At 60.1% G+C, this 112,567-nt stretch carries 108 protein-coding genes, 12 pseudogenes and 1 other annotated feature (1 of these 121 cut by a window edge); of the genes and pseudogenes, 49 read left to right on the top strand and 71 right to left on the bottom strand.

The window, feature by feature from the left end; all coding sequences use genetic code 11:
- The 7 genes from HUK68_RS22830 to HUK68_RS22800 form a co-directional block, all read left to right on the top strand.
- A protein-coding gene (locus tag HUK68_RS22830; protein ID WP_175506556.1) for an RrF2 family transcriptional regulator crosses the window boundary here: on the top strand, positions 1–362 show its 3' portion. Its footprint begins 94 nt before the window's first position; only the last 362 of its 456 coding nucleotides appear in the window; the start codon falls outside the window, past its left edge; it ends in the stop codon at positions 360–362.
- A 10-nt stretch (positions 363–372) separates the two neighbouring features.
- A complete protein-coding gene (locus HUK68_RS22825; RefSeq protein ID WP_175506555.1) occupies positions 373–813 on the top strand; it encodes a CopD family copper resistance protein in 441 nt (146 codons plus the stop codon).
- Positions 814–1,846: 1,033 nt separating this feature from the next.
- On the top strand, positions 1,847–2,752 hold the full coding sequence (locus HUK68_RS22820; RefSeq protein ID WP_175506554.1) for a TauD/TfdA dioxygenase family protein: 906 nt from the start codon (positions 1,847–1,849) through the stop codon (positions 2,750–2,752).
- Complete coding sequence (locus HUK68_RS22815; protein ID WP_175506553.1) at positions 2,749–3,693, top strand: LysR family transcriptional regulator; 945 nt, start codon at positions 2,749–2,751, stop codon at positions 3,691–3,693. Before HUK68_RS22820 ends, HUK68_RS22815 begins: the two co-directional genes overlap by 4 nt.
- Positions 3,690–4,505, top strand: a complete 816-nt coding sequence (locus tag HUK68_RS22810; protein ID WP_175506552.1) for a carbon-nitrogen hydrolase family protein — start codon at positions 3,690–3,692, stop codon at positions 4,503–4,505. Before HUK68_RS22815 ends, HUK68_RS22810 begins: the two co-directional genes overlap by 4 nt.
- Positions 4,506–5,177 carry an RraA family protein gene (locus HUK68_RS22805; protein WP_175506551.1) on the top strand — a complete coding sequence of 224 codons (672 nt, stop codon included), beginning with the start codon at positions 4,506–4,508 and terminating at the stop codon, positions 5,175–5,177.
- 70 nt (positions 5,178–5,247) lie between these two features.
- Positions 5,248–6,222 carry a Bug family tripartite tricarboxylate transporter substrate binding protein gene (locus tag HUK68_RS22800; protein WP_175506550.1) on the top strand — a complete coding sequence of 325 codons (975 nt, stop codon included), beginning with the start codon at positions 5,248–5,250 and terminating at the stop codon, positions 6,220–6,222.
- Positions 6,223–6,268: 46 nt separating this feature from the next.
- On the opposite strand, the gene HUK68_RS22795 is transcribed toward HUK68_RS22800, so the two are convergent.
- Entirely contained in the window at positions 6,269–7,171 is a 903-nt protein-coding gene (locus tag HUK68_RS22795) for a LysR family transcriptional regulator (protein ID WP_175506549.1), read from the bottom strand.
- Between the two features lie 124 nt (positions 7,172–7,295).
- Between HUK68_RS22795 and HUK68_RS22790 the strand changes: the two genes are divergently transcribed.
- Positions 7,296–8,684: an L-serine ammonia-lyase gene (locus tag HUK68_RS22790; RefSeq protein WP_175506548.1), complete on the top strand. Its 1,389-nt coding sequence runs from the start codon at positions 7,296–7,298 to the stop codon at positions 8,682–8,684.
- 365 nt (positions 8,685–9,049) lie between these two features.
- Here the strand turns inward: HUK68_RS22790 and HUK68_RS22785 are convergent, their stop codons facing one another.
- The 5 genes from HUK68_RS22785 to HUK68_RS22770 form a co-directional block, all read right to left on the bottom strand.
- On the bottom strand, positions 9,050–9,589 hold the full coding sequence (locus HUK68_RS22785) for an RES family NAD+ phosphorylase (RefSeq protein ID WP_175506547.1): 540 nt from the start codon (positions 9,587–9,589) through the stop codon (positions 9,050–9,052).
- A 68-nt stretch (positions 9,590–9,657) separates the two neighbouring features.
- The gene (locus tag HUK68_RS22780) at positions 9,658–10,305 is read right to left on the bottom strand and encodes a hypothetical protein (RefSeq protein WP_175506546.1); all 648 of its coding nucleotides are present in this window, start codon (positions 10,303–10,305) and stop codon (positions 9,658–9,660) included.
- Positions 10,306–10,478: 173 nt separating this feature from the next.
- Positions 10,479–10,958 (bottom strand): LysR family transcriptional regulator, encoded by a 480-nt coding sequence (locus HUK68_RS22775; protein ID WP_244146430.1) that lies wholly within the window; start codon positions 10,956–10,958, stop codon positions 10,479–10,481.
- Complete coding sequence (locus HUK68_RS23475; protein WP_279614328.1) at positions 10,955–11,083, bottom strand: hypothetical protein; 129 nt, start codon at positions 11,081–11,083, stop codon at positions 10,955–10,957. Before HUK68_RS23475 ends, HUK68_RS22775 begins: the two co-directional genes overlap by 4 nt.
- A gap of 26 nt (positions 11,084–11,109) precedes the next feature.
- Complete coding sequence (locus HUK68_RS22770) at positions 11,110–11,577, bottom strand: Lrp/AsnC ligand binding domain-containing protein (protein ID WP_175506545.1); 468 nt, start codon at positions 11,575–11,577, stop codon at positions 11,110–11,112.
- A 128-nt stretch (positions 11,578–11,705) separates the two neighbouring features.
- Between HUK68_RS22770 and HUK68_RS22765 the strand changes: the two genes are divergently transcribed.
- The 8 genes from HUK68_RS22765 to HUK68_RS22730 all read left to right on the top strand — a co-directional run bounded on the left by HUK68_RS22765 (position 11,706) and on the right by HUK68_RS22730 (position 19,781).
- On the top strand, positions 11,706–13,001 hold the full coding sequence (locus tag HUK68_RS22765) for a D-amino acid dehydrogenase (RefSeq protein ID WP_175506544.1): 1,296 nt from the start codon (positions 11,706–11,708) through the stop codon (positions 12,999–13,001).
- Positions 12,998–14,128 carry an alanine racemase gene (gene alr, locus HUK68_RS22760; RefSeq protein WP_175506543.1) on the top strand — a complete coding sequence of 377 codons (1,131 nt, stop codon included), beginning with the start codon at positions 12,998–13,000 and terminating at the stop codon, positions 14,126–14,128. Before HUK68_RS22765 ends, alr begins: the two co-directional genes overlap by 4 nt.
- Positions 14,129–14,473: 345 nt before the next feature.
- Positions 14,474–15,373 (top strand): LysR family transcriptional regulator, encoded by a 900-nt coding sequence (locus tag HUK68_RS22755; protein WP_175506542.1) that lies wholly within the window; start codon positions 14,474–14,476, stop codon positions 15,371–15,373.
- Between the two features lie 88 nt (positions 15,374–15,461).
- Complete coding sequence (locus HUK68_RS22750) at positions 15,462–16,445, top strand: Bug family tripartite tricarboxylate transporter substrate binding protein (protein ID WP_175506541.1); 984 nt, start codon at positions 15,462–15,464, stop codon at positions 16,443–16,445.
- 78 nt (positions 16,446–16,523) lie between these two features.
- Entirely contained in the window at positions 16,524–17,660 is a 1,137-nt protein-coding gene (locus HUK68_RS22745; protein WP_175506601.1) for an NAD(P)/FAD-dependent oxidoreductase, read from the top strand.
- Positions 17,650–17,994 carry a (2Fe-2S)-binding protein gene (locus HUK68_RS22740; protein ID WP_175506540.1) on the top strand — a complete coding sequence of 115 codons (345 nt, stop codon included), beginning with the start codon at positions 17,650–17,652 and terminating at the stop codon, positions 17,992–17,994. The genes HUK68_RS22745 and HUK68_RS22740 overlap by 11 nt, the downstream gene beginning before the upstream one ends.
- A 2-nt stretch (positions 17,995–17,996) precedes the next feature.
- Complete coding sequence (locus tag HUK68_RS22735) at positions 17,997–19,385, top strand: NAD(P)/FAD-dependent oxidoreductase (protein WP_175506539.1); 1,389 nt, start codon at positions 17,997–17,999, stop codon at positions 19,383–19,385.
- 42 nt (positions 19,386–19,427) lie between these two features.
- A complete protein-coding gene (locus tag HUK68_RS22730; RefSeq protein WP_175506538.1) occupies positions 19,428–19,781 on the top strand; it encodes a RidA family protein in 354 nt (117 codons plus the stop codon).
- On the opposite strand, the gene HUK68_RS22725 is transcribed toward HUK68_RS22730, so the two are convergent.
- The 17 genes from HUK68_RS22725 to HUK68_RS22645 form a co-directional block, all read right to left on the bottom strand.
- On the bottom strand, positions 19,774–20,088 hold the full coding sequence (locus tag HUK68_RS22725; protein ID WP_175506537.1) for a transposase: 315 nt from the start codon (positions 20,086–20,088) through the stop codon (positions 19,774–19,776). The genes HUK68_RS22730 and HUK68_RS22725 overlap by 8 nt on opposite strands.
- Before the next feature lie 120 nt (positions 20,089–20,208).
- The gene (locus HUK68_RS22720; protein ID WP_175506536.1) at positions 20,209–20,646 is read right to left on the bottom strand and encodes a hypothetical protein; all 438 of its coding nucleotides are present in this window, start codon (positions 20,644–20,646) and stop codon (positions 20,209–20,211) included.
- A complete protein-coding gene (locus HUK68_RS22715; protein WP_175506535.1) occupies positions 20,643–21,509 on the bottom strand; it encodes a nitrilase family protein in 867 nt (288 codons plus the stop codon). The genes HUK68_RS22720 and HUK68_RS22715 overlap by 4 nt, the downstream gene beginning before the upstream one ends.
- A gap of 36 nt (positions 21,510–21,545) precedes the next feature.
- Positions 21,546–22,250, bottom strand: coding sequence for an ABC transporter ATP-binding protein (locus HUK68_RS22710; protein WP_137923809.1), 705 nt, complete (start codon positions 22,248–22,250; stop codon positions 21,546–21,548).
- Positions 22,247–24,076 carry a branched-chain amino acid ABC transporter ATP-binding protein/permease gene (locus HUK68_RS22705; RefSeq protein WP_175506534.1) on the bottom strand — a complete coding sequence of 610 codons (1,830 nt, stop codon included), beginning with the start codon at positions 24,074–24,076 and terminating at the stop codon, positions 22,247–22,249. The genes HUK68_RS22710 and HUK68_RS22705 overlap by 4 nt, the downstream gene beginning before the upstream one ends.
- Before the next feature lie 7 nt (positions 24,077–24,083).
- Positions 24,084–24,917 carry a branched-chain amino acid ABC transporter permease gene (locus HUK68_RS22700; RefSeq protein WP_175506533.1) on the bottom strand — a complete coding sequence of 278 codons (834 nt, stop codon included), beginning with the start codon at positions 24,915–24,917 and terminating at the stop codon, positions 24,084–24,086.
- A gap of 30 nt (positions 24,918–24,947) precedes the next feature.
- On the bottom strand, positions 24,948–26,036 hold the full coding sequence (locus HUK68_RS22695) for a substrate-binding protein (protein WP_434082481.1): 1,089 nt from the start codon (positions 26,034–26,036) through the stop codon (positions 24,948–24,950).
- Positions 26,037–26,263: 227 nt separating this feature from the next.
- Positions 26,264–26,908, bottom strand: coding sequence for an ANTAR domain-containing response regulator (locus HUK68_RS22690; RefSeq protein ID WP_175506532.1), 645 nt, complete (start codon positions 26,906–26,908; stop codon positions 26,264–26,266).
- Between the two features lie 25 nt (positions 26,909–26,933).
- The gene (locus HUK68_RS22685) at positions 26,934–28,088 is read right to left on the bottom strand and encodes a transporter substrate-binding domain-containing protein (RefSeq protein ID WP_175506531.1); all 1,155 of its coding nucleotides are present in this window, start codon (positions 28,086–28,088) and stop codon (positions 26,934–26,936) included.
- A 21-nt stretch (positions 28,089–28,109) separates the two neighbouring features.
- Entirely contained in the window at positions 28,110–29,612 is a 1,503-nt protein-coding gene (locus HUK68_RS22680) for an ABC transporter substrate-binding protein (RefSeq protein ID WP_244146442.1), read from the bottom strand.
- A gap of 74 nt (positions 29,613–29,686) precedes the next feature.
- Positions 29,687–30,400: an urease accessory protein UreF gene (locus tag HUK68_RS22675; RefSeq protein ID WP_137923803.1), complete on the bottom strand. Its 714-nt coding sequence runs from the start codon at positions 30,398–30,400 to the stop codon at positions 29,687–29,689.
- Positions 30,381–30,950 carry an urease accessory protein UreE gene (locus HUK68_RS23550; protein ID WP_175506529.1) on the bottom strand — a complete coding sequence of 190 codons (570 nt, stop codon included), beginning with the start codon at positions 30,948–30,950 and terminating at the stop codon, positions 30,381–30,383. Before HUK68_RS23550 ends, HUK68_RS22675 begins: the two co-directional genes overlap by 20 nt.
- Positions 30,951–30,955: 5 nt before the next feature.
- Positions 30,956–31,771 carry an urease accessory protein UreD gene (locus HUK68_RS22665; RefSeq protein WP_175506528.1) on the bottom strand — a complete coding sequence of 272 codons (816 nt, stop codon included), beginning with the start codon at positions 31,769–31,771 and terminating at the stop codon, positions 30,956–30,958.
- Positions 31,768–32,382 carry an urease accessory protein UreG gene (gene ureG / locus HUK68_RS22660; protein WP_137923800.1) on the bottom strand — a complete coding sequence of 205 codons (615 nt, stop codon included), beginning with the start codon at positions 32,380–32,382 and terminating at the stop codon, positions 31,768–31,770. Before ureG ends, HUK68_RS22665 begins: the two co-directional genes overlap by 4 nt.
- 15 nt (positions 32,383–32,397) lie before the next feature.
- Positions 32,398–34,113 (bottom strand): urease subunit alpha, encoded by a 1,716-nt coding sequence (gene ureC / locus HUK68_RS22655; RefSeq protein ID WP_137923799.1) that lies wholly within the window; start codon positions 34,111–34,113, stop codon positions 32,398–32,400.
- Positions 34,114–34,115: 2 nt separating this feature from the next.
- Positions 34,116–34,814 (bottom strand): urease subunit beta, encoded by a 699-nt coding sequence (locus tag HUK68_RS22650; protein WP_104670286.1) that lies wholly within the window; start codon positions 34,812–34,814, stop codon positions 34,116–34,118.
- 620 nt (positions 34,815–35,434) lie between these two features.
- Entirely contained in the window at positions 35,435–36,631 is a 1,197-nt protein-coding gene (locus tag HUK68_RS22645) for a putative bifunctional diguanylate cyclase/phosphodiesterase (protein ID WP_279614335.1), read from the bottom strand.
- Between the two features lie 92 nt (positions 36,632–36,723).
- Here HUK68_RS22645 and HUK68_RS22640 point away from each other — a divergent pair, with 92 nt between their 5' ends.
- From HUK68_RS22640 to HUK68_RS22620, 5 genes and pseudogenes are all read left to right on the top strand, one after another.
- Positions 36,724–37,239 (top strand): transposase, encoded by a 516-nt coding sequence (locus HUK68_RS22640; protein WP_175506597.1) that lies wholly within the window; start codon positions 36,724–36,726, stop codon positions 37,237–37,239.
- 20 nt (positions 37,240–37,259) lie between these two features.
- Positions 37,260–37,658 (top strand): IS66 family insertion sequence element accessory protein TnpB, encoded by a 399-nt coding sequence (gene tnpB, locus HUK68_RS22635; protein ID WP_279614334.1) that lies wholly within the window; start codon positions 37,260–37,262, stop codon positions 37,656–37,658.
- Positions 37,630–39,156: an IS66 family transposase gene (gene tnpC / locus HUK68_RS22630; protein WP_175506525.1), complete on the top strand. Its 1,527-nt coding sequence runs from the start codon at positions 37,630–37,632 to the stop codon at positions 39,154–39,156. Before tnpB (HUK68_RS22635) ends, tnpC (HUK68_RS22630) begins: the two co-directional genes overlap by 29 nt.
- On the top strand, positions 39,153–39,734 hold the full coding sequence (locus HUK68_RS22625; RefSeq protein WP_175506524.1) for a plasmid pRiA4b ORF-3 family protein: 582 nt from the start codon (positions 39,153–39,155) through the stop codon (positions 39,732–39,734). The genes tnpC (HUK68_RS22630) and HUK68_RS22625 overlap by 4 nt, the downstream gene beginning before the upstream one ends.
- Before the next feature lie 45 nt (positions 39,735–39,779).
- Positions 39,780–40,298 (top strand): annotated as a pseudogene (locus tag HUK68_RS22620) (IS3 family transposase); the annotation flags it as partial.
- A 32-nt stretch (positions 40,299–40,330) separates the two neighbouring features.
- On the opposite strand, the pseudogene HUK68_RS22615 reads toward HUK68_RS22620, so the two are convergent.
- The 3 genes and pseudogenes from HUK68_RS22615 to HUK68_RS22605 all read right to left on the bottom strand — a co-directional run.
- Positions 40,331–40,573: pseudogene (locus HUK68_RS22615) on the bottom strand (transposase); the annotation flags it as partial.
- Positions 40,574–40,717: 144 nt separating this feature from the next.
- Positions 40,718–41,782 carry an alkene reductase gene (locus HUK68_RS22610; RefSeq protein ID WP_138350044.1) on the bottom strand — a complete coding sequence of 355 codons (1,065 nt, stop codon included), beginning with the start codon at positions 41,780–41,782 and terminating at the stop codon, positions 40,718–40,720.
- Positions 41,783–42,010: 228 nt separating this feature from the next.
- Positions 42,011–43,024, bottom strand: coding sequence for a GlxA family transcriptional regulator (locus HUK68_RS22605; protein ID WP_175506522.1), 1,014 nt, complete (start codon positions 43,022–43,024; stop codon positions 42,011–42,013).
- A gap of 66 nt (positions 43,025–43,090) precedes the next feature.
- Between HUK68_RS22605 and HUK68_RS22600 the strand changes: the two genes are divergently transcribed.
- Positions 43,091–43,393, top strand: a complete 303-nt coding sequence (locus HUK68_RS22600; protein ID WP_138350048.1) for a putative quinol monooxygenase — start codon at positions 43,091–43,093, stop codon at positions 43,391–43,393.
- A gap of 124 nt (positions 43,394–43,517) precedes the next feature.
- On the opposite strand, the pseudogene HUK68_RS23180 reads toward HUK68_RS22600, so the two are convergent.
- The 4 genes and pseudogenes from HUK68_RS23180 to HUK68_RS22585 all read right to left on the bottom strand — a co-directional run.
- A pseudogene (locus tag HUK68_RS23180) lies at positions 43,518–43,691 on the bottom strand (type I restriction endonuclease subunit R, EcoR124 family); the annotation flags it as partial.
- Positions 43,692–43,727: 36 nt separating this feature from the next.
- Positions 43,728–44,099, bottom strand: a pseudogene (locus HUK68_RS22595) (integrase core domain-containing protein); the annotation flags it as partial.
- 189 nt (positions 44,100–44,288) lie between these two features.
- Positions 44,289–44,525: an FmdB family zinc ribbon protein gene (locus HUK68_RS22590; RefSeq protein WP_175506521.1), complete on the bottom strand. Its 237-nt coding sequence runs from the start codon at positions 44,523–44,525 to the stop codon at positions 44,289–44,291.
- A gap of 5 nt (positions 44,526–44,530) precedes the next feature.
- Positions 44,531–45,670, bottom strand: a complete 1,140-nt coding sequence (locus HUK68_RS22585; RefSeq protein ID WP_175506520.1) for a glutathione-independent formaldehyde dehydrogenase — start codon at positions 45,668–45,670, stop codon at positions 44,531–44,533.
- A gap of 323 nt (positions 45,671–45,993) precedes the next feature.
- On the opposite strand from HUK68_RS22585, the pseudogene HUK68_RS22580 reads away from it, so the two are divergent.
- Positions 45,994–46,277 (top strand): annotated as a pseudogene (locus HUK68_RS22580) (transposase); the annotation flags it as partial.
- A gap of 39 nt (positions 46,278–46,316) precedes the next feature.
- Here the strand turns inward: HUK68_RS22580 and HUK68_RS22575 are convergent.
- Positions 46,317–47,548 (bottom strand): IS3 family transposase gene (locus tag HUK68_RS22575; RefSeq protein WP_175506519.1). Its coding sequence is split into 2 segments (ribosomal slippage): positions 46,317–47,257 and positions 47,257–47,548, totalling 1,233 coding nucleotides; the frame shifts between segments, so codons are not numbered across the junction.
- Positions 47,154–47,270, bottom strand: a sequence feature (AL1L pseudoknot). It overlaps the preceding gene by 117 nt.
- Before the next feature lie 140 nt (positions 47,549–47,688).
- Here HUK68_RS22575 and HUK68_RS22570 point away from each other — a divergent pair.
- Positions 47,689–48,948, top strand: coding sequence for a GSU2403 family nucleotidyltransferase fold protein (locus HUK68_RS22570; RefSeq protein WP_175506518.1), 1,260 nt, complete (start codon positions 47,689–47,691; stop codon positions 48,946–48,948).
- A gap of 917 nt (positions 48,949–49,865) precedes the next feature.
- Here HUK68_RS22570 and HUK68_RS22565 read toward each other — a convergent pair.
- Positions 49,866–51,124, bottom strand: a protein-coding gene (locus HUK68_RS22565) for an IS3 family transposase (protein WP_244146440.1) whose coding sequence is annotated in 2 segments (ribosomal slippage) — positions 49,866–50,794 and positions 50,794–51,124 — 1,260 coding nt in all. Because the reading frame shifts where the segments join, the coding sequence is not laid out codon by codon here.
- A 1,152-nt stretch (positions 51,125–52,276) separates the two neighbouring features.
- Between HUK68_RS22565 and HUK68_RS22560 the strand changes: the two are divergent.
- Positions 52,277–53,363, top strand: a pseudogene (locus tag HUK68_RS22560) (IS3 family transposase).
- Positions 53,364–53,502: 139 nt separating this feature from the next.
- On the opposite strand, the gene HUK68_RS22555 reads toward HUK68_RS22560, so the two are convergent.
- Positions 53,503–53,754, bottom strand: coding sequence for a helix-turn-helix domain-containing protein (locus HUK68_RS22555; protein ID WP_175506517.1), 252 nt, complete (start codon positions 53,752–53,754; stop codon positions 53,503–53,505).
- A 112-nt stretch (positions 53,755–53,866) separates the two neighbouring features.
- On the opposite strand from HUK68_RS22555, the gene HUK68_RS22550 reads away from it, so the two are divergent.
- Positions 53,867–54,319: a hypothetical protein gene (locus HUK68_RS22550; protein WP_175506516.1), complete on the top strand. Its 453-nt coding sequence runs from the start codon at positions 53,867–53,869 to the stop codon at positions 54,317–54,319.
- 83 nt (positions 54,320–54,402) lie between these two features.
- On the opposite strand, the gene HUK68_RS22545 is transcribed toward HUK68_RS22550, so the two are convergent.
- Positions 54,403–55,493, bottom strand: a protein-coding gene (locus HUK68_RS22545; protein ID WP_175506515.1) for an IS3 family transposase whose coding sequence is annotated in 2 segments (ribosomal slippage) — positions 54,403–55,235 and positions 55,235–55,493 — 1,092 coding nt in all. Because the reading frame shifts where the segments join, the coding sequence is not laid out codon by codon here.
- A gap of 66 nt (positions 55,494–55,559) precedes the next feature.
- On the opposite strand from HUK68_RS22545, the gene HUK68_RS22540 reads away from it, so the two are divergent.
- The 9 genes from HUK68_RS22540 to HUK68_RS22500 all read left to right on the top strand — a co-directional run bounded on the left by HUK68_RS22540 (position 55,560) and on the right by HUK68_RS22500 (position 65,534).
- Positions 55,560–56,818, top strand: a protein-coding gene (locus tag HUK68_RS22540; protein WP_434082479.1) for an IS3 family transposase whose coding sequence is annotated in 2 segments (ribosomal slippage) — positions 55,560–55,890 and positions 55,890–56,818 — 1,260 coding nt in all. Because the reading frame shifts where the segments join, the coding sequence is not laid out codon by codon here.
- A gap of 224 nt (positions 56,819–57,042) precedes the next feature.
- Entirely contained in the window at positions 57,043–57,942 is a 900-nt protein-coding gene (locus HUK68_RS22535; protein ID WP_175506514.1) for a LysR family transcriptional regulator, read from the top strand.
- 125 nt (positions 57,943–58,067) lie between these two features.
- Positions 58,068–59,057: a Bug family tripartite tricarboxylate transporter substrate binding protein gene (locus HUK68_RS22530; RefSeq protein WP_175506513.1), complete on the top strand. Its 990-nt coding sequence runs from the start codon at positions 58,068–58,070 to the stop codon at positions 59,055–59,057.
- A 110-nt stretch (positions 59,058–59,167) separates the two neighbouring features.
- A complete protein-coding gene (locus HUK68_RS22525; protein WP_175506599.1) occupies positions 59,168–59,854 on the top strand; it encodes an RraA family protein in 687 nt (228 codons plus the stop codon).
- Complete coding sequence (locus HUK68_RS22520; protein WP_175506512.1) at positions 59,851–60,777, top strand: NAD(P)-dependent oxidoreductase; 927 nt, start codon at positions 59,851–59,853, stop codon at positions 60,775–60,777. Before HUK68_RS22525 ends, HUK68_RS22520 begins: the two co-directional genes overlap by 4 nt.
- Position 60,778: 1 nt before the next feature.
- Positions 60,779–61,843 (top strand): cyclase family protein, encoded by a 1,065-nt coding sequence (locus HUK68_RS22515; protein ID WP_175506511.1) that lies wholly within the window; start codon positions 60,779–60,781, stop codon positions 61,841–61,843.
- Positions 61,844–61,954: 111 nt separating this feature from the next.
- A complete protein-coding gene (locus HUK68_RS22510; protein WP_434082480.1) occupies positions 61,955–62,857 on the top strand; it encodes a tripartite tricarboxylate transporter substrate binding protein in 903 nt (300 codons plus the stop codon).
- 19 nt (positions 62,858–62,876) lie between these two features.
- Positions 62,877–63,872: a Bug family tripartite tricarboxylate transporter substrate binding protein gene (locus tag HUK68_RS22505; RefSeq protein WP_175506509.1), complete on the top strand. Its 996-nt coding sequence runs from the start codon at positions 62,877–62,879 to the stop codon at positions 63,870–63,872.
- A gap of 565 nt (positions 63,873–64,437) precedes the next feature.
- Positions 64,438–65,534, top strand: a protein-coding gene (locus tag HUK68_RS22500) for an IS3 family transposase (RefSeq protein WP_175506508.1) whose coding sequence is annotated in 2 segments (ribosomal slippage) — positions 64,438–64,690 and positions 64,690–65,534 — 1,098 coding nt in all. Because the reading frame shifts where the segments join, the coding sequence is not laid out codon by codon here.
- A gap of 5 nt (positions 65,535–65,539) precedes the next feature.
- Here HUK68_RS22500 and HUK68_RS22495 read toward each other — a convergent pair.
- Together HUK68_RS22495 and HUK68_RS22490 are read right to left on the bottom strand one after the other, a co-directional pair.
- Complete coding sequence (locus HUK68_RS22495) at positions 65,540–66,226, bottom strand: TonB-dependent siderophore receptor (protein ID WP_175506507.1); 687 nt, start codon at positions 66,224–66,226, stop codon at positions 65,540–65,542.
- A gap of 170 nt (positions 66,227–66,396) precedes the next feature.
- Positions 66,397–66,861: a hypothetical protein gene (locus HUK68_RS22490; protein ID WP_175506506.1), complete on the bottom strand. Its 465-nt coding sequence runs from the start codon at positions 66,859–66,861 to the stop codon at positions 66,397–66,399.
- A gap of 56 nt (positions 66,862–66,917) precedes the next feature.
- Here HUK68_RS22490 and HUK68_RS22485 point away from each other — a divergent pair, with 56 nt between their 5' ends.
- Positions 66,918–68,183, top strand: a complete 1,266-nt coding sequence (locus HUK68_RS22485) for an IS256 family transposase (protein ID WP_175506505.1) — start codon at positions 66,918–66,920, stop codon at positions 68,181–68,183.
- A 5-nt stretch (positions 68,184–68,188) separates the two neighbouring features.
- Here the strand turns inward: HUK68_RS22485 and HUK68_RS22480 are convergent, their stop codons facing one another.
- The gene (locus HUK68_RS22480) at positions 68,189–68,641 is read right to left on the bottom strand and encodes a helix-turn-helix domain-containing protein (RefSeq protein WP_175506504.1); all 453 of its coding nucleotides are present in this window, start codon (positions 68,639–68,641) and stop codon (positions 68,189–68,191) included.
- 121 nt (positions 68,642–68,762) lie between these two features.
- On the bottom strand, positions 68,763–69,131 hold the full coding sequence (locus tag HUK68_RS22475) for a winged helix-turn-helix domain-containing protein (protein WP_175506503.1): 369 nt from the start codon (positions 69,129–69,131) through the stop codon (positions 68,763–68,765).
- A 116-nt stretch (positions 69,132–69,247) separates the two neighbouring features.
- Here HUK68_RS22475 and HUK68_RS22470 point away from each other — a divergent pair, with 116 nt between their 5' ends.
- From HUK68_RS22470 to HUK68_RS22460, 3 genes and pseudogenes are all read left to right on the top strand, one after another.
- Entirely contained in the window at positions 69,248–69,769 is a 522-nt protein-coding gene (locus HUK68_RS22470; protein ID WP_175506598.1) for a hypothetical protein, read from the top strand.
- A gap of 578 nt (positions 69,770–70,347) precedes the next feature.
- Positions 70,348–71,058, top strand: a complete 711-nt coding sequence (locus tag HUK68_RS22465) for a hypothetical protein (RefSeq protein WP_175506502.1) — start codon at positions 70,348–70,350, stop codon at positions 71,056–71,058.
- Positions 71,059–71,172: 114 nt separating this feature from the next.
- Positions 71,173–71,333, top strand: a pseudogene (locus tag HUK68_RS22460) (IS5/IS1182 family transposase); the annotation flags it as partial.
- A 173-nt stretch (positions 71,334–71,506) separates the two neighbouring features.
- Here the strand turns inward: HUK68_RS22460 and tnpC (HUK68_RS22455) are convergent.
- The 4 genes and pseudogenes from tnpC (HUK68_RS22455) to HUK68_RS23535 all read right to left on the bottom strand — a co-directional run.
- Positions 71,507–73,019 (bottom strand): annotated as a pseudogene (tnpC, locus tag HUK68_RS22455) (IS66 family transposase).
- Positions 73,020–73,084: 65 nt separating this feature from the next.
- The gene (tnpB, locus tag HUK68_RS22450; RefSeq protein ID WP_279614333.1) at positions 73,085–73,393 is read right to left on the bottom strand and encodes an IS66 family insertion sequence element accessory protein TnpB; all 309 of its coding nucleotides are present in this window, start codon (positions 73,391–73,393) and stop codon (positions 73,085–73,087) included.
- 20 nt (positions 73,394–73,413) lie between these two features.
- The gene (locus HUK68_RS22445) at positions 73,414–73,929 is read right to left on the bottom strand and encodes a transposase (RefSeq protein WP_175506597.1); all 516 of its coding nucleotides are present in this window, start codon (positions 73,927–73,929) and stop codon (positions 73,414–73,416) included.
- Between the two features lie 76 nt (positions 73,930–74,005).
- Positions 74,006–74,661, bottom strand: a pseudogene (locus tag HUK68_RS23535) (IS3 family transposase); the annotation flags it as partial.
- A 215-nt stretch (positions 74,662–74,876) separates the two neighbouring features.
- Here HUK68_RS23535 and HUK68_RS22430 point away from each other — a divergent pair.
- Positions 74,877–75,826: pseudogene (locus HUK68_RS22430) on the top strand (IS481 family transposase).
- A gap of 170 nt (positions 75,827–75,996) precedes the next feature.
- Here the strand turns inward: HUK68_RS22430 and HUK68_RS22425 are convergent.
- Positions 75,997–76,908 carry a LysR family transcriptional regulator gene (locus HUK68_RS22425; RefSeq protein WP_175506498.1) on the bottom strand — a complete coding sequence of 304 codons (912 nt, stop codon included), beginning with the start codon at positions 76,906–76,908 and terminating at the stop codon, positions 75,997–75,999.
- A 70-nt stretch (positions 76,909–76,978) separates the two neighbouring features.
- Between HUK68_RS22425 and HUK68_RS22420 the strand changes: the two genes are divergently transcribed.
- Complete coding sequence (locus tag HUK68_RS22420; RefSeq protein WP_175506497.1) at positions 76,979–77,518, top strand: GNAT family N-acetyltransferase; 540 nt, start codon at positions 76,979–76,981, stop codon at positions 77,516–77,518.
- A 53-nt stretch (positions 77,519–77,571) separates the two neighbouring features.
- Complete coding sequence (locus HUK68_RS22415; protein ID WP_244146438.1) at positions 77,572–78,756, top strand: MFS transporter; 1,185 nt, start codon at positions 77,572–77,574, stop codon at positions 78,754–78,756.
- Positions 78,757–78,939: 183 nt separating this feature from the next.
- Here HUK68_RS22415 and HUK68_RS22410 read toward each other — a convergent pair whose 3' ends face one another.
- The 5 genes from HUK68_RS22410 to HUK68_RS22395 form a co-directional block, all read right to left on the bottom strand.
- Positions 78,940–79,185 carry a hypothetical protein gene (locus tag HUK68_RS22410; RefSeq protein ID WP_175506495.1) on the bottom strand — a complete coding sequence of 82 codons (246 nt, stop codon included), beginning with the start codon at positions 79,183–79,185 and terminating at the stop codon, positions 78,940–78,942.
- Between the two features lie 204 nt (positions 79,186–79,389).
- The gene (locus tag HUK68_RS22405) at positions 79,390–79,821 is read right to left on the bottom strand and encodes a hypothetical protein (RefSeq protein WP_175506494.1); all 432 of its coding nucleotides are present in this window, start codon (positions 79,819–79,821) and stop codon (positions 79,390–79,392) included.
- Positions 79,822–79,978: 157 nt separating this feature from the next.
- Positions 79,979–80,113, bottom strand: coding sequence for a hypothetical protein (locus HUK68_RS23470; RefSeq protein WP_279614330.1), 135 nt, complete (start codon positions 80,111–80,113; stop codon positions 79,979–79,981).
- A gap of 345 nt (positions 80,114–80,458) precedes the next feature.
- Positions 80,459–81,763 (bottom strand): Y-family DNA polymerase, encoded by a 1,305-nt coding sequence (locus HUK68_RS22400; protein WP_175506493.1) that lies wholly within the window; start codon positions 81,761–81,763, stop codon positions 80,459–80,461.
- A gap of 2 nt (positions 81,764–81,765) precedes the next feature.
- Positions 81,766–82,155 carry a LexA family protein gene (locus HUK68_RS22395; RefSeq protein WP_244146437.1) on the bottom strand — a complete coding sequence of 130 codons (390 nt, stop codon included), beginning with the start codon at positions 82,153–82,155 and terminating at the stop codon, positions 81,766–81,768.
- Positions 82,156–82,250: 95 nt separating this feature from the next.
- Here HUK68_RS22395 and HUK68_RS22390 point away from each other — a divergent pair, with 95 nt between their 5' ends.
- The gene (locus HUK68_RS22390) at positions 82,251–82,904 is read left to right on the top strand and encodes an SOS response-associated peptidase (RefSeq protein ID WP_175506491.1); all 654 of its coding nucleotides are present in this window, start codon (positions 82,251–82,253) and stop codon (positions 82,902–82,904) included.
- A 42-nt stretch (positions 82,905–82,946) separates the two neighbouring features.
- On the top strand, positions 82,947–83,303 hold the full coding sequence (locus HUK68_RS22385) for a hypothetical protein (protein WP_175506490.1): 357 nt from the start codon (positions 82,947–82,949) through the stop codon (positions 83,301–83,303).
- A gap of 192 nt (positions 83,304–83,495) precedes the next feature.
- On the opposite strand, the gene HUK68_RS22380 is transcribed toward HUK68_RS22385, so the two are convergent.
- Positions 83,496–83,849 (bottom strand): DUF7673 family protein, encoded by a 354-nt coding sequence (locus HUK68_RS22380; RefSeq protein ID WP_175506489.1) that lies wholly within the window; start codon positions 83,847–83,849, stop codon positions 83,496–83,498.
- 619 nt (positions 83,850–84,468) lie between these two features.
- On the opposite strand from HUK68_RS22380, the pseudogene HUK68_RS22375 reads away from it, so the two are divergent.
- Positions 84,469–84,771, top strand: a pseudogene (locus HUK68_RS22375) (DUF932 domain-containing protein); the annotation flags it as partial.
- An 82-nt stretch (positions 84,772–84,853) separates the two neighbouring features.
- Here the strand turns inward: HUK68_RS22375 and HUK68_RS22370 are convergent.
- Positions 84,854–86,083, bottom strand: a complete 1,230-nt coding sequence (locus tag HUK68_RS22370) for an RNA-guided endonuclease InsQ/TnpB family protein (RefSeq protein ID WP_175506487.1) — start codon at positions 86,081–86,083, stop codon at positions 84,854–84,856.
- A gap of 463 nt (positions 86,084–86,546) precedes the next feature.
- Here HUK68_RS22370 and HUK68_RS22365 point away from each other — a divergent pair, with 463 nt between their 5' ends.
- Positions 86,547–87,293, top strand: coding sequence for a response regulator transcription factor (locus HUK68_RS22365; protein ID WP_175506486.1), 747 nt, complete (start codon positions 86,547–86,549; stop codon positions 87,291–87,293).
- Here the strand turns inward: HUK68_RS22365 and HUK68_RS22360 are convergent.
- The 4 genes from HUK68_RS22360 to HUK68_RS22345 form a co-directional block, all read right to left on the bottom strand.
- Entirely contained in the window at positions 87,282–87,875 is a 594-nt protein-coding gene (locus HUK68_RS22360; RefSeq protein ID WP_175506485.1) for a thiamine phosphate synthase, read from the bottom strand. The genes HUK68_RS22365 and HUK68_RS22360 overlap by 12 nt on opposite strands.
- A gap of 139 nt (positions 87,876–88,014) precedes the next feature.
- Positions 88,015–88,368: a hypothetical protein gene (locus HUK68_RS22355; RefSeq protein WP_175506596.1), complete on the bottom strand. Its 354-nt coding sequence runs from the start codon at positions 88,366–88,368 to the stop codon at positions 88,015–88,017.
- Positions 88,369–88,415: 47 nt separating this feature from the next.
- Positions 88,416–89,123, bottom strand: a complete 708-nt coding sequence (gene stbB, locus HUK68_RS22350) for a StbB family protein (RefSeq protein ID WP_175506484.1) — start codon at positions 89,121–89,123, stop codon at positions 88,416–88,418.
- Positions 89,120–89,557, bottom strand: a complete 438-nt coding sequence (locus HUK68_RS22345) for a conjugal transfer protein TraD (protein WP_175506483.1) — start codon at positions 89,555–89,557, stop codon at positions 89,120–89,122. The genes stbB and HUK68_RS22345 overlap by 4 nt, the downstream gene beginning before the upstream one ends.
- A 419-nt stretch (positions 89,558–89,976) precedes the next feature.
- On the opposite strand from HUK68_RS22345, the gene HUK68_RS22340 reads away from it, so the two are divergent.
- The 3 genes from HUK68_RS22340 (at position 89,977) to mobF (ending at position 94,966) form a co-directional block, all read left to right on the top strand.
- Positions 89,977–90,372 (top strand): conjugal transfer protein TraA, encoded by a 396-nt coding sequence (locus tag HUK68_RS22340; protein ID WP_175506482.1) that lies wholly within the window; start codon positions 89,977–89,979, stop codon positions 90,370–90,372.
- A gap of 76 nt (positions 90,373–90,448) precedes the next feature.
- The gene (locus tag HUK68_RS22335) at positions 90,449–92,020 is read left to right on the top strand and encodes a type IV secretion system DNA-binding domain-containing protein (RefSeq protein WP_175506481.1); all 1,572 of its coding nucleotides are present in this window, start codon (positions 90,449–90,451) and stop codon (positions 92,018–92,020) included.
- Between the two features lie 12 nt (positions 92,021–92,032).
- Positions 92,033–94,966, top strand: a complete 2,934-nt coding sequence (gene mobF, locus HUK68_RS22330; RefSeq protein WP_175506480.1) for a MobF family relaxase — start codon at positions 92,033–92,035, stop codon at positions 94,964–94,966.
- 372 nt (positions 94,967–95,338) lie between these two features.
- Here the strand turns inward: mobF and HUK68_RS22325 are convergent, their stop codons facing one another.
- The 17 genes and pseudogenes from HUK68_RS22325 to HUK68_RS22250 form a co-directional block, all read right to left on the bottom strand.
- Positions 95,339–97,426: a hypothetical protein gene (locus HUK68_RS22325; RefSeq protein WP_175506479.1), complete on the bottom strand. Its 2,088-nt coding sequence runs from the start codon at positions 97,424–97,426 to the stop codon at positions 95,339–95,341.
- Positions 97,427–97,546: 120 nt separating this feature from the next.
- A complete protein-coding gene (locus HUK68_RS23545) occupies positions 97,547–97,693 on the bottom strand; it encodes a DUF6650 family protein (protein WP_491523269.1) in 147 nt (48 codons plus the stop codon).
- Positions 97,694–98,362: 669 nt separating this feature from the next.
- Positions 98,363–98,944: a hypothetical protein gene (locus tag HUK68_RS22320; protein WP_175506478.1), complete on the bottom strand. Its 582-nt coding sequence runs from the start codon at positions 98,942–98,944 to the stop codon at positions 98,363–98,365.
- A gap of 41 nt (positions 98,945–98,985) precedes the next feature.
- A complete protein-coding gene (locus tag HUK68_RS22315) occupies positions 98,986–99,879 on the bottom strand; it encodes a lytic transglycosylase domain-containing protein (RefSeq protein ID WP_175506477.1) in 894 nt (297 codons plus the stop codon).
- Positions 99,866–100,888, bottom strand: a complete 1,023-nt coding sequence (gene virB11 / locus HUK68_RS22310) for a P-type DNA transfer ATPase VirB11 (protein ID WP_175506476.1) — start codon at positions 100,886–100,888, stop codon at positions 99,866–99,868. The genes HUK68_RS22315 and virB11 overlap by 14 nt, the downstream gene beginning before the upstream one ends.
- A gap of 10 nt (positions 100,889–100,898) precedes the next feature.
- Positions 100,899–102,086 carry a TrbI/VirB10 family protein gene (locus HUK68_RS22305; protein ID WP_175506475.1) on the bottom strand — a complete coding sequence of 396 codons (1,188 nt, stop codon included), beginning with the start codon at positions 102,084–102,086 and terminating at the stop codon, positions 100,899–100,901.
- A 1-nt stretch (position 102,087) separates the two neighbouring features.
- Positions 102,088–102,792 (bottom strand): annotated as a pseudogene (gene virB9, locus HUK68_RS22300) (P-type conjugative transfer protein VirB9); the annotation flags it as partial.
- A gap of 96 nt (positions 102,793–102,888) precedes the next feature.
- Positions 102,889–103,563, bottom strand: a complete 675-nt coding sequence (locus HUK68_RS22295; RefSeq protein ID WP_175506473.1) for a VirB8 family type IV secretion system protein — start codon at positions 103,561–103,563, stop codon at positions 102,889–102,891.
- Positions 103,563–104,420: a TrbL/VirB6 family protein gene (locus HUK68_RS22290; RefSeq protein WP_175506472.1), complete on the bottom strand. Its 858-nt coding sequence runs from the start codon at positions 104,418–104,420 to the stop codon at positions 103,563–103,565. Before HUK68_RS22290 ends, HUK68_RS22295 begins: the two co-directional genes overlap by 1 nt.
- A gap of 2 nt (positions 104,421–104,422) precedes the next feature.
- Positions 104,423–104,818 carry a hypothetical protein gene (locus HUK68_RS22285; protein ID WP_175506471.1) on the bottom strand — a complete coding sequence of 132 codons (396 nt, stop codon included), beginning with the start codon at positions 104,816–104,818 and terminating at the stop codon, positions 104,423–104,425.
- On the bottom strand, positions 104,811–105,023 hold the full coding sequence (locus HUK68_RS22280; RefSeq protein WP_175506470.1) for a hypothetical protein: 213 nt from the start codon (positions 105,021–105,023) through the stop codon (positions 104,811–104,813). Before HUK68_RS22280 ends, HUK68_RS22285 begins: the two co-directional genes overlap by 8 nt.
- Positions 105,024–105,064: 41 nt before the next feature.
- Positions 105,065–105,727, bottom strand: a complete 663-nt coding sequence (locus HUK68_RS22275; RefSeq protein ID WP_175506469.1) for a TrbJ/VirB5 family protein — start codon at positions 105,725–105,727, stop codon at positions 105,065–105,067.
- Between the two features lie 44 nt (positions 105,728–105,771).
- Positions 105,772–108,447: a VirB4 family type IV secretion/conjugal transfer ATPase gene (locus tag HUK68_RS22270; protein WP_175506468.1), complete on the bottom strand. Its 2,676-nt coding sequence runs from the start codon at positions 108,445–108,447 to the stop codon at positions 105,772–105,774.
- Positions 108,434–108,733 (bottom strand): VirB3 family type IV secretion system protein, encoded by a 300-nt coding sequence (locus HUK68_RS22265; protein WP_175506467.1) that lies wholly within the window; start codon positions 108,731–108,733, stop codon positions 108,434–108,436. Before HUK68_RS22265 ends, HUK68_RS22270 begins: the two co-directional genes overlap by 14 nt.
- Entirely contained in the window at positions 108,730–109,104 is a 375-nt protein-coding gene (locus HUK68_RS22260) for a TrbC/VirB2 family protein (protein WP_175506466.1), read from the bottom strand. The genes HUK68_RS22265 and HUK68_RS22260 overlap by 4 nt, the downstream gene beginning before the upstream one ends.
- 1,290 nt (positions 109,105–110,394) lie before the next feature.
- Positions 110,395–111,402: a ParB/RepB/Spo0J family partition protein gene (locus tag HUK68_RS22255; RefSeq protein ID WP_175506465.1), complete on the bottom strand. Its 1,008-nt coding sequence runs from the start codon at positions 111,400–111,402 to the stop codon at positions 110,395–110,397.
- Positions 111,403–111,408: 6 nt separating this feature from the next.
- Complete coding sequence (locus HUK68_RS22250; protein WP_175506464.1) at positions 111,409–112,479, bottom strand: ParA family protein; 1,071 nt, start codon at positions 112,477–112,479, stop codon at positions 111,409–111,411.
- Positions 112,480–112,567: the final 88 nt, after the last annotated feature.

Raw genomic sequence — 112,567 nt, 5'->3', positions numbered from 1 at the left:
AGGCCTATGAGATATCGGAAGCGCATTTGATGAAGGTGACCTACCAACTCGCCCTGCAAGGCTGGATCGAGACTGTGCGCGGCAAGGGCGGGGGCATGCGCCTGGCCCATGCGCCGCGCGACATCAACCTGGGCGCCGTGGTGCGTGACATCGAGCCGGACTTTGCCTTGGTCGAGTGTTTCTCGACCGGCAACCAGTGCGTCTTGACGGGACGGTGTCGCCTGGCCGACGTACTCAGCGGCTCCCTGCAGGTGTTCATGACCCACTTGGACGGCTTCTCGTTGGCCGACCTGTTGCCCAGCACCGACCTACCGCTGAAAGCGAGCCAGCGCATGAAGCTGGAACGCAGGCGGGTGGCATGAGGACTTCCCCGTGAGCTATGGTGTCCTGCTGATCTTGCACCTGCTGGCCGCCATCGCCTTCGTGGGCACGGTGTTCTTCGAAGTGGTGATGCTCGAAGGTGTGCGCAAGCACTTGCCTCAAGAGACTATGCGCGCGGTGGAGCGCGCGATCGGCAACCAATCCACCGCCGTGATGCCCTGGGTGCTGCTGACGCTCTACGCAGCTGGCATCAGTCTGGCCTGGCAGCACCGCGCAGCGCTGGCACAGCCGCTAACCAGCAGCTTCGGGCTGCTGTTGATGCTTAAGATCGCACTGTCGCTCAGCGTGTTCGGGCATTTCGCCAGCGCTATGTTCTGGCGACGGCGCGGTGTGCTGGGGGGGCGTCGCTCGCGCCGGCTGCACCTGAGCGTGTTCTGCCATGTGCTGGCCATCGTGCTGCTGGCCAAGGCCATGTTCTACGTGCAGTGGTAAAGCAATGGCACTGCGAGACCAACTTTGTGTTGGCCGTCATGGCATTCGGAGATAGCGAGATGGAGCCGCGCTTGCGCGACGTGATAGCGCCCGAGTTGCTCATGGTTGCTGGCCAGATCTCCCAAGAGCTCCAGATGGAGGGCTTAGAAAGGTTCTGACCGCGTCTCTGAACCGGTGCGGTTCAGTGGGCATCCCCTGAGGTCTGCACTACGCAGGCGTAGCCAAGGTCCGACCAAGGCCGCTCAATGGTTACGCCGAAATAGCTCGCGATAAGGTCCCCTTATAGAGATGAGCATCAGCTTGAAATGCACGTCTGCCCTTCCCGCCGACACGCAGGAGCTGGCCCCTGCTGGGACGCCACGTTGATGCCAACACTTTTACTACCGCCATCTACCAGCAGGGCAAACGCGCTTCCGAATGCTCAGTGCATCTCGGAGTAGCGGATTCAGGAGCAACGGTCGGAGCTCCTTTCCTGCCTGAACGCTCGGAGTCCTAACATGCTGTGCAGAAACAGCTTCCTGCACAGTCACTTCGGCGAGTTCCTGCTTCACCGCGGTTGGTTGCGCGGATGTCTTTCGACCTCGGCCAGAGCCGTCTTCTCCATAGGCAGACAAACGTGGTCGCCATGGCCACAGGCTTGGCACAGGAAGATCACTTGAGTGCGGCGGTTTTCGTGGCTGGCATGGCCAAAGTGCGGGCATGTCTGGGCTGGCGTAATGCGCTGACACGGCCAGCACGATGCCACCTGCCCATGTCATCTTGTGTTCCAGTTGCCGCCGTAACTCGTTCTAGCCCCGGCTCAGTATGGCTTTGTTCAGGCCCGCCTTTTGCCTGCCCCATCGGCCAGGACGGCCTCGCTGTCCGCGCTCTTGAACCCTGTCGTTCACGGGTCTGCCATGCATCGGATCAAACGAGGCACGTTCGCCCTGTATCCCGTGAAAGAAAAAGCTGCACCAAGTGCAAGAAAAACACGTTCGACTAAAGGGCAGTCGCGTTCCAGAATTCGTTTCATCCCTTCACGGAGAGCGAAATAATGAAAGTCACACCATTTGAAAACGGCTTCGGTGCCGACATCAGCGACATTCCTCCGACCATGCAGGTGAGCGATGCTGATTTGAATGGAATCGTTGCTGCCTGGCACAAGCATTCCATTTTGCGTTTCCGCGGGTTGGATATGACCCCGGAGCAGCATATCGCTTTCACCCGCCGCTTGGGTCCGACGCACGTCATGCAGCCGCTGAGCGCCAACTTGGAAGGCTATCCCGAAGTCTTCGTCATCTCGAATGCCAGCAAGGAAGATCCGTCCAAGCCGGTTGAAAAGGGCGGCACCGCTGCGGGCCAGATGCGGGTCGGCGAAGGCTTCCACACCGATGGCGAAGACAAGGCGATCCCCAATGCGGGCTCGATGCTCTACGCCAAGGTATGCCCACCCGAGCGCGGCGACACGCTGTGGGTCGATATGTACGCCGCCTACGAAGCACTGCCCGAGGAGGTGAAAGCGCAAATGGCCGGTCGCCGTGCACGCTACAGCCGAATCGACCTGCACGAGGCGTACTATCCGCTGATGGGGCCTATGACCGAGGAGCAAAAGCGTGCCCGCCCGGATGTGTACCACCCGCTCGCGCGCAAGCACCCCTTCAGCGGCCGCACCGCAATCTACATCGGCCGCTGGGCCTGCGACATCGAGGGGCTGCCGCTCGACGAAGGCCGCGAGCTGGTCAAGTACCTGCAGGAATTCGTTCAGCAGCCCCGGTTCATCTTCCGGCAGGTCTGGCAGCCCGGCGACGCCATCCTGTGGGACAACCGCTGCACCCAGCACTGCGCCACGGGCTACGACGACGAGAAGTACGTCCGCACCATGTACCGCACCACGCTGGAAGGCGAGCTCCCCTTGATGGCGCGCACGTCTTCACGCACCCTCGAAGAAGCGCTGACATGAACATTCGATTCCTGGAAACTGTTCTTTGGTTGACGAAGTTGCGTACCTTGAAGGCGACGGCCGAGCAGATGTGCATCACCCATACCGCCATATCGAACCGCATCGATGCACTGGAACAGGATCTGGGAGTCAAGCTGTTCGAGAAATCCGGTCAGGGGTTCGAGCCCACCCCTGACGGGGTTCGCTTCATCGAAGAGGCAGAACCGATCGTCGAGGCCTACCACAAGCTCCGGCGCGTGGTGCTTGATCCCATGAAGGTCAAGGGAAGCTTGCGCATCGGCTTGGCGACCACCTTGGTTCCCACCATCCTGCCGCACCTGGTGAAGACGCTGCGCAGCGAGTATCCCCGGGTTTCTCTGGCTGTCACCGTCGACCTTGCCGACCGCTTGCTGCGGGATCTGAAAGGTGGGCGCCTTGATCTTTTGCTGGTCGCATCTTCGCCGCCAGAGCCGCATTACGAACGGGTGCCCCTTTGCAGCTTCGCGATGGGCATGGTGGCAAGCCCTACCTTGGCCATCGACACCACGAAGCCTCTGACTCTGGACCAACTCGCGGCCCACCCGTTCATCGGTTATCCCGCTGGCACAGACTCGCAGTCGCGGGTCGAGTCCTACTTCTCCGGTGTCGATCTGGTCGCTGGCGTGCACGCCTCGAACGGCATCCACGGCAACGTCCAGCTGGCAGCCGCCGGAATGGGCATTACCGCTGTTCCCATCGTCTACGTGAAGACCGAGCTGGAGCAGGGCTCGCTGGTCCTCCTACCGACGGTTAAAGCCTACGCCAGCGTGCACTACGCAGCCATCTTCTCTAAAGACGGCAACACCGCGCTGCCACGAGCAGTCGCCACCCTTGCGCGTCAGGCGGCAGCCAGCTTCTGCGAAGCGGCTGACCCATCCCAAGCCTGGCAGAACCACTCCACACACCCCTCGGAACAAGCATGAAAGTTTCTCTCATTCAAATGAATTCCGTGCCAGACAAGGCACGCAACTGCGCCGATGCAGACCGTATGGCGCGGCTTGCGGTCGACCGGGACGGTGCCGAGCTGGTGGTGTTTCCGGAGCACTTCGACTGGCACGGCGGCACCGTAGCGCAGAAGGTCGCGGCGGGTGAAGGCGTCCAGGGTGGCCCGGCCTACGACATGTGCCGCAAGCTGGCTGTCGATTGCCGCATCCATGTGCACACCGGTAGCTTCTACGAGGCAACCGAGGACAGGAAACGGGTCTACAACACCAGCGTCGTCTTCAATCCCGACGGCGAGGAAATTGGCCGCTACCGCAAGATCCACCTGTTCGACATCACCACGCCCGACGGCATGCGCTACGGCGAATCCGACGCGGTTGCTCCGGGCACCGACCCCGTGGTCGTCGATGTCAATGGCTTTAAGCTCGGCCTGGCGGTCTGCTACGACCTGCGCTTCCCCGAGCTGTTCCAGCGTCTCATGAAGAAGGGCGCCGACGTCATGGTGCTGCCCGCCGCCTTCACACTGCAGACCGGCAAGGACCACTGGGAAGTGCTATGCCGTGCCCGCGCCATTGAAACCCAGAGCTACTTCCTGGCCGCCGCAATGATCGGTCCATTCGACCAAGGTGGCGAGAAGCGCCACACCTATGGCCACTCGCTTGTTTGCGACCCGTGGGGCCACGTCATTGCCAAGGCTTCCGACGGAATCGGCCCGGTCTCGGCAAGGCTCGACAAGGAGCTCATCGCCAAAGCCCGTGCAGACATTCCCCTGCAGTCCCACAAGGTGCTCTGAATGAAAAAATTCCGCATCGGCCCCATGCCGGAGCCCATCTCCGATGCAGTGAAGCAGCGCCTGGCTGAAGTCGAGACCGCGACAGTCGGCCACTTTCGCCACTGGGGCTTCATGGACACCCGCATCCAGGCGCTCGGGCACAGCAAGCGCCTCGTTGGAACCGCCGTCACATTGGCCTTGCCAGCGCAGGATTCGACGCTGCTGCATCACACGCTCGGCCTGCTCAAGCCAGGGCACATCGTCGTCATCGACCGCCTTGGCGACCGCAAGCACGCTTGCTGGGGCGGCGGCGTGACCTATGCGGCGCACAGTGCCGGCGCCACGGCGGCCATCATCGATGGCATGTGCACCGACCCGCTGGAGATCGCGCAACTGCAGTTTCCGGTCTGGTGCCGAGGCATCTCACCGATCACCACCCGCATGTACAACCTGGGCGGACTGCTCAATCACCCGGTCTCGTGCGGCGGCGCGGTGGTGCGTCCGGGCGACATCATCCTGGCCGACGAGAACGGCGTGCTGGTGATTCCGCCCGACGAGGTCGAAGAGGTCGCCGAGATGGCCTTGGCCAAGCAAGCCCGTGGCAACGTGAACATCGAAAAGCTGCGCAACGGCGCAAGACTGGGTGACCTGTCTGGCGCGAACACGTTCATCGAGCAAGACGCGGCTGCCTGAACGTGCAATTCAGAAAAGAAATACATCCGAGGCCCAAAAAGCTCTGTCTCCACCCCACCGAAGGTCTCCAATGAAGCGCCATGCCTCCCGTATCGCAGCAGCCGTACTCTTGCTCTCCCCTTTCGCGGCTTATGCTGAATGGCCGAATCGACCCATCAAGATCATTGTTCCGTTCCCGGCGGGCAACTCCTCGGATGTGTCCATGCGCATCCTGGGCGAGAAGCTCGGAGCGCGCCTGGGCCAACCCGTCGTAATTGAAAACCGCATCGGTGCCGGCGGCACCATCGGCACGGCGGCCGCCGCGAAAGCCACTCCCGACGGGTACACACTGGCCATGGGCTCCACGGGCCCCCTGTCGATCGCTCAATGGCTGCGGCCGGATTCGATGCCCTACAACCCGGCCAAGGACTTCGCCGTTCTCGGTGCGGTTGCCTATGCCCCGCAGGTGCTCACCGTGCGAAGCAGCCTGCCGGTGGCGAACTTCAAGGAGTTCCTCGCGTATGGCCGCCAAAGCGGCAACAAGTTGAATTACGGCTCCAGCGGCAACGGAACCACTCCGCACCTGGTCATCGCGCAGCTGGTCAGCGAAGCCAGGCTGAACGCGGAGCACATCCCCTTCCAGGGCGGCTCGCAGGCGCTCACCAGCCTGGTGGGCGAACAGATCGACTTCATTTCCGACAATGTCCCCGTCATCCAGGGAGCGATTTCCTCCGGGCGCGTCAAGCCCCTTGCGGTGTCGTCGGCAAAGCGGATTCCATCGATGCCGGACATCCCGACCATTGCCGAGCAAGGCGTTCCCGGTTTCGACTATCAAGGCTGGATCCTGTTGGTCGGACCCAGCAAGCTGCCGGCGGCCATCGCCACCCGTTTGAACACCGAAGTCGAGGCCATCATGAAGATGCCCGAGGTTCGCCAGCGTTTCGGCGAACTGGGTCTGGCGCCCATGGACATGCCGAAGTCCGAGCTGGCCGGCTTCTTGGCCGCCGAATCGAAGAAGTGGCAGGCCGCCGTGAAGGTTTCAAACGCCATCGAAACCACGCGATAAGTTCCAGCTCGAAGGGGGTGCCGCAGACAAACGTCCCTTGGCAGAGTCATTGCGGCGCCGGCTCCAGGCTTCGCTGCAGCGCTTGCACGAATACCTTCACCGAGGGGTGGCTGCGCTCGCCGGCGCGAAACGCCACGGAGATCTTGCGCGTGACGGACGGCCGCAGCGGACGGGCCGCCAGCTGCTGCGTCATCTGCCCCAGCCTGAGCCCCGGAATGAGGGAGATGGAGCAGCCCGACTCCACCATCGCGGCGATGATCTCGGCGCCTCTGCAGGCAGCGTTCACCTTGGGATCGAACCCAGCCTTGCGGCACAGGCCGAGCACGAACTCGCCGTAGAAGCTGGTTGCGGAGTCCAGCGCCCACATCTCGTCCTTGAGCTCGGGCAGGGCAATCGATGTCCGGTGGGCCAGGGGATGGTCCTGCGCCATCGCCACGAGCAGCTCGTCGTCGATGAGCTTGACCTTCTGGACCGTCCGCTCCATCCGGGCCAGGCGCACGGACAGGTCGTCGACGATGGCCAGGTCCGCATCCCACGAGCCCAGTGCGGCCAGGCCTTCCGCGGGCTCCATTTCGATGAGCGCGATCTGCAGTCTCGGATAGGCCTGCTGCAGCGCCTTCAACACGGGCGGCAGCAATGCCGCGGCGGCTGTCGCGAACGCGGCCACGCGCAGGGTCCCCGCGATATCGTTGCGGATGACTGCCATCTCGGACTTCGCCTCGTCGAGCACGGTCATCACGCGCTCGGCATGCGCCACCAGCACCTCGCCCGCAGGCGTCAGCCTCACCCCGCGACCGCTGCGCTCGGTGAGGGCCACTCCCACCTCATCTTCCAGCTGGCTTATCTGCTGGGAGACGGCCGATGCGGTCAGGTTTAGTGCCTGCGCCGCGGCGGTGATGGTATGCCTGATGGCAAGCTCCCGCAGGGCCCTGAGCCGGGTGATATCCATCTGCGAAACCCTTCCAATGATTAAATTTATCTAATGTATTGGCCAATGAAAGATAAATTTTATTGGCACAACGCTTCTTCTACGATGCCGCTCAATACAAGCTTCACAGTGATTTGGAATTTCCATGGCAGTCAGCGTTTTCGACCTTTTCAAGATTGGCATCGGACCTTCGAGTTCCCATACAGTGGGGCCGATGCGGGCCGCCAGGATGTTCACGCATGCGCTGCGGGAGCAGGGGCTGCTCGGCCCGGTGCACCGGGTCGTCGCCGAAATGTTCGGCTCGCTTGGAGCCACGGGAAAGGGGCATGGAACGGATACGGCGGTCCTCCTGGGCCTGGCCGGCCATGAGCCGGACACGGTGGATGTGGATGCGGTGCCCTCGATCCTGCAGGACATCCGCGACTCGAATTCGCTGCGGCTCGATGGCCAGCACGCGATTGGCCTCGACTTCAAGAAGGATGTCCTGCTCTACGGCCTCAAGGCGCTGCCTTTTCATCCCAACGGCATGCGCTTCACGGCCTTCGACGCGCAGGGCAGCAGCCTGCTCGAGAAGACCTATTACTCGGTTGGCGGCGGATTTGTCGTGAGCTCGGACCTGGCGGCCGACGGCACGCGGCAGAAGGTCATTGCGCCAGACACCACGGCGCTGCCCCTGCCGTTCAAGAGCGGCGACGACCTGCTGCGGCTGACCCGGCAGAACCACTGCAGCATCGCCGAAGTGATGCGGCGCAACGAGCGGCATTGGCGCGATGACGCCGAAACGCGCGCCGGGCTTTTGAAGATCTGGGACGTGATGCGCCAGTGCGTCGACCGGGGCTGCCGCACCGAGGGTACGCTGCCAGGCGGATTCAAGGTCAGGCGCCGCGCGGCGGCCTGGGCGCAAAGGCTGGGCCAGGCGCCTGCAATTCAGGCGGACCCGCTTGCCGTCATGGACTGGGTCAACCTGTTCGCGCTTGCCGTGAACGAAGAGAACGCCGCAGGTGGGCGTGTCGTCACCGCGCCAACCAACGGCGCCGCCGGCATCGTTCCTGCCGTCCTGCACTATTACACGCGCTTCGTGCCTGATGCCAGCGAGCAGGGCATCATCGACTTTCTCCTCACGGCCGCCGCCATCGGCATCCTCTACAAGGAGAACGCCTCCATATCGGGCGCCGAGGTCGGCTGCCAGGGCGAGGTGGGCGTCGCCTGCTCGATGGCCGCGGCCGGGCTGTGCGCCGTCATGGGAGGCACGCCCGAGCAGGTTGAAAACGCTGCCGAGATCGGCATGGAGCATCCCCTGGGGCTCACTTGCGACCCCGTCGGGGGGTTGGTGCAGATTCCCTGCATCGAGCGCAATGCGGTGGCGTCGGTGAAGGCCATCAACGCTGCGCGCATGGCGTTGCACGGCGATGGCACCCATCACGTGAGCCTTGATCAAGTCATCAAGACGATGAGGGAAACGGGGGCCGACATGCTCACCAAGTACAAGGAAACCTCAAGGGGTGGCTTGGCCGTGAACATCGTCGAGTGCTGAAATCATCGTCTAGTACTTGACTTTTCGGTGGCTGAGTGAGGTCGCTGCCATCTGAAGCGGTACCGGCTAGGCATATGCCGCAATGTCTGTGCAGGGCAAAGCAAAACTTCTGAAGTACTGCAGCTCGTCATGCACTTGCAAGGGGTAGCCTGTTACTCGCCCGGGAAGAGCTACCGATAAGCGCCGCTTATAGTGCGCTCTCGATCCACTCGCCATTGCAACCCGCACTCTTCCCTGCGATTGCCGCCGCGGCGCCCATGCGGCAATTTCGATGCCGATCCAGGCCATGAAGATCAAGGCGCTGGCCGTGACCTCGCCCAGCGCCCGCGCTTCATGCCGCAGGTGCCCAAGTCCCACCGCGAGCCCTACTGCACGATGACAATGCCCAGCCTGTTGTTGGCCTGGGTCAGCCCCCTGACGCCTAACAAGGGTGTATAGGATGGAGCGCCCAATTTGTTTTGCGCCCTATCGAACAGTACTGCGGCCCGCTTGTCGTTGAGCTGCTTGGAGACAAAGAGAAAGCCATCCACATGGGCCGGGTGCGCATGGACGGCCGCAGCCCACTGCTGGGTTACGTCGTAGGGGTACTCTGCCGACAGGCTGTTGTTTCCGCCAATGCGTTTGAGGTGCTGTCCCGTAAGGTCGGCAAGTCTCAGCACGCCCTCATGGTTACCGGCAGCAAAAGTCACCAGATAGCGCGCTGCGATTTCTTCCTGCTGGATCCTAAACTGCCCCTTCTCGGGCAATTCATCGTGCAGCACCGACTCCGCGATGGCGGTGTCCAGTTGCAGGCCGCAGTAGCATGCCCCAAACCGCCTGTCCGGGTCGTCGAACCGGTTGGCTGCATGCTTTCCGAAATAAGGCTCCCCGGTATTGCGCCGGCCGATCCTTTTGAGCGAAGTCACGGCGATCTCTTTGATGCGCAACGGAAGGTCGGAGAAGTCGACAGATGGCGATGGAAGCGACACTGGGCTCATGCCTCTTCGGCAAACGCAGCGGCAATATCCTTGACCTTCGCAACCCGGCCGGCGGCAAGGGCCTGCAGCGGGGTTTCGCCTCCCAGCGATCCCTTGCGCGTGAGGAAGAACTGCAGCTTCGCGCCTCCCGGCAGGTCACCGAGCGCCTTGGTCACCGCCTCCAGGTGCCTGCGGTCATAGGCAGAATCCGCATAGAAGGTCGGGAAGTACCGCTCGGCTCTATGTGTCAGAGAGAAAATGCGGTGGTTCTTGGCGGCCTTGGATACGGCCTGCCGGGAGCTCCATCCCATCAACTCCTGGAATTCCACAGGCGTTACCAGCTGTCCCTTGCGGACCATGGTTTCAGTGCTGTCCAAAACCAAGGCAGCGCGCGTCTCATGCTCGCCAGACTGCTTTCCCGGCTCTTTGCTTCGATCGGATGCTGCCGGGGTCTCGACTGCCGCTACCCGCAGGACCCGGACGGTGTTTTCCAGCTCCTGCAAAGCAATCTTCAGCTCCTTACGCAAGCTTGGCCCCAAGTGTTTGCTGCCGTCCACAGGCGAGGGGACGATGCGCAAAATGCCATCATTGAACTCGCGAAGACTGTCGACAAACGCCGGAATGTCGACCTTCTGCGTGGCACGCATACGGGCGGTAATGGACATGGCAACTCCTTTTCAGAGTTTCCAATCTAACGGAGTTAGACAACCATGTCAACCAAAACAACCATGTCGCCTGGATGATCGGATTTTTCTCCCTGGTTGCCAGCGTAGATCACGCTCATGCCTGCGAGGGCGGCACGCCATTCCCGAAAATGCTCTGCGAAGGTCTTGGGCGGTCAGCAGGCTGGACACTCCCATCGGCTCAAATCGCACCCATGGATCGAGAGCCAACGCTGGCCAGGAATAGCTACCGATAACACCGGCTGCTTATCACGCGCTATAACGCAACCCTTTTCGTTTAACTGCTGAGAACTCGCATCGATGTGCCCTTCGCGCAATTTACCCAGCAGCTCCGCGTTCGAGCCGAGGGTGAGCTCGGTCTCGAGGTCTGGCGTGCTGTGCCGTAGGGAGACGATGAGCTGCGGCACCAACTGGATGGTCAGCGAGTAGCGGGCCCCGATCTTGAACCAGCCCGTGCCGCTGCCCCCTGCCGCCCGGGTGGCGCGCAAGTCGCTGTCCATGCTGCGCAGCACCTCCCGGGCGACCTCCCCCAGCACATGGGCGGCCTCCGTGGACACGAGGTTGCGGCCCTGGTGGCGGAAAAGCGCGCAGCGCGCGCCTTCCTCGAGCAAGTGCAGCGCGTAGTGGACACTCACGGTCTGGTCTCAAGCTGCTCAGCCGTGCGGGCAAGGTTTCTGGACTCCATGAACGCCAGCAGCACGCGCAGCTTGCGGAAGCTCACTTCGTCGTCCGTCGATCTGAGCCAGTCTGGATGCGGCATGGTGCAAGGATAAGGCGGCGCGCTGCTCAGCGGTCCAACGGCAGGTGCAGCGACTCCTTCACCTCCTCCATCACCACCACGCTGCGCGACGCGGCCGTGACGGGCAAGCGCTTGAGGATGTTTCCCAGCAGGTGCCGGTACTCGCCCATGCCGCGCAGCCTAAACTTGACCAGGTAGTCATAGTCGCCGGAGACCAGATGGGCCTCCATGACCTCGGGCATCTGCGATAGCTCCCTCTTCACCTGGTCGAACACATCCCCGGACTTCGCGGACAGCTTGATCTCCACGAACACCAGCAGGGTCCTGCCCAGCGCCTCGGGCGACAGGCGCGCATGGTAGCCCTCGATGAGGCCCTCGCGCTCCATCCTCTTGACCCGCTCGGTGCAGGGCGATGCCGACAGTCCCACCTTCTCGGCCAGCTCCGTCATGGAAATGCGTCCCTGGCGCTGCAGGACATCAAGGATGGCAAGGTCGATCCGGTCGGTCTGGAACATTGTCTGTCGATCCCCACAAAGCAACTTTAAAACAGTGGATTAAATTGCCGATGATATCAATAACGGTGAAATCTGCTGCACATGCTTTTCTAGAATTTGCTGATCCACCGTCAACCATCGAACACTCCATGAAAGTCATTGTTACAGGCAGCGGCATCGTCGGAACCGCCACTGCGTACTATCTGGCCAAGGCCGGCGCCGAGGTCACCGTCATTGACCGCCAGCCCGGCCCGGCTCTGGAGACCAGCTTCGCCAATGCCGGCCAAGTCTCGCCGGGCTACTCGACGCCCTGGGCTGCGCCGGGCATTCCACTCAAGGCGCTCAAATGGATGGTGCAGAAGCATGCGCCGCTCGCGGTGCGCGCCGACGGCAGCCTGTGGCAGCTGATGTGGATCGCGCAGATGCTGCGCAACTGCACCCCGCAGCGCTACGCGGTGAACAAGGAACGCATGATGCGCATTGCCGAATACAGCCGCGACTGCCTGCGCGCGCTGCGCAGCGACACCGGCATCCAGTACGAGCAGCGCACCGGCGGCACGCTGCAGCTGTTTCGCAGCCAGGCGCAGATCGACACGGCGCAGCGCGACATCGCGGTCCTTGAGGAGTGCGGCGTCGCGTACGAGCTGCTGGACCGGCAATCCCTGCCGCGCGCCGAGCCCGCGCTGGCCCATGCGCAGGACCGGCTCACCGGCGGCCTGCGCCTTCCCGGGGACGAGACCGGCGACTGCCAGCTGTTCGCCACCGAGCTGGCGCGCATGGCGCGCGGCCTGGGGGTAAGGTTCCTGTTCGGCCAGGACATCGAACGCATCGAAGCGCATGCCGGCCGGGTCCAGGGCATCCGCGCCGGCGGCCGGCTGCTCCAGGCGGATTCCTATGTGATGGCACTGGGCAGCTTCTCGCGCGGCATGCTGCGGCCGCTGGACCTCGAGCTTCCGGTCTATCCGGTCAAGGGCTACTCGCTCACCATCCCGCTAGTGGACGCTTCGCGCGCACCCCAGTCGACCGTGCTGGACGAGACCTACAAGATCGCGATCACGCGCTTCGACAACCGCATCCGCGTGGGCGGAATGGCCGAACTGGCGGGCTTCGACATGCGGCTCGATCCCCGGCGGCGGGCGACGCTCGAGATGGTGGTCAGCGATCTGTTCCCGGGCGGCGACCTGCAGCGCGCTGCGTTCTGGACCGGCCTGCGCCCGATGACGCCCGACGGCACGCCGATTATCGGTGCCACCCGCTATGCCAACCTGTTCCTAAACACGGGCCACGGCACGCTCGGCTGGACGATGGCCTGCGGCAGCGGCCGCGTCGTCGCCGACCTGGTCACCGGGCGCCGGCCGGAAATCGATACTGCGGGCCTGGGCGTGGACCGTTACGCCGCTTCGGGACGCCGTGCGTCATCCGCACCCGCCCCCATGGCGGCATGAGCCGGCCCAGCTCGGCGCGCATCGACCTGGATGCGCTGCGCCACAACTACGCCACCGCGCGCAAGCTGCATGGCCGCAAGGTGCTCGCGGTCCTCAAGGCCGACGCCTACGGCCATGGGGCCGTGCGCTGCGCCCTGGCGCTTGCCGGCATGGCGGATGGATTCGCCGTCGCGTTCCTGTCAGAGGCAATGGAGCTGCGCGCCGCGGGCGTCACCGCACCGATCCTGCTGCTCGAAGGAGCATTCGACGGGGAAGAGCTGAAGGTCGCGGCACGGCACGCGCTGGCAGTGGTGGTGCACCACGAATCACAGCTGCGCATGCTGGAGAGCGCACGTGGCCTGGCAGGCACGCTGGATGTCTGGCTCAAGATGGATTCGGGCATGGGGCGCGCCGGCATGGCCCCTGAAGCGATGCGCGCTGGCTTTGCGCGCCTGCAGGCCTGCCCGGCAGTGGCCGAGGTCGTGCTCATGAGCCACTTCGCGCGCGCGGACGAACCGGGCATGTCCACCACTGCCAAGCAACTCGCTGCGTTTCAGGCAGCCTGCGGGGGGCTCGATGCGCGCGCCAGCCTGGCGAATTCTGCTGGCATCCTGGCCTGGCCAGAGGCCTGCCGCAGCTGGGGCCGGGCCGGCATCATGCTGTACGGCGCCGACCCGCTGCCGCCGACGTACCGGCAGGCGCCGCTGCAGCCGGTGATGACGCTGCAAAGCCAGGTCTTCGCCGAGCGACTGCTGCCGCCGGGCGCGCCGCTGGGCTATGGCGGCGGCTTCGTTGCCGAGCGACCCACACGCGTCGGCCTGGTCGCGCTCGGCTATGCCGACGGCTATCCGCGCAGCGCGCCCGCGGACACCCCGGTGGCCATCGAAGGGCACGCCGCACGACTGATCGGGCGCGTGTCGATGGACATGCTCACAGTGGACCTCACGGATCTTCCCGCGTGCGGCATCGGCAGCAAGGTCGAGCTGTGGGGCAGGACCATCGATGTGAACCAGGTGGCGGCCGGCGCCGGAACCATTGCCTACGAGCTGCTGTGCAATGTGAAGCGCGTACCGCGCGTCTACGAAGGCGCCGATGCTGTGCCTGAGGCATCCAATCCCGGCCCATGCTTCGAGGAACTCCACCTGTGAACAGCATCCTGCTCGCGGCGGGATATTGCCGCCGCGCAGGGAAATTCACCGTTTCTCCAGGACGGCTTCGCCGTCCGCGCTCCTGACCCTGCTGTGAACGACAGGGTTTGCTGCGCATTAGATCAAAACGATGCGCGAAACGGGTGCCGACATGCTCACGAAATACAAGGAAACCTCCAGAGGTGGCCTGGCCGTGAATATCGTCGAGTGTTGAGGCGGCGCATCCCGATTGCAGTGCTCAGTCCGGCGCCCATCCGCGTGGGGCCTCGGTGCCTGCCTTTGGCAAAATCCAGTGCTTGCGCCAACACGGCGCAGGCGTGCCGGAAAACAGCCCTTGATTTCACCATGACAAAACGCGACGTCACTTACCGAATGCTCGAGGCCTTCCGCGCAGCGATGCTCCACAACGGCATTGGCGCCGGTGCCGAGGCACTGGGCATATCGCAGCCGGCAATGAGCCGGCTGATTGCTGACCTGCAGAAATCGGTCGGTTTTCTGCTTTTTACCAAGCGGGGACGCTCCATCCAGCCAACGGAGGAAGCCCATGCACTCATGGCCAAGGTGCAGCAAGCATTTCTGGGATTGGAGCAGATCGTCGATTTCTCCGACCAACTGCGCAAACAGAAGCTCGACCATCTCTCCATCTCCGCGGTGCCTTCGATCGGCCACTCGATCATGCCTGGCGTGGTGCGGCAACTCCGGCAGCAATTCCCGGATGTTCTGGTGACGCTGCGCGTCACGTCGTACGTGGATGTCGCGCGGCACGTCAAGAACCGGCAGGCCGACATTGGCTTGACGGCCGACGCCTTGTCCCTGGGCGAGCTGGCGACCATTGCCGAATTTTCTTCGGAATGCGTCTGCATCGGCACTTCGCAATGGCTCGATGCAAAGGCGCAATATGTCGATGTATCGGAGCTGGCGGGCAAGCCCTTCGTCGGCCCCACGGGGACGTTCCAGACCCGGCTCAATGCCTGGCTCAATGCCAACGGCGTGCAGGTGGATGCGATGGTCGAAGCCTCGCTGTTCCAATCAATCAGCGATCTGTGCCTCGAAGGGCTGGGCATTGCCGTGGTCGATCCCATGACCGGCGCGAAACACCGAAGGCATGGAGGTATCGTTTTGCCGCTGCGCCCCCCCATTGCCTACACGGTCTATGCGACGGCCATGGGGGATGCCCGGCTGTCCGCGCCGGCGCGGGAGCTCATTCGACTGCTGGCTGCAGCAAGCCGCGAATCCATCACATAAGCGGATGGATCGATGTTCTAGCGTCCATGGATAACAAAGCGATATGTCCATACGATGAAACCTCGAACGTTTATTCAACGGAGGTTTCATGCGGTCTCGATTCGCTTTTCGGTCAGAGATAGTGGGCGTCATTGGTGCGGGATTACTGTGCATGGCGACTGCGGCAAAGGCCGAATGGCCGGAAAAGCCGATTCGATTGGTCGTCAATGCGGGTGCCGGCGGCGCAGCGGACGGGACGGCGCGCATCCTGGCCGAGGCGTTGGGCAAGAGACTGGGTCAGCCGATCGTCATCGAGAACAAACCGGGAGCGTCGGGTGTCATCGGCCTCGATGCCGTGGCCAAGGCGGCGCCGGATGGCTACACCATCGGCAATGCCAATCTGGCGACCTACACCGTGACAGCCTTGACCGCCAGATCCCTGCCCTACAAACCCGCCCGGGACTTCACGCCGATCGCCCGGCAATGGACGCAGCCAAACCTGCTGGGCGTGAACAAGGATTTTTCCGCCAGGAGCGTGGAAGAACTGGCCGCTCATGCCAAATCGCATCCCGGCGAGGTTTTCTATGGCTCCACCGGCAGCGGCACGGCCTTGCATGTCCTGGGCGCCCTGTTTGGCAATCTCTCGGGCGCGCAGCTGACCCATGTTCCATACAAGACCGCGCCCGCGGCGGAATTGGATCTGGCGTCGGGCCAGATCCAGATGATGTTCAGCAACTTCACCTCCATGGAGCCGCAGGTGCGTGCCGGGCGCATCAGGGCGCTGGCCATCACGGGACCGGTGCGCTCGGCGCTGCTGCCCAACGTGCCCACCATTCGCGAGGCGGGCTATCCCGATCTCGAGATGGAAACCTGGGGCGGCATCGTCGGGCCGGCCAACATGCCGCAAGCCATCGTCGACAAGCTCCATCGCGAAATCAATGCCGTGCTGGCGGACCCCGAAGTCATCAGGAGGCATGAAGCCCTCGGTGCCAAGGTCGCGCCTGGTTCGATTGCCGAATACAAGCGCATGCTGGAAAACGACAGCGCGCGTTGGGGCGAAGTCGTCAAGCGCAACAAGATCACGCTGGATTGACGGCCGCATCTTCCCGGGCACCGTGCAGCCAGGCAGTGCGTGCAGCCGCTGTCGCCCGAACCCATCCAAAGCATCCTTATGTCTTCAAATGAAATCATTGTCGTGGGGGGCGGCCTGGTCGGCGCCGCCATCGCCTACGGCGCCGCCCGGTGCGGCCGCTCGGTGACGCTGCTGGACCAGGCAGACGTGGCCCATCGGGCGTCGCGCGGCAACTTCGGCCTCGTCTGGCTGCAAAGCAAGGGCGCGGGCTTTGCGCGCTATGCACGCTGGAGCCGGGATGCGGTCGATCACTTTGGGCCGCTAGCCAGGGAGTTGTACGAACGCACCGGCATTGATGTCGACCTGCAGCAAAACGGTGGCTTCTGGCTGGGATTCAGCGAAAAGGAGATGGCCGAGCGGCAGGCGCTGCTGGCGGACATCAACGCTGCCGACGGCCGCACACCGTTCGAGATGCTCGACCACAACGAACTCAAGGCGCGCCTTCCGGCCATCGGTCCGTCCGTCGTGGGCGGCAGCTGGTGCGCGCTGGATGGCCATGTGAACCCGCTCAAGCTGCTGCATGCGCTGCACGCCGGGTTGAAGCTCCACGGCGGGCGCATCTGCAACGGCGTCGATGTGCGCGAGGTGCGCTCGCTCGGCTTCGACAAAGGCTTTGTCGCCACTGGCGCGGACGGCGAGAAATGGGCCGCGGACAAAGTCGTTCTGGCTGCCGGCTTGAACAACGACACGCTGGCCCCGCAGCTGGGCATGCATGCTCCCGTGATCGCCAATCGCGGGCAGGTGCTCATCACCGAGCGGCTGCAGAAATTCCTTCCCTATCCCACCAACAAGGCGCGCCAGACCGCCGAAGGCACGGTCCAACTCGGCTTTTCTGTGGAAAACGTGGGGCGGGACGATGGCACCACGGTATCGGCCGTCGAGTGGATTGCCAAGCGCGCAGTGGCGACGTTCCCGATTCTCGGCTCGGCCAAGCTGGTGCGGGCCTGGGGGGCGCTGCGGGTGATGACACCGGACGGCTCCCCGATCTACCAGGAATCCGAGAAAACACCCGGAGCCTTCGTGGCAACCAGCCACAGCGGCGTTTCCCTGGCCGGCTCGCATGCCTTTGAAATCGGTTCCTGGGTCGCCGGCGTCACTGCCGCGCCCGACGGCATCGAACAGTTTGCCGGCGAAAGATTCTTGGATCCCAACAGGAAATTCAGCAATGCACACTAAATCCGCAGCCCCCTGCACTTCTCTTTTTGTCCAGTCAGCCGATGCAGACGCGCAGAAGGTGCAGATCCACTTTGAAGGCCAGCCATTGAATGTGCCTGCCGGCATCAGCGTGGCCTCGGCGCTGCTGATGTCGGGCGTGCGCAGCTTTCGTTCGACCCCGGTGTCGGGTGCGTCGCGCGCGCCCTACTGCATGATGGGCGTGTGCTTCGAGTGCCTGGTCGCCATCGATGGCCGTCCTGGTCGCCAGTCGTGCCTTGTCGCCGTCAAGGACGGAATGGTTATCCAGCGCCAGGAAGGTGCCTCGGAACTCGTCATTCAGCGCGCAGAGGATTGACCATGGAAAACATCGTGCAAACGTTTGACTTGGTGGTCATCGGCGCCGGCCCCGCCGGCCTTAGTGCGGCGATCGAAGCCCGCCGCCTGGGCCTGACCGTCGCGGTACTGGATGAACAGCAGCGCGTCGGCGGGCAGATCTACCGCGCGATCCAGGACTCGACGCAGCGCCGGCGCCAGGTCCTCGGTCCGGACTATGCGGCAGGCGCGCTGCTTGCCGAGACCTTTGCTACCTGCGGTGCGCAGCATGTGGCGGGGGCCGCGGTCTGGAATGTCGACCGGGACAAAACCGTTTCCTATCTCCAGGACGGGCGCAGCAAAACTGTACGCGGCCGCAGCCTGGTGCTCGCCAGTGGCGCGATGGAGCGGCCTTTTCCGGTTCCTGGCTGGACGCTGCCGGGGGTGATGGGCGCGGGCGCGGCGCAGATCCTCTACAAGACCTCCGGAGCCGTTCCAGGCGAACCGGTGGTTCTCGCAGGCTGCGGTCCGCTGCTGCTGCTGCTGGCGCAGCAATATCTGGAGGCGGGAGTGCGCATCAAGGCGCTGATCCACACCACGGCAACGGCGGACTACCTGCGCGCTGCTCCCCATCTTCCAGGCGCATTGCGTGGCTGGAAGGACCTTGCCAAGGGTGCAGCAATGCTCAGGAAAATCCGTGCGCATGGGGTCGAAACCTACGCCGGTGCGAGCGCCTTTTCCATCGAAGGTCAGGATCGGGCCCAAGCCATCTCGTTCACCCATGGCGGGCGGCAAAAGCGCATAGAGACCTCGCTGGTTCTGTTGCACCAGGGGGTGGTGCCCAACACACAGCTGAGCTGGTCGCTCAGAGCCGAACATCGTTGGGACGAGCAGCAATTGTGCTGGGTGCCCGTGACCGACACGGCGGGCCAGATCGAGGACACCAGCATCTACATCGCCGGCGACAGCCGCGGCATCGTCGGCGCCAAAGCCTCTGCCGCTCAAGGGCGGCTCGCAGCGTTGGACATTGCTCGCCGACTGGACAAGGTCGCGCCTGGCGCGCTTGACGCGACACGGGAAGACATGGCCAGGGAGCTGAACAAGAGCACGCAGATACGCCCTTTCCTGGACAGTCTTTACCGGCCGCTCGATGCGCACCGCATTCCTGTGGACGACCAGGTCACGGTCTGCCGCTGCGAAGAAGTCACGGCTGGGCAGATCAAACGCTACGTCGAGGTGGGCTGCATCGGCCCCAATCAGACAAAGGCCTTTGGCCGCTGTGGCATGGGGCCATGCCAGGGCCGGCTCTGCGGCCTCACGGTCACGGAAATCATTGCCAGCGAACGCCGGCTGAGCCCAGCCGAGGTCGGCTATTACCGCATCCGTCCGCCTTTGAAGCCCATCACGCTGAGCGAGCTCGCGGGCAGCGAGTGAAGGCAGTATCCCTCTTTCAATAAACCAACCATGGAGTTTCTTATGGAAATCAAACGCATCGCCACCGATACACGCCGCTCGCGTGCGGTCGTCTACAACGGTATGGTCTTTGTCGGCGGGCAGACCGCCGATGACCGGAGCCAGGACATCCGCGGACAGACCCTCCAGACCTTGGCAAAGATAGAAAAGTTTCTGGCCGACGCAGGCACGGACAAGAGCCGCCTGCTGACGGCTCAGATCTGGATCAAGGATCTGGAGCGGGACTTTGCGGGCATGAACGAAATCTGGGATGCCTGGACCGCGCCGGGCGCTGCGCCCACGCGTGCCACGGCCCAGTGCGATCTGGGCGCGAAGGACATTCTGGTGGAGATCATCGTGACCGCTGCGGTCAATTGACGGTACGCATATGGGTGTCGGGCACCGCTGGCTTGGCGGGCAGTTGCATCGGCACGAAGGCTGACGGCACTTGAGCCGCCTGAAGCTGAGGTGCGGGCAGCGCATCCTGCCGGCAGATGGCGGGGACCGTCTCGGCGATCCGCACCCAGCGGCGCAGCAGGTTTGCGTTGATGCCGTTGGCCATTGCCACTGCTGCCGTCGACATGCCTGGTTGCATGCACAGCGCCACCGCGTTGGCTTTGAATTCGTCGCTGTGAATGCGCCGGCGCCGGCGGTCGTCGATGACTTGTTCGGGAATAGTGTTCACGTGTCCACCAAGGGAGTTGAGGTGGACACGAGACTCCTACGGAACTCGCGGACGATCAAGGTGGCGTGGCTGGCCGCTTACTCCGACGCGCCCAGACGTCTGCCAGGCCCGCGCTGCCGGTCAGGTCGGAAGCATGAAGCCGTCGAAGAAGGCCGACAGCTCCACATGCGTATCCAGCGGCAGCACCTGGGCCACATACTGGTCGGAACGCACCACCACCAGCGTGCCCCGCCTGCGGTCGATGTCGCGCAGCGCGAAGATGTCCTGGCCGCTCCTGGGATCCGGGGCAAACACCTTTTCCAGGTTATGGAGTCCGTGCCGGTCCTTTTGCGGATGCAGCAGGGCCGGCAAGGCGTGCAGCTCGATGTCCTGGTACGGCTCCTGGAAGATGGCGCGCAGGTCGAACAGCGCATCCGGGTCCTGGCCCAGCGCCCTCTCGGTACCAGCACGCCTATACACTGGCTCGACGTACTGATCCAGTGTCATCGACACGGATCGCCTCAGGAGCTCGCGCAGGCAAGCGGTATTGAGGCTCGACGCGCTCAGCGGCCAGGTCATGCAAGAGGAGGTTGCAAAACCTGTGCATACACCTGCGGACGGCGGTCGTTCAGCACGTGATTGTTAGCGTTGAGGGCGCGCAGCTGGCGAGCAGTGTTGAAGTCAATCTCCGCCAACAGCATTTCTTCCCTGTCGGGTGATGCCGGTCCGGCCAGTGGCCAACCGTCGGGGCCCACGATCAGGCTGCGGCCGAGGAAGGGCTGCCCGCGTTCGATGCCGATGCGATCCGCTGCGGCGACAAACAGCGCGTTGGTGTGCGCGCCGCCCATCGCGAGAAGATTCGCCATGGTAGGAAGGTCGGACGGCTGGTGTCGCATGGGAACCCAGTTTGTTGGCACACACAAGAGTTCGGCGCCACCGACTGCGGCCATTCGGTAGATCTCACTAAACCACATGTCGTAGCAGATAGCGCAGGCAAAGCGCCCCCCTTCGAATTCGAACACCGGCACGCCCAGGTCGCCCGGCTCGAAGAACAGCTGCTCGGCGTCCCAAAGGTGGTTCTTTCGGTAGGTGCCCAAGTACCCGTCGGGACCAATGACCGCAGCGGAGTTATAGAGCCGGTCGCCAACGCGTTCAGAGACGCCAGCGACGATCACAAGGCCAAGCTTTGCAGCAGTGCGTATCCAAGCCTCGCAGCTGGGACCACCGGGCACCGGCTCCGCCGCCTCGAATGCCTCCTCTCGGGAATTGAAAACGTAGCCTGTGTTGCACAACTCGGGCAACACCACAAGACGTGCGCCCGCGGCCGCTGCCGCTTCGATGTACTCCAGGCTGCGCCTGAGGTTGTCCACCTTCTGGCCTACACGAGGTTCCATCTGAACGCAGGCGATTCGCAGCGAGATCGGAGTTTGGTTGGCTGTCATGAGCGTATAAATGGGAAGAAATTGCAAATTACGCTGTCACAGCCCCAAATCGGCCGCGATATGCTGCGCTGCTTGATTGGAATCCACCCTGGCTGCATTGACGATCTCGCCGCGCTTGAGCAGCAGATAGCGGTCGGCCACCGATAGCGCGAAGCTGACGTTCTGCTCTACCAGCAACATGGCGGTTCCCGAGCGCTCGCGCTCGCTCCTGAGAATTGCCGCCAAGCGTTCGATCACCGAGGGTTGCAGGCCTTCGGTGATCTCGTCGATCAGGATGAGCGCTGGAGCGGAAAGGAGCGCGCGCGCAATCAGCAGCATCTTCTGTTCGCCCCCCGAAAGCGTTCCTGCACGCTGCTTTAGGCGCGTGGCCAGAACCGGGAAGACGTCGGCGACGCGCTCAAATTGCCTATTGAACGATTTCGATTCGCGCAGCCCCAGCTGCAGGTTCTGCTCGACGCTGAGGTCGTGGAACAGAGGCTTCTCCTGGGGGGCGTAGGCTAGTGCACGCCGAGCCACCTGGTGCGCGCGCAGCTTACTCACATTTTCACCAAAGATGGACACCGTGCCACGTTGCGCCGCAACCAGGCCCATGATGGTTTTCAAGAGGGTACTCTTGCCCATGCCGTTCTTTCCCAACAGCGCAACGATCTCCCCCGGTGCAACCGAAAGGCTCACGCCGTGCAGAACCATTGCACCGCCGTAGCCGGCGGTGAGCTCACTGACCTCAAGTGCGGCACTCATGCATGTTCTCCAGGTGCGCCAGCACCGGCATAGACCTCGCGAACGAGTTCGGAGTTGACAACCTCTTCGACACTGCCGTCGAGGACGATCTGGCCTTGATGCAAGACGATGATCCGGCTGCTGATCTCGTGCACGAAGTCCAAGTCGTGCTCGACCAGCAGTACGCACAGAGCGTAGTTCCGAGTCAGGTCAAGCAGAATGGCTCCGATCTGCGTACGTTCTGCCTTGGTAAGCCCGGCCGTGGGTTCGTCAAGGAGTAGCACGTTAGGTTCCAGCGCCAGCACCATCGCCAACTCGAGGGCTTGCTTCATACCGTGCGAGAGATCGCGCGAAGCGACATCCAATTGCTTGTCCAGCCCAGTGGCTCGCAGCACCTCGAGCGCGGCATCCGGCAATGCGAGAACCGAGGCACGCCGCAAGAGTGACGGCGGCTCGAGCCGCGTGCGGGACACCCGCATGGCCTGCGCAACCGTCAGTGACTCGAACACGTTGGCATTCTGGAACTTGCGACCTGCTCCCAGTGCGACACAAGTCGCTGGCGGGGACCGAAGGATGTCATGGTCATTGAGCCTGATGGTTCCCGATGTCCGCTCAGCGCCATCGGCGATGCATTTCATCAAGGTGGTTTTGCCCGCACCGTTCGGGCCGATCAAGCTCAGCAGCTCGTTGGGCCGCACCTTGAAGTCGATGCCGCGCAGTACTTGAAGACTCCCGAAGCGCTTGTGGACGTCTTCGACGCTGAGCGCAAACCGGCCGACCGAGGCCAAGCCAGCGAGAGGCCGTGGTTCGGCAACGCGCAGTGCCCCCTCCCTTGCGCGCGCAGCGCTCCGCCGGGTGCCGAGCCGACACCATCTACGCACAGCGTTCAGCAGCGCTGGCAGCAGCCCCTGTGGCATAGCAACGATGACGATGACAAAAGCCACACCACTCAGTAGTTTCCACAGGAACGGAAGGCTGCCACTCAAGTAGGAGGTGCTGCTGTCGAGCAGCACGGTACCAATCACCGGTCCGAGCAGGGTGCCGCGCCCCCCGAGAGCGACCCACATCAGCAGTTCGGTGCCGAACGCGAAGCCAGCGTATTCCGGTGCCACCACCATCTGCACGCAGGCGAAGAGAAAGCCGGCGCAGGAGGCGACCGCCCCACAGGCGACCATGAGCAGAATCTTTACGCGCGAGACATTGATCCCAAGATACGCGCAGCGCTGTTCATTATCTCGAATGGCCTCGAGAATGCGGCCTGCGTCGCTGCGAACGAAGACCCATGCGCCCGCGGTGATCACGAGCAGGAAGCCAGCGGTGATACGGAACCAGGCCTCGAGGGACAGGTCAAAGCTCTCGAACCCAGCGAGTCCGCTGCTCGAGCCGGTGAAGCTGCCGCCGGAATACAGCAACTGACTCACAACGATGGGCAGTACCAGGGTGATGACAGAGCCGTAAAGCGCCGAGGCACCGGGATGGAAAGCGAACCAGCCCACGACTAGAGCGACCAGCATGGCGCCGGCGATGGCGATGCCGAAGGCCATCAGGGCCGTTCCTGGTCCAAAGCCGACGTGCGTGAAAGTCAACGCTGCCGCATAGGCGCCGAGGCCGAAGAACGCTGACTGTCCGAAAGTCAGAATGCCTGTGTAGCCCCAAAGGATGTCGACTGTGATGGCGACCGCTGCATAGAGGAAGGCGCGGATGAGCGTATTGACCAGATAGGTCGGCAATACGTCGGGCGCTATGAAAAGCAAAACAATGCCTGCGGCTGCCAGACCGACGGGCAAGGCCAATCGACGCCTGGTCACTGCGGGGTTTGCGACTACGGGTTGGGTGCTAATGTTCATGTGTGTTTCAACCTCGTGCAAAGCCTTCCGGACGCACGCGAAGGATCAGCGCTGCAAGCACCACGATGGTCAACCCGCCCAAGATAGGATTGGCCCAGGTGCTGACCAAGACTTGGGCGCCACCGAGTACCAGACAGGCGATGCCGAGACTGACCAGAGAAACGCCAGAGACCATCACGATCATGAAGGCGTTGACAAGCCAAGGCACGCCCATGTTGGGGTCGACGCTGGAAAGCGGGGTGATCAGGGAACCGGCCAGACCGGCGAGTCCGGCACCGAGTGAGAACGTCGCCAGACGCACCAGGCTGGTATTAATGCCAAGTCCCCGGGCCAGGTCTTCGTTCATGATCACTGCGCGTGTCACGAGCCCCAGGCGAGATCCGTTCATCATCCAGCCAAGCACGCCGACGACTGCCAGCGAGAGTGGAATCATCAAGAGCCTATAGCTTGAGTAGGAAGAGCCGGCGAAGTCAAAAGCGCCGCTGAGAGGACTTTGTACGAACTGCACGCCACGATCGAAGACCAGAGTGATGCATTGACCCATAACAATCGCCAATCCCCAGGTCGCCAGGATGGCGTCGAGTGGGCGTTGGTAAAGCGGCTTCATCACCAGGCGCTCGACCACCGCTCCAAGGAAGCCCCCGATGGCGAATGCTACCGGCAAGGACCACCAGGGATTCCATCCTAAATTGGTCACCAGAAGTGCGGCGTATCCCCCCACGGTGAGGAAGGCACCGTGCGCGAAATTGATGATCTTCATGACGCCGAAGACGATCAGAAGGCCGGCCGAAACGCCGTACAGGATGGCGGCGGTGGTCAGAATGTCGAGCACCAAGGTCATAGCATCAGTTCCTGGTTCGTCTAGTTGGCGCTATTTCAGCTGCGGGCACTGCGCACCGGGAGCGACGTTCTGGAACGTCTCTAGGATCTTGACGCTGCCGTCAGCCTGCACCTGGCCTATGTACATGGTCAGCGCTGCGTGGTGTTGCTGGTCCATCTTGATCTCGCCGCGTGGGCCGTTGACGGATACTTCCCCGAGCGCCTTGAGGACCTTGTCGGTTTCGAGAGTGCCCGCCTTTTCAACCGCGAGTTTGTACGCCCAGACAGCTTCGTACTGAGGCGTGGAGAGATCGTTAGGTGTCTTCATATCCGGTCCGAAGCGCTTGCTCATCGCGGACAGAAATTCCTTGTTGCGCGGCGTGTCGATGCTGGTGTAGTACGAGCCCGCGGTATAGACACCCTTGGCATCGCTGCCCATGCTCTTGGCGGTGCCTTCATCCACCGCCAGATTGCCGAAGGGAAGACTGACGCCGGCAGCCCGAAGCTGCTTGGTGAGCGTCACGTTGGGCGCCCCGCCTGAGGTAGAGCTAATCAGGGCATCGGCGCCTGAGGCCTTGAGCTTACTGATGATGGCTGTCCAGTCCGAGCCGTCTATGGGCAAGTACTCTTCACCAACCACCTTGTGTCCTTTCGACGCAATGTATTTGCGCGTGAACTCCAGCATGCCGCGGCCGAAGGCGTAGTCACTTCCGATCAGGAAGTAGCTCTTGGTATTGAGTTTTGTGCTGAAATAGTCGACCACCGGAGCAACCTGCTGCTCCGGCACCCAGGCGTTGATGAACAGGTGCTTATTGCAGGAGCGGCCTTCGTAGAAAGAGGTGTAGATAAAGGGCTTCTTGGCGCGGGTGACGATGGGGAGTGCCGCGTTGCGTGCGGCACTCGTCTCCATGGAGATGACAGCGTCAACCTTCTTTTGAAACAGCAACGAGTCGTAGGCTTTCTGGGCACCTGCAGCACCGCTGCCATCGTCTGCAACCTCAAGCACCACCTTGCGTCCGAGAATTCCCCCTGCCGCGTTGATTTCGTCGATTGCGAGCTGTGTGGCCTGTACGACAGAAGGAGCGACGACGCTGTTTGCGCCGCTCAAGCCCACCGCCGTACCAATCACGACAGGCGGCATTTGCTGTGCCGCAGCGATGGGACTGGCGAGCAGGGACACGGACGCGAATGCAGCGAGGATGCTCGTCGCGGTAAACAATTGAGTTGATTTGCGCATAGGGCTCACGATCGAGATTTGAAAGTCAAAAACAAAAAAGCCTTCGTCCTGCCGCATGGCGATTGAACGAAGGCTTCCTAGCCAACTGAAGTGCGGCAGCCCTGCCGCGGTGCATGAAAGCGCTCTCTAAGCTAGCGCCGTGTTAGTCCAAGCACCTTCCGTGCCAACTTCGGGCCTGAGGTTGCCGTGGACGTGCTGTCAAATACCCTGTGTGCAGTAATGATGGAGCGTGCCACAGCGCCCATCCCTAGGCGCTGCGAGGTGGCCTGGCTTCGAATCAACTGGTATGCGGCATCTTCGTCGAGGCGTTTCATATCCATCAAAATTCGCGTCGCGCGCTCTATCTCGCGCCGACTGCGCAGCGTTTCTTCGAGCTTGTTGACCTTAGCGAGTAGGCGGGATTGGTAGCCGTGTAGCGAACGTGCCAGCAGCAGACTGGAAACAATGCCCGAGGGGCGGATGGGTTTGGTAATGAAGCAGTGCGCTTCCGATTCGAGAAGGCTCTTGACTGCACTGGGGCTTTCGTAGTCGACGATGGCCACCAAGCACGGCGCGGGGTCGACGAATCGTGGCAGTGTCACACGCGGTCCTTCGGCGGTGATTGCAAAGAACACAACGCTGGTCGATACCGAAATACTGGCCGGAGGCGGCCAGCAGGCGTCGATCTGGCAGCCGATGCGCTTGAGATGGCGCAACAATTCTTCGATCTCACGGTCCAGCGGATGCAAAACCGTCACATTCAAGCCGCGCAGCTCGCGCATCGGATCATTGCTCATGTCGATGTATTTAAAGAAGCAGAGTTCACGGACCCGGAGCTTCGGCAAGCGTCTCGGCACCACCATAGCTCACCAACCACGGGTCGGGTTGGGCGGCTTCGCTCGCCTGCCAGAGTATGTCGAACTGGTCGCGGCCATTCCAGCGGCCAATGCGCGGCGTCATCCAGGTGTGATTGTTGTCGTAGTCGACCACCATCTGACCCTGCGGTGCCTCAAATGGCACACCTCGCATCGCGTCGATGATGGACTGGGTGTCCATCTCTCCAGACTTCTCGAGAGCACGTGCAAAAAGATGGACGACGCTGTAGGCTGCGGCGGCAATCTGGGAAACCGGCGCCTGCGCACCAAATGCGCGCCTGAAGCCGTTCACAAAGCGCTGACTTGGTGCAGTGTCGAGGCTTGCGAAGAAGGGTGCCGACGTTATATGGCCGGCGACTGGGGGCTTTGGCAAGGCGAGCATCTCCGCCTCGGTGATGTTGTGGCTGGCAATCGGGATAGAGCCATCAATGCCTGCATTGGCGCAGGCCTGCAGAAGATCGCAGATCGACTGGCCCACCAGCGCACTGAATAATATGTCGGGCTTCAATTCAACCACACGCTCCACTAACTGCGCCATGCGCGCCGCATCGGGCTGTAGAGGGAGGTACAGTTCGTCGAGCACGGCCCCCCCTTGGCGCTCGACCAGATCGCGCATTACGCGATTGGACTCGCGCGGGTAGATGTAGTCGCTGCCGACAAGCACGAAGCGGCGGGCCCCGCTTCGCAGCAGATAGCGAGCAAGTGGAAGGGTGTTTTGGTTGGTGGCAGCGCCGGCGTAGATCACGTTGGGAGAATATTCGAATCCCTCATATAGGTCCGGGTACAGGAGCAGACCATTGCGCCGCTCGATAGTGGGCAGCACAGCCTTGCGGCTCAGTGAGGTGCAGCATCCGATTACCACGTCCACGCCATCTTCGGTGAACAGTCGGTCCACGCACTGACGATAGAGGGCAAGATCGCATCCCGGGTCATAGGCCTTGGTGTTCAGCAGGCGCCCACGCACACCGCCGCGGGCGTTGATCTCTTGGAGAGCAAGCGTGATTCCCTGCACATGCTGGCGCGAGGAAATCGCAGTCGGCCCATCGAGGGAATAGAGCACGCCGAGGATCCAGGGCTCCGGGTTGTGCGTGATAGGGGACATGGTCGGCATGCTTTCGGTCATTTAAGTGAACCGTACGCGCCGAAAGTCTTGCCAGCACTGGTTCACTGTAGTCAGGCCAGTGACACGGGGCGAGCATGCGATCATCCCTCTTGCCGAGGTGACCAGGGGCAGGATGGGGAGGGTCTCCATGACGCGCGCATCAGCGGCGCGGTAAAGCGATTTTCGCTCTTCAAATGACAGGGTACTCCGCGCCTGATCCAGCATCGTGTCGAGTACAGGATCGTGGTGGTACCCGGCATTGAACCCGCGTGGGGACATGTTGCGGCTGTGCAGGACCTGAGATAACCACACGTCGCACGACATGGCCCAGCTCATCTCGCTCATTGCGACGCCCATCGGTGCGCCTTGCCGCCATTGATTGCAATAGGCAACCCATTCATCTTGCAAGCTGACTTCCAGTCGGACCCCGACCGCAGCGAGGTCGTGTGCGATTCGTTGGAAGATCGCTCCAGGATCGAGTTGCGCCGAGCCCGCGCGTGCGCCAATGACATGCAGGACCAAGCCCTGTGGAACACCAGCCGCTGCCAGTAAGGCGCGCGCCAGATCAGGGTCGTAGGGATAGCGTTCCAATGCATGCGCATCATGCGCTGGCGCACCCGGTGGAATCGCCGAGGTTGCAGGGCGTACAGTTCCTGGAAAGAGCGCGTCACAAAGCGACTTCCGATCAATGGCATGTGCAATGGCCTGGCGTACCCGGCCATCGGATACCCATGGGTCACGTTGGTTGAACACCAAGTACCAAAGGTACGGAGGGGAAAACGCAGGCACGTTAAAACCGTGCGCCAGCAGGTTCTCCACATCGGTGCCCTCGAGGCTGTAGGCTACGTCCACCTGGCCTTCCATCAGGGCCCGCACGCGATCCTGCAGATCGGGAATTGGAAGGAACTGGATGGCATCGATCGCCGGCGGGCCATCCCAATACGCCGCGTTGCGTCGAAGTTCCACGGCCGATCCGCCCGCGGTCTCAAATCGACGATGGAACCGAAAAGCCCCGGTGCCTGGGGCGCGATCTGCGCAGCCATCCGGTCCGAATTCTCGGATCGCCTTAGGGCTGATAAGTGCCTGCGAGCCGGGCGCGTCTTCCTGCGTCATGTAACGCAGAAATTCCGGGAATGGTTCGCTCAAGCGAAACTCGACTGTCATCGAGTCCCGCGCGTGAACGTGGTCGATGAGCCCTACCCCTTCGCGATTGAAGTCAGCAGCGACATGTGAGTAATAGGGAGAGGCCGGATCGCACATCCTCTGGTAATTGAGGACGACGGCATCCGCATCCAGCTCGGCGCCGTCGTGAAAGCGTACGTCTCTGCGAAGTTTGAAGATGAAGTGGCGGGCATCGGGCGATTGCTGCACCGATTCGGCCAGCCTGGGCACCACTTGGGTCGGCGCACCGGTTGAACCGGGGGGCATATGGAAATCATCCTCGACGAGGCTTTCGTGCGTTTGCTGCACGACGCGGCCAGTGTTCCAGCCGCCGAAAGAACGGGGTGGGTCGATTTCGTCCACGGCCCAGTCCAGAGCCACGCGCAACATCCGGTCATTTTGCATCTATGAAATGCCTTCAAGGGGGTTTGGAGGAATCAGCTGGCAAAAAGCCGAGCGTCGTCGCGGGCATGTCGCATGGCGGCAACCTCAATCCCAGCGGCCGCGCTGCACGACATCTCCTCAAGACCTGTGCGCAAGGCGATTCGCGTAGCTTTGACGATGTGCTGGGACAGTTCTGCCAGCATGCCCTGGCAGGCTGCAGACGCGAGGAGGTCCAGACGAACCGCGGCCGACAGAATCATGGATGCCACTCCGCGCATTTCGCACAGCACTGCGTGTTCACGATCGATACCTGCAGTGGCCGCAATAGCGCCGGAAACTACCGAGAGATGGCCAGGCGACTTTTGGGCGGCGATCTCTGCGGCGTATTCGGTCAACAGGGCCTGCGCTCCAAAGGTGGTAGCCATGGCCGCGAGGCGGCTGCCGCAGCGGCGGGACGCGGCTTGCGCTGAGGGCGTCTGCTTTAGCAGGTCGAGCCTGGCGTCTACCCCGCGCAGTGCGGCGAGGTCCTGCGCCATCACCGCGCCATGCGCGAGAGCGGTCGCAGTGCCATCGGAGCGAGCCGCCCCGTGGATCAACGCAGAGACCACCATCTCACGCAGCGTTTCGCGGGTCTGCACGCGTCCGTCTCGAATGAGCCTTTCCAGGCCCATCGCATGTGCATGACGGCCAATGGGTAGCGCCGAGTCCGACAGCTGCATCAGTGTCAGCATGCGCATTGCAGCAGTCTCATCCATCGTGGCGTGCATGTGTCGAATGCGGATGCAAATGCGAACCGTGATCCAATCGTTGGGGCAGGTGATCGTGTGCGGCTGCGCCGCAAGCCGGTGGACATTGGGCAGCAAACGGCAGATGGTCGAAACGCAGCTGAAGTCCGGCCAATCCCAGCGCCAACACGGGTCGGGAGGCAAGTTCTGGCGTGTCAGTGACCGGGACGATGATCTCGCCCTCAGACAGTTCGCAAGGGCTGTGCCGATTGCCCAGCGCATGGCCGATGCGGAGCGTATCGGCGGGTGTGAGTTGTGCCAACCCAATGACCATGACCGGTTCCGGTGGGCGGGTGACAACAAGCAAGCGACAGCCATTGTCGTGGAGTACCGCGCCATCAAACAACCAAGCTGGCTTGGGGAGATCCACAGCGATGGCCGTACCGTGCTCTCCGCGAAGCAGCACGCGCCGGCGTGCCGCATCCGCGGCGGGTACCGGTACCCGCTCGATCCAGCGTCCAGCGAACTCTGGCGCACCCACCCGGCCGAGGATTCGCGCTGCAATAGGTGGGTCAAAGTGTTGTTCAATCATTGGAGTTACTTTCGCAGTTGAGGTGCTGGACGGCCAAGCAGGCAGCGGCGCATGAGATCCCACGTGAGCTGCATTGCGTGGCGCAATAGCGGTGAGTCGTCGGCCAGCAAGCGGGCAACGACGCCATATCCAGAAGCCAATGGGGAGGCCCCACCGTAAACTCCTTGCACACTTGCGATACCGGCGTGGACCCTGTCCGCGAGTTCTGCCGCACAACCTTCCTGCGTCAATGCGAACAGCGTCCCGACATAGCCTTGCCTGCCAAGTGCTCCCTCCAGCCACGGATCCGCCTCATCAGGGCAAAAGGTTGCGGCGTCATGGAGGATCGAAGACCCTTCGACGCAGACCCGCAAGCGCAGCGCGAGCAACTGATATGCGTGACGCTCGCCGCTCGCGACACGGCCTGGAGCCAGCGCGTCGGCGATGATCGCCCGCCCACCGGATGCAAGCTCGACCAGGGTGTCCTGTCTATGCATCGAGCGCGCATGCGGTATCAGCATGTCGGGAATGGATTCGAGAAAGGCCCCTTTCCCCACTGAAATGTGCGAGGTCTGCACCGACAGGGTATCCCCTTGCAGTCGCGTGGCGGACGGTGTCGACAGACAAAGCTCAGCGCCGTCACCCAACGCCACGTCGAGGTGCAAACGGTCGCCGCCAAATACCGATCCAGCCGCGTTTTGTACATATATGAGAGCGCCCGGACCGGCGTCGAGCGGCAGCACAGCGGTGGTGGTCAACGGGTAGCGCTGCTTACGCTCCACCAATCGGGTACGGCCTTGGCGGTCGCAGGCCAGACGAAGTTGAAGCAGGCCGTCGGTCATGTGCGGCCATGCCCGAACAGTGCCGAGCGCCTTAGCTCCTCGAAGACTGCGCGTACACCCTCACCGCGACGCAGATCCGTGAACAGCGAGGGACGATTGGGTCGAGCTATTGCCACATCGGCGCGGATGCGGTCGAGGTCCGCGTCAACGTGGGGAGCTAGGTCGATCTTGTTGACCACCAACAGGTCGGCTCGCAAAACGCCTAGTCCACGCTTGCGCGGTATGTCGTCCCCGCCAGCCACGTCGATGACAAACATCCACCAATCCACCAGTTCACTTGAAAAAGTAGCGGCCAGATTGTCGCCGCCACTCTCGATGAGGATGACGTCTGGCTGAAAGCGCCGTTCGAGCCATTCAACGGCCTCGATGTTGACGGACGGGTCTTCGCGAATGGCGGTGTGCGGACAGGCCCCACTCTCGACGCCCAACACCCTATCGGGATCGATCAAGCCGGATCGACGTACACGCTCCGCATCCTCTCGCGTAACCAAGTCATTGGTAATAACTGCCGTGGAAATACCCTCCTCGGCAAAAATGGGGAGCAGGCGCTCCACGATGCGCGTCTTGCCGCTGCCAACCGGACCGCCGATGCCTAATCGCACCACAGACATTTCAGATCCCTTTGTTCACTTGAGCATGTAGGAGGCCCCCAGCGTCACTCGCGTGGCTGGAGCGCTGATCAGCGTTTGGCCATCGATGTAGACGCGGAAGGTTTCTGGATCAACCCTGATATCGGCCAACAGATCGTTGTAGAGCATATTGCGCTTGGTCAGTCCCCGTGTGTCCGTTACGGCCACCAGAGCGGATTTAAGGTCGAGCCTGCGGCCGATGTCTGCAGCGATGGAAGGCGGCGCGACAAAGCGCACGCCCAGCGCCTGTGGCGCACGACCGAAGCAGCCCCACATGGGCCGGTAGCGCAACGGCTCGCAGGTCATCAGAGATGCATTGGCTTCCCCAAGCGGTGCCCATACAGGGAAACCCGATTTCATGACCAACTCCGGTTTGATGCCGAAACTGTCGGGACGCCAGAAAACCAGGTCGGCCAACTTTCCCGGAGCAATGGATCCGACCTCGTGATCGATGCCGAACATCTTTGCAGGGTTGATCGTGTACTTGGCGATGTACCTCAGGATTCGGTGGTTATCGGCGCCCGTGCCGAGGTCCTCAGAAAGACTGCCGCGCAGATCACGCATGTGCTCAGCCAGTTGCCAGGTCCTTGCGATCGTCTCGCCAATGCGCCCCATACCCTGGCTGTCAGAGCCGATAGCGCTGATTGCTCCTAGGTCGTGCAATACATCTTCGGCGCCGATCGTCTCGCGGCGGATACGACTCTCCGCGAAGGCAACGTCCTCCGGTAATCGAGGATTCAGATGATGGCTTGTCATCGCCATGTCGAAGTGCTCGTCAAAGGTGTTGACCGTGAACGGATTGGTTGGATTGGTCGAAGACGGCAACACATTCGCCTTGCCGCAAATGCGGATGATGTCGGGCGCATGCCCGCCGCCCGCGCCCTCGACGTGGTATGCATGGATGCATCGGTCACCGATCGCGCGCAAAGTATGCTCGATGAAGCCCGATTCGTTTAGGGTGTCGGTGTGCAGTTGGATCTGGCCACCGCCAATGTCAGCAGCCTGGAGTGCGGCGTCGATGACGGCCGAACTGGCGCCCCAGTCTTCATGGACTTTGAGGCCGGCGGCCCCAGAGGCGAGTTGTTCAATCAGGGGCGCCACGGTGTGTGACGCAGCCTTGCCGATGAAGCCGAAGTTCACTGGGAACGCCTCAGCCGCCTGTAGCATCAGACCTAGGTTGGTTGTGCCGGTTGAGGCGATCGGAACCGTGGTGGGACCGAGTCCCCCGCCCATCAAGGTCGTGATGCCTGCGCACAGGGCCTCATCCACCTGACCCGGGTCGATGAAGTGGACATGGCAATCGATGCCTCCGGTCGTGACGATCAATCCTTCGGCGGCTCTGATGTCGGTATTGACCCCGACGATAAGCTGAGGGCTCACGCCATCCATGATGTTGGGATCCCCGGCCTTGCCAATACCAACAATCCGCCCTTGCTTTATGCCGATGTCCGCCTTGATGATGCCGGCCACCGCGTCGATGATCAGTGCGTTGGTGACGACAAGGTCGAGAACGCCGTCCGCCGCTGTCATCGCGCCGTCGCAGCCAGTCCCTGCACGGATCGTCTTGCCGGCACCAAAAACAAGTTCGTCGCCGCCATGACAGTAGTCACGCTCGACCCGGGCCCATAGCCCTGTGTCGCCGAGGCGGACGCTGTCGCCTGAGCTGGGGCCGTACAGTTGCACGTAGCGTGAACGTTCAATGGTGAATGCCATGCCTAGTCCTGGATAAACGCGACAAGCCGGGTCATTGCTGCGCAGCGCACCGCCGGGTCGTCGAGTGCTCCATTGATCAGGCCCGCCAAGCCGAACACGCGACGCGCACCTCCGATGGCCACAAGATCAACATCTCGCGCATCGCCGGGTTCGAAACGTAGTGTGGTTGCCGCTGGTATATCCAAGCGCATGCCGTACGCGGCGGCGCGATCGAACCGAAGTGCCGGATTGACTTCGAAAAAGTGATAGTGCGAGCCGATCTGTATCGGCCGGTCACTGGTGCTTTCCACTCGAAGGCGCAGCGTAGGCCGGTTCTGATTGACCACTAACGGTTCTTCGACCAGGCGCCAGCGTGGCTCGACTTGCGGTGCCGCATTCGACGGCCCTTTTGCCTTGGCTGGCCCTATTGGATCGCGAACGCATACCAGCTTCTGCCCGTCAGGGAAGAAGGCTTCGACCATGACCACGTCGATGCGCTCGGCCACGCCTGCCATCAGGTCGTCCTCGTTCAGAAGCGCGCTGGCCATGGACACCATATCCGCCACAGTCCCTCCCTGGCGCGCCCCCTCGCAGATGGCGTCCGCGATCAGCGCCCGCGCCTCCGGTTCGGTCAGCTGCAAGCCCTTCTTGCGGCGAGCCTGCGCTAGGCTTGCCGCCTGGTGCAGCAGAAGGCGATCAATCTCACGAGGAAAAAGGCGCATTGCAGAATACCTGTGGTCCAAAAACAAAAAGCCCTCGCTCCGCCGTCAGGCAGTGAAACAAAGGCTACGTAGCCAAAATGGGGCGGCAGCCCTGCCGCGGTGCATGGAACGCTCCAACTCAATGGCGCCCGTTGTTGTTAAGCACAATTTGTGCCACCTCAGTGAACAGACGGTGGACCCTGCCAGGTTTCCACGGACATCCATCCATGCCGCCAGCAGCTGCTTTCCTTTGTGACGGGGGCCATGGATCCGATGGACGTGTGCCTGCGCACGCGATGGTGGAAGCCCTCTATCAGTCCCAACCAAGCCACGCTGCAAAGCAGACATCGACACAGTCATGCTTGACACCTTTTCGGGATTCCCGCCAGTACTTGTGAATGCTCAACTCGCGATAACGCTACTTATCGATAGCTACTCTTACCGAACGGCACATCTCGACCCGAAGCTGCCGGTCGAGTGCGAAAAATTGAAAGGCCGGATTGCGAAACTCATCAGCCGGTCGATTCAGTTTAGAACCCAAGGAACATCTGCGCCTGGACAGAAAGCACTCTAAATTTCTCCTTTAATTTGCCGATGACATGCCGGTTGTTGCATGCGCACGAGCGGCTGCGTGTTGACCGCTAGCGCGATCCGTTCCCCGCGCCTTGCAACGATGAAGCTTCAGCGGGCCTGAACCGTGTCTCGGCGTAAGGTTCAATGCGCGCTGCCGAGCCCGGCTTGCCGATGAAATATCCCTGCACGGCATCGCAGCCGATTTCTTTGACGAGGACGAATTGCTTTTCGGTCTCAATGCCTTCTGCGACCGTTCTCATGCCCAGCGCGCGCGCGAGCGCCACCATCGCTTCGATCATCGCGCGTGCCTGGCGACAGGTCTCCTTGGCATTGAGCTCGCGCACGAACGACTTGTCGATCTTGATGCGATCGACAGGCAGCCGTGTGAGGTATGCGAGGCTGGAGTAGCCGGTGCCGAAATCGTCGAGCGAGACGGTTACGCCGAGCTTTCGTACAGCCGAAAGTACGCGCGACGCGGCGGCGAAGTCGCTCATGACAACAGTCTCCGTCACCTCGATGTCGAGAGCGGAAGCGCATACGCCGGCCGCATCGGCTGCCTCCGAAACCAGTGCGGCGAGATCGCAGTTCTGGATCGTCGTGGCCGAGAGATTGACGGCAACCTTGAACGGCATGCGGTTCGCCGCCTGCCATTTCGCCGCCTGGCGGAATGCAAGGCGAATTAGCCAGTCTCCCGTCGCCTCGTAGGCCGGCGATTCAAACAGCACGTCGAGGAAGTCGGCCGGTGTGAGCACCCCCAGTTGTGGATGGTTCCATCGCAGAAGTGCCTCGGCACCATAGACGCGGCCAGTATGCAGGTCTAGTTGTGGCTGGTAGTACAGTTCGAACTGGCTTGCGGCGCTCGCGCGCTCCAAATCCGTGCGCAGCCGCCGGCGATGCGAGAGGCGCTGTGCATCCTCCTTGCCAAACGAACACACATGCGAACCGCCCGCGCGCTTCGCGTGATACATCGCGCTGTCCGCATTACGCAGCAACTCGCCCGCATTCGATGCAGAGATGGGGTAGCGCGCCATGCCGATGCTCGCGCCCACCGAGGCTCGTACACACGGCGTCTGTATTGGCTCGCGCATGCGTATGGTGACGTCGTGCGCGAGGCGCGCAGCCTCGCCTTCGGGGGCGTCGACGAGGAAAAGTACGAATTCGTCACCGCCGATGCGCGAAACATGGACGCTTTCGGTAAGCATATCTGAAAGACGCTCACCGATCACGCGCAACACTTCATCGCCCGCCGCGTGGCCAAACGGTATCCGTCCGGTAATCCGTATCCGTCCGGTAATCCCATCTTTATGCTGAACAACTCTTTGAGCAACATCGTGTCCACGAAACCACCGTGTACACGATGCTCAAAGATTCTCAATCCCCTCGTTACTCTGTGCCGCGCACGCGCCGCACCTATACGCCGCAGTTCAAGGCTGAACTGGTCGCCGCGTGCCTGCAGCCCGGCGCATTGATTGCTGCCACAGCGCGTGAACATGGCATGAATGCCAATGTGCTGCATCGCTGGCTTAAGGAGCATCGTCTGTGCCAGCGCCAGATCGCAGGCGATCTGGCGCCCGCTGTTGTGTGCGACGTCGCTGCACACTGCGACGATGCTGCTGCTGCGCCCGTGATCCACGCACAGCCTGTTAGCGCCCCAGCACATGGGCCACATGCCAGTGCCGTACCTGCCTTCATCGCGATGGCACTGGGCTCCCCGGTGATGGAGTCCAAGGCTGCGGGTGCACAAGCTGACTGCACAGACATCCGCATCGAATGCTGCCACCATGGCACCCGCGTGACGGTGAATTGGCCAGTGGCCGCCGCTGCCGAGTGTTCTCGCGCATTGCAGAGTCTGTTGCAGGTGCTGCGGCAATGATCCGTATCGACTCCGCCTGACTGGCCACAGCTCCGCTGGACATGCGCGCCGGCACCGACACGGCCCTGGCCCGGGTGGTCAGTGTGTTTGGCGCTGCCTACCCCCATCACGCCTATCTATTCGCCAACAAACGCGCCAACCGCATCAAGGTGCTGGTGCACGACGGTATCGGTATCTGGCTGGCAGCTCGGCGCCTGCACCAAGGCAAGTTCGTCTGGCCAGCACCTGGCAATGAACAGTGGCCGCTGGAGCCTGCCCAGCTTGACGCCCTGGTGCTGGGCCTGCCCTGCGCATGGGAAGCGCCAGCATCATCACCGTGGTCTGAAGCTGGTATGCAATCCGTGGATCTGCGCATGACAGAGCAGTGCCTTCCTTGGCACACTGTCTGCCATGTTGATGCAGCCGCAATCCCTGGATGATCTGAGCGCTGAGCAGTTGCGCGAGATGACCACGCGCCTGCTCACAGAGCTGCGCCACAGCCAGGCGATCAACGCCAAACTCATCCACGAGAACGCGCTGCTCAAGCGCATGAAGTTCGCTGCGCAATCTGAACGCTTCAACGCCCAGCAACGCAGCCTGCTCGAAGACGAGATCGAGGCCGACCTGGCGGCAGTTGCCGTCGAGATCGAGCAACTCCAGCCGCCTGCGGCAGCCCCCGAGACCAGACAACAACCCAAACGCCAGCCGCTGCCCGCCCACCTGCCGCGCCGCGAGATCAGGCACGAGCCCGCGTCGACCACTTGCGCCTGTGGCTGTGCGATGAAGCGCATCGGTGAAGACGTGGCCGAGAAGCTCGACTATGTGCCCGGCGTGTTCACGGTGGAGCGCCACATCCGCGGCAAGTGGGCCTGCGCACGATGCGAAACCATCACCCAGGCGCCAGTCGAAGCGCATGTGATCGACAAGGGCATCCCCACCGCCGGTCTGCTGGCCCAGGTGCTGGTGGCCAAGTACGCGGACCACCTGCCGCTATACCGTCAGGAAAGCATCTTTGCGCGCGCCGGTCTGGCCATTCCCCGCTCCACCCTGGCGCAGTGGGTCGGAACCTGCGGAGTGCGACTGCAGCCGCTGGTCGATGCGCTCAAGGCCCAGATGCTCGGCCGGCGCGTACTGCACGCCGATGAAACGCCGGTGCAGATGCTCAAGCCTGACAAGGGCGCGACGCACCGTGCCTACCTCTGGGCCTACGCCGCAGGGGCCTTCGAAGACATGAAAGCCGTGGTGTACGACTTCTGCGAGTCCAGAGCCGGCGAGCATGCGCGCCACTTCCTGGGCGACTGGAAGGGGGCGCTGCTCTGCGACGACTTCGCCGGCTACAAGGCCTCGATAGCCAGTGGCGTGACCGAGGTCGGCTGCCTGGCGCATGCACGGCGCAAATTCTTTGACCTGCATGCGGCAAGCAAGAGCCAGCTTGCCGGGTTCGCGCTGGAGCAGTTCGCCAAGGTCTACGATATAGAGCGCGAGGTCAAAGACCTGAACGCCGATCAGCGCCAGGCCATCCGGCAGCAGCACACCAAGCCATTGCTTGAGGCGCTGCACGAGTGGATGCTGCTGCAACGGCAAAAACTGCCCGACAGCTCGGCCACGGCCAAGGCGCTGGATTACAGCCTGCGGCGCTGGACTGCGCTGACGCGCTTCATCGACGATGGGCAATTGCCCGTGGACAACAACTGGATCGAGAACCAGATCCGGCCGATCGCCATTGGCCGAAGCAATTGGCTGTTCGCCGGCAGCCTGCGCGCGGGCCAGCGGGCGGCGGCGGTGATGAGCCTGGTGCAGTCGGCGCGCATGAACGGGCATGACCCCTATGCCTACCTGAGGGATGTGCTCACGCGCTTGCCCACGCACCGGGCCAGCCGGGTGGAAGAATTGTTGCCCCATCGTTGGCACAGCGGCGCTGCGATACTTGGTGGATGAGCACCAAGTACCAACGTACCCAACCCAAACGCGTTTACCAGCTCCGCGTTGAGCTTCAGCACATCGCCGCTCCAGTGTGGCGGCGTATCCTCGTACCTGACAGCGTCAAGCTGGCGAAGCTTGACCGCATCGTGCAGGCAGCCATGGGCTGGACCAACAGCCATCTACATGACTGGAACATAGAGCAGCAACGCTACGGTGTCCTCGACAAGGAATGGGTCGGCAGCGACGACATGCTCGATGAAAGAAAGTTCACCGTTGGCAGCGTCCTGGGTGAACAGGTCCAGACCTTCGCCTACAACTACGACTTCGGCGATGGCTGGGAACACCTCATTACCGTCGAGGAGTGCCAGCCAGCGCAGGAAGGTCGTAACGACTGGCCGATGTGCCTGGCTGGCGAAAATGCTTGCCCGCCGGAAGACGTGGGTGGTCCGCCCGGCTACATGGACTTCCTGGAAGCCATGCACAACCCCACACATGAGCAGCACGCTGACTATTGGCGCTGGTGGGGCGGGCCCTTCGATGCCAATGTCTTCAGTATCAACGCAGCCAACCTCGCCATCCGAAAGCTGCGCTGACCCTTGCTTGGCTTCACGTCAAGATGGGACGGCCGGACGCTTACCCTCCAGCGCGAGTTCCAGGCACTGAAGCCCAACCAGAAGTGGGTTGCAGACTTCACCTATATCTGGACGGCCGAGGGCTGGTTGTACGCGGCTGCAGTCATGGACCTGTATTCGAGGCGCATCGTCGGATGGTCGATGAGCGAAACCATGCAGGCCAGGATGGTGAGCGATGCATTGTTGATGGCCTTGTGGCGCCGAGGCAAACCGGCCTCGTTGATGCATCACTCTGACCAGGGCAGCCAGTACACGAGTGACGAATTCCACCAATTGCTCAAGAGTCACAACATCACGTGCAGCATGAGCAGGCGCGGTGAATGTTGGGACAACGCAGCGATGGAAAGCTTCTTCTCGACTTTGATAACCGAGCGCTGCTCTCGCAAAATCTACCGCACTAGGGAACAGGCCAGAACCGATGTCTTCGATTACATCGAGCGTTTCTACAACCCGTTCAGAAAACACTCAAAATTGAACTACCTCAGCCCGGTTCAATTCGAGGAGCAACAGCGCTTAGAGGGCTAGGCAAACCGTCCGGGAAACTGGGGGAAGCCCACCTTGTTCTCTCGCTCCAGTTGCTTGAGTCGCTCACGCTCATCCGTGGTCAGCCCTGGCCGTTGGTCTGCATCTATTTCTTTGCGCTGCACCCACTCATGCAGGGTGCTGACCGAGCAACCTATCTTGGGGGCAATCGATTCACACGCACCCCACAGTGATGCGTAATCCGATTGGCATTCCTGCACCAAACGCACGGCACGCTCACGTACCTCGGGGCTAAAACGAGTAGCTTTAGTGTTCATGACTCAATCCTCTCAGGAGTTGAGCCTCCACGGAAGCCGGTGCGGTTCACTCGGTAGATGCCATCGATTCACAGCTTCGCAAGATCGAACGGCAGAGCCTTGGGCATAAAGTGGCTCGTTTCTTCGGTCTTCTGGGGCGGTGATTTACGCGACCTGCAGTGTCGGATAGTCTGTATAGCCCTTGGCGCCACCTGCGTAGAACGTGTTGGAGTCAGGCGCGTTCAGCGGTGCCTTGGCCCTGATGCGTGCGGGCAGGTCCGGGTTAGCCAGGAAGGCGGTGCCAAAGGCCACAGCGTCAAGCTTACCTTCGGCAATAGCTGCCTCTGCCTCATCAGCGCTGTAACCCATATTGCCCACCAACACACCCTTGTACTTTTCACGCGCTACGGGCATGACATCGGCCTTCTGCACGCCGAAGAAATCGGCACGCATCACGTGCAGGTAGGCTAGCTTGAAGGCATTGAGCCTATCGGCCAGGAAGCCGATGAGGGCCAGCGGGTGGCTGTCTTTCATGCTGTTGAAGCTGTTGAGGGGCGACAGGCGCAGACCCACACGTTCGGAACCGATCGCCTGGGTCACGGCAGTAAGTACCTCGAACAGCAAACGTGCACGGTTTTCCAGCGATCCGCCGTAAGCATCGGTGCGCTGGTTGGGCGTGTCGCGCAGAAACTGGTCAATCAGGTAGCCGTTGGCGCCGTGTACTTCCACACCATCAAAGCCGGCGGCAATGGCGTTGCGTGCGCCTTGAGCAAACGCAGCCACGATGCCGGGAATCTCTTCGACGGTCAGGGGGCGGGGCACCGCGTGCGGCACCTTGCCTTGGGGCGTGTGGATCTCACCCTCAATAGCGGTAGCGCTGCTGGAGACAATGGGGGCGCCATCGGCAGCGCCAGGGTAGGCTGCGCGGCCAGCGTGCCAGATCTGCATGAAGATGCGTCCGCCCTTGGCGTGCACCGCGTCGGTCACCTGCCTCCAGGCTGCAATCTGCGCGTCGTTGTAGATGCCAGGCTCATTGACGAAGGCCGATGTACCGGGCGCCACCATGGTGCATTCGGAAATCAGCAGGCCGCCGGTGGCTCGCTGGCTGTAGTACTGGGCCATCAGCGCGTTGGGCATGTGGCCAGCGTCGGCACGGGCGCGTGTCAATGGTGCCAGAAGGATGCGGTTGGGCAGGGTGAGAGAACCTACTTGAAGTGGATTGAATAGCATGTGGATGAAAACCCAGATTAGTGAACAGAAAACAGTGGTAAAGCTAACAGTATTCCCAATACTCAGACCTTTGAAAGATCACTGAACTTTGAAAGGTCACTGAAGACTGCTTTGGCACGGCTGGTGCTTTTGCACCCAACGCACGATGTAGTAGACGCAAGTGGGTAAGCCTTTGCTTCCGACAGTTTCGCGGTGGTCTCCAGCCGTACATGCACCAAACGCCTTTGGTCATCCACCGCGTCGCAACTCCCTGACACCCCGGCCCAGCTTGCGGCGCAACAGGGCCCGCAGGGTCACCCCATCCGAGTACCCGACCTGTGCGGCGACCTGGTCGACGCTGGCGTTCCCGGTGCGCAAGAGATGGACGGCATGCTCCACGCGCAGGTCCTGGAAATACGACAACGGTGTCTTTCCCAAAACGCTTTGCAGCCGCCGGGCCAAGGTGCGCTCGCTTGTGCCCGCGGCGCTGGCCGCCTCGGCCAGCGAGAACCCCTGCGCGAGCCGACGTCTGGCCCAGCACTCGAAGCGCTCCACCATCGGGTCAGCATGCGCAAGGTGGTCGGGAATCACGAACTCGGCTTGCGAACTGCGTGTCTCGACCAGCAGATAGCGTGCCACCAGGGCCGCCAGCGCCGGACTGCGCCCTCGGATGATGCGCAAGGCCAAGTCGACGTGGGCCAAAGCGGCACCCGCGGTGGTGAAGCGTGTCGAGTTCACGATCATGCGTGACTCGTCCAGCGTGACGTTCGGATAGCGCTGCCGAAACATCGGCCCCAGCCACCATGACGTCGTCGCACGATGCCCATCAAGCAGGCCACTCTCTGCAAGCAAGAAACTACCGGAGCAAGCGGCACCAAGGTGCGCGCCAGCGGTGGACCACTGCTGTAGCGCCGCGACCGCGTCGGGCACATCGGGGCGTGTGAGTCGAGCCGAGAGCGTGTCAGGCATCTTGTCGCCAAACGCTGGCACGAGCACGACGTCTGGTTCGGGCACACCATGCGCAGTGACCACGGGGACCGTCAAGCCCTGCGCAGTTCGGATGCGACGCCGCACGCCCACCAGCGTGAGCTCTATGTGCGCGGGAGCCTGTGGCAGCGAGCCCGCCATCGCATTGGCTAAGCCCACTGTGTCTGTGAGCGCCGCAAGCCCCAGATCAAACACGCCATCACAAACAAGGAGGTGGAGTTTCATGGCAACAATGATATCAATGTTGTCATTATTGCCTATAGAGATGTCTGTCATGAAGACTTAGACTGCAGTCTCTTCGATCCCTTCACCCACTTTTCCATTTACCCAAAGGAATACAGCATGACCAAGCTCGCCCTGTTTGTTCGCCTCGAAGCTAAACCCGGCCAGGAGGCTGCGCTTGCCGACTTCCTGGCCAGCGCACTGCCGCTCGCCAACGCCGAGTCCGGCACCACGGCCTGGTTCGCATTGAAGTTTGGCCCTTCGACGTTTGGTGTGTTCGATGCCTTTGCCGATGAGGCAGGTCGCCAGGCACATCTGAACGGCCAGATCGCCGCGGCCTTGATGGCCAACGCAGCGGCCTTGCTCAGTTCTCCGCCCAATATCGAGAAGGTCGAACTGCTTGCAGCCAAACTGCCTGCATGACAACTCGGCCTTGACCCAATCAGGTCACGCTGCAGGATGGGGGTCACACAGCCCTACGTGCGATCCCAACCTCCTTGCTGTCATTCTTGCAGTCTATGGATTTTCCGGCGAGAAAAGGGCAGATTCAAACCTGCCCACCCACACCCTTGAACTTCTCCACAAACGCAGCGATCTTCTGAAACACCGTCTGCTTCTTGGTGAGGTACTACGAGTTCAGAGGGCTCATCTTGGGCAGCACAGCATTCAGTTCAGTGCCGCTGTCTGAGGCGAATTCACGTTTCAAGGAATTGGTGATGTGGTAATCCCCCATAAACCATCTCTCTGAGAAGTAGAGCTATGCGGCCATGGCCAGCCGCTGTTTGGGGGTGATGCCGCCCAATGCCATATTTGGGCGTTCATGGTTATACCGCCACATCCACTGCGTGGTGTAATCTCGCACTTCATCAAGATTGCGCCAATGGTACTGCGACAGCCATTCATAGCGAACGGTTCTGTTAAAGCGCTCCACATAGGCATTTTGCTGAGGCTTACCTGGCTGGATGTATTCCAGGCAGATACCTTTGGCGCTCGCCCAGTTTTGCAGTGTTGCGCTGATGTACTCAGGCCCGTTGTCACAGCGAATGACTTGGGGTTTGCCACGCCCCTGCATGATTTGCTCCAAGACCCGAATCACACGTAGCGAGGGCAATGAGAAGTCCACCTCAATGCGTGGAAATCAACAGCAAGACCACGGCATGCTCCAGCCCACCTCGGACGGCAAAGCGGTCTGGCGCGCGACCGTGACCAGCACGACCGGCTGGTCCCATTTGTTCACCCTGTTGCGTCTCGCTCCCGCGCTGATCTGGGAGTCTGGCGAGCGACCAGCACCTTTCGCGGGCGGGTGCCCGCATACCACTCAGCGGCAGCAGGCACAGCCCATGGGATGGCGCAGTCGTGTATAGCCAGCACTGCGTTCTTCGGTACGGATGAGGGCGCGCTTGGCGCCGTCCATCATGGCCAGCGCGGGCGCAGACACCGCGCGAGAAGCATCGGTGCCGCAGCCGGGGCAAGCCAGCGGCGCATCACGCTGAGCGACCGTGCGAAGGCGCTCGAAGCGGCCGCACAGGCTGCAGTCATAGTCATAGGTTGGCACGGCGCTCAGTTGCCAGGATGCAGGATGACCTTGGTCCAGCCCATCTCGCGCTTGTCGAAACGCTCATAGGCTTCCGGGGCCTTGTCCAGGTCCAGTTCGTGCGACACGATGAAAGAAGGATTGGCTCGCTCGTTGTGGATGAGGTTGCACAGTTCCCGGTTGTAGTGCTTCACGTTGCACTGGCCGGTCCGCACGGTTTGTCCCTTGAACCAGAGCTTGCCGAAGTCAAGGGCAAGCTTGCCCTTCTTCTGCAGCGGGTCCTCGGCCTGCGGGTCTTCCGGCACGAAGACGCCCACCACGCCAATGCCTCCCGTGGCCTTCACCGAACCGATGAGGCTGTTCATCGTCATGTCGGGCTGTTCGTCTCCCTCTGCATCGTGGGCCTGGTAGCCGACGCATTCGCAGCCCCGGTCCACGCCCAGGTCCCTTGTTTCCTTCATCAGGAAATCGACCGGCGACACCTTGGAATCATCAATCGTGATAGCCCCTATGCTCTTGGCCAGTTTCAGCCTGTCGGGATGGCGGTCCACGATGTACACCTTGGCCGCTCCCTGGATGAGTGCGGAGTGCGCCGCCATCAGCCCGACAGGTCCGGCACCATAGATGACGATGCTTTCACCAGGCATGAGCCCGGCCAGTCGAGTGGCGTGCCAACCGGTGGGGAAGATGTCCGAGAGCATCACATAGTCCTTCTGGCGGGACTTGGCATCGGGCGGCAGCACCAGGCAATTGAAGTCACCGTAAGGCACCCGCAGGTACTCGGCTTGGCCTCCGCTGTAGGGCCCCATGTCGGCGAAGCCGTAGGCAGCCCCGGCAGACCCAGGATTGCAGGTGAGGCAATAGCCTGTGAGCCCCTTCTCGCAGTTCGTGCAGAAGCCGCATCCGATGTTGAAGGGCAGTACCACCCAGTCGCCCTTCTTGACGCGGTCTACAGCAGCCCCGACTTCCACTACCTGACCCATGTTCTCGTGGCCGAGGATGCGGCCGGCCTCCATGTTCGTACGTCCCTCATACATATGGAGGTCCGAGCCGCAGATGTTGGTTGTCGTAATCTTCACCAGTACATCGGTCGGCTTTTCGATTTGGGCGTCCGGCATCTCCTTGACGGTGACTTGGCGGGGACCTTCGTAGACAAGAGCTTTCATGCGAATCCTCAGGTGGTGGCTCAGGTGGTGGCTCAGGTGGATGGAAGCTCCACTTTAATGGTTATGGTTGGCCGCAACATGGGGCTGCACGCTTATCGCTCGTAGGACCGAGCCTACAAAGGAATCGGAAGGTGCTCAGGCGCTGTGGCCAAGCGGCGCCGTGAGTGTCGGCATTGCCGGCGCTGCCTTGGCACCGCGTGGCCGAGAGAACGAAGGCGTGGCAGTGGCTGTGGCAACAGCTGTATCACTGGCTTACGCAACGTTTGAAGTTGAAGTTGCCCCGGTTTGACGGACACCTTACGCTGTAGAGCAAGGAGTTCAAGATGGGCAAGACAAGGCCGCCGTATCCGGCGGAGTTCCGAGAGCAGATGGTGGAGCTGGTACGAGCCGGCAAGACGCCAGCTGAGCTGGCGCGTGAGTTCGACGTGACTGCGCAGACCATTGCCAACTGGGTCGGCGCCGCTGGTGGCCAAGCCACGACGGGCGCGCTCAGTGGGGTCGAACGTGAGGAACTGGCAAGGCTGCGCCGACAGCTGCGGCAAGTCCAGATGGAGCGCGACATCCTGGCAAAGGCTACGGCCTGGTTCGCCGCCAAGAGCGACAAGACTGAACCGCACCGGGTTTCGTGGAGGCAGTTTGGTTTAAGTCAGGTCGCCACCGAGGTGGCCTGACTGGCGAGTTGCCGGTAGTAGTTTGCCTCAGCTTCTGCGGGCGGAATGTGCCCCATGGGCTCAAGGAGCCTGTGGTGGTTAAACCAGGACACCCATTCGAGGGTGGCCAGTTCCAGAGTTTCTTTCGTTTTCCACGGTGCCCGGCGGTGAATCAACTCGGCTTTGTACAAGCCGTTGATGGTCTCGGCCAAGGCGTTGTCGTAGCTGTCACCGCGACTGCCCACCGAGGGTGCAATTTTGGCCTCTGCCAGCCTCTCGGTGTAGCGAATTCCGACGTATTGAGACCCCCTGTCGGAGTGGTGGGTCAACGACCCATCACGCCCGGGTCGGCGGGCGTACAGCGCCTGCTCCAGCGCATCCAAAACGAAGTCAGTGCGCATCGAACTGCTGACCCGCCAACCGACGATGCGCCGGGCGTACACATCAATGACAAAGGCCACGTACTGCCAACCTTGCCACGTCGATACGTATGTGAAATCACTGACCCAAAGCTGGTTCGGGCGCTCGGCACGGAACTGGCGGTTGACACGGTCCAGCGGGCATGGCGCCTTGGCATCGCTGATCGTGGTGCGGATTACCTTGCCTCGCATCGCGCCTTGTAGACCGAGGCGGCGCATCAACCGCTCGACGGTACAGCGCGCAACGGCCGTACCCTCACGTGCCAGTTGGCGCCAGACCTTCACGGCACCGTAGACCTGCATGTTGGCCTGCCAGACGCGCTGTATGGCAGGCATGAGGACGTCTTCTCGGCATGCCCTGACACAGCGCCTGTGTGGCTCTCGCAGCAGCGCCGCATGGCGCCGATATCCCGACGGGGCGATCTGCAATACCTTACAGATCGGCTCGACCCCGAAGGTATCTCGATGCTTGTTTACGAACTCTCTCAGGACTTGATGCGACGGTCGAGCTCCGCCTGGGCGAAAAAAGCGCTGGCCAGCTTCAGAATCTCGTTGGCCCGGCGCAGCTCCTTGACCTCGCGTTCCAGCTCCTTGACCCGTTGCGCCTCGCTGGTCGTGATGCCTTCACGCACCCCCGCGTCGACTTCTGCGCGCTTGATCCAGTCCAGCAGCGTTTGCGGCACACAGCCGATCTTGGGCGCAATCGATTGCACGGCGGCCCACAGCGAGGAGTATTCCCCGCGGTGCTCTTGCACCATGCGCACGGCGCGATCACGGACTTCGGGGGAGAACTTGTTGGTCTTGTTCATGGCTTCATCATCTTAAGAGTTGAAGCCTCCACGAAACCCGGTGCGGTTCATCCATAGAATGGTTTTTGGTGTGGCACGGGACTAGCCTCCAAGGAATTGGCCGTATAAAATACAAATTTTGGAATTTATACGGCCAATTCATGAGCGACCTCAACTATCTTCCGGTTTCCGAGGCAGCAGCACTCCAGATCATCAACTCGACGACCGTGTTCGAGGAATACCTGCGAGCAGAAAAGGAAGCCGCACAAGTTCGAGGCGGCATGTACTGGAAGAAGCAGGGCCAGTACGAATACCTGGTGCGCACCTCGGTGGACAACCATCAAGCCCGAATTGGTCCGCGTTCGCCCGAGACCGAAAAGATCTTCGATGGATTCATGGCACGCAAGGAGGCCGTGGAAAAGCGCTTAGGCTCGCTCGGAGAGGCGTTGAACGAGGCGCAGCGTATGAACAGAGCCCAACGAGCTGGCCGCGTCCCGAATCTCGTAGTTGGTCTATTAAACCGGCTGCACCAAGAGGGGATGGATAAGCACTTTACCGTTGTCGGCACGCATGCGCTCTATGCATATGAATCGTCGGCTGGGGTTCGCATCATGCCAGCAGCACTCGCAACCCAGGACGTAGACATGCTATGGGATGCCCGAAAGCGTGTCAGCTTCATCACGGACTTGGCGAAGACTGACGACAAATCCATCCTGCGGATCCTGCAACGCGTCGATCCATCATTCCAGCGCAAGGAAATGCACAACGAAACCGCCATCAATGACCGAGGTTTCGAGGTCGACTTTCTGCGCCGAGAGCAGCAACTCGAAGATCCACATCCAATGCGCTTTTCCGATGACGAGGGCGATTTGTGGCCTGTGCAAGCCCGACGTGCTGGGATTTTGACCGAGGCGCCTCGCTTCGTCGCCCCAGTGATCGCTCAAAACGGCGCGATGGCCATGATGAACACGATCTCTCCAACAGCCTTTGTCAAGTTTAAAAATTGGCTCGCGGCCGATGCTCCTGAGCGTCTGAACATTAAGAAGTCGCGGGACATGATGCAGGCTGAGATCGTGCAGCAAATGCTCGATGAGGGGATTCTGTTCGAGCAAGGAGTTCCTCCCCTGGCTGCTGAGCAGGGCGCCCAGGTATCAGAGCGTGAAATCCGCTCTACATTGGAAAAGCAGGGTTATAAAGTCATCGACAAGTCAGGTCCCGACGGTTTGCGTTTCATAGGGCCCATCGTTGCTGTCTCTGGAATGCACGTGGCCCAGGATGTTGGCCGCCGAAAGATCGTCATCCACGATACAAAGTCCTTGACTGAACCGCCAACACTTGGTGATCGAATCGAGGTTGTCTTCAAGGGTGGCCGTGGGACGGTTTCACGCGTGGACGAACCAAGCAAGGAACGTGGTCGTTAACGGCCGTGCCGTTCATGTGTTGCCGCACGCCTGCGCGAGCTCGCGTCTATGGCCGCCGCACATAATCCAACAGCCCTCCATGAACTCGGTGCTGTTTTGATCCGCCGCCGGGCCTTTGCAGTTGCGGAACGTCACTGTACTTTCGTTGGTGCGTCACTCTACTTTCGTTTTTTCCGGAATGGGCCTGCCGGCCGGAGCCATCGATAGCGGCCTGCAGGAGCGCCGCTGTGCGGTTTTTTTGGGAGGGTAGAAGGGGTAGGGAGCCCAGGGCCAGAGAGCACCGCTCCTGGCCCAGCACAAGCTGCTGGGCCGGTCGGCAGGCCTGCGGTTGTGCCGGTGCTGAACTGGCGACCCAGGGCCGGTGACATGCCTGGCATGAATAGGGCTGTAGGCCCCGGCAGGGCAGCTAGTGACGCAGCACCAGGTGCAGGCCACGGAGCCCAAGCCTGCGGCCGTGCTGATGGGCGTCAGCAGGGGTGGCAGCGCAGAGAGGATCCCCGACGAACGACGCGCAGCGCGAACGCTGCAGTTCGGTCAATGCGATGTCAGGTGGACACCGGCCGCGTGTGCGCTGCGGGCTGGTTCATGCTGCACCAGCACAAGGTGCTGAGCATTTCGCATCGGGTTCTGTCAGCTCATGGAAAGTGTGATCGACCGCGCAAGATTCCGCGTCAAGCGTGAGTACAGAAAGCAGACGGCGACCGTGCGGTGGTACCTCAAGGATGACGGCACGGGCTGGGAGAAGCGCCTCCGCGGCGCAGCGCGAGTTGATGTCGTAAACGTTGACTGAGACCAGCTCGCAGGAGACGCGGGCTGGTTCATGCTGGCCCGGCACAAGGTGCTAAGCATGAACCGCACCGGGTTTCATGTAGGGCAGTTGATTTATGTGATGTTGCCCCCGTATTCCCGGCCCCGTCCTATTCGCAATAAAGCGCTTGGTCAGCTAATGCGGCCTGTTGCCGCCTGAACTCCCGAGGCGAACGCATTTTCAACGAAGAATGCGGATGCAACTCGTTGAAGTGCTCAAAGGCCGCTGGCAGTTGCTCCAGCACCGTTCGCGCGTCACGTAGGTCCATGCGTGCCACGTAGTCGCGTTTGAAGGTGTTCACGAAGCTCTCGGCCATGCCGTTGCTCTGCGGGCTGCAGACCGGGGTGTTGATGAGCTTGAGGCCCAGCGCGCGTGCCAGCGCCCGTGTTTCGGCCGCGATGTAGGCTCCGCCGTTGTCGCTCAGGAACTCCAGCGCTTGGTCTGCGGGAACTGCCTCCACTGCCCCGAAGCGGCGCTCCACGGCTTCGATGAGCATCTCGCGCACCGGCTCGCCTGGCAGGCCTTTTCCCTCCCAGGCACGCCAAGCCATTACCTCCCGGTCACAGCAGTCCTTGGCGAACGTGGCAGTCACGGTCTGGCCTGAGTCGTACTTTATTTCCAGGCCATCGGAGCACCAGCGCAGGTCGCTGCGCGAGACAGCCACGCGGCCTTCATGCGTGCGTGCGGACTGGCGCCGACGCGGTGCTTTAGGCAGTAGCAGGCCCGCTTCTGCCATGACGCGATAGACGCGTTTGGCGTTGACCCTTGCAGCGCCTCGCGCCCTGCGTTGGCGGTTCACCAGGGCGCAGGCACGGCGGTAGCCATAGCTTGGCAGCTGCGCAATCTCCTGGCGCAGTTCGGCCAGCAGCTCTTCATCGCCGCGAGGCGTGCGGTGGCTGCGACCATCGGTCCAATCATCATCACGCCCCAGCAGGTCACGCACATGCGAGCGCGCCAACCCCATCGTCCGGCAGACCGTCTTCACTGGTCTTCCCCGGGCAACAAGGGCGAGCGCGCAAGCCACTTTTTTTCTGTGGCGTACTCCACGGCCTCCTTGAGGATTTCGTTCTCAAGGGTCTTCTTGCCGAGCACGCGCTGAAGCTTGGCGATTTCTGCCCGGGCCGCCGCCAGCTCGGATGCCGGAACGACTGCTTCACCAGCGGAGACAGCGGTCAAAGCGCCCTGGCGCTCGAGCTTGCGCCACTGGAACAGCAGCCCCGCGGAGACGCCTTCCTGGCGAGCGACCAACGACACGCTCATGCCTGGCTCGTACGTGCGGCGCACCAGCGCTGCCTTCTCAGCGACGGACCAACGCCTGCGGCGCTGGTCCGTCACGACTACTTCTACTGACTCCGTATGTCTAGTCATATGCACAGTCCTATTCCTATCTCTAAAGATAAGCGACAGGACGGGGCCGGGGAATCAAGGGGCTATCTCATATGTGCGACAGCCATAGGCGAGAGCCCGCGCAGGCATACGGCCACACATGTGCAGAGATTGCGCATGCGTTCACACCGACGTTGCGCAGGGCAGAAGGGCGAGGAGAGCATGCTTTTGCAGCAAAAACCACGGCCCAACTTCATCGGGCTGTCCTGACTGTAGCCGTGGCCCAGAACGGCACAGCCGCAACCCGATGCGAATGCTTAGCACCCTGCGCTGGTCCAGCATGAACCAGCCCGCAGCGCACACGCGGCCGGTGTCCACCTGACATCGCATTGAACGACCTGCAGCGTTAGGGCTGCGCGTCATTCGCAGTGGATCCCCTGCGCTGCCACCCGGCTAATGCCCATTGGCACGGCCGCAGGCCTGGGCACTGTGGGCTGCACCTGGTGCTGCGCCACCAGCTGCGCTGCAGGGGCCTACCGGCTCAGTCATTCCCGGGATGTCACCGGTACTGGGCCGCCAGTTCGGCAGCGGCACGACCGCAGGCCTGCCGACCGGGCAAGCACCTCGTGCTGGGCCAGGAGCGGTGCGCTCCGGCCCTGGGCCCCTACCCCTTCCACCCTCCTAAAAAGCCGCGTAGGGGCGCTTCTGCAGGCCGCCATGGGCGGCCCCGGCCTGCAGGCCCATCCGGAAAAAACGAAAGTAGAGTGACGCACCAACGAAAGTACAGTGACGTTCCGCAGTATGCGCAGTTACTTTTGATTACAAAGATAACTTATTTAATTATTTGGGGTCTCGGGGCGAAGCCCTGAGTGTCTGCGACGGGGGCGAAGCCACCTAGCAGACCAGGGGCTAGTGGATATCGCAAGATATACACCTGGCATCCTGTCCAGTTCTATTCTTATCAAGTGCTGTAAATCTGCTGTAGATCTGTGGTGGATGTGGGGCATATCAGAACGTTGATCGTTATGCACTCAACGTGATTTCACTGTGATTGCTGGATGAAACAAGTGAGCCTATGCGAAATGCGGAACATTGAGTGCTTCTACAAGCAGAACAGGTGTGCCGCGTCATTGGTAATCCCCCCGTAAATCCAGGGCGCTGAGAAGTAGAGAGTCTTACAGGAGAATCTCTACCATGAAGAAATCGCGTTTCACCGACAGCCAAATCATCGACGCGCTCAAGCGGGCAGAGGCCGGACTGACCGTCCCCGAGCTGTGCCGTGAACTGGGAATAAGCTCGGCGACTTTTTACAAGTGGCGGGCCAAGTTCGGTGACATGGACGCCTCGCTCATGGCACGCATAAAGGAGCTGGAGGAGGAGAACCGGCGGTTGCGCAAGATGTACGTCGAGGAGAAACTCAAGGCCGAGGTCGTGGCGGAGGCGCTCGCAAAAAAGTGGTGAAGCCATTTCGCCGACGTGAGATGGCACAACGAGCGGTGCAGCAGCGAGGCTGTCGGTCCGGGCTGCTTGCCAGGCTTTCCAGATCAGTCAGGCCTGCTACCGCTACGAGGCCCGGCGTGGCGCAGAGGACGACGAGATCGCCCAGTGGCTGCTGCGCCTGACCGACAACAACCGCAACTGGGGCTTCGGGCTGTGTTTCCTGCATTTGCGCAACGTGCGCCGTTTCCCCTGGAACCACAAGCGCGTGTACCGGATCGACCGGGAGTTGGAGCTGAACCTGCGCATCAAGCCGCGCAAGCGCCTGGTGCGCGAGAAACCAGAGCCGCTCACGGTGCCCGAGCACTGCAACGAGGTCTGGTCGATGGACTTCATGCACGACCAGTTGGAAGACGGGCGCAGCATCCGGCTGCTCAACGTGATCGACGACTTCAACCGCGAGGCCCTGGGCATCGAGGTGGACTTCTCGCAGCCGTCGCATCGCGTGATCCGTACGCTGGCGCAGATCATGGCCTGGCGCGACAAGCCGCAAGTGATCCGCTGCGACAACGGGCCCGAGTACATCAGCGCCACGCTGCTGATCTGGGCAAGCACGCGTGGCATCCAAATTGAGCACATCCAGCCCGGCAAGCCCCAACAGAATGCCTACGTGGAGCGCTTCAACAGAACGGTCCGCTACGAGTGGTTGTCACAGTATTATTGGAGCGACCTCGAAGAGGCGCAGGAGTTCGCTACGCAATGGATGTGGCGCTACAACAATGAACGCCCGAACATGGCCTTGGGCGGCATCACCCCGAAACAGCGGCTGGCCATGGCCGCATAGTTCTACTTCTCGGAACGGTGGAATTCGGGGGGATTACCAAGTGGCTTCACGCTCGCCTCGCGAGTTCAGGCAGTTGAGACACTCCCTAACCGAGGGGGTGACTTGGTGCCCTGAGATGTGAGGGGCAATCCACAGAGTGCTATGCGGTCCGCCCTAGACTTCTCTCATATCGTGCGATGAAAGTCGGTAAAGAAAGCCCAACTGCTACGCACCAGGCATTTAGCTCAATCAAATCCAGACGCCGCAGGCCACTCTCCACCTTGCTCACAAAAGTTTGGTCTTCATCCAGTAATGCACCAAGTTGGACCTGCGTGAGTCCAGCCATCTTTCTGGTTTCGTAGAGGAGCTGAAGGAGGATTTTGTTCTCTTGCGTATAGAGCGACTTTTGCATGGAGGGCCTTGAAGAGGCCCAAATGTCGGATCGCAACCAAAATATGCGAAAATCGCATATCCACTTATATGCAGCACGCCCGGCTACGCTAGTAGCTCATGCCTGAAGTCCTATGTTTACCGAGCACCACAAACACCCTCTGTCCTCCATCTACGGCGGCACTGCACAACTCTGGAGGGCTCTTGAAATCGAGTTGCGCCGCCCCTGGTTTCTAGTTGAAATCGACACTCCCGGCCTGCAGGAGGATGCAGGCGGAGTTGCGCGGCGCACTATGTGTATCTCAAACATTGAAGACGTCCTCGGCTTGCTTCCCGACCACCCAGACACCACTTCTGTGCTCCGCTCTGTATCGATGCTTGAACCCTCGCATGACGCTTGCGGAAGTTGGACAATCCACCCTATCAAGGAGGTATGGGAGGGAGTTGAGCTCGTGGATCAAACGATGAGAACGAAGGTCGTCCTGAAGACCAATGGCGAGCAATTCGCACTGTCATTGTTCGGAACCCCTGCAGACGCTGTTCAGAATCAATCAAAAGTCGCAGACTTTCCCTATGCAGGGCAATAGCGAGAACTGAACACGTTGTCACAATGGACTCGGAAAGGCGACGTCCCCCCGTTTTCAGTAGCACTTGGCTTTGGAGCCCGGGGTTAATTTAACTGGTTTTGCATCAGCTGCCGTGCATAGGCAGCAGGCGTCAACCCGCCCAGTACTTTCTTCGGGCGCTCCTCGTTGTATTCCCGGCGCCAAGCTTCGACGATTACCCGGGCATGCGCCAGACTGGTGAACCAATGCTCGTTCAGGCATTCATCGCGGAATCGTCCATTGAATGATTCGATGTAGGCGTTCTGATTGGGCTTGCCCGGTTCGATCAGGAACAACTGCACGCCCCGCGCATGCGCCCAACTCACCATGGCACGGCCGCAGAACTCTTTGCCGTTGTCGGTTCTGATCGCCTTGGGCAACCCGCGCGTACTGGCCAACTGCTCCAGGATGCGCACCAGGTGGTTGCCACTCAGTGCACGCTGCGGCACGATGGCTACCGCCTCGTGTGTAGCGTCATCGACCACGGTCAAGCTCTTGATGCTGCGCCCTTCGGCTGTGCGGTCAAACACGAAGTCCATGGACCACACTTGGTTGGCCGACGTCGGGCGCTCCAAAGGATGTCGCTCGGCGAGCGGAATCTTTTTGCGCTTGCGCCTCTTCACTTGCAGGCCGGCCTGGGCATACAGGCGATCGACCCGCTTGTGGTTAACCAGCTCGCCGGCCTGGCGCAGCTTCAAATAGATCATGCCGGCACCGTAGCGTCGATGACGTTGCGCCAAGGCGATGATCTTTTCCCTGAGAACGCAATTGCGATCCGTCACCGGCTGATAGCGGTAGGCGCTGGGGCTCATACCAATGACGCGCAATGCGCGTCGTTCGCTTAGCCCTTGGCCGTTCATGTGGCGCACCAGCTCCCGGCTTGCGGATGCGCTCACCACTTTTTTCGCAGAGCCTCTTTCGTGATCTCGTTCTCCAGCATGGCTTCGGCCAGCAGGCGCTTGAGGCGACCATTCTCGGTTTCCAGCTCCTTGAGCCGCTTGGCATCCGAGACCGTCATTCCGCCGAACTTGTTGCGCCACAGGTAGTAGCTCGCTTCAGAGAATCCATGCCTGCGGCACAACTCTGCCACCGGCAACCCTGATTCAGCTTCCCTCAGGAAGCCAATGATCTGTTCTTCGCTATATCGCTTTTTCACGTCCAATCTCCTGTCGTTTGGGATTGGACTCCAAGTTCATTTGCTACTCAAATCTGGGGGGACGTCGTGACTAGACATACGGAGTCAGTAGAGGTAGTCGTGACGGACCAGCGCCGCAGGCGTTGGTCCGTCGCTGAGAAGGCAGCGCTGGTGCGCCGCACGTACGAGCCAGGCATGAGCGTGTCGCTGGTCACTAGCCAGGAAGGCGTCTCCGCGGGGCTGCTGTTCCAATGGCGCAAGCTTGAGCGCCAGGGCGCTTTGACCGCTGTCTCCGCTGGTGAAGCAGTCGTTCCGGCATCCGAGCTGGCGGCGGCCCGGGCAGAAATCGCCAAGCTTCAGCGCGTGCTCGGCAAGAAGACCCTTGAGAACGAAATCCTCAAGGAGGCCGTGGAGTACGCCACAGAAAAAAAGTGGCTTGCGCGCTCGCCCTTGTTGCCCGGGGAAGACCAGTGAAGACGGTCTGCCGGACGATGGGGTTGGCGCGCTCGCATGTGCGTGACCTGCTGGGGCGTGATGATGATTGGACCGATGGTCGCAGCCACCGCACGCCTCGCGGCGATGAAGAGCTGCTGGCCGAACTGCGCCAGGAGATTGCGCAGCTGCCAAGCTATGGCTACCGCCGTGCCTGCGCCCTGGTGAACCGCCAACGCAGGGCGCGAGGCGCTGCAAGGGTCAACGCCAAACGCGTCTATCGCGTCATGGCAGAAGCGGGCCTGCTACTGCCTAAAGCACCGCGTCGGCGCCAGTCCGCACGCACGCATGAAGGCCGCGTGGCTGTCTCGCGCAGCGACCTGCGCTGGTGCTCCGATGGCCTGGAAATAAAGTACGACTCAGGCCAGACCGTGACTGCCACGTTCGCCAAGGACTGCTGTGACCGGGAGGTAATGGCTTGGCGTGCCTGGGAGGGAAAAGGCCTGCCAGGCGAGCCGGTGCGCGAGATGCTCATCGAAGCCGTGGAGCGCCGCTTCGGGGCAGTGGAGGCAGTTCCCGCAGACCAAGCGCTGGAGTTCCTGAGCGACAACGGCGGAGCCTACATCGCGGCCGAAACACGGGCGCTGGCACGCGCGCTGGGCCTCAAGCTCATCAACACCCCGGTCTGCAGCCCGCAGAGCAACGGCATGGCCGAGAGCTTCGTGAACACCTTCAAACGCGACTACGTGGCACGCATGGACCTACGTGACGCGCGAACGGTGCTGGAGCAACTGCCAGCGGCCTTTGAGCACTTCAACGAGTTGCATCCGCATTCTTCGTTGAAAATGCGTTCGCCTCGGGAGTTCAGGCGGCAACAGGCCGCATTAGCTGACCAAGCGCTTTATTGCGAATAGGACGGGGCCGGGAATACGGGGGCAACATCACCAGTGGCAGTCATTGCGTTGCATCGACCGGTTGAAACCACGGCCCAGAGCTGCCGTTTTCCTGGCGTTTTTTGCCGTCGGCCTTCCCACATGGAGCAGAACATGACGCCGATCTGCATCGGTCACTCAAAAAGTCCCGCCGCTGTCGGCGATATTTGCGCAGAATGCGGTCACTACTTTAGACAGCAATTCCCGTGGACCTACGCGATCTTCACTACTTCGAGGTGATTGCCGAACTTGAGCACATTGGCCGCGCCACCGAGCGCCTACATCGCTCGCAACCTGCGCTGACAGGCTCCGTTCGCCGGCTGGAAGATGCTTATAGTGCCAAGCTCATTGAGCGGACCGGCCGCGGCATTCGACTGACAACTGCAGGCAAAACTTTGCTGAAATGGGCACAGCGAGCAAGGTTGGATCTGGACAACGCGCACCGAGAGATTCGTGATCTGGGGCAAGGGGTCACAGGAGAGGTGAAACTGGGCATTGTCCCCACCGCGGCTCAGTTTCTACTCCCGCCTGCGGCTCGGACTTTGCTGAAAGAGTCCCCACGCGTGAAACTAAAGACCATCGTTGCCCTCGGCGATGTCCTGCGCCCAAAGCTGGCCAATGGCGAGATCGACCTGTTGGTCGGTACGGAGAGCTTTGACGAAGAGAACGTTGTTTCCCAGCTACTCGCGGAAGACCCCATCGTCGTGGCTGCAGCCGCATCCCATCCGCTGTTCGAGCGCCCCAAGCTCACTCTGAAAGACCTCGTTGGTCACTCCTGGGTTTTGCAGCCGCCAGGAGCGCCTGTCCGCGACTGGTTGGATCAGACCTTCGAGCGCCAGCGACTTCCCCGCCCCGACGTGCAGGTGGAAAGCACCATGCTATTGATGCTTCCGGCACTGATCGAAGAGACCGGCTTGCTGAGCTTCATCTCCCGACTGCACCTGCAAGAAGGCAGCACGGGTGCACAGCTGAGAGAGGTGAAAGTTCGAGGGGCGACCATGCGCCGACGCATGGTGGTTAGCTCACGCAAGGACGGATACCTGTCGCCAGCAGCCGAGCGCTTGATATCGCTGTTGGCAAAACAAGCGCGACGCCACCTAGATTGAGCAAAAGTTTCAGTGATGGGTTTGAACGAATTTCCGATTGGATGTTTTAGCGGAGCCGTGAATACTGTCTTCTGAGTCCAGCGAGAGCGATAGCGCTGCCGTAGATGGACCGAGGAGACAAAAAAATGACAATCAACGCCCTTCGCGGCGCTGCGCCCATCGCAGCCCTTTTTATCGTCGGAGTAATTGCAGCACTCCCCGCCGCCGCACAAAACGCATATCCATCGCGTTCGATTCGGTTGGTTGTTCCTTTTCCAGCAGGCGGCGCGCCGGATATGATCGCGCGGGAGGTCGCCAACAAGGTGACCACGCAACAGGGCTGGACCATCATCATCGAAAACAAGCCCGGGTCCGGTGGCAACGTAGGTGTCGATGTGGCTGCCAAGGCCAAGCCGGACGGCTACACCCTGGTGCTGGGGCAGACCAGCAACCTGGCCATCAACCCCAGTCTGTACGCCAAGATGCCGTACAACGCGCAGAAGGATCTGACCCCTGTGGGCCTGGTGGCTAGCGCGCCCCTGGTGCTGGTAGTGGCAAGCAACTCTCCATACAAGACCCTCGCAGACGTTGTGGCTGCAGGCAAGGCAAAGCCGGAGCACTTGAACTATGCAAGTTCGGGCAGCGGCACAGTCGCGCATTTGGCCATGGAGCAACTGCAGAAGGCCGCCGATGTGCGCTACACGCATGTTCCCTACAAGGGCGCTGCTCAGGGCGCGACGGACTTGATTGGTGGCCAGGTGCAGATGTACATCTCCTCGGTGCCAACCCTGATGGGCCACATCAAGAACGGCAAGATGCGCGGCCTTGTGGTCACGTCCAGCAAGCGCTCGGCGGACCTGCCCAACGTGCCCACCGTGGCCGAGTCTGGCGTCGAGGGTTTTGAAGCCGTCACCTGGTTCGGCATCGCTGGCCCTGCGGGATTGCCAAAGGACATCGTTGCCACACTGAACGCTGCCTTCAACAAGGCGCTGGAGGCTCCTGACGTTCGCCAAAAGTTGGCCGACCAAGGTAGCGAAGTGCTCGGCGGCACCCCTGAAAGCTTTGCGACCCTTATCCGCAGCGAGACCACACGCTGGGCCACGGTCGTCACGGAATCCGGCGCCAAGGTCGACTGACCGCCAAGCCCGCACGGGTTTCGTTCCCAGACTTCAAAACCGCACAGATTGGCTTGGCAATGCGCCAGGTCGGCGGCAGCATTTCTTCCCTCACCGCAACAGATATCGATATGTCCCAACAGCCCGACATCATCCGCGACTTCGATCGCGTTCCCGCAGACATCGTGCGCCAGGCCGCTGAATTCCAGCCGGCCATCCTCGCCGACGTGGCAGGCCGCCGCGGCGCCTTAAACGGTCGCATCCAGGCCCTGCGCCCACGCATGAAGTTGGCCGGCACCGCGTTCACCGTCGAGGTGCGGCCCGGCGACAACCTGATGATCCACGCCGCCATCTCGCTGGCCAAGCCGGGAGACGTGTTGGTCATTGACGGCAAGGGCGACCTCAGCGCCGCCTTGATGGGCACCATCATGATGACCGCCTGCAAACAACTGGGCATCGCTGGCGTCGTGATCGACGGTGCCGCACGCGACAGTCTGGAGATCGACGAGATGGATTACCCGGTGTTCTGCGCGGGCACGAACCCCAACGGCCCTACGAAGCTGGTGCCAGGCCGGATCGGTCATCCCGTCTCGGTCGGCGGCGTGACCGTGTATCCGGGCGACTTCATCATCGGCGATTCCGATGGCGTGATCGTTGTCGAGCGCGAAAAGATCGAAGGACTGCTCCCCATCGCAGCCAAGAAGGTTCGTGACGAAGCTGCCCGCATCGCAGACATCAAGGCGGGCGACACCGCTGCGAAATGGCTGGATGCGGCCTTGCGCGCGGCCGGTGTTCTCAAGGAAGGGGAAAAGCTGTGAGCACGATCCTCGTCACCAGCGACACGCTCGCCCCGCAGGCACTTGATCTCTTGCGCGAACACGACTTGGTGTTCACCGGCAAGAATCCGGCCGAAGAACGCATTGTCGAACTGTGCCGCGAACACAACCCCGTTGGCATTATCGTGCGATACGGAAAGCTCGGCGCCGCCGCCATGGATGCAGCCCCGGCGCTGAAAGTGATGTCCAAGCACGGCAGCGGCACGGACAATATCGACAAGGTCGCAGCCAAGGAGCGCGGCATTGAGGTCGTCGCGGCTGCGGGCGCGAATGCCGCTGCCGTGGCCGAGCAGGCCCTGGCGCTGTTGCTGGCCTGTGCCAAGTCGGTGAGCCGCATCGACGCGCGCATGCACGCTGGACACTGGGACAAGGCCTCGCACACTAGCGTGGAATTGGACAGTCAGACCGTTGGCGTGGTGGGCTTAGGCGCCATCGGCCAGCGCTTCGCCCGCATGGCTCACGGTCTGGGTATGCGTGTCCTGGGCTTCGACCCTTTCGCGAAGAGCCTACCTGACTACATCACTGTGACCGACGTGCCGACGATCCTGCGCGAGGCTGAAGTCATCTCCCTGCATTGCCCGCTGACCGAGGAGAACCGGCACCTGCTCAACGCCAGCACGCTCGCCCAGTGCAAACGCGGCGTGATCGTGGTCAACACGGCACGGGGCGGTCTGATCGACGAGGACGCACTGTTGGCTGCGGTGCGCTCGGGCCAGGTCGGTGGTGCCGGTCTCGACAGCTTCGAGGTCGAACCCATGCAGCCAGGTCACCCATTCCAGAACGAACCGGGCATCGTGCTGAGCCCGCACATCGGTGCTGTGACCAACGGTGCCTACGTCAACATGGGCTTGTTCGCCGCGCGCAATGCGTTAGCCGTCCTAGCCCGCCACACGGCGGCGGCCTGAAATGGCAGGGCGCTGGAAGCACGCTCCAACGGACAGCCATTGGGGCGAGTTCGGAGCCGACGATCAACGCGGCCGGATGAACTTGGTCGACTCGGCCAAGGTGTTGCAGGGCATCGCGGAGGTGCGGGAAGGAAAGACCTTCTGTCTGTCGCTGCCCCTCGACGTGCCCGGCGGCATGACCTTGAACCCGCGCAGGATGCCGGCCCAAATGTTCGCGACGCTGCGCGACGGCAAAAGCGCTGGCGTGCAAGGCTACTGCTGGTCGTACGCCTCAGAAGACCCCGACCAGACCGACGTGGTTTGCGATGAAGTGCTGTTGATGAACACGCAGTATTCAACGCAGTGGGATAGCCTGGCGCACATGGGTTCACGCTTCGACGCCGATGGCGACGGCGAAGCCGAAGCCGTGTTCTACAACGGCTACCGCGCCGGCCAGGATATCCGTGCTGCGCAGGAAGACCATGCGGCAGCAGCCGACTGGGCCCGCTTTCCCGGACCGCGCGCGGATGCCTTGGGTATTCAGAACCTGGCCGAACACGGCGTTCAGGGCCGCGGCGTCCTGGTTGATCTGGAACACCACATCGGCCGCCAGCGCCAAGCGGTCGGATACGACCAGCTCATGCGAATCCTGGAAACCGACCGCGTGGACATTGAAGCTGGGGACATGGTCTGCATCCACACCGGCTTTGCGGACACCCTGCTGGCCATGAACCGAAAGCCAGACCTGCAGCTGTTGCACGCGACCGGCAGTGGCTTGGATGGCCACGACCGCAAACTTCTGAACTGGATCGTCGACGTACGCCTGGCCTGCCTCCTGGCAGACAACACCGCGGTTGAACTGGTGGTCCCGAAGCTCACGACCCCAACCCCCATGCGCGGGCCCCGCCTGCCGCTTCACGAGCACTGCTTGTTCAAAAACGGAATCCACCTTGGCGAGCTCTGGCTGTTGACGCCCTTGGCTCGGTGGCTGCGCGCAAACGGTCGCTCGCGCTTCCTGCTGACCGCTCCCCCGCTGCGCCTTCCCGGTGCGGTCGGCTCCCCGGCGACCCCCATCGCAACGGTTTGACTATTACTACTCCAGGAGACTTCTCAAATGAAAGTGACACGCCGTACCCAACTGAGCGCGATCGCCGGACCATTGCTCGCAGCTGTACTGCTTTCTTTTGGCCAACCCGCGATGGCCGACTGGCCAGACAAGCCGATTCGCCTCGTCGTTCCCTATCCGGCCGGTGGTGCGGCCGACAACACTGCACGAATCCTGGCTCAGGAACTCGGCGAGCGGCTGAAGCAGCAGATCATCGTGGACAACAAGCCCGGTGCGAGCGGAACCATCGGCGCCGCCTTCGTTGCTAAGGCTCCTGCTGACGGCTACACCTTGCTGCTGGATGCAACGTCCTATACCGTCAACCCAAGCCTGTACAACAAGCTGTCGTATAACCCCGAGAAGGAACTGGTTCCGGTCTCCCAGATCATGCAGGTCCCGCTGCTGATGGTTGTTCCGGCCAATTCGCGCTTCACCAGCGTGGCAGATGTAGTCAAGGCTGCTGCGGCGCAACCCGGCAAGCTGTCCTATGCTTCTGCAGGCAACGGCGGCGCCCAGCACCTGGCTGCAGAGCTGTTTGCGCAAGGGCAGAAGCTGCAGATGACGCACGTGCCATACAAAGGCGGCGCACCTGCGTTGACGGACCTCATCGGCGGCCAGCTCGACCTGATGTTCAGCGCCACGACCGCGAGCGGAACCTTCGTCAAGGGCGGCAAGCTCAAGGCCCTCGCCATCAGTTCCGGCAAGCGGCAGGGTGCCTGGCCACAGGTGCCCACAGTGGCCGAGTCCGGTGCCACTGGCTTCGAGGTGTACGAGTGGAACGGTCTCTTTGCGCCAGCCGGTACGCCGCGTGCTGTGCTGGCTCGCCTCGAGTCCGAGACGCAGGCCGTGGTGGCAAGCCCCACCGTTGCCAAGCGCTTCGATGAGATGGGTGTGCAGGGTGTGGGTTCCAGCGCAAAGGACTTCACCGCGTTCGTTAAAGCCGAGACTGCGAAATGGGCTGAGGTCATCAAGACCAGCAAAATCCGTACGGATTGAGCCGAAGAGAGACTTGACCATGGCACAGAAATTTTTGACGTTCAGGGCTCGCATACTTCCCATTGGCCTGGTTCTCGGCGCGCTGACAGGCGCGCCTCTGGCTGCGCTCGCACAAGGGGAATATCCGTCCAAAGCGGTGCGCATTGTTGTTCCGTATGCGCCGGGCGGGGCAGTCGACCTGGTGACGCGGCGCATCGCTCAGCAGCTCACCGAGCAGACGGGCAGCAGCTTCTTCGTTGACAACAAGCCCGGTGGCACAGGCACCATTGGCATTACGCAGGTCACGCGTTCTACGGCGGACGGCCACACGTTGCTGACCAACGACATGACGTACGCCATCCTGCCGCACGTTTTCAGCAAGCTGGCCTGGGACTACGACAGGGACCTGGTGCCTGTCGCCGCATTCAACTTTGCTCCGACTGCCATCGTGGTGGCGGCGGATTCGAGGTTCAAGACCCTCGCCGACTTGATCGCATTCGGTAGGGCCAATCCCGGTAAGTTGAACTACGGCACCGGAGGCGCGGGCACTATGCCGCACTTCTCCACCGAAGCGCTGAAGATGGCTGGCAAATTCGATGCGGTGCATGTGCCGTTCAAGGGCAATGGCGAAGCGACCATGGCACTACTGACCAACACTATCGACTTTCAGATTGCCTCGACGGCAGGTGTGATGGGGCAGCTCAATGGTGGCAAGGTCAGGTTGCTGGCTGTCAGCGGTATGGAGCGGCTGAAGGTGATCCCGAATGTGCCAACGTTTGCCGAGGCAGGTCTGCCGACCTACAGCGTGGTCAACTTCACTGGCGTCTGGGCGCCCAAGGGTACGTCCGCGGCGGTCGTGCAGCGGCTGGAGCGAGAACTCAGCACTGCGATGAAGAGCAGCAATATGACCGAGTATGCCGACAGCATTGGAGCATTGCCAACCTTGGTCGTTGGAGCGGACTTCGCGCAATTGCTCAAGAGCCGGACGCAATACTGGAGCGCTGTCGCCACGAGCGCTAAGGTGGAAAAGCAGTAAGCCGAACGGGATCGCGGAGGGCTTATTCTTGAGCAGCCGCAATCACGCGAGCCAGAGGCGAAGCGTGCCGGGTGACTGCCAAAGCCTGAGCGGAGCCTGCTGTCAGCGCCGGGCTGTTAGTCTTCGCGCTGGCCGTCGGATCCCTTGCTGGGGGAATTCATTATGGCAACTGCGACAAGCGGCCCGTTGCGCCGCTAAAAATCGCCTCACTCAAGAGTACTCAATAGGCCCTGCGTGGGTAACGCCATGGTTCTCAATGCCCTGGCAATGCTGCCACGCAGGGCGTTGCCGTCGCAATTAGGTGATGCTGATGTAAATAGAAAAATTTGCACAATTGATCATCGATGCGTGATCTGCATGCACTCTAAATTCTGGATGGTCTTAAATCCCGTTTGTACTCGTGCCTCACTGGCTGGAAAGGAAAAAGCCCGCTGAATGCGGGCTGTGTTTCCTGTGAAGACTAGCAACTTTTAATAGCTGCATTTACTGACAAGGGTTGGTGTGAAGCCCCCTCGGTAACCCGAGCCAGCTGGGAGTAGAGAATTCCAACCATTGGAGTCTCTACATGAAGAAAACCAGATTCAGTGAAAGCCAGATCGTTGCCATCCTCAAGGAGGTCGAGCTGGATGCCAAGGTCGGCGAGACATGCAGGAAGCACGGCGTGAGTGAGCCGACCTATTACAAATGGAAAAGCCAGTACTCGGGCATGACGGTCCCGCACCTGTCGCAGCTGCGTGAATTGCAGGACGAAAACGCCCGGCTCAAGCGCATGTACGCGGACCTGGCGCTGATGCACAACGCATTGAAAGACGTCGTCGACCGAAAGCTCTGACCCCGGAGCGTCGTGAGATGGTCGTGCAATCGCTGATGGCCGAGCATGGCATGAGCGAGCGACGGGCCTGCAGCGCCAGCGGGATCGCCCGCTCGACGCTGCGTTATCGGCCTGTGCCACGCGACGACTCCGGGGTGATCGCCTTCATCCAGGGCCACGTGGCGCTCAACCCGCGCCATGGCTTTGACCTGCTCTACGACAGCGCCCGCCATCAAAAGCAGCCTTGGGGCAAGACGGTGCTGTGGCGCGTGTACTGCCAGCTGCGGCTGAACCTGCCGCGGCGTGGCAAGAAACGGCTGCCGACACGCATCAAGCAGCCGCTACAAGCTGCTAGCCAACCCAACCAGGGTTGGAGCTGCGACTTCATGTCCGACGCCTTGTGGTCAGGCCGGCGATTCAGAACGTTCAACGTTATTGACGAATACAACCGGGAGGGACTGCGCATTGAGATCGACACCAGCTTGCCTGCTGCGCGGGTCATCCGTGCCTTGGACGAACTGGTCGAGGTGCGCGGCGCGCCGCTGTCCATTCGCCTGGACAACGGCCCCGAGTTCATTGCCAACGCCCTGGCTGAATGGGCGCAATCGAAGGGCATTGCCCTCAACCACATCCAACCGGGCAAGCCGACGCAAAACGCCTATGTCGAGCGATTCAACAAGACCTACCGCACCGAGGTGCTGGACTGCTACGTCTTCGATTCACTGCACGAGGTCAGGCAGATGACCGAGGACTGGCTGCACCGATACAACCACCACCGGCCCCACGAATCGCTGGGCCGCATCCCGCCGGTCGAGTACCGTGTGAAACAATTCCCAAACCTCTACTTCTGACTGGCTCAGGAATTCGAGGGGGCTTCAATATCGGCCATGGCGCGATAGCTGTCCCAGGAGCCTGCGCCGACGGATGCAGCCGCATGGAAATCCTGGCGCGGACGCTTGCGCACCAGATTGGTGGACGCCGAGGGATTGCCCGCGCCCGTGAGCAGGCCAGTGGCGCCGCGCACGACCTCGATACGGTCGTAAAAGGCGGTATCCAGAAAGCTGGCGCCTTCAAAGAAGGTCGTGGGAATGCCATCGTACTGGAAGCTGTCGACCGCGAAACCGCGCGCGTAGAAGCTGATGCGTCCGCTGTCCAGCGTGCGCGAGGAAATGCCGGTGGTGTTCTCCAGAACGTCCTTTACCGAATTCAACTGCTGGTCATCCATGCGCTGGCGCGTGATCACGGTCGCAGACTGGGGTGTCTCGCGCAAAGCCAGCGGCAGCCGTGTCGCGGCGCCAGACACACCGGTGGTATACGAGCCGCTGGTCTCGGTGGCAACCGTCGGAACGCTTGCCGTCACGGCCACCGTGGGCAGCGCCGGACCGTCTTCGACGGCATGCCATCGCGCTTCATCGGTCAGGCGGCTTTGTGCCTGCACAGAGGCATGCGCGCCAATGCCCAGCGCAAGCGCGGCAGCGAGGGGATGAAATGCAAACGCGCGCGCTGCGCCATTGCGGGAAGAAAAAGCAGTGAAGTAGAGCATCAGACCAGACTAAAAATGATAATCATTCCTATTTATGGTCGATTCTATTTTTGCCTTTTCATTTGCCGATAGCGAACTCAGGCCAGCGGATTGTTCAAAACGGACATCCTGCGCTGGGTGAAGGGCAGCGCTATGAGAAAGCCTCCATCTTTTTCATTGCTAAACAAGAATTAAGTCTGCACGTTTTCGGTAAATCGCAGGTAAGGAGCCATCACTGAATGAAGTGTGGTTTGATGAAGGCGAAGATTGTTCAGATAGCCCTTTTTACGCGTAATCATCGCTTTACGTTGGTCCGAGTCCGGCTCCGTCGCTATCTCCTCAGTGGCTTCAATCAGATTGTACAACTCAGAAAAAATCAGGTCCAAATGATCGACGACCGTATCGTCAAAAAGCCACATAGCCGAATTGATGGCTTCCAGATAGTCAAAGCGGCGATCGTGAGTCACATTTTTCAGACGAATTGCGTCACGAATGAAGCAAGCAGCGGCCTCGTACACAGCGAAGCGCTTCTCAAAGAGGTCAAGACGGAGTTTATCTCTGGCAGTTGCCATGGCCAAGGCAGCTGTTTCAGCCTGGCGGCGACCAATCTCAGCTTGGATGCGACCAAACTTATTGGCCACGTAGAACGCAGCCAAAGGGAGCCTGTCAGAAATTTTGTGTGTAAGGCATAACATGTCATCCAGGAGCATGAATGCCACGCAAAACAAAAACCACCGCTGCGGCGGACAAGGCGGCGCAGCCGCAATTCTCAGCCGAGCTGCTCGAGCAGCTCATCCCCGGGCCGGTCACGCCCGCCGAGCTCGAAGGTATTTTTCAGCAGTTCAAGAAATCGGTTCTTGAGCGGGCCCTGGGTGCCGAGATGAGCCATCACCTGGGTTACGCACCCGCCCAGGCCAAGCCCGAAGGGGCCACCGCCAACCACCGCAACGGCAAGAGCGCCAAGACGATATTGACGGACGCCGGCGCCCTGCGCATCGATGTTCCCCGTGACCGCGAGGGCACGTTCGAGCCCCAGCTCATTGGCAAGCATGAACGCCGCTTCACCGGCTTTGACGACAAAATTATCGCCATGTACACACGCGGCATGACAGTGCGCGAGATCCAGGGATTTCTGGCCGAGATGTACTCGGTGGACGTGTCCCCGGATCTCATCAGCAGCGTCACCGACGCCGTCATGAGCGAGATCTTGGCCTGGCAGACGCGTGCGCTCGTGCCCATGTACCCGGTCGTGTTCTTCGACGCGCTGCGGGTCAAGATTCGCGAAGATGCTGTGGTGCGCTCCAAGGCCGTGTACCTGGCACTGGCCGTGTTGCCCGACGGCAGCCGTGACATCCTGGGGCTCTGGATCGAGAATACCGAAGGCGCCAAGTTCTGGATGAAAGTCTTCAACGACATGAAGACCCGCGGGGTCCAGGATGTGCTGATTGCCGTGACCGATGGCCTCAAAGGCATGCCCGAGGCGTTGGCAGCGGTGTTCCCGGCCACCACACTGCAGACCTGCATCGTGCATCTCATTCGCAATAGCTTGGACTTTGCCAGCTGGAAAGACCGCAAGCTGCTGGCGGCGGCCATCAAGCCGATCTACACGGCCGTGAGTGCCGAGGCGGCCGAAGCCGAGCTGGATGCGTTTGCCCAGGGGCCTTGGGGCCAGAAATTCCCGACCGTGGTCAACGCCTGGCGCAGGGCCTGGGACAAGATCATCCCGTTCTTCGCCTTCCCGCCCGAGGTGCGGCGGGTGGTCTACACGACCAACGCGATCGAGAGCGTGAACGCGCGGCTGCGAAAGATCGTCAAGACGCGTGGCCACTTCCCCAGCGACGACGCGGCCACCAAGCTGATCTGGCTGGCCCTGCGCAACATCACCGAAGACTGGGGGCGAGCTGCCAACCACTGGAAATCCGCGATGAATCAATTCGCGATCCTCTACGAGGATCGGTTCACGAAATCGAGCCTATAAAATCTTCAACCCGCTTCACGTAATTCGTGAAGGTTCAAAGTGCCTCGCACACAGAAATTCTGACACTCCCTCTTGGAAGGGCCGCGAGGCTTGGGTTCTAGTGCCTCGGGACCACCCGTATGATACTGGCGCTCCCAGATTGCCATGGCGCTGTGGTCTCCGCGCACATCGAACAGCACCGCCACCTGTCGGCGAGACAACTCGTCGCGCCACATGCTTTCCAACACAAGCAGCTTGAATCTAGCGCTGTAGTGGCTGAACTTCTTGCGCAGCCCCTGAATCCCGTGTTGCTTATAGCCCTGGATCCAGCGGCACACCGTCGCTTGATTAAGTCCATGCCGCGTCGCCAGAGTCCCTGTGCCCACAGATTCGGCCAGATGCTGCCGGACGACCAAGAGCTTGAAGCTCTCCTTATATTTCGCCATGAAAAACACCACAAAGGTTGGATTGATATCCAAACTTTTGGGGTACAGTTCAGAAATATTCTGGGCTTTTCGTTTTGTGCTTGGGGGGAAGCAATACTTGAGTCTTGTTGATATGTCGATATACGTGCGGGGAACGGCCGGGCTTGGGGCTGTGCTAAACGCTGCTATTGGCGGCTTCCATCATGCACTTGGAGAGGTGGTCAAAGTAGCGCATCGCACCTCGCGTCAACTCGATTTGCTTGCGTCGGGCGTCCTCGGTATCCGAGAGCATGATCCAGCCCTTGGCGCGCATGGACTTGAGCCGGGTATGGATGGTCGCGGGGGCGCCAAGCTGCTCTTTCGCCATCATGTCCCGAACGCACAGCCGCTCATGCTGCGTACCGGCGCGCGCAATCACGGCCAGGATTTTCTCTTCCAGCGGGTCCAGCGGCGGCAATGAAGGCAGGCCGCGTATGGCGTCCGCCAGTTGCAAGAAGCGCAGGTAGACATCCGACGAGCGTTTCGTATTGTTTATGACATTCATTGGCGGCGGTGCATTATTTTCCGGGTAATCTTGAATGGTCTGAGCAACGTTACAAAAATTGGTTCTATTTTAGCAAGGCGTGCATGCACTTAGAGCAACTCCGCCTACAGGCCATGATGGTCATCACCACGATGGTACTTTTCGTGGCGACGCTAGTCATCAATGAATGGCTGTGGACGCGCACTGAATTCGTTCGCGGGATCAACTGGATCTATCTGCCGGCGGGCGTCCGGCTGCTTAGCACCCTGCTGTTCGCGGAGGCGGGAGCTTTGGGCCTGCTGCTAGTGTCGTGGCTAGTTTCGTACTTCTATTTCTTTCCGAATGATTTGCTGCGGTCGTTTGCCGGCGGTATCCTGGCAACGCTTGCGCCTTACTCCATTTACCGATTTGCACAACACGCGTACGGTCTGCACGCTTCGCTGGCTAACCTCACGCCCAAACGCTTGCTAGTCTTGAGCGTTGCCTACTCGATCGCCAGTCCGCTGCTGCACCACCTCTGGTTTGCTTTGCAGGGACAGGACAACCTTGTTCAAGGCCTGATGATCATGTTCATCGGTGACTTGAGTGGCACCTTGTTGATGATTTACACGGTCAAGCTTGCCTTATCGCTGCCATCCGGTTCCCCTCGCATGCGCTGAAAAAACGCATCGCAAATCTACTTGCAACGGCATTTATTTCAAGTGTAAATTATGTTACCATGCGCAAAACGTTATAAATTTTATAACGTTTTGAGATGTACAAGGTTTTTGTATGTTCTTCACCTGTAAAAGTCAGTCAGCGATGCACGCCAGCGGATCGGTCGGTTCATCGAGTTTTCAAACACGCGCCGGCCCATTCCTCGTTTGGTAAGAACATCTCTCATGAGATCTGGTTCGCGTCGCCGCTGGCGATTAAACACGCAGCTGGAGCGGCCCGGTTCCACTTACCGTTTAACGATTTGAGTTCAGAAAAACGGGGGGCCCTCTGTTTACCCTTATAGGAGTGTTTTCATTTATGGCTCGAGAAAAGGTACCGTGTCCAAATTGTGGGGAGATCGCCTATCGTATCAAACGCAGATGGACTGATCGCGTTGTGAGTTTGTTCAAGCCCGTCAAGCGTTATCAGTGTAGTTTTTGCGACTGGGAAGACTTGATTTCGCGCGCGCCCAAGCCGACTGGTAAAAAATAATACCTGTTCCGTATCCTTGCCTATTGTGGCAATCAGTGGGGTGAATCCTGTGGCAAATGCCAAGTACAAGTTGCTGTCCTCCGATCAAGTAACAACGGCATGCGGCTCCAAGCTGCGGCGCATACGTGCGCTCACCCATATCCTGGCCCACCAAGTACAGCCTGGCGACTTAGGCGGCTACATCGAATCGGAAGACAATCTTTGCCCTTACGGAGATGCTTGGGTTGGAGGAAATGCCCTCGTCTACAACAACGCCCGAGTCCAGGACGGGGCCCTTATCACAGGCCACGCCGAGGCCTACAACAACGCACTCATCAAGGACTTCTCCACGATGTCTGGGCGCGCCACAATCAGAGGAAGGGCGCAGCTCCATGACGACGCGGTTCTGACAGGCTCGGCCACTGCGGAAGATGCAGCCATCATTTGCAATTCAGCAATGGCGACAGACGCGGCCATAGTGCGAGGCTCGGCGCGATTGAGTGGCAACGTGCGCCTCTTCAATCACGCTATCATTTATGAGCAGGCTCAGCTGCGAGGCAACACCTGGGTCTTCGACTTCGCGCGCATCGGTGGCCAGGCGCAGCTCTCCGAAAACGTCGTTGTGTGTGCCCACGCAAAAATATCGGGTAAGGCCACATTGTTCGGCAACGCCATCGTGTTCGGTGAAGCCCGCGTGAGCGGAGAAATCGTCCTGTGCGGGATGGTGTACATTGGTGGTGAGCGTGTGGTTGACGACAGTGACTGGCATGCGACACCCTAAGAGTCTGGGCGGCGAACGGGCGTCGAGAGTGCAAAGGCTTGCTAAATTACAGGCATGTCCGCAAGTAACCCGCAACAATGACGCCTGCTGCCAGACACCCTGTAAGACTGTCCGGGGCATCTGGCGTACTTCAGCAGAGACAGCCTGGATCTGGGCGCATTGCACGCTCGATATGTCAAGGGCGGGCGGTGCAACCAGCCCTTCCACCCGGCCATGATGGTCAAGGTGCTGATTGATGGCTATGCCGCGGGCACTTCCGCTCGCGCAAACTCGCTGCCACGTGAGATAGCCCCTTAATTCCTCTGGCCCGCCCTGTCGCCTATCTTTAGAGATAGGAATAGGACCGTGCATATGACTAGACATACGGAGTCGGTAGAGGTTGTCGTAACGGAGCAAAGTAAGCGCGCGGCGATCCCATGTTGACCGCAGCCGGCCACCCAGGTATTGATCAGGCGTTCGAGGCCTGCCAGCGATGCGGCAGCAATTCTTCGATCCGGCTGGCCCGGTGCGTGGGCAAGCGCGTGAGCACATCCCTCAGGTAGGCATAGGGGTCATGCCCGTTCATGCGCGCCGACTGCACCAGGCTCATCACCGCCGCCGCCCGCTGGCCCGCGCGCAGGCTGCCGGCGAACAGCCAATTGCTTCGGCCAATGGCGATCGGCCGGATCTGGTTCTCGATCCAGTTGTTGTCCACGGGCAATTGCCCATCGTCGATGAAGCGCGTCAGCGCAGTCCAGCGCCGCAGGCTGTAATCCAGCGCCTTGGCCGTGGCCGAGCTGTCGGGCAGTTTTTGCCGTTGCAGCAGCATCCACTCGTGCAGCGCCTCAAGCAATGGCTTGGTGTGCTGCTGCCGGATGGCCTGGCGCTGATCGGCGTTCAGGTCTTTGACCTCGCGCTCTATATCGTAGACCTTGGCGAACTGCTCCAGCGCGAACCCGGCAAGCTGGCTCTTGCTTGCCGCATGCAGGTCAAAGAATTTGCGCCGTGCATGCGCCAGGCAGCCGACCTCGGTCACGCCACTGGCTATCGAGGCCTTGTAGCCGGCGAAGTCGTCGCAGAGCAGCGCCCCCTTCCAGTCGCCCAGGAAGTGGCGCGCATGCTCGCCGGCTCTGGACTCGCAGAAGTCGTACACCACGGCTTTCATGTCTTCGAAGGCCCCTGCGGCGTAGGCCCAGAGGTAGGCACGGTGCGTCGCGCCCTTGTCAGGCTTGAGCATCTGCACCGGCGTTTCATCGGCGTGCAGTACGCGCCGGCCGAGCATCTGGGCCTTGAGCGCATCGACCAGCGGCTGCAGTCGCACTCCGCAGGTTCCGACCCACTGCGCCAGGGTGGAGCGGGGAATGGCCAGACCGGCGCGCGCAAAGATGCTTTCCTGACGGTATAGCGGCAGGTGGTCCGCGTACTTGGCCACCAGCACCTGGGCCAGCAGACCCGGTGGGGATGCCCTTGTCGATCACATGCGCTTCGACTGGCGCCTGGGTGATGGTTTCGCATCGTGCGCAGGCCCACTTGCCGCGGATGTGGCGCTCCACCGTGAACACGCCGGGCACATAGTCGAGCTTCTCGGCCACGTCTTCACCGATGCGCTTCATCGCACAGCCACAGGCGCAAGTGGTCGACGCGGGCTCGTGCCTGATCTCGCGGCGCGGCAGGTGGGCGGGCAGCGGCTGGCGTTTGGGTTGTTGTCTGGTCTCGGGGGCTGCCGCAGGCGGCTGGAGTTGCTCGATCTCGACGGCAACTGCCGCCAGGTCGGCCTCGATCTCGTCTTCGAGCAGGCTGCGTTGCTGGGCGTTGAAGCGTTCAGATTGCGCAGCGAACTTCATGCGCTTGAGCAGCGCGTTCTCGTGGATGAGTTTGGCGTTGATCGCCTGGCTGTGGCGCAGCTCTGTGAGCAGGCGCGTGGTCATCTCGCGCAACTGCTCAGCGCTCAGATCATCCAGGGATTGCGGCTGCATCAACATGGCAGACAGTGTGCCAAGGAAGGCACTGCTCTGTCATGCGCAGATCCACGGATTGCATACCAGCTTCAGACCACGGTGATGATGCTGGCGCTTCCCATGCGTTGCCAGGGCAGGCCCAGCACCAGGGCGTCAAGCTGGGCAGGCTCCAGCGGCCACTGTTCATTGCCAGGTGCTGGCCAGACGAACTTGCCTTGGTGCAGGCGCCGAGCTGCCAGCCAGATACCGATACCGTCGTGCACCAGCACCTTGATGCGGTTGGCGCGTTTGTTGGCGAATAGATAGGCGTGATGGGGGTAGGCAGCGCCAAACACACTGACCACCCGGGCCAGGGCCGTGTCGGTGCCGGCGCGCATGTCCAGCGGAGCTGTGGCCAGTCAGGCGGAGTCGATACGGATCATTGCCGCAGCACCTGCAACAGACTCTGCAATGCGCGAGAACACTCGGCAGCGGCGGCCACTGGCCAATTCACCGTCACGCGGGTGCCATGGTGGCAGCATTCGATGCGGATGTCTGTGCAGTCAGCTTGTGCACCCGCAGCCTTGGACTCCATCACCGGGGAGCCCAGTGCCATCGCGATGAAGGCAGGTACGGCACTGGCATGTGGCCCATGTGCTGGGGCGCTAACAGGCTGTGCGTGGATCACGGGCGCAGCAGCAGCATCGTCGCAGTGTGCAGCGACGTCGCACACAACAGCGGGCGCCAGATCGCCTGCGATCTGGCGCTGGCACAGACGATGCTCCTTAAGCCAGCGATGCAGCACATTGGCATTCATGCCATGTTCACGCGCTGTGGCAGCAATCAATGCGCCGGGCTGCAGGCACGCGGCGACCAGTTCAGCCTTGAACTGCGGCGTATAGGTGCGGCGCGTGCGCGGCACAGAGTAACGAGGGGATTGAGAATCTTTGAGCATCGTGTACACGGTGGTTTCGTGGACACGATGTTGCTCAAAGAGTTGTTCAGCATAAAGATGGGATTACCGGACGGATACGCTGGAGGTGGTTTGGCGCTAATTGGTTCTCTTGCCTGCGTGCAGCGATGTCACCTGGAAGGCGGCGACGCTTGCGCCTGGCCTGCAGCTTGGCCAACTTCATCAGGCGTGCCACGCGGTTGATGCCGCAGTGCTCGCCTGCGGCTCTGAGGTCGTGCCATACCCGCGGGCTACCGTAGGTGCCGTCGCTGAGCTCGAAGCTCTCCCGAATACTGCGTGTGAGCCTCGCGTCGGTCTGACTTTGCGCGCTGGCAGGCCTGCCAAACCATTCGTAGAACCCGCTGGCCGAGACGTTCAGCGCCCGGCACATAGCCCGCGTGGACCATACGTCCCGATGGCGAACGATAAAGGCGTACTTCACTGCGGGTCCCTTGCAAAGTAGCCGAGCGCTTTTTTTAAGATATCGCGCTCCGTGGTGACCCGCCGCAGCTCTCGCTGAAGACCTTCAAGCTCAGATGCCGACTCGCTGCGCAGCGGCTTGTTGGCCCGCATGTCCATGACTCCGTCCTGCTCCTGGCTGACCCAGCGGCGTAGCACGCTCTGCTCGATACCCAGGTCTCTAGCAATGTGCGTGACCATCGCACCCGGCTGCTTGACCAGCTTCACCGCTTCCCGCTTGAACTCATCTGTAAACGTTCTTCTTGTCCTTGGCATGTTCGCCTCCTAAACACATCATGTCATCCAATGTGTCCGGGAAACTGGGGGAAGCCCACAGAGACGATAAAGATCATTACTCGAGACCAGCGCGGACTGCGCTGATCGACCGCCTAGATGTGAAGTTCCAATAGGTTGTATCCGGTGTTCATCCGGATTGGATTTGAGAGACTGGAAGTCGCCAAACACCCAATCCACTCAGGAAGACCAACCGGATGAACACCCATAAGCATGCCCGACTTACCTTCGCCCGGCGACTGGAGATGGTTAAACAGATGACTTTGCTCGGCGTTGATGCTGTGCAGGCAGCAGCCGCACACGGCGTCACCGCGCCCACAGCCCGCAAGTGGCTTGGCCGCTACCTCGCTGGTGGCGAGCCGCATTGGCTGATGCATCTTCCAGACCGGCGCACTCGCCCAGGTCCATTGAGCCGGGCAAAGCATTGCTCATCGTGGAGCTACGCAAGCGGCGCATGTTGCAAGCGCGCATTGCGCGCAGCGTAGGCGTCTCGGAGTCCACCGTCAGCCGTGTGCTCGCACGGGCGGGGCTGTCAAAGTTAAGTGACTTGCAGCCCGCCGAGCCCGTGGTGCGCTACGAGCACGAGGCGCCCGGCGACCTGCTGCACATCGACACCAAGAAGCTCGGCCGTATCGTGCGGCCCAGCCACCGCGTCACAGGCAACCGCAGGGATTGTGTTGAGGGTGCTGGCTGGGAGACGCTGTTCGTGGCGATTGACGACCATGCCAGGTTGGCATTTACTGCAATGCATCCCGACGAAAAGATGGAGCAAGCCATCTTGTTCCTGCGCAACGCAGTGGCTTACTACGCCAGTCTGGGGATTACCGTGCGGCGTCTGCTCACGGACAACGGCCCTGCGTTCCGCTCACGCCAGTTCCGCTTGGCTTGTGACGAGCTCGGCGTTAAGCACCGCTTCACGCGGCCTTACAGGCCGCAGACCAACGGCAAGGCGGAGCGCTTCATCCAGTCTGCGCTGCGCGAATGGGCCTATGGCTGGACGTACCAGAACTCAGCGCACCGCACGCTTGCCTTGGCAAGTTGGCAGCACCACTACAACTGGCACCGGCCTCACAGCGGCATCGGAGGCATCGCACCGATGGCCAGACTCGACGTCTCGAGAAACAACCTCTTGACGCTTCACACCTAGCCAGCCCAGACAAGCATCCACATCTTCCTCAATCGCCTTGCTGCGAAACATCGAGGCACGGGCTGAACATGCGGCAAGCCGCATGCCGCGATTGCCTATTGACGATGCGTTCGGCTTGGCAAAATCATCCCCTGCTCTCTCGCTAATGTCTCCCGGTGCTTGATGCCAACTTAGGCTGATGCTTGCTTCAAGGGCTGCGCTGAACTTGCCAAAATGGCGTTGATCAACACCTGCATGCCGCGTGTCAGCGGCTTGTCCTGACGCACCACTATGCCCAGCTCTCGAGACAGCAGGGGCTTGAGAGGCCGGATCTGCAGCCGTTGGCGATCCGCTTCGCGCAAGGCCATCGATGGCAGGATGCTGCAACCCAGTCCCGCTGCGACCATTTCCTTGATGGCCTCGATGCTGCCCAACTCCATGGTGGGTCGAATGCGCAGGCCGTTGGTCAGCAACCAGGAGTCCACCAGTTGCCGGGTGTTGGTGCCCGGCTCGAACTGAACCAACGGCAGCTCCAGCAAATCGTTGGGCCGCACGGTCTGGGGCATGGGCTTGGCGTCGGCAGCGCACACCACCACAAAGGCGTCGCGCAGCGCTTTGGTGACTGCCAATGCACGACTGGTCACTGGCAAGGTCACCAAGGCCAAGTCCAGCGCGTTCAGTTCAACCCGGCGCACGATGTCATCGGTGTTGCCGGTAGACACCACCACATGCAATGCGGGATAGGCCTGGCCAATGCGCTGCAGCAAGGGCGGCAGCAAGTGCAGGCAGGCGGTCGCGCCCGTGCCCAGCCTTACCGTGCCATGCAGGCCTTTGGTGTGCTGTGAGACGGCCTCGGCTGCGCGGGTGCCGGCTTCCAGCAAGCTTCGGGCATGACCGCCCAGCGTGACGCCTGCAGCGGTCGCTGCCAGCGAACGGCCGACCCGCTCGATCAGCCTTACACCCGTCTTGCGCTCAAGTTCACGCATCTGTGCACTCACGGCGGGCTGGCTGACGCCCAGATGCTGGGCAGCGACGGAAAAGCTGCCGGTATCCAAGACCAGGATGAATGCCCGCAACTGGTCGAACGTAAAAGGCAGATCCATAATTTTTCTTATACATAGAAGAATCTTTGACAGCTTCCTTTATCCAGCGCCCGGCGTCAACATGTGGTCCATGCAAATCACCCACGCACTTCCCCGCCAACATCCGCTCACCATCGAGCAGGCCCAAGCCGAACACATGGCCGCGGTCACTGGCATCTACGCGCATTACGTGCTCAACGCCGTTTGCACCATGGAGGAGATACCGCCCAGCGTGGCCGAGATGCATGAGCGCCACGCAGACCTGCGGCGCGAAGGCCTGCCTTGGCTGGTGGCATTGAGCGGGGCGGAGGTGCTGGGCTACGCCTACGCCGGGCGCTACCGGCCACGCGCTGGCTACCACGGCACGGCAGAAACCTCGATCTACGTCCACCCCGCGCAGCATGGGCGCGGTGTGGGACAGGCCTTGTTGGCTTCGCTGGTCGGGGAATGCGAATCCATGAAATTGCGGCAGTTGGTGGCCGTGATCGTCGACGGCGCGGACACCACCGGATCGGTCAGGTTGCACCAACGCTTTGGCTTCCGGCAAGTGGGAGTGTTCGCGCAGGTCGGCCGAAAGTTCGGCCGCGATGTCGATACCTTGCTGCTGCAGCGCAGCGTGGCGGCCGCGTGATGCCGGCGGATGCGCCGCGTCCGGGCTGGTTGCTACTGCTGTGCACCACAAGGATGTTCCAGGCCACGATTGCCACCGTCTGGGCCGGCGTGATGCCGCGCGTGATGGAGGACTGGGCGCTTTCTGCCTCCAGCGCTGGCTTGGTGCAAAGCGCCTGGTATGTGGGTTATCTGGTCTCGCTTTTTAGCGTCGGCTTCATTGCCGATCGCATCGGGCCGCGTCGCGTGTTTCTGGCAAGCAGCCTGCTGACGGCCGTGGCGGCAAGCATTTTTGCACTGGTTGCGCAGGGTCCCTTGTCCGCGGCACTGCTTTATGGACTCACCGGATTGTGCGCCGGAGGCTGCTACAGCCCGGGACTGCAACTGCTTGCCAACAACGCCACGTTGCAGCGCCGCGGCAAGGCCATGGGGGCTTTCATCGGTGCGTCGTCGCTTGGCTATGGGCTGTCACTGATGACCGTAGCGCTGCTGGCAAACACGCTGCACTGGCGCAGCATTCTGCTGGTGGTGGCCGGCATGGTGGCGGTTGGCGCGGTATTGACGGTCTGGGCACTGGAGCGGATGCGGGCCGACCCGCTTCGTGATCCAGCAGCCGCGGCCGTGCCCATGCAGCTCGCACTCGCCGAGACGCTGCGCGACCGACCTGCCATGGCAGGCAACTGGGCCTATGCCGCGCACTGCTGGGAATTGATGGCACTCTGGGCCTGGCTTCCCGCCTACCTGGCATTTGCCGCACAGGGCAGCGGCCTGTCATCGGCGCAGGGCATTGGTCTGGCGGCCATGGCCCATTTGGCAAGCGTCGTGGGCAGCGTGTTGGGCGGTGCCGCCTCCGACCGCCATGGCCGGGTGCGCGTAATGCTGGCTGCCAGCGCCGCCAGCCTGCTGTGCTCGTTCACTTTTGGCTGGCTGTGGGCCGCCCCGCTATGGGTGTTGGCCGGGTTCGCTGCCATCTACAACTTGTGCGCCATTGCCGATTCATCGGTTTATTCGACGGCCCTGGCAGACGTGGTTCCGGCCCACCGCCTGGGCGCTGCTTACTCGGTAAGGTCGGTGATGGGGTTTGGTGCCGGAGCCATCAGTCCCTGGGTATTCGGGGCCGTATTGGACTGGGGTCAAGCCCAGCTTGCATTGCCTGGCAGTGCGTGGGGATGGGCATGGAGCAGCGTGGGCTTGGGAGCCCTGCTGGGCCCGCTCATGATTCTGCAGTTCCACCGGCTGACCCGGAAGGCACTTGCATGAAGGACGTTCGTGCGTTGACAATGACCCCTTGCTCCATGCCTTGCCTTCACCATGGAGTCAAAGACAAACGCTGCAGGCAGTTGGGCAATGGTTCTGAAAGGCCTGCCGAACATCGTCGAATTCCATAATTTGGGTGGTTCGTTGCGCCTGTCCGGCCGGTTCATGGAAGCTTTATTGCGGTGGCTAGGGGCGTATCCATGACCGACTCGTCGAACTGGCGGCGAAATTGCAGTGTTCTTTGGCCATCTTGGCGACGGGGCCTGCCAGTGCGTGGCCAATGGCACGGCGATAGATGGCGAAGTATTCAACGTCCGGTAGCTCCGGCTCCACCTTGAGCCGCACCAGCTGCTTGTGCTTGAGTTCGGGCGTGTAGTAACCGACCGGCAGTTGGGCAACTGCAATGCCGGTGCGCGCCATTTCGCCCAGCACCGCAAAGCCATCGCCTGCACCAGATTACGCAGCGGGAAACCGGCGCGAGTGAACCACGCGCTTTGCGGCTGCACGTGGATGGTGTCGGGAATTTGGCTGGCAGTCGGGCATTCCAACGGCTCCTCCACCGAAAGAACTCGCCGCGGTATTTCCAGCTTGGGACTGGCCATCCATTCACGCTCCAAGGTGCCCAGGGGTAAGTCGTCAAAAACCGCCCGTCACATGGGTCCAGGGAGCAAGGCCAGGTCGTGTTTTCCTCATCTCATCAAGGATTGCGCCACCGTTGAATGAGAATCCCGTGAAGATGCCGGACTCGACGTCATTTTGCAGGGACGACAGGTGATGAAAAGGGCGCCAGTCCGCCTCGAAGATGCGCTTGCCACGGCGCGCCTTGGCTCCAGGCCTGTTCCAAAGAATGATTCGGTCGCAGTGCTCGCGCACTAGCGGCAGGAAACAGTCGAGCAGCGCTTGCCAGGCGTCGGGCATCAGGTAAGGATGCGCCTCATAGTAAGGAAAGTAGCTTGTCAGCCGAAAAACCGGGCTGGCCTCGCCATGCAGTGCGCCACCGGGCATGAGGATCGGATCGTCATTCCACGTTGTGTGAGTTTCCTGGAGACTGTCAGTTTGCGCATGCACAGATTCTTCCGCTCAGCATACCGCCGCCGATCTATGGCGGCGTCATGCGAAGAACTGTAGCGTTTGCCAACCACCACAGTGGTTTCGTGAGACCTGGCGTCATGATTTGCTGACTTGAGCACGAAAGCTTGCTCCGATCAGCCGCAAATGTGGCTTGTCATGCGCCATCCGCACCACTTATTTCTGTATCCAGCTGAGCGCGCAGCGAGGCCAGCACACGCTGCATCGCCTCGATATCTTTAACTTCGATATCCGTAACCAGCCGGTTCACCCAGGGTGCCTTCAGCGCCATGGCCCGGTCGCGCAGTGTGGGCCGCTTGTTAACGCGCCTCTTGCGAGAGCTGGGGGTCGGCGGCAAGCCGTTGAAGCACCTCATCTGAAATGAACTGGCAGTGGCGCATGTGATCCTTCCGTTGGATGGGCGGGCATACCGGCCGGATATGCAGCGTACGGCTGCAGGCTCCACTGCCGCTGCAGCCACCCACAGCAATGATGCGAAATGCCTTGTAATGCTAGGTCGCGGGATCCAGCTATCGGTTGAGTACCCTCGTCAACGCGGATGATTTGTTGGAGGGATCTCTGGCCTGGCTTGAATCCGCAACTCGGCTTTACTCAGTCACGTGACGATGTGTCGATATCACGCGCGCGCAATCGGCACCTCGTCCAGCACCGTCGTGTACCGCGGTGTTCGGCGTTCCTGTTTCATCCGCCAATCCGACACAGCTTTCTCCGCATTGCCGGTGCTTGCCACATGCACCGTGGCCTTGCCCCAACGTCCATTGATTCGGTCCATCACCTCCATCAGCGGGCTTTGATCACGCACCGAACCCGGCGCGGCAAAATCCAAGGCCTGCTGCTCGACCCCTTTGGCGGCCAGATCCAGCAGCATCACTCCCGCCTTGGCCAGTTGGTAGCCGGGTGCATAGATCGAACGTACGCCCGCAACGGCCGCGCCCACCAGCACCTTGGTGTCGCAGGAAGGCGGCTCAAGGTGGATGGTGGCCGTGCGGTAAAAGCGCGGCCCTGGCCGAAACGGCGAGGTATGGGCAAAGACCTGCAGCGCGCCGGCGCGCTGGCCACCGGCGCGCAGTTTTTCCGCTGCGCGCGTGGCGAACTCGCTCACCGCCTCGATCAGCGGCGGCAAGTCCGTGATGGCCTGGCCAAAGCTGCGCGTACTGGCGATCTGTTTCTTTGGCGGCGGCGCCTGTTCCAGGCTGATGCAGCTCAGGCCCTGGAGTTCGAGCACGGTGCGCTCGAGCACCACGCTCCACTCCCGCCTGGCCTTGGTGGCCGGCATATGGGCCACGTCCCACGCCGTCAGGATGCCCTGCTCCGACAGCTGAGCCGCAATCCTGCGACCAATGCCCCAGACCTCGGAGGCCAGCGTCCGGTGGAGCACATCCTGCTGCGCCGCCGCCGACATTTCCGCCCAGTTGCAGACCTGGGCGAATTCCTTGGGGTAGCTCCCCGGTTTGCGTTCGGCATCCTTGGCCACGTGGTTGCACAACTTGGCCAGGGTCTTGGTGGGCGCCAGGCCCACGCAGGTTGGAATGCTGGTCCACCGGTAGATGCGCGAGCGAATGGCCCAGGCGCGTTGCGTGAGGTCGCGCATGCCCTCCAGGTCACCGACATAGCTCTCGTCGATGGAATAGATCTCCTGCAGCGGGCCCAGGCCGGCGGCCAGCGTCATCATCCGGTCACTGATATCGCCGTAGAGCTCGAAATTTGCCGACAGGCAGACCAGCCCAGCGCTCTGCTCCAGATGGCGGATCTCGAAATGGGGCTGGCCCATCTTGACGCCCAGCGCCTTGGCCTCGTCCGACCGGGCAATGGCGCAGCCATCGTTATTAGACAGCACGACCACGGGCAGGCCGCGCAGCGAGGGGCGAAACGCGCGCTCGCACGACACATAGAAATTGTTGCCGTCGATCAGCGCAAACATGATTACCGGGAAAAGCGTTTCACGCAGGCCGTGACCACACCCCAGATTTCCAGCGTCTGGCCGTCGCGTGGAACGATGTCGGGATAGGTGCGGTTGCCCGCCTTGAGGCGAAAAATGCCATTGACCTGGTGCAGCAGCTTCACCGTGAATTCACTGTCCAAAATCGCCACCACGATGCAGCCATGGCGCGCAGTGAGCGCGCGATCCACCACGATCAAATCGCCATCGTCTATGCCATATTCGATCATCGAGGGGCCGGCCACGCGCAGCAAATAGGTCGCTTGTGGATGCTCCACCAGGATTTCCGACAGGTCCAGGCGTCTGCCGCTGAAGTCTTCGGCGGGGGAGGGAAAACCAGCGCGCACCGAGCAATCTGCCCATGGCAATGCCATGGGAGATGCCATCCAGGGGATGGGTTGACCGGTAAATGCAATAACGCTGTACATTCGTACAGTATACGTGTGCTCAAACTATTTACGATCAAACCATGTGCAATGTTTACCGACCTCCCGGCCCGATTGATGTGTCGCTGCATTTCCGCGTCGATACGCGCGAACGCACATGGCCGGGGATGGTGCACCCGCGCACCCCCGGCCCTTTCATTCGGCGCGCCGTGGATGATGTGGGCTACAGCCGTGAATTGGCCGTGGGTCAGTGGGCGCTGATTCCGCCATGGTCCAAGGAGGCCAAACTCAAATACAGCACCAATAACGCGCGCTCGGAAGAGGTCGCCAGCAAAGCCAGCTACAAGGACGCCTGGGCCAGGGGACAGCGCTGCATCATCCCAGCGGCCGACTTCGACGAGCCCAACTGGGAAAGCGGCAAGAACGTCTGGTGGCGGTTTCGGCGCGCAGATGGCTTGCCCTGGGGCCTGGCAGGCCTGTGGAACACCTGGGTGGACCGGGCCACCGGCGAGGTGCACGAGAGCTACACCATGCTGACCCTCAATGCCGATGCGCACCCGCTGATGAACCGCATGCACAAGCCCGACCCCAAGCTGCCAGCGGACCAGCAGGACAAGCGCAGCGTCATTCCGATCAACATGGCCGACGTCGATCAATGGCTGGCCGGCACGGTCAAAGAAGCATCGGTGTTGCTGCGGCTTGCGCCCAGCGAAGTTTTTGACGCTGGGCCAGCTTAAGCAGCCTCCAGCCAGCCCTTGGCGGTGCCCACTGCCCTGTCGATGAATGCAGTACTCCAAACGATGCAATATGGTGTGAAAGCTTGTCCAAGCGATTTGGACATACCGACCGCAAAGCTTTTAGAGAAATATTCCATGAACCGAGATATCCACTCTGCAGACGTCGGTCTGTTTGTGGCTGCATCGCTGCGTGGCTTTGGTCTCACGGATTCTGCATCTGGCCGCGGCTATCGCGTCGAACGCGGCTCCGTGGTGATCTACACGGCAGCCACGTTCAAGGAGGTGGCAAACCTCTGCGGAGCATCAGGACGCACCACGTTGCGCGAGGCAGCTGAGCGCGATGGGCTCACATGGCCTGCGTCCGCAAAATTCTTCATCGCTGCGATGAAAAATCCGTAATGCACTTGGCTTACCCGAACCATATCTCGGCCAGGCACTGGTAAGCGTTGCTCACCGCGCAATGTCGCTGCTGTTCGCGGTGCATGGGCCGCCTGCGGGTCTCGCATCCTTGCCACTGGCCATCGTGTGTGAGGTACCTGGGCTAACGGCTGACCTGCACGCCTGCCTCATGCCCGACACTCGCTTTTCGATTCAGCGATCGGGCCACTCGAAGCCCCAATCCTTGCATATGGCGAGGATGCGCTGCTCGCCGTTCGGCACCAGCTTGAAGAGATCGGCCTTGCCCCAGCGCAGCGCATCCAGGCACAGCAGCATGTCATCGCTGATGTCCACATCGACTGTGCGCAAGTCGAATAGGTCGAACGGGAACGTCTGACCATCGAAAGTGGCTGCAATGAAGTGCGCCAACGTTCGGATCTGACCGCTGTCGCGCGTCTCGGCCAGGTCCAGCAGGCGCTCCAGCGCCTGCGCGGCCGCTGCTTGCGCTCGGTACGCTCGTTCTGCCCACTCGGCCTGTTTCCTGTCCTGAACTGCAAAGTTGTTCATTGCGGCTTTCTCTGGATGTTGTGCCATTGAGCATCCCGGCGTGGCGCCGTCGGGCTCGCGGGCTGCGCCCCGCGCCGCGTTCCGCATCGCGGCCATTCGGCTTTGATCCCTGATGCCTTCGGCCGGCGGTGCCGGCCTGCGCGCTGCGCTTGCCTCCAGGGGATCGCCTTGCCGGCCATCCCCGCCGCGCGCTGCTTGGCGCCCCTGCGATACCGCCGACCAGGCTGTGCCTGATCGGCCAGACCAATCCAGCCAGGCGTGTCTGCGCACGCGAAGGCGCTCGCCGCGCGGCGTTGATCCGGCGCAACGCCCTGGGCTGTAGGCCGCTGGCCGTCTTTCCCAAGTCCATCGCCTTGTCCGCGACCGTAGCCAGCGGTACCTGGCCGTCAAGGCGCGCAGGGCCGAGTCCTCGCCTGCGGCTGCGGGCCGCACCAACCCTGCGCTTGCCTCCTTGACGGCCCGTCCCCGCTGGCTTCGGTTTCCGCGGGCGATGAACTCAGGAAAGACGGCGGCAACAGGACCGGCCCAGGTCGCTGCGCCGAATCAACCAAAGCCACAAGGGCTCCGAATCTTGGAATCCGGTAGGCCTTTGAACCACAGCCAACCTTGGAGAAAGACAATGCAACTCGCATCCCGCTTCGCTTCTCACTCCCCTGCTCTGCGCAGTGACCTACCGCTGACTGATGTGCAAATCCGTGAGGTAGCGCCCTCCATATTTGCGCAGGAAAAGCACAGCAGCCGATCCGAGCGCTACAGCTACATTGCCACCAGCGCGATTCTTTCCGAGCTGCGCAAGGAAGGTTTTGACCCCTTCATGGTGTGCCAGACCCGCGTGCGTGACGAAGGCAAGCGTGAGCACACCAAGCATATGGTGCGGCTGCGCCATGCCGCGCAAGTCGATGATGCTGAAGCCAATGAGTTGACATCCTCCCCCACCTTGGCCTTCGGCCACCGCTTGCGCGGGAAGGAGGGGGATTCCTGCTGCGCTATGCAGAGCCACGCTCTTACGTAGTCGCTTCGGCGGGTTCCTGCTTCACCGAGGCGGGTTGCACCGCTGTCTTGCGACTGCGGCCAGAGCCGTCCTCTCCACAGGCTAACAAGCGCTGTCCACGCTCTAGAACATTAATAGCACCCACCTCATCGGCATGGGCCCTGTGGCCGCAGGCGACGCACTGGAATTGCTGCTGCGTTCTGCGATTTTCCGGTGCAACATGGCCACAGCAGGGGCAGGTCTGGCTGGTGTGGTGTGCGGGCACTGCCAGCAGCATACCGCCGCTCCAGTCCATCTTGTACGCCAGTTGCCGCCTGAACTCTGCCCAGCCCTGATCGAGAATGCAGCGGTTCAAGCCGGCCTTTTGCCGCACCCGTTGGCCGGGCTGTTCGCTGCTGCCCTTCGCCGACCTGGAGATGTTTTTCACCTGCAAATCCTCAATACAGACGAGCGCGTGGTTTTGGCAGATCGTCGTGGTGGTTTTGTGGAGGAAGTCCTTGCGGGCGTTGGCGATGGCTCTGTGAATCTTTTGAACTTTGGTCTTTGCCTTTTTCCAGTTGTTGCTGAATTTGACCTTGCGGGCCATGCGCCGCTGGTAACGCGCAAGGCGTCGCTGGTCTTGCTTGAAACTGTTCAGGGGCGCAATGAAACTGCCGTCGCTCAGGGTGGCAAAGCGCGCAATGCCGACATCGATGCCGATGGCCGTGGTGGCAGTTGGCACCGGCTGGGGCAACTCCCGCTCGGTCTGGATGCTGGCGAACCATCTGTCCCCGGACTCGCTGAGAGTGATGTTCCTTGCTACGCCAGCAATATCTCGGCTGTTGCGATAGCGTATCCAGCCGAGCTTGGGCAGCTTGATGCGGCTGTTGGCCTGGTCGATCTCGAATTGCTTGGGGTCAGGGTAGCGGAAACTTTCGCCACGCCCTTTGCGCTTGAAGCGCGGAAAATCTGCGCGCTTGGCAAAGAAGTTCTTGTATGCCCGCTCCAAGTCCTTGAGTGCGTGCTGCAAGGGGTGGCACGGAGCCTCCTTGAGCCAGGGTGTCTCGCTGCTATGGCGCCAGTCGGTCAGATGCTTTGCCATGGCGACATAGCCGATGAACTTCCCGTCGGCTTCGTGGTTGGACTGTTGCAGTGCCAAAGCCTTGTTGTAGACGAATCGGCAAGATCCGGCAAAGCGGCGCATGTCGCGCTGCTGCGCCCCGTTGGGCAACAGTTGGAACTTGAAGGCCTGCAATCGCTGCATACTGGGATTTTATCCAGCTCATGTGAATGACTCCATGGGAAACCCCAACTCCAGGACGGCTTTGCCGTCCGCGCTCTTGACCCCGACCTTAACGGCAGGGTTTGCCGCGCGCTTGATCAATCGGGCCTTATGGATGCTCGCTGAAGGCATGAAACAACTGAAATCTTGACCTCAAATATTTGGAGGGGGATCAATCCCCCTCCCTATTTGAGCTCGATTCAATCGAATTAACGCATCCCCAGATCAAATCCAGGTAATTTCCCGTGTCACTACCGGAAAACTCGACCCAATTTTCAATCATCCATCTCATGGCTTGGTCTGATAAAAATTTGTGACATCCTAGAAATTAGTTCATTAATTCTACCATTGTTAAGGTGGATATTTGATGGCGCCCGCAAATTTGGCTAGACTGACTCGCGATTTTTAAAGATTCCATCCGTGGCGGTTGCAAAGGTTGACGACGATGGCTAACGCATCTCTCTCACTCCACACTCTCGACATATGCCGGCCTTTTTTCAACAAATCAGGTCTGAATGCTTTCTCCTACTCTCGCGTTTTCAGAGATGGTAGCCGGTGTGAATTATGGACCGATGCCGCTGCATTTGAGCACACTTTCCACAAGGCACGCTATATCGTCGGAGCGTATACACCGCAATACTTCCAAAAGAACGAAAGATATTCTTTTCTTGAGAAAAAGATAGAATCATATCCCCATGAATTGCGCGACAGATACGTTCATCAGCTAGCTGATCAACGCAAATACTTCGACCATGGAAATGGTTTTTCCATCATCAATCGCCAAGAAGAATTCTGTGAATACTTCTTGTTCTACTCATCGACAGCGGACAGCGCAGCGATCAACTTCTACTTGAATCATCTCGACGAACTTGAAGCTTTTTGCGAATACTTTCTACAGGCTGCAAAACATCTTATTTCCGAGGCAGAAAAATATCGGATACCGACCCCCAACCGATGTGCCAAAACAGCGCGCAGTGAACAGAAAACCTTGGCAAAAAGAATGACCTCGCGCGAAAGGGAGGTGGCACGGCTTCTTATCACGGGCGCCACCATCAAAGATGTAGGCATCGCTCTTTCCATTTCTCCTCGAACGGTAGAAAGTCATGTGGAAAATATGAAAATCAAATATGGGTGCAGTAGAAAATCGATGCTAGTAAAGGAACTTTTCTTCAGTAGAAACTTATTCTTTTGAAGCTTTGCTGCACCAGGTCGAAGATATAGCTGCAATGCCCCAAGCTCCGTGCTTCTTCGCATCTTCCAGCATTTCGGTTCTCATTCCTCCCAGAGCGAAGACAGGAATTTTTGTGCCAACGGCCAAGTCGGAAAAGCGTTGCCATCCTATCGGCACAGCTTCCGGGTGTGTCTTTGTCGCGAAAACAGGCGACACCACGATGAAGTCAGCGCCGATTGTTTCGGCATGTGCCACCTGCTCTTCGTCATGACAAGCCGCTGAAACCAGGAAGCCTGCCAATGCTGGCCGTTGCTGGCATGCCATCAGCGCCTCACTGGTCAAATGCACACCGTCACAGCGCGCCTCCAGCGCCATTTCTACCGAGCCATTGAAAATAAGGAGTGCGCCATGTTTTCGGCAAGCCACCAGCGCCAAATCAGCGACAGCCAAGTGTTCTCGCCGGTTTAATTTCTTCGCGCGAAGTTGCACCAACTTGATACCGGAATCCAAAGTCTCATTCAATTCAGCAATAAACTTTTCAAAACTTGGAGCGCCGACCGGCTCCGGCGTGATCTGATATATTCTGGAAATTGAGGAAGTCATCACGATATTCCACAGTTTGGTTCGACATTGGCGCATAAAGCTGTGTTGATGAATTGAGTCGACGAATTTCTCGCTATTCCAACGAAGCCATCCACCTTAGCAAGCACTGACATACACCGCTGCGGTGGGACAATGACCATCAGGCGCCTACCAGCTTGGCCCCGATGACGCCCCCCAGAGCACCTGCCACGAATGCCGTACCAGTAACCAGCGCCATGAGCCTATACGCTTTGCGCTCAAAGGCCTCATGCATGACAGCCAACTGCAAAGATTGCGTATTGAGCTGGTTTCCGATTTGCGCTGCCGCGTACCGTCCGGCCTGCAATAATTTGTCGACGTCCTTTTCAACTGCCGATTCAAAATTGAGCTTGAAGGCCAAAAATGCTTTTCCGGCAGCATCGCCGGACGCCTTTTCAATTCTCTCGGCGATGGATTGATCAACCTGTTCGAAACGCCGCACCAAGAGGTCGGCATCTTGCAGCAGTTCAGCCATCAAGGCTTCACGAGCGGTGGAAACGTTTGTGCTGCCCATCGATCATCCTATTTGAATAGCGTCCGATAAACATCGTCAAGATTTTTATGCGCCGACTTCGCCAGCCGTTGGGCAGATATCATGCTGATGGCATGCGCCTTGGCATCATCATCTTTTGCTTCGCGCAGCATGGTGCGGTAATCGGTATCGTCATCGACGATTTCCGAGACGTTTTTTTTAAGGATATGCAGGCGCTCGAATATTTCATTTCTGAATATCACTGCATCAGGCCTCAGCGTAAAGCTTTTCGTTTCAGCATGAAGCCCGAATATCGTGCTGAACATGCGCGACACGTCGCTTGCATCTTCCAGCTCGACCTTATTGAACACCACCTGTATTTTGCTGGCGGGCACGCCCAGTCCGGAAAGCGTCTCGATCGTGTTGATGGTGTCAATTTGCTGCTTCTTTTCACTGACGACAGGCACGACAAAGCAATCGAATTCCCCATGCGAACCGTCAAACTGACCCATCTGCTTGATGAATTCCTCGACATTGGACGCACCAACATCGACTATTGCCGACTCCAGCAGCATCAAATCTTCCTGCAACTCGCCAAAGTCCTTACCTTTGAGAAGCTCCGTGCCCTGTTCGTCCACCGACCCGGCGTTGATCGTTTCCACACGGAATTTTGGCGCCGATATGCGCGGAGCCAGAAGGTTATCGACGATGGTCGTCTTCCCCGGATTTCCGCTGAAATTGATCACGGCCACCTTCATGTCTTACTCCTTCGCTGCTGCCGGGCGACTCTCTCATAACGCGCCAGCTTTTCCGCTTGCTGTACGGGATCCGGGTGCATCAGACGGCCAATTTCCTGTATCGATAATGACGGACGCGCATTATTCTCACCGGACGTGTGAAAATCAAAATCTGCAGAGTGATTTTTCTTAAATAAATCCGTTGAAGCACATACTTTTTTCACAGCAGCGTCTGCCACGTTAGTTGCGCAGGATTTTTGCCGATAGCGATACAAATATTTCTTGAGCGTCTCGAACGGCAGGTCAAAACCTATCGCAACGAGTTTTTGATGAATGGCTACCAACTTCACACCCGACGCCAGCTTTTCTTCGATCTCCGGCATCCACTGGCGCAGTTGTACCGCCTTGGACATAGGCTCTAGCTGTCTTATTGCAAGTTTTACGCTTTGATTCATCGGAGTTTTTCCGTAGCTGACGCACTGTACCCGCGTGCAATATCTTTGTGCAGATACTCATCTTGCGAATGTTGTTATGTGCACTTTTTGTCCTCCTTCTGTCCACTTTTTGTCCACTTTCTGTCCCCTTTTTGTCCCCTCTTTGTCCAATTTCTGTCCCCTTTTTGTCCTCTTCACACATACGCCCTTCGGGCTCGATGGTTTCCACGCCCTTAACCCCAAGAGATTCCGGTCCTTAACAGGCCCGAAATCTCAATACACAATACGCACCTCCCTGCGGGAGGCGAAACCCAGGCGGTATATGGCTTTTCAGGCCATGCATCGCCGCCAACAGCTATAGAAATTTCTATAGGAAATGGTCCAGACCCCGCATTTTTCCTAGGTTTACGGCTATAGGAATTCTTATAGGTGGTACCGGCATGAACGACGGTAAAGCAATACCCGTTTGGTATTCGGAGGAAGACCGGCGCAGGCTCGAGGAAGCGGCTGCGCTGGCTGGCTACAGGCACTTGTCCAAATACATCCGCGACCGGACACTGGGCTATGACAGCCAACGCGCGTCAGCCCGAGACAGCATTGAGGCATGGGCAGATCGCCAGGAGCTGTCCGGGCGCTTGGCGGAAATCGAGCGCATGCAAAGCCGGGCACAGGCGCTGCTGGCCATGCTGCTCTTTCTCCTCCGCGGCAAGGCATCGAATGCCGAGACAGATGCATTGATCCGCGCCTGCGAAAACGCCCGGACCCCAGACGATGTACTTGCTGCCTCGTCGCCACAGCTGGCAGCGCTCATGCGGCGTTTTGTGCAGGACGCTTAGGGTGAAAAGCGCTTGTTCGATCTGGATCAAAGTCTTGGACAGCCACTGCCGCTGCGTCCTTGAAAGGAAAAAGGCGATGCAAAAACATGAAGTAGAAAGCGCCGTCTGGCTTCTGGGCATCAACCTCCCGTTGGCCGGCTGGATTGCGGGTGCCTACGCCGGCGGCGTGCCCTTGCTGCCCCTGCCCCAGGCGCTCACGGCGGCCATCACGGCCACGGCCAGCAACCCCTTTACCGCTAGCGGTGTGGCGGCTGGCATCGGCCTGGCTGCGGGCGCGGCCTATCTGGTGCACGAGTATGGCGACGATGGGTTCCGCGGAGCGGCATATCGCCGCTGGATGCGCGGCTCGAGAATCGCCAACTGGCACTGGGTCAGAAGCAAGGTCAACGCTGCCAACAGCCGTGAAAATCGCCGCCTGCGTGCGCTGCGCAACGGCGCAGAAGATCTGCAACCCATCATGATCGGCCCGATGCCCATGCCGATGCATCTGGAGAACCGCAACACCCTGGTATGTGCGTCGATTGGGGCGGGGAAATCGGTGGCGATGGAATGCATGATCCACTCGGCCCTCAAGCGCCGCGACAAGATGGCGGTGATCGACCCCAACGGCACTTTTTATTCGAAATTCAGCTTTCCTGGCGACACGATTCTCAATCCGTTTGACCGCCGCTCGCGGGGCTGGACCCTGTTCAATGAGATCAAGGGAATACATGATTTCGACCGGATGGCAAAGAGCGTCATTCCGCCGCAGGTCGATCCCAGCGATGAGCAATGGTGTGCCTACACCCGCGATGTGCTGGCGGACACCATGCGCAAGCTGGTGGAGATGGGCCAGCCCGATCAGGACAGGCTGGTCAATCTGCTGGTGCGTGAGGATGGCGAAGTCATTCGCGCGTTTCTGGTCAACACGGACTCGCAGGGCTACTTCCGCGAGAACGCCGAAAAAGCGGTCGCCTCCATCCAGTTCATGATGAACAAGTATGTGCGGCCGCTGCGCTTCATGACCAAAGGCGATTTCTCGCTGCACAAATGGGTGCATGACCCGCACGCCGGCAATCTGTTCATCACCTGGCGCGAGGATATGCGCGCTGTGCAACGGCCGCTGGTCGCAACATGGATCGATGCGATCTGCGCCACCATTCTCAGCGTCCTTGATGACAAGTCATGCGCAACACGTCGGTTGTGGCTGTTCCTGGATGAACTGGAGTCCCTGGGCAAGCTCGAATCTTTCGTTCCTGCTGCCACCAAGGGCCGCAAGCATGGTCTGCGTATGGCGGCTTCGATTCAGGACTGGGCACAGCTGGATGAAACCTATGGCAAGGACACCGCCAAGATCCTGCTCAGCTGCTTTCGCAACTACCTCATCTTTGGCGCCTCGAATGCGCTCAACGCGGACAAGGCCAGCGAGATTCTCGGCAAGCAGCATGTCGAGCGCGTTCAGACCACCCTCAATGCGAGCGCTCGGGGCGGCGGGCGCAGCCGCCAGCTGGTGGCCAGTCCCCCGGAGCCTGTGGTGCTGGATTCGGAGATTTCCAACCTCAGAGATCTCGAAGGCTATGTGATGTTTGCCGAGGACTTTCCCATCGCGAAGATCAGGCTGCCATATGTGACCTATCCGCCGCGGGCGCTGGCCATCGATGTCAGGTGACGCGAGCCTGCCATGCTCAACGTCACGTCGATCCGCGGCAACAACCAGTATGCGGCAGCGCATTATTTTGCGGCGGCAGACGACTACTACACCAAGGAGCACCCTGGCGAATGGCAGGGCCGGGGTGCGCAGGAACTGGGCCTGACCGGTCCGGTCGACCAGGCACAGTTCGCGCGCCTGCTCAATGGCCAGCTACCAAACGGCCAATGCATCCAGAAGACGTTCGATCCGCTCGACAACAAGAAGCGCATGGGTCTCGACCTCACGTTTTCCGCGCCGAAGTCCGTTTCCATGCAAGCACTTGTCGGTGGCGACAAAGGCGTCACAGCGGCTCATGACTTTGCCGTCACGCGTGCGCTGGAGCAGGTCGAGCAGCTGGCCGAGGCCCGTAGAAAGGTGCAAGGCAAAAGCTTTCGCGAGCGCACCGCCAACATGGTCATCGGCAAGTTCCGCCATGAGATGAGCCGTGCAAAGGACCCGCAGCTCCACACACATGCCGTCATCCTCAACATGACCCGACGCGCCGATGGCGCTTGGCGTGCGCTGTCGAACGAAGACATCTACCGTGTCCAGCACGAACTGGACGCGCTCTACAAGGCCGAGCTGGCAAAGGGCCTGCAGGCCATTGGCTATGCCATCCGCCTGCTGGATGACAAAGGCAACTTCGAACTGGCACACATCAGCCGAGAGCAGATCGAGGCCTTCTCGGCACGAAGCCAGGTGATCGAAGATGCGCTCGCCCATGAAGGCAAGACCCGGGCAACAGCGACGACACTGGAAAAGCAGGTAATTGCACTGGCCACGCGCCCGCGCAAGAACGAATCCGATCGCAAGGTCGTCAAGCAATATTGGGTGGAAAAAAGCCGCAAGCTGGGGATCGACTATGGACCGCGCGTGCAACTTGACGGACTTCCTTGTGATCCGGGCAGCAGTTCACGCGGCGGTGAGCCAGCCGACGACCGCCTCGCCGCACAGAGCTTGCCGGCCGGACTCACCCCGGCGCAAGCCGTTGTGCAATACGCCATCAACCATCTGACCGAACGCGAAGCAGTGGTGCGCGAAACTGTGCTCACCGCCACGGCGTTGCGCCGCGCGGTCGGCCTTGCAGGCACGGACGAAGTCCGCACCGAAATCCAGCGGCTTGTCGCGCAAGGAGCGCTGATTGAAGCCTTGCCGGTATACCGCATGGCAGAGCGCAGGGATGGACCGGCCCTCTCCCTCGCCGGTTGGAAAAACCATCTGCGAGAGCTCAAAGGATGGTCGAGCAACCAGGCGCACCAGTACGTCACTCTCGCGATCAAGAAGGGCTCGCTCGTCCCCGCCGAAAAGCGTTACACGACACACAAGGCGCTGGCACGCGAGAAGGCCATTCTTGCCATCGAAGTCGCCGGGCGTGGGGCAGCCACGCCGCTCATGCAAGCCAGCGCCGTGGTCACAGCCCTCGAAGGAACCACCCTGAATGCCGGCCAGCGCTCAGCCGTGGAAAGCATCGTGTGTTCCAGCAACCGATTCATCGGCATCCAGGGCGACGCGGGTACCGGCAAGACCTACGCCCTGAACCAGGCCATCGCTCTCATCCAGCAGGCATCGACCTCCGGCGTCGGATACCGCACCGTCGCGCTCGCGCCATATGGCAATCAGGTCAAGGCGCTGAAGAACGAGGGCCTTGAGGCCCATACGCTCGCCAGCTTTCTGCGCACCAAGGACAAGCCCATCGATGCCAGGACGATCATCGTTCTGGACGAATCAGGGGTAGTCGGCGCACGCCAGATGGCCCAGGTCATGCGCATCGTCGAAAGCGCCGGCGCGCGCATGGTGTTGCTGGGAGACACCAAGCAAACGGAAGCCATCGAGGCGGGAAAGCCATTTGCCCAACTCCAGGAGAACGGCATGCAGACCGCACGCATCAACGAGATTCAACGCCAGAAGGATCTCGAATTGAAGACCGCGGTGGAGCTTGCTGCAGCAGGCAAAGTGGGGCCTTCACTTGCGCATCTCAAACACGTGGAGGAGCTGAAAAATCCCAGTGAACGGCACCAGGCCATCGTTAATGACTACGTAAGACTCACTGAGCCGGAACGCCGCGAGACGCTGATCGTTGCCGGCACCAATGCCGCCCGCCGCGAGATAAACGCCATGGTGCGTGAGGCGCTGGATCTGGCGGGAACAGGACGTTATTTCGAAACATTGACCCGTGTGGATATGACACAGGCCCAGCGGCGTTTTGCACCGAGCTACGAGCCAGGGGTGGTGATTCAACCCGAGAAGGATTATCCAAAAATCGGCCTGGTGCGCGGAGAGACTTACCGGGTCCAGGAGGCCTTGCCCGGCAATATTCTGGCGCTGGAGGGTCGCGATGGCAGCACCACCATAATCAACCCACGCAAGCTGACAAAGCTAAGTGTCTATCACCCCGAACGTGCAGAACTGGCGGTAGGCGATACCGTCCGAATCAACCGCAACGACCCAGGTCGAGATCTCACCAATGGCGACCGAATGCGTGTTGCCAGCGTCACCGGCGGAATAGTTCAGCTCGAGTCGATTGAACAGCGCAATGGACGGCCAGAGCGTTTTCTTGAGTTTCTGGGAACCAAGCCGCTGCATCTCGAGCACGCCTACGCATCGACGGTTCATAGCACGCAAGGACTAACCAACGACCGCGCATTGATTGCTCTCGATACCAAGAGTCGTACCACATCAATGAACCTATATTACGTGGCAATCAGCCGCGCTCGGCATGAGGCACGTGTCTACACCAACTCCATCAGCGAACTGCCAACCGCGATTGCCCGCCGCTTTGACAAAATCACAGCACTGGCGGTTCAGCGGGAAAGGCTGTTGAACCCCGAGGTGGCCGGCATGTCGGCAGTAAGGGCTGCTGATGGCAGGCAATTACTGCCGCACCAACCGCTAAAAGCTGAGCCAAGGCAGTACAGTCACAGATAGAAAATCCATTGTTGCATGAAATCCATGGCCGAATTCAGCATTGCGCGGACTTTTAAAAACCAGATGTCACATTTCTAATGCATCAGGAAATGTTGTTTATCAAAAGGTAGTACTAATACCTTTCCTTGAAATTTTGCTTTGCAGCGATTGTTGCCGTTTAAAGCTATAGCTCGATGCGCTCGTTTCTCCCAGATAAAATCCATATTGAATGCTTATCATGAGCCGCCGTTCATGCGAAGCCGCTGCGTCTTCAGCGTTGACGTAGAGTACACAAAGAACTCCAGCGGAACCGCCGTAATTAATGAGATAGTGTATTCCAGTGAAGAAGCCCTACCCTTAACAACACAGCTGAGCTTTCTCCATAGGACTAGATTAGTCTCGCATAAATGCATACGGGGTTGCCCCCACCTCTAGACAAGAATTCATGAAGCTGCTGAGCAGCCAAAAAGCCTGCACTACCTGCGGTTCAACTTGTGATTTTCCGATCTCGCTGAATGCACTCTTTAAAGCCTTGGCTGAATAGTTCGGAATTACCACTCCAACTTCTAATACAGCCAGAGGACTCGAAATCACAACCTCGATCCTGTCCTTGATGGATATCGACGGCTTAGGCTGCTGACGCATGCGGCTAATATTTGCGGACGCGGGTAAAGTACATAGTTCAGTGGTCCAGCGATTTATTCTTTTTTTCGTTTCTTCGTCATCGACCTGCATTCGAAGACGGCCCAAATTTTTAATCGCTTGACTAATAACCTCCTGAAGGTCGGATGCGCTCAAAGAATCACTGGATGACATAGGCTGTGTATTTTTCGGGATGTGGTTCTTCGAATTTCCCTTTTTAGCCATAGTTATTGCTGCTTTTCTTGCAACCTTATCTTTCTGCTTTTCTTTCTGTTGAACCTTGGCATGCAGCCAGCGCATTTTCGGCGTGGTGGTACTGATTTCCAAATAATCGCACCATTCGTCGGTAGCGTCATCACAGATTAGGATAGAGCTCTTCTCAACAATCTTCGAATTCTCAATAGCCCAAAACGAACTGTCACTCCCAAAATTCGTGTCGGACGGAGCAGGGTTAGAACCCTTTTCGCTATGAACAGTATCGAGTTCACGAATACCGACGAGCATATTTGAGAGCTGTCTGATACTAAGCGGTAGGTTCGACAGTTCAAATGCTCCGTCTAAGCAATACATCGCGCGCCCGTGATTGAAGCTGACACGCATCGCCCGCATGCGCGATACAACACTTCCTGAAGTAAGGAGCTTTCCACTTGCATCAACATCGAAAGCACCAAACTTTGCTGCCATGATCACACGACAGGTCTTAGCGGTGATACGAAGCTTCACATCCGGCTCGTCAGCACCTAGAGACTGCCATCCCACCGGAAAAAAGAACTTCTCCTTTTTACCCGAACTATTCACATCTGGGCGGCCGTCTTCATAGCATGGTGTTGGATCAAATTCTATAGGTTCCCTCAGGGCATCAATGAAATTTTCAAAGCTTTGAACGGGTGAACCGTTGAATGGTTGCCAGCCGTGAAACCCATTGCTCAGAAGTTCTTCTTGTTCTTGCTCGATTGCAAGATGATCAAACACCAAGCTTACAGGAATTGCTCTGAGCAGCGTTTCCAAGGGTTTCGCCATGCTGGATAGAAAAGCGGAGCTAGAGATGGTGGTGTCTTGCTTGTCCGATAGCTTGCTCACGCACTCGGTAGCCCAACGGATCATGTCGCCGGCGGAGGTTCGGCTAACGCCCGCACGCAGTCGGCTGTTGTGCGCAGTGATAGCAATGCTGGTTTGAGATGACCCCGCCGGAAGGGCAAGTTGCATGGAGCCGCCGATGGTTCGATGAAGCCCGAAAGTCGACACCGCATTACCAACATCATAGGCATCCAACACCTTTCGGTTGACTTCGCCTCGTGCAGCCGCAACCTTGCGAAAGCTCATGCGTTCTATGCGTGATGCTCCACCCTCATAATAGAAAGGCTCCACGAAGGCTGCTGCAGGAATCCCTTCGAAATAGTTGTCCCAAGAATCATCGAGCGGATCTGGAACAAGATCTCTCTGCACAAAAAGATAGTCCGTTTCCCTGCCAGATGCGATTTCTTTGACGCTCATTTCTAGAATTAGAAGGTAGCCGAGCCGATGTTCAAACATATCGGCTTTGGGCAGGATTAGGGGATGACGCACGAATGGATGCACCATCGCAGATGCCAAGACCGTAACTTCATGTGTGACCGGTCCGGCAGGCAAGCTATGTTTCCACGTAGACGATGCTGCGCTCCGCACCTGCTGCCAATCTTTTGAATACGTTGGCCAGTAATCCGGTCGAACAAAATCTGAGGGCGTAAGCAAATCAAGCTTATTTCTCAGCCGAATGAACGTATCCTCGACCAAAACATCAGTCAGTGCTTTTTTAAGCAGATAAAACTGCCCCGATCTTCCAACAGAAATAGATTCCATTATGTCCTGGAAGCTTTTCGCGCTTGTCATTTACCCCCCCTTTTTAATTTATCTATATCTTTTCTTAATCTTTATTACTCAAAGAAAAATAACTCGGAGTCGTTTATTTTAAAGAGTTAATTATCCTTCATCGCGACATTCATCACTTATGTGCTCTGTACACTGTTTTATTTCCTGAATGCTTTGAATCGCCGAAGACTGAACTTCGACGGCGATTGGTGCCAAGAGTATGTTCCTACTCTGAAGAAATTCGACGAACTTCGCGATATGCGGTCGTCACTGGCCTGTCCCTGGGACTTTCGCAAATCCTTCGCCGAGACACCGGTGAGAGATAAAATCCCTGCGGTTACGGACACGATATTAACAAACCAGTTCATTCTATTCCTAAGGCATAATGAGATGTATTCTGGAGAACCTACTAAATTTATGGACTGCAGATTAAATTAGGCACTGAGTAATTTTTTAAATAACTTGCAATCGGATTCCGCTTTAAAATCCTGAATCTAAAAATTCCGCTAACTTCCGTCGCACTGAGCCCCAACTATAGCTCTCTAGCGGCACGTATTTTTTCGCAGTTAAGCTGTATTTAGAATTAATGACGCCTTTGGAGCATGCCGCCGAACGTCGTCTCAAGGTTGCGAATTCAACTGGTCGATACAACCCTGTCACGACCGCAGAAGCAGTCTTTCACGCCGATACTTGACGAATCGCGCAATCGTGCTGCCGTCCCCAAGTGTGGAGGTCGTTCAGGATATACAACGTTCAACCACTGATGTTCGCGGGTGCTGCCGTTCATGCACTCGACCCTGGATGACTCAGATCAGCCTAAGCAGGCTAACGCCAGGCTTGTCCAGCAACCTTACACCGGCTCCGTTGAGAAAACAGATGCCGCGTGTCTAGGATGCAGGACAGATCGACGACTCGCTCAACCTGCGCCTACCAGCGTACGCGCTGATGCAATGCATTATTGATGAACACGTCGATGGCCTGAGGAGGGTGCGCCGGTTGCCAGATCACCTGGTCATACACAGCCACGGTAGAGTTGTCGTCATAATCCCCAAGGTGATACGAGCCGACCAGTTTTCCAACACAGGCGCGTGGACCCAGGCTCTGGCCGTCGAGTCCCGGTGGTTCAGATATTTTCGGCTCCTTTTGGACTATGTACCCACGACTACCACTGTGCCTAGTTTCATAGGCTGAGGCTCGCATGCCTCGCGTCACATAGGAGCCTGGCAGGGCCGGTTGCAATAATGCAGGACAAGGATCATATGGGTCAAAGACTACTCTGGCGTAGCTCGACCCATCATTGCCATCGGCGATATCGCAACTTGGAAAAGGCCTGCCTTTGCGTAGATCGTGAAAAAGCTGATTGATCGGAGGGACGCACTCGGCGACACCTTTAGGGCCACCATTCGAAGCTGGGTTGGAGAGGCAAAGCAGCACCTTGCAGCCGTAATCCGACGCATATGCAGACGCTGCAGCACTGGTGAAGAGTGCCGCGACCAGAAATGTTCTCATGGCGTTTCTCCTGAATGGATCGTTCTCACCGCAAGCGCCTGTCAATGGACAAACTGGACAAATGGCGCATCCTGTCGATCGCTGCTTGCAGCTTCAAGCTGCCGCGCCAGTGGCTTACCCTTCCCTGGACCTTGTTCCACAAAAGCAGAATGGGCCACAACAGGGGTTGGCGTCACGAATCGAACCTTGACGGTTGATTCATTTGCCGCGTCTTCTCGCAGCTGAACGACGGGTGGATCGCTTGGTCTGGCACTTTCGGCAAATACAACCCATCGAGAAGGTGTCTCGGTCTGCTTCGTGCGCTCAGCTGGCCGGACAGCGGCGCGAACAGCCGCGGGGTCGTCCGAGCTTTGTGGCTCGATTGCCGGGACCACCGGTACCGGCGGCGCCTGGCCGGAAGCATTGGCAACAACCTTCTGTACATAGCTCGGCTGGCCAGCACTGCCCGGGCGGAATCCTCGCGTGAAATTCCCGGAGAAGTAGCAACTGAAAGCCGCCCTCAATGCATTCTGTTCATCGGCTATGGTTTTCTTCGCGCGCTGAAAGCAGTCTTTTAGGATGATCCCGCCGACCTTGAGATTGCGGCACGGCTCTAAGATGGTGGCATAGGTCTCACCGTGCTTCGCCAGGTTATGGCGGTTCACCTGGCCCAGTCCCAGAGAGAAGTTGAAGCCTTGTCGTTCCAGCTCATGCGCGGCGGCAACTGCTTCGGCCAAGTTACGCGGCTGACGCTCAAGCTTGCCGCCAACGACGCCAATTGCGTAGGGATTCCACGACGACTCGGTGCTCAGGACAGCTTTGAGCGTGGATGGATGGATGTCAGGTGCGCACTGGGCGGCGAGCTCGTCAAACGACTGAGACGCTGCCGGCTGGGCCAGCGCCGCAATGCATGGCAAAAGGCCGGCCAAGACCGTGATAAAGCTACGCACCCGCATAGTGAATTTCCGAAATGTAGCGGCCGTCGCGCTCGGTGTATTTCCACTGGACCACTACGTCGATGCGACGTTTGACGCGTTCGATGACCTGGTCACGCGTCAAGGAGGTATGGCCATCCATCAGCTCGCCAAAGCGGTCGTACATCTCTGCCGGTGAATCGGTGTGGATGGTGGTCAGGGTTCCCTTGTGACCAGTGTTGAGCAGGCCCAGGAACTCGACCGCTTCGGGGCCACGGACTTCGCCCATGATCACGCGGTCGGGTGTCAGGCGCATGCATGAGCGCAGCAGTGTTGCGGGGGTTACTGCGGTCTGGTCGGTTGCCTGGTGGCGGGCATAGGAAAGCCGCACGCAGTTCGGTTGCGCGGGATCGATCTCACGTGAATCCTCGATCGTGACAATGCGCTCGTACGTGGGAATGTCTTGGACCAGTGCGTTCAAGCAAGTGGTCTTGCCGCAATAGGTGCCCGCAGAGATGGCGATGTTCTTGCGCGCGAGCACTGCGGTTTGCAGGAACTCGGCCCAATGCCCGGCTTTGTAGAGCGCCAACAAGCGCCGGTCTGAACAGGGGCCGACTTCGACGTCGCTATTCACGAAGCGGAACGCCCCCTGCTCAACATAGGTGGGCAAGGTCATCCTTACCAGCGACTGCTTGCGGATCGTCATGGCAATGGTTCTCTCCGGCACCACGGGCGGGAGAATCATTTCCGTACGGTACGAGCCGCGTTCAAAGTCAGGAATGCCATCTTCCAGGTTGACCGGAATTTCGGCCGACAGAATGGGCGTAGCCCGATCGACCTCAAGGCTCTTGAAGGAGGCTGTGACTTCCGCCAGCGAGGACAGCAGCGCGTATGTCAGGCCTGGCACGGCAATCTGCTGCGCGTAGTACGAACCCTTCCTTCTCAGCCACAGCTCGCCAGGCCGATTGATCTGGATCTCGGTCACCTGCTGGTCGTCGAGGTAATGCGTCAGCAGCGATAACTTGGAGCGGAAGGAGGCAATCTGTGACATGACTGCGCCTTCACTGGATGAATTCCACGGCGTCCCAGCGCTGCACGGCCATGATCTCATCTTCGTAGATGGGACTGAAGTCGAGGTCCCGGTTGACGTAGATGCGCACGCGCGAGCCTGGTGGCACGGCGATCGTGGGCGGAGTAGCAATGTAGGGCTGCAGCACCGATTGCGAGGTCTGCGCTGCGGCCTGTTGCACCGACTGCCGGTAGGCAGCAGCCGAGTTGTATTGGTCGGTCGAACCGACACCCATATTCGACGCGCCGGCGCCAATGATGGAGAGCAGCGCAGACATGCCAAAGACCTGTGCGAAGTGCGTATCGACATGGCCTCCCATACCGGCCGTTCCCAGCTGGTCGGCACCCGCGCTGTCGAGCGCCACTTGAACGCCATCAGGACGACGCAGCATGTTCCAGATGACGAACAGCCTGTCCTGGCCTTTGCGGACGTCGGCGCTGTACACGCCGCAGATGCGCGAGCCCCAGGGGATCAGCGTGTTGCGCTCCTGTGCGCCATAAATATCGCGCTGGACGGTGGCGCAGAGCATGCCCGGAAGATCCGAGGTGGCCCGGGGCTCCAGCACGGCCTCGATCAACTTGCCCTGAAGTATCTTGTAGGGAAGGTGTCCGACCTGACTGGCCTTGCTCACCGGCACGCCGCCGCCCGACACCGCACGCGCGAACCGGGAATTCTGATCCTGCGCGCCGCGCTCGGCAGACCCACCGCCCAGCACAGGGGCCGTTGCAGGCTCCAGGGAGTCCATACCTGGTGGCAGGGCCGCTGCCGTGTTCTGGGTGTTGGGCGCGATAAGGCCAGACTTCATTCGGGCTTCCAGCATGCGGCGCTGCTGCTCCTGACGCTGCATTTCCATCTGTTCGCGCTGCACCCGCATGGGGTCGTCGGTAGGCTGCGCACTTATCATGGCGGGAGTTGCGGTGGTCTCGGGTTCCTGGCCCTTGAGCTTGGGTACCGGCTTGCGTTCTGGAATGCTCAAATTGGCGGCAGGCATGACGGGGTCGCCCGCGCTTTGCTTCACATACCAGAAGGTGACCAGCAAGGCCGCTGCACCAGTGGCAATGGCTATGCCGCTGAGTTTTTTCCTGCGACCATTTGCCACGAGCGAGGTGTGGGTCTGCTTTTCCCATTCCCGCACCGCTGCTTCGCGCTCTTCCTGCGGGTCAAGCGATGCACTGGACATATCAGCTCACCCCCACCTTGTGCAAATTTAGCCGATCTCCTGGCCGGCGGGGCAATGCATTGTTCTGTACGCAAAGATGGGCAGTGCCATTGCGCAGGGTGAACAAACTAGCCATGCGCTCGACAACGAGGTAGTGACCCTCGCGCCGCGTGTTGACAATGGACTCCGAGCCATCCGGCCCCACCGTATAGACGGAAGGAATTTCCGCGCCTTGGTCAAACAGGAAATAGGTGAACTGGCCATCGTCATAGGCTCGGCGCAGGGGAATGGCCGTCTTGTCTCCCGATGTCGCGTAATCAGAATTGCGCGAGCTTGGTTCCGCCAGTGTGACTGAGCGCTTTGGCTCCTGTGTGCTGGCTGCCACGGCTACGCTGGCACCCGGATACACGAAGCGCACCAGAAATGTCATGCCCGCCTGCTTGCGCGCGCTGGTGAGGGTGAAATAGTAGGTGCGCTTGTCCGTGAGCACTGTCAGGTTCGTTGCCGCGTTGGGCTCCACAGGCTTGAGAAAGAGTCGGTTCTGGTAGGGTACGGTCTGCCAGGCGATGGTGTCGCCGAGCGATACGACCTTGACCTTTTCATCCGCGGCAAACTCGACCGAGGTCTGATAGCCATAGGTACCCACAATCTCATAGACCTGGTTCGGGTCATAGAGAACCTGCTTCACGCGATCATCCGCTGCCAGCGGTCGTGGCGTCTTGGCCGCATGTGCCGGCAACAGAGAAACCGATGCGGTGGCTAGAAATGCACAAACCAGGGGATAGTTGCGAATTCTCATGGGCTGCTTTCTGCGTGAAGCCGTTCACTGGCGGCTGAGTTCCTGGTCCTTGCGATAGGCCGTCGTCGCGAAGCCAAGGGCGTTCTCCCATCGGTCGCCGATGGCGAGCGGCTTGAAGGTAAAGGTGCTTTGGACGAGCGCGGTGTAATAGTCGGTTTTCGGCAAGCTGCCAGCTTTCTCGGTAATGGACTGGAACGACACTTGAAATGCGTCCTTGCCCAACGACGTGATGCCCGTGATCTTTGGATAGCGGCGGCCGCCAGGGCCGATCTGGTAGTACGGGTTGTTGGGGTTTTCGACGCTGGTTTCCTTGTCGTACAAGGCAGCCACGGCCTGGGTGGAGTGCAGGCGACAGAGATCGGCGAACCGCTGGCGCCAGTCCGGATCAAAGGTGTTGCAGTACATGATGAAGTCATACACCTGGCTTTGCACGAATGCATCCTGCCCAGTGATCGTCTCGCGGCTGACCACCTGCTGCTTGACCACATGTCCATTGGCATCGACCACCGACACCACAGGAATCACGGTGTGGATGCTGGCCAGCACCGTCACCGCACTGGCGAGTCCACCGATCACAAACAGCAGCAGGCCGATAAACAGATAGGCGCGGTTGCGCTCCTGCTTGAGCCGGTTTGTACCGCCCAGCTGCACCGCCTGTGTGGCGCTGTCGCCCAGGGCGGTATGAGCGCCGGCCTTCATCAGCGCGCTCCCCGGCCCATTGCCATACGGGCTACCGTGACCAGCATGCCGGTCGAGGAAGCTGCACCACCGGATAAAGCTGCGGCCCAGCTCCGCACCCCTAGCATGAAAAGGATCAACACGCCTTCCACAATGATGAGCTGGGCGGTCTGAGATGTGTTTGCAAATGCATTCGACGCGGCCAGCGCACCCGCCGTTTCGATGGCATCGCCAAAGGTAATAAATCCGAGGCGAACGATGGCAATGACCAGGATGTACATGAAGGAAAAGGTAAGCATCTGGCTGACCCAGTTCATGAACCATTGGCGTGTTTCGGGAAACATGAGGAAACCGATGAACAGTGGGCACAGCAGCATCGTGATGGCCAGGCCGAACTTGGCAATCGTCATATACATGAGAGCCAGCACAAACAGCAGGCAGTTCACTATGAACAGTGCCAGGCCGTCGTAGATCATCCCAATTTGGGCAAAGCTCACTCCACGAAGCTGAGTTGACACCGCATCCACATTGCTCCACAACGCATCCAGCATCTGGGCTGTAGGCTTGCCTGCCATGACGGTAGCGGCAGCGCCTTCCATGAACGAAACAAATGCTGCATAGATGACATGGGCAAGACCACCCCAATGGAGTGTGCCAAACACGGCCACTGTCATCACGCATTTCGCGAGAATGTCTTTCCATTGCACGGGGGCATAGCCGGCGTAGACCTTGTAGCCAAACAGCGCCCAGTAGAGCACCGTCGCAAAGTAGATCGGCGTCGCGATGGCTTCAGCCAAGGCAGGATATGACTGCGACAAGAAGGCTTCCGTCACACCGTCCGCAGCGCTCACAACACCTTGCAAAGTGATGGCGGCCATGGCTAGCGGGGCCTTACAGTGGCGCGCCAGTGCGCGCGGACCCGGGGATCGAGCACATCTTCATCGCTCAATTCCAAATTCGAATGGAAGAACACCCGGTTCCTGATTTCCCTGACGCAAAATGAGAAATGCCGCGCCCGCTCATCCGCGGCGCCAAAGACGATCTCGCCACACGGAATTGGATAAATGGGAATCCACATGTCGAGTTGAAGCTCACTGGCTGCAAGCAGCGGATTGCCAGCCGGAGCCACAGGAATACGACGCCCCGGAGACATGGCCCGCAGTTCGCCGTTGCCGGACAATGCCAACTCGGCTTCGGGCCGGGAAATCAAATAGACAGTGCCTCCGATGGCAACAATCGCGGCCACGCTCGAAAGGAAAATCCAGATGCTACGCATTGGTTTTTCCTACATGGCTTGCGGTTTCGAGCAGCTCGAAGTCACAAGCGCAGGGTGACTTGTCGAACTTGTTGGACGTGCTTGCGCAACCCGAAATCAGAGCGGCGAGAAACAATAGCGCAAACCCGCGCCATAGCTTGCGGACCAGCCTCCACAGCGGCCATATCAGGATGAACAAGGGCAGCAGAAATGCAGCAATTTCCATAGCGGATGCTCCTTTGCAGTTGATGCTTGCTTCAGGTGCGCCTACTCGGCAGAGCGGCGGAAGTACCTCTGTGTCGCGGCTGTGGCCTGGTTCTGCTGGTTGACCATGTTTGCCTGCAGATTGGTGTTCATTGCATTGAGCTTGGCGATCGCGCTTTGCAGCATCCCGTTTTCCGCCGCGATGCGGTTTTGCAGATCCTGCGCGTCCTTGATGTTGGCGGTGCTGTCCACCAGCTGGCTCATGCGCGCGAGATTGCCTATGTGGGTCTGTACTTGCGAATACAGAGAGTCCCCGCCTGCGAGAGCAGCGCGTACGGAGTCGCTGCTCATTTGGTAGGTCTGCGCGTTCTGCGCCTGCGGATCTGCAAACAGATTCGGTAGCAAGGTGTTGATGAGCTTTTCGTAGCTTGCCTGCTTCGCTCCGAAGGCGCCCCCCTGTTGGCGGGCGACGACCTCCTGCCAAGAACCGGGAACCACCGATGCAGAGCTCAAGGATTCATTCAGGCCAATCTGTCCGCGGCCGTAGCTACCGGTGACGGCCGCATACTGGTCCTTGAGCGTGTTGTACTGGGCCTGCAGCTGCTTGAACTGCTGCTGCATCTGCGCAAACTGTGCCGTGTCAAACGTCGGAATCCCCCCTGCGGAGGCGCCCAGCGCTGCAGCAAGGCAAGCAGCTGCAGTAGCACCCAAAACTGTCTTTTTCATCATCGATTTCCTTTCGGTTTCTCAATGCACAGACATGACGCCCATCAGGACGTTTCGACTCTCACCCCTAAATTGTGCGTATCAGCGGACATTGAACGCCGCATGAAAACCGGCACCCAGATTTCGGGGTCATCGTTTTCGATCTCGCGGATGATGGTTTCCATAAGCGCGACACCCTTGTCATTCGACGAAAGCAAAGGCACGAACTGGGTCATTCCGGACAGATCAAATTTCGCCCTGATCGATTCATTGCCGCGCCGGATCAGGAAAGTGCGGTTCTCTAGGGGCTCGTCACGCACGAACTCGAACTCAGACGGGGTGAGCCCCAAGGCATCAACGTAATCCGCCTCCCTGGCCTCGGCGTTGGGCAGGAAGATCTTGGTGGCGGTCTGCTTCTGGATCGAGTCGGTTTCGCTGAAGAGGTACTTCGCATCCGGTGTGACAAACACCAGCAGGCCGTTTTTGCGGCGGATCTGCATGATGTAGCCGTCGATCTTCTCGCGCCAGAATGCATGCTTGACCAGGTTCTGGCCTTCTTCCAATACCAGGATGAATGGAGCGCCATCCATCGACTGCTCGATGCGATGGAAGGGGTAGCTCAACACCACTGCCAGTTCCGGCCTGGCCGAGCCGTCCTTGATGAGCTCCCGCATCTCATAGCAGTAGTGGCGGCATTTGCCCAGATCCACGCTGTCATCTTCGTTGTCGAACAGGCCCCAGTTCGCCCCCAGATGTCCATTCGCACCATGCCAGACGCGCATGTCCTTGGCCAGCTCACCTTGGCCAAAGCGCCAGGCAACATTGCGCAGGCGTCGATCAGCCTGGGGCAACTCGTAGTTCTCGTGGACGGCCCACTTGAACCTTTCGATGTCATCCGGAGTCAGCCGGCCGCCGTAGCAGGTGCGCATCAGCATCATCAGATCGACCAAATAGGAGCGGTTTTCCGCGGTGTCCGGCAGCTGCATGGGATTCCATCCCGTATTGCCATGTACCGACAACGTGGTGTGCTGTCCGCCCATGGCGCGCATGAACACCTTCGCGCCTTCACGGTTGTCGAACCAGAAGACCCGTGGTTTGGCCTTGTCGGCCATGGCAATCAATGCACTCAGCAAGGTGGTCTTGCCGCTGCCGGTATCGGCGGTGATGGCCGTATGCCCGGCCACCATTCCCTCCATCTCGCGGTGGAAGTTGAAGTAGTAAGCGGTCTTGCTTTTGGTCTCGAACGGCATGACTGCCGGGCCCCACAGATTGCCGGCGATTTTTCCCATCGCATAGTTGTGGAGTGATGCGAAGCCGGCGAAATTGGCAGACTTGATCTTGGCGCGCCGCCCCATGAAATGCTGCGCCTGTCCCGGGAGTTGCGCCCAGAAGAAAGTTTCGACGGCAAACCATTCGCGTACAGGCTTGACGCCCAGGTTGACGAATGCCTTCTTCAGCAGATTGATCGCTCCATCGAGGTCGGCGCAGGTTTGCCGGCGGTTGTCTTTTGGGTCGCCAAATCTCGTGGTTTGCGGCACATGCACCAGCATGGTCAGATGGTGCAATCCATTGACTGAACGGCCCCGTGTGAGATCTTGCAAGCCCTGCGTTATCTCATCCTTGTCCTCTTGCGCCGCTCCTGCATGGTCGTTGACGGAGACGCGCCGGCGCTCCTGCAGCATGTCGTGCTCGGCACTGATGCGGTCGGTGAAAAAGAACGATTGCGTGATGATGAACTCCACGGGCTGGCAGAGAAACTCATCCAGCATTCGCGAAGGCGTGCGCGCAGGCCACTCTGCCATGCTCAGCATCGCTGCAGCGCTGCTGCCACCCAGCCTGCGAACAGCCAGCGTATTGCTGACCATATTGAAGTCGATGCCTGATGTCGCCAGTGCACGGTCGAGCGTCAACTCCATGACCGGCACGCGTTCGTCTTCGAGATTGATCAGGTAGTGCAGGAAACGGCCAATCTCGGTGTAGTCGCCGCCAAGATGATCCAACACTTCTTCGCGACCGTATGCCGGCTGGTCCCCGTGCGCCTGCTGGAAGCCGTGCCAGTCCAGGTCGAAATGCTCGATGGCTGATCTCACGGCATTTCGGTCTATCGGGTCGTGCCCAAAGTTTGGCACGCGCTGGATGCGCAGCTTGCGGGCGCCATACCCGGACAGGGTGTTCACCAGCAAGTCCGATGCCTCGTTGAGACTCTTCGCTTGATCCTCGAAACGCTCCATTTCGCTTTCTTCGGGCTTGGTGCCTGACAACCATGCGTAGGCGCGATCCAATACTCCCGGTGCCCCTTGTCTGAATCGATTCACAACAATCGAAATGTAGATCTCGTTCGCATAGAACGCCTGCTGTTCGCTGCGCTTCCTCCACGCGTTGTTGAACTCTCGGGAAAGCCATGTGCCTCCTTCGCCGGCTGGATAGGCATGCACTTTGCGGCGTATCAGGTGAACATAGATACCGCGGTCGCTGTTGGCGAGGGAGCGCAGGACGGTATTGCGCTGCCGCTCGAATTGCTTGATCTGCTCCACGCTCAACGATTCGAAATACAGCCCGTCGAGCTTGATGACCTGGATCAGCCCGTCATCCTTGGTGATGACTGTCTCGTCGTCGTAGTGGACGGTATAGGGGATCATCTCGCTGACCGCCAGCTCGCGGTCATCGGCGCTTGTCCACCGCGGCGTCGGCATTCCCAGCGATAGGCCGAATGCATTTTTCAAAACGTTAGCGAGGTGCATAGCGCCGGCATCCCCAGAACCGCTTGTTGGGACAGGTCTTCAGATGACAGGCGGCGGCCATAATTCCAAAAAGGTAGACATCTTTTAGACAGACGATGTAGCTGGCCATGAGCAAGGCCGGAATCAATGCCACCGGCCATAACGAACGGGTCACTAGGGCTGCCATGCCAGGGAAGTAAAAGCTCATTGCCAGACTGCCCAGGGTAAGTCCTCCGATCATCGTGGGTCGGGTCATGGCTGCCACGAGCAACTCCCCATCGTCGTGGCGCGGTTGCACGGCGCTCATTGGATGGACCCTCCAGAGCGCGCCCGCAGATCCGAGACGATATTCGGCGCGAAGAACACCAGTGCAATACCCAATCCCCAACCACCCAACTGCATGAGATCGATGCGGCCGGTTTTCCAGCGGTAGCCCTGTATGGCCAGGGTGATGATGCCGATGTAGTAGCCCCACTCATAGATGAGCAACTGCGCAATCGCTTTGAGGAAATCGGTGATTCCTCCAAATGTGCCGCCGATGGTTTGTGCATGGGCGAAATGCGGCACAAACACGAAGGCGATGGCAGCGCACTGCACCAGACAGTGGAGCAGTCCATCCCATCCGCGTTGATCTCCAGACTGTCCAGGCCTGTGGCCGGAAGAACTCACATCGTGCATCGGTACCGCCTCTCGATTGGAAGTGCTGTATCCGACACCTGTGTCCTCGCTTTTGGCCAGGAGAAGGTTGTGCCGGAAGCAGCTGCGGCACTATGTTCCGGCAATGCACATTGGAAAACCACCGTAAAAAACACGGATGTGCTCACGAGATCTCGGCGTGGATCACGCGTCGCAGAGGACCTGTACGCCCCCCAGCACAGTTATTAAATATTTAATAACCCGGCGGTTACTCCGAATTCAGAGGGTTCATGAAGGCGTAAGTCGCACAAAGCAGGGGTGAGTGTTGGAATCGAAACGGGTGCAACGTGCTCTTCGGCTGCTTGGAACAGTCCATGAGCAACTGATAGTCTTTTGCCAACCTTGCCGTGATGGCTGCATCGGCCTGCCGCGGGCAGTCAGTTGGTCAATTATTAAATGTTTAATAACGAGCCATGCGCTTGCGGAGCACCGTGCCCTATGACCTCACGATGAGCCACCACGGGTCCCAAACGGAACCTCAGGACAGCGTTTATTAAATGTTTAATAAGCGGGCAGCTGGCTTGGACTCCGATGGATCATGGAAGCAAGCGCTGCACAAGCCAGGGGTGTGAGCTGGAATTTGAGGCGGGCGTAAGGTGCTTGCCGGGCCGCCCAGACAACCGACAGCATGTCGCTAGCTCGCCGTCAGCGGCACCTGCCTACCGCTGGCAGGCAGGTAGTCAATTATTAAATGTTTAATAAGCCAGCGCTCGGCTTGGACGCAGGGGAATCATGAGCCGCGCACTGCACAAGCCAGGGGTGTTTGCTGGAATTTGAAGCTGCGCAAGATGCTTGCAGGCTGTGTGTGGACGGCAGAGAGCGCCTGACAGCCTGTGCCAGGCTTTCCGTCACGGCTGGACCGGGCTGCGGCTTGCAGGCAGGTGGTTCATTATTAAATATTTAATAAGGTCCACATTAAGCTGGTTTTAGAGGAATCCAGCAAGCACACAGTGCACAAGATAGGGGTGAACGCTTCAATTCAGAGCATGTTCCCAATGCTTGCCGGCCAGCTTGTGCAGGGTGAAGCAACTCGTTGCCTGGACATACCCCGCCAGGTGCGGCAACCTGTGCCTGATGTGCAAGCGGTCAATTATTAAATGTTTAATAGTCGACCATCCCATGCCATCACCCGCGTTGGTCGCGACCTACGAAGGCCCTCGCTAAGGACATTATTAAATATTTAATAACGCCTGAGCCTCGGCTGGCACACGGGGCCGCCTCTGGTGAGCGGCCTTGCACGGCCAAAGCAAAGTTGATGGCTCCGTCTTCCCCTTATGCTTGCACAGAGGCGTCAGGGACTTCGGTGAGGGCGTTCTGGCCAAACCGGCTTAGAAGTTGCTCCAGGGCCTTGCTGAACTCTTCTTGCTGGTCTTCTTCGATCTGCAGGCTCAGCTCGAACTGGGCTCCAGTCTGCCGAAGCGTTCCATTGCTGTAGCGAAAAATCTTGCCGGTTTTCTTTTTCGTCTCGGTACCTGGCTTCTTGTCCAGCAAGACCGCACACTGGTTGATCATCCAGTGCACGGATTGACCGTTGGAGCTATAGATCGAGGCCAGCGAACTGGCCTTGTCCTCGGATACCTTGCGCGCAACCTTTGCCAGATTCTGCGCGATGTACGCTGGAAAGCGGCTTGGATTAAGTCGCACGATCTGCAGCGTCTCCTCCGGCAATTTGCGAAATGCCGTGTAAAAGCTCAGTTGCGACTGCGAAATTCCCGTCTTCTTTGCGATTTCCGACTGCGTCGCACCCTGGGCATACATCTTTTCGAAGAAGAATGCCCGGTCAAGATCGCAATGCTGCTCGCGCGACTCGTTGTGGTTGTATCCGAGCCAGGCGGCCTGCAGTGGAGTCAGGTCATGGTGGACCTGCGCGGCCAGTGCGTCCGTAACCAGGTGTTCGCGGCTTGCCGTCACGCGCGTCCAGCCGTCGGCAATCATGAACCGCCCGGGCTTGTCCGGATGCGGAATGACATGGATGACCTCGAACTGGCCGTGAGTGCGGATGCTTTCGGCACGCTCGCGCAGTACCTGGGGTGTGTACACCTCGCGCGGAGCGAACGGATTAGCATCGATCAGATCCAGCGGGATCTTGCGAATGTCGCGCTCGTCGGACGCCACGGACTCGACTGCCTTGGCAGGCTCTGCGTCATCCGGGGTATAGGGCTTAAATGCCGGCAGAGGTGTCTTGCCTGTAAGCGCTGACTGGTGCGCCTTCGCTGCCAGATCCATGGCTTCGGAAACGCCCATGCGTTGATGTTTTGGCTTCGCGGTGGTTGGGGTCATGATGGTTTAGGCCTTTGCAGCAAAGCCGGGCTGGGTGACGTTGAACTCGCTAGCAATCACGCGAGCGAACTGATACAGGCTTTCGGCAGCCTTGCTGTTGGGATCCTTGAGGATGACCGGCATCGATGCGGGGACGTCATCGGCATCGATCTGGCGTGTGAATGCGATCGAGTGCGGAATCTGCACCGGCAGGATGCGGTTCGGATAGGACTTGGTCAGGATGGCGTAGTTGTGTTCCACATGCTTGCGGCCGATCTGCGCCTTGTTCACCAAGATCGCCAGATCGATGGGCCGCTTGGCCAACTTCTGTATTTCATCGAGGTTGAACTGCAGCGCATCCAGCGCGCGCAGGCAGCTACCCTCGGGTTCGACCACGGTGAGGATCTTCCCAGCCAAATGGGCAAGGTAGGTGAACGCCACGCTCACGGGCGTCGTGCCCGGCGTGGTGTCCACCAGGATAACGTCGTAGTGCTTGGACAGAAACGCGCGATTGCGCAGCACGAACTCTTCGGCCTTCTGTTCACGTCCCATGCCAACGATCAGCGCCGGATTAGTGGAATCGAGCTCCACGTCGGAAGGGATCAAGTCCAGAAAACCGTCCTTGAAAATCGGAATGATGAACTCGCGCAAATCATCGGGCTTGTCGCCGCCTTTGAGCAGCAGCGTGCCGATGTGCGGGTGGTAGGTTTCGGTTTCAATGCCCAGCATATTCGTCGCCGAGGCTTGGGGATCGGCGTCGATCAGCAGCACTCGATAGCCAGACAGCGCCAGGGCCGTGCCCAGATTCACGGTGATTGAGGTCTTGCCGATGCCGCCCTTGGTCATGCGGGTCACGACCACTGCAGGCAATTCGGTATTCACCGCCATCGCCTTCTTGACTGCCTCAGGCGTTGTGTTTGCCAACCGCGCTCGAATGTTGAGCATGTCCTGGGGCTTGTACTTCATCTGCCGCTGGCCTTCGGGCAGTTTCTCGCTCCCACTCAGCCGCATCAGGCGCCTGTTGTCCAGTTCTAGCCCCAACAGCGACAGCGCGACAGACGCTTTAACGTTGGGTTCGATGGGCATGGATGTGGACATGGCACTTGATCATGAGTGGAGCTGACCACAAGTGTATATGCATTCATATTCGTCGTGGATGTTTTTTTGTGTTGTAGCAACAAAAAAC

It is taken from the genome of Comamonas antarctica, from assembly GCF_013363755.1.
GTDB classification, from domain to species: Bacteria; Pseudomonadota; Gammaproteobacteria; order Burkholderiales; family Burkholderiaceae_C; genus Comamonas; species Comamonas antarctica.
The sequence above is the reverse complement of the archived record's forward strand: the minus strand, read 5'-3'. Positions and strand labels throughout refer to the sequence as shown.

What these genes read in the sequence shown, in the direction of transcription:
- HUK68_RS22820 (WP_175506554.1), top strand. Translation starts at nt 1,847, where the DNA reads ATGAAAGTCACACCATTTGAAAACGGCTTCGGTGCCGACATCAGCGAC.
- HUK68_RS22815 (WP_175506553.1), top strand. Translation starts at nt 2,749, where the DNA reads ATGAACATTCGATTCCTGGAAACTGTTCTTTGGTTGACGAAGTTGCGT.
- HUK68_RS22810 (WP_175506552.1), top strand. Translation starts at nt 3,690, where the DNA reads ATGAAAGTTTCTCTCATTCAAATGAATTCCGTGCCAGACAAGGCACGC.
- HUK68_RS22805 (WP_175506551.1), top strand. Translation starts at nt 4,506, where the DNA reads ATGAAAAAATTCCGCATCGGCCCCATGCCGGAGCCCATCTCCGATGCA.
- HUK68_RS22800 (WP_175506550.1), top strand. Translation starts at nt 5,248, where the DNA reads ATGAAGCGCCATGCCTCCCGTATCGCAGCAGCCGTACTCTTGCTCTCC.
- HUK68_RS22795 (WP_175506549.1), bottom strand. Translation starts at nt 7,171, where the DNA reads ATGGATATCACCCGGCTCAGGGCCCTGCGGGAGCTTGCCATCAGGCAT.
- HUK68_RS22790 (WP_175506548.1), top strand. Translation starts at nt 7,296, where the DNA reads ATGGCAGTCAGCGTTTTCGACCTTTTCAAGATTGGCATCGGACCTTCG.
- HUK68_RS22780 (WP_175506546.1), bottom strand. Translation starts at nt 10,305, where the DNA reads ATGTCCATTACCGCCCGTATGCGTGCCACGCAGAAGGTCGACATTCCG.
- HUK68_RS23475 (WP_279614328.1), bottom strand. Translation starts at nt 11,083, where the DNA reads ATGCCGCATCCAGACTGGCTCAGATCGACGGACGACGAAGTGAGCTTC.
- HUK68_RS22770 (WP_175506545.1), bottom strand. Translation starts at nt 11,577, where the DNA reads ATGTTCCAGACCGACCGGATCGACCTTGCCATCCTTGATGTCCTGCAG.
- HUK68_RS22765 (WP_175506544.1), top strand. Translation starts at nt 11,706, where the DNA reads ATGAAAGTCATTGTTACAGGCAGCGGCATCGTCGGAACCGCCACTGCG.
- alr (WP_175506543.1), top strand. Translation starts at nt 12,998, where the DNA reads ATGAGCCGGCCCAGCTCGGCGCGCATCGACCTGGATGCGCTGCGCCAC.
- HUK68_RS22755 (WP_175506542.1), top strand. Translation starts at nt 14,474, where the DNA reads ATGACAAAACGCGACGTCACTTACCGAATGCTCGAGGCCTTCCGCGCA.
- HUK68_RS22750 (WP_175506541.1), top strand. Translation starts at nt 15,462, where the DNA reads ATGCGGTCTCGATTCGCTTTTCGGTCAGAGATAGTGGGCGTCATTGGT.
- HUK68_RS22745 (WP_175506601.1), top strand. Translation starts at nt 16,524, where the DNA reads ATGTCTTCAAATGAAATCATTGTCGTGGGGGGCGGCCTGGTCGGCGCC.
- HUK68_RS22740 (WP_175506540.1), top strand. Translation starts at nt 17,650, where the DNA reads ATGCACACTAAATCCGCAGCCCCCTGCACTTCTCTTTTTGTCCAGTCA.
- HUK68_RS22735 (WP_175506539.1), top strand. Translation starts at nt 17,997, where the DNA reads ATGGAAAACATCGTGCAAACGTTTGACTTGGTGGTCATCGGCGCCGGC.
- HUK68_RS22730 (WP_175506538.1), top strand. Translation starts at nt 19,428, where the DNA reads ATGGAAATCAAACGCATCGCCACCGATACACGCCGCTCGCGTGCGGTC.
- HUK68_RS22720 (WP_175506536.1), bottom strand. Translation starts at nt 20,646, where the DNA reads ATGACCTGGCCGCTGAGCGCGTCGAGCCTCAATACCGCTTGCCTGCGC.
- HUK68_RS22715 (WP_175506535.1), bottom strand. Translation starts at nt 21,509, where the DNA reads ATGACAGCCAACCAAACTCCGATCTCGCTGCGAATCGCCTGCGTTCAG.
- HUK68_RS22710 (WP_137923809.1), bottom strand. Translation starts at nt 22,250, where the DNA reads ATGAGTGCCGCACTTGAGGTCAGTGAGCTCACCGCCGGCTACGGCGGT.
- HUK68_RS22705 (WP_175506534.1), bottom strand. Translation starts at nt 24,076, where the DNA reads ATGAACATTAGCACCCAACCCGTAGTCGCAAACCCCGCAGTGACCAGG.
- HUK68_RS22700 (WP_175506533.1), bottom strand. Translation starts at nt 24,917, where the DNA reads ATGACCTTGGTGCTCGACATTCTGACCACCGCCGCCATCCTGTACGGC.
- HUK68_RS22695 (WP_434082481.1), bottom strand. Translation starts at nt 26,036, where the DNA reads ATGCCGCCTGTCGTGATTGGTACGGCGGTGGGCTTGAGCGGCGCAAAC.
- HUK68_RS22690 (WP_175506532.1), bottom strand. Translation starts at nt 26,908, where the DNA reads ATGAGCAATGATCCGATGCGCGAGCTGCGCGGCTTGAATGTGACGGTT.
- HUK68_RS22685 (WP_175506531.1), bottom strand. Translation starts at nt 28,088, where the DNA reads ATGTCCCCTATCACGCACAACCCGGAGCCCTGGATCCTCGGCGTGCTC.
- HUK68_RS22675 (WP_137923803.1), bottom strand. Translation starts at nt 30,400, where the DNA reads ATGCACGCCACGATGGATGAGACTGCTGCAATGCGCATGCTGACACTG.
- HUK68_RS23550 (WP_175506529.1), bottom strand. Translation starts at nt 30,950, where the DNA reads ATGATTGAACAACACTTTGACCCACCTATTGCAGCGCGAATCCTCGGC.
- HUK68_RS22665 (WP_175506528.1), bottom strand. Translation starts at nt 31,771, where the DNA reads ATGACCGACGGCCTGCTTCAACTTCGTCTGGCCTGCGACCGCCAAGGC.
- ureG (WP_137923800.1), bottom strand. Translation starts at nt 32,382, where the DNA reads ATGTCTGTGGTGCGATTAGGCATCGGCGGTCCGGTTGGCAGCGGCAAG.
- ureC (WP_137923799.1), bottom strand. Translation starts at nt 34,113, where the DNA reads ATGGCATTCACCATTGAACGTTCACGCTACGTGCAACTGTACGGCCCC.
- HUK68_RS22650 (WP_104670286.1), bottom strand. Translation starts at nt 34,814, where the DNA reads ATGCGCCTTTTTCCTCGTGAGATTGATCGCCTTCTGCTGCACCAGGCG.
- HUK68_RS22640 (WP_175506597.1), top strand. Translation starts at nt 36,724, where the DNA reads ATGCTCAAAGATTCTCAATCCCCTCGTTACTCTGTGCCGCGCACGCGC.
- tnpC (WP_175506525.1), top strand. Translation starts at nt 37,630, where the DNA reads ATGTTGATGCAGCCGCAATCCCTGGATGATCTGAGCGCTGAGCAGTTG.
- HUK68_RS22625 (WP_175506524.1), top strand. Translation starts at nt 39,153, where the DNA reads ATGAGCACCAAGTACCAACGTACCCAACCCAAACGCGTTTACCAGCTC.
- HUK68_RS22610 (WP_138350044.1), bottom strand. Translation starts at nt 41,782, where the DNA reads ATGCTATTCAATCCACTTCAAGTAGGTTCTCTCACCCTGCCCAACCGC.
- HUK68_RS22605 (WP_175506522.1), bottom strand. Translation starts at nt 43,024, where the DNA reads ATGACAGACATCTCTATAGGCAATAATGACAACATTGATATCATTGTT.
- HUK68_RS22600 (WP_138350048.1), top strand. Translation starts at nt 43,091, where the DNA reads ATGACCAAGCTCGCCCTGTTTGTTCGCCTCGAAGCTAAACCCGGCCAG.
- HUK68_RS22585 (WP_175506520.1), bottom strand. Translation starts at nt 45,670, where the DNA reads ATGAAAGCTCTTGTCTACGAAGGTCCCCGCCAAGTCACCGTCAAGGAG.
- HUK68_RS22570 (WP_175506518.1), top strand. Translation starts at nt 47,689, where the DNA reads ATGAGCGACCTCAACTATCTTCCGGTTTCCGAGGCAGCAGCACTCCAG.
- HUK68_RS22555 (WP_175506517.1), bottom strand. Translation starts at nt 53,754, where the DNA reads ATGCAAAAGTCGCTCTATACGCAAGAGAACAAAATCCTCCTTCAGCTC.
- HUK68_RS22550 (WP_175506516.1), top strand. Translation starts at nt 53,867, where the DNA reads ATGTTTACCGAGCACCACAAACACCCTCTGTCCTCCATCTACGGCGGC.
- HUK68_RS22530 (WP_175506513.1), top strand. Translation starts at nt 58,068, where the DNA reads ATGACAATCAACGCCCTTCGCGGCGCTGCGCCCATCGCAGCCCTTTTT.
- HUK68_RS22525 (WP_175506599.1), top strand. Translation starts at nt 59,168, where the DNA reads ATGTCCCAACAGCCCGACATCATCCGCGACTTCGATCGCGTTCCCGCA.
- HUK68_RS22515 (WP_175506511.1), top strand. Translation starts at nt 60,779, where the DNA reads ATGGCAGGGCGCTGGAAGCACGCTCCAACGGACAGCCATTGGGGCGAG.
- HUK68_RS22510 (WP_434082480.1), top strand. Translation starts at nt 61,955, where the DNA reads ATGGCCGACTGGCCAGACAAGCCGATTCGCCTCGTCGTTCCCTATCCG.
- HUK68_RS22505 (WP_175506509.1), top strand. Translation starts at nt 62,877, where the DNA reads ATGGCACAGAAATTTTTGACGTTCAGGGCTCGCATACTTCCCATTGGC.
- HUK68_RS22495 (WP_175506507.1), bottom strand. Translation starts at nt 66,226, where the DNA reads ATGCTCTACTTCACTGCTTTTTCTTCCCGCAATGGCGCAGCGCGCGCG.
- HUK68_RS22485 (WP_175506505.1), top strand. Translation starts at nt 66,918, where the DNA reads ATGCCACGCAAAACAAAAACCACCGCTGCGGCGGACAAGGCGGCGCAG.
- HUK68_RS22475 (WP_175506503.1), bottom strand. Translation starts at nt 69,131, where the DNA reads ATGAATGTCATAAACAATACGAAACGCTCGTCGGATGTCTACCTGCGC.
- HUK68_RS22470 (WP_175506598.1), top strand. Translation starts at nt 69,248, where the DNA reads ATGGTCATCACCACGATGGTACTTTTCGTGGCGACGCTAGTCATCAAT.
- HUK68_RS22445 (WP_175506597.1), bottom strand. Translation starts at nt 73,929, where the DNA reads ATGCTCAAAGATTCTCAATCCCCTCGTTACTCTGTGCCGCGCACGCGC.
- HUK68_RS22425 (WP_175506498.1), bottom strand. Translation starts at nt 76,908, where the DNA reads ATGGATCTGCCTTTTACGTTCGACCAGTTGCGGGCATTCATCCTGGTC.
- HUK68_RS22420 (WP_175506497.1), top strand. Translation starts at nt 76,979, where the DNA reads ATGCAAATCACCCACGCACTTCCCCGCCAACATCCGCTCACCATCGAG.
- HUK68_RS22415 (WP_244146438.1), top strand. Translation starts at nt 77,572, where the DNA reads ATGTTCCAGGCCACGATTGCCACCGTCTGGGCCGGCGTGATGCCGCGC.
- HUK68_RS23470 (WP_279614330.1), bottom strand. Translation starts at nt 80,113, where the DNA reads ATGGCGCTGAAGGCACCCTGGGTGAACCGGCTGGTTACGGATATCGAA.
- HUK68_RS22400 (WP_175506493.1), bottom strand. Translation starts at nt 81,763, where the DNA reads ATGTTTGCGCTGATCGACGGCAACAATTTCTATGTGTCGTGCGAGCGC.
- HUK68_RS22395 (WP_244146437.1), bottom strand. Translation starts at nt 82,155, where the DNA reads ATGGCATTGCCATGGGCAGATTGCTCGGTGCGCGCTGGTTTTCCCTCC.
- HUK68_RS22390 (WP_175506491.1), top strand. Translation starts at nt 82,251, where the DNA reads ATGTGCAATGTTTACCGACCTCCCGGCCCGATTGATGTGTCGCTGCAT.
- HUK68_RS22385 (WP_175506490.1), top strand. Translation starts at nt 82,947, where the DNA reads ATGAATGCAGTACTCCAAACGATGCAATATGGTGTGAAAGCTTGTCCA.
- HUK68_RS22380 (WP_175506489.1), bottom strand. Translation starts at nt 83,849, where the DNA reads ATGAACAACTTTGCAGTTCAGGACAGGAAACAGGCCGAGTGGGCAGAA.
- HUK68_RS22370 (WP_175506487.1), bottom strand. Translation starts at nt 86,083, where the DNA reads ATGCAGCGATTGCAGGCCTTCAAGTTCCAACTGTTGCCCAACGGGGCG.
- HUK68_RS22365 (WP_175506486.1), top strand. Translation starts at nt 86,547, where the DNA reads ATGGCTAACGCATCTCTCTCACTCCACACTCTCGACATATGCCGGCCT.
- HUK68_RS22360 (WP_175506485.1), bottom strand. Translation starts at nt 87,875, where the DNA reads ATGACTTCCTCAATTTCCAGAATATATCAGATCACGCCGGAGCCGGTC.
- HUK68_RS22355 (WP_175506596.1), bottom strand. Translation starts at nt 88,368, where the DNA reads ATGGCTGAACTGCTGCAAGATGCCGACCTCTTGGTGCGGCGTTTCGAA.
- stbB (WP_175506484.1), bottom strand. Translation starts at nt 89,123, where the DNA reads ATGAAGGTGGCCGTGATCAATTTCAGCGGAAATCCGGGGAAGACGACC.
- HUK68_RS22345 (WP_175506483.1), bottom strand. Translation starts at nt 89,557, where the DNA reads ATGAATCAAAGCGTAAAACTTGCAATAAGACAGCTAGAGCCTATGTCC.
- HUK68_RS22340 (WP_175506482.1), top strand. Translation starts at nt 89,977, where the DNA reads ATGAACGACGGTAAAGCAATACCCGTTTGGTATTCGGAGGAAGACCGG.
- HUK68_RS22335 (WP_175506481.1), top strand. Translation starts at nt 90,449, where the DNA reads ATGCAAAAACATGAAGTAGAAAGCGCCGTCTGGCTTCTGGGCATCAAC.
- mobF (WP_175506480.1), top strand. Translation starts at nt 92,033, where the DNA reads ATGCTCAACGTCACGTCGATCCGCGGCAACAACCAGTATGCGGCAGCG.
- HUK68_RS22325 (WP_175506479.1), bottom strand. Translation starts at nt 97,426, where the DNA reads ATGGAATCTATTTCTGTTGGAAGATCGGGGCAGTTTTATCTGCTTAAA.
- HUK68_RS22320 (WP_175506478.1), bottom strand. Translation starts at nt 98,944, where the DNA reads ATGAGAACATTTCTGGTCGCGGCACTCTTCACCAGTGCTGCAGCGTCT.
- HUK68_RS22315 (WP_175506477.1), bottom strand. Translation starts at nt 99,879, where the DNA reads ATGCGGGTGCGTAGCTTTATCACGGTCTTGGCCGGCCTTTTGCCATGC.
- virB11 (WP_175506476.1), bottom strand. Translation starts at nt 100,888, where the DNA reads ATGTCACAGATTGCCTCCTTCCGCTCCAAGTTATCGCTGCTGACGCAT.
- HUK68_RS22305 (WP_175506475.1), bottom strand. Translation starts at nt 102,086, where the DNA reads ATGTCCAGTGCATCGCTTGACCCGCAGGAAGAGCGCGAAGCAGCGGTG.
- HUK68_RS22295 (WP_175506473.1), bottom strand. Translation starts at nt 103,563, where the DNA reads ATGAAGGCCGGCGCTCATACCGCCCTGGGCGACAGCGCCACACAGGCG.
- HUK68_RS22290 (WP_175506472.1), bottom strand. Translation starts at nt 104,420, where the DNA reads ATGGCCGCCATCACTTTGCAAGGTGTTGTGAGCGCTGCGGACGGTGTG.
- HUK68_RS22285 (WP_175506471.1), bottom strand. Translation starts at nt 104,818, where the DNA reads ATGCGTAGCATCTGGATTTTCCTTTCGAGCGTGGCCGCGATTGTTGCC.
- HUK68_RS22280 (WP_175506470.1), bottom strand. Translation starts at nt 105,023, where the DNA reads ATGGAAATTGCTGCATTTCTGCTGCCCTTGTTCATCCTGATATGGCCG.
- HUK68_RS22275 (WP_175506469.1), bottom strand. Translation starts at nt 105,727, where the DNA reads ATGAAAAAGACAGTTTTGGGTGCTACTGCAGCTGCTTGCCTTGCTGCA.
- HUK68_RS22270 (WP_175506468.1), bottom strand. Translation starts at nt 108,447, where the DNA reads ATGCACCTCGCTAACGTTTTGAAAAATGCATTCGGCCTATCGCTGGGA.
- HUK68_RS22265 (WP_175506467.1), bottom strand. Translation starts at nt 108,733, where the DNA reads ATGAGCGCCGTGCAACCGCGCCACGACGATGGGGAGTTGCTCGTGGCA.
- HUK68_RS22260 (WP_175506466.1), bottom strand. Translation starts at nt 109,104, where the DNA reads ATGCACGATGTGAGTTCTTCCGGCCACAGGCCTGGACAGTCTGGAGAT.
- HUK68_RS22255 (WP_175506465.1), bottom strand. Translation starts at nt 111,402, where the DNA reads ATGACCCCAACCACCGCGAAGCCAAAACATCAACGCATGGGCGTTTCC.
- HUK68_RS22250 (WP_175506464.1), bottom strand. Translation starts at nt 112,479, where the DNA reads ATGTCCACATCCATGCCCATCGAACCCAACGTTAAAGCGTCTGTCGCG.